Below are 105841 nucleotides of genomic sequence, written 5' to 3'. Positions count from 1 at the left end.
CTGGGTTCCCCCCCCCCCAAAAAAAAACCCCCCCCCTTTTTTTTGCCCCCCCCCCCCCCCCCCGGGCGGGCCCCCCCCCCCCCCCCCGGGGGGGGGGGGGGGGGGGCGCCCCCCCCCCCCCCCCCCCGCCAGGGTTTCGAGGTCCGGCCCGGGGGCCGTCAGGCCCGGTAGGCGGCCCAGGAGTTGGACATCCGGGCGACCTGACCGGGGGTGAACTGCGTCATGCAGGAGTCGTAGGTGTAGTCCATGAAGTTGTGGATCGGGTCGACACCGGTGGACGTGCAGGTGTCCCGGCCGGCCGGGCACTGGTAGGCGGCGCTCGCCTCGGCCGGAGTGTCGGCGACGTAGTCGCCCTGGCCGCTGCAGCCGCCCTGGAAGGTGTGGTAGAGCCCGAGCCAGTGGCCGACCTCGTGGGTGGCGGTGTCGCCCTCGTTGTAGTTGGTGGCCGAGCCGCCGGGGAACGAGGAGTCGAGGATGACGACGCCGTCGTCGGTCGGGTTGGACCGGTAGGAGCTCGGGAAGGTCGCCCAGCCGAGCAGCGACTGGCCGAGCTTGGCGCTGTAAAGGTTGAGGGCGCTCGCCCCGCCCTTGCGCAGCGCGGTCTTCATCGCCTTCTCGGCGCTGGAGCCCGGGGAGACGCCGTTGTACCAGGTGGCGTTGTCGGTGTAGTCGGTGGCGACCAGCTGGAAGCGGAACTGGCTCACGGTGTTGCCGCTGCCCTGGCCGCCGTACGCGGCGTTGAGGACGTCGATCTGCCGGGCGATGGTGGTGGCCGACAGCTTGCCGGTGGCGCCGGAGTGCACGACGTGCACGTAGACCGGGATGGTCGTGGTGGCGGCCAGCGCGCCGGGCGCGACCAGGGCGCCGCCCTGCGGCGAGTGCGCCAGCTGGGCGAGCCGGGCCTGGAGGTCCGCGTCCATCGCCTTGGCCTGCGCCTCGTTGACGGCGTTGGGCTCCTGGCCGGCGGCGCCGCCGGCGGGCTTGCGGGCCGCGGCGTCCTGGGAGGTCTCGCCGGCGCAGGCGGTGGCGGACGGACCCTGGGCCGGCGCCCCGGCGGCGGTGAGCGCGGTGGGGGCCGCGAACTGGGTGAGGCCGAGGGCGGCGACGACGGCCGCCGCGCCGAGGAATCGGCCGGGGGCACGCGAGGGGACACGGGCGGAACGACGCATCTGCGCTCCTGGGGAGGTGGTGGGGGACGGCGATTGAGGGGGCCGCCGTGCCACAGGCTACGCAGGGTTGCGTGTACGCGTCAGATGTGTTCCGGCCTGGAACTTCTAACGACAAATCAGACAAAATCCGGAAGTTTGAGCGGTCCGACCTCGCCGCACATGAGCATTTCCCGTCGCGCGCCTGCGCACAGTACCGGCCCCGGCCTGTCCGAAACGTGACACCCCGTCTGCCCCGCTCAGCGGTGCGGCGGCCGGCGGGACGGGACGAACGGGATGAACCGGACACCCGGACCGCCTTGCCGAGACTACGACGCCACGAAGACGATCTCCCGCAGGGCACGCGCACCGGCCCGGTCGAGTACCACGGCCGACGCACATCCGGCGGGCGGGCGGCCCGTCCCGGCCAGCCGGGAGCGCAGCCGCCGGGCGGCCTCCCGGTGCCGGGCGAAGGCGTACGCGGAGACCGACTGCCCGCGGGCGCGCTGGCCGTCGCGGGCCTCCTCGGCGGTGGTGTCCAGCAGGATCAGGTGCACCCGCCGCCCCTGCCGCTCGGCCTCCCGGGCCAGCCACTGCCGCACGTACGGCACCGCCCCGCAGTCGTGCACGGTGAGCGGGCCGCCCGCCCGCACCGCGCTCCGCAGCCGCCGGTAGTGCGCGATCCGCACCAGCGGGCGGTACACCGCGTACGGCAGCCAGGAGGGCACCCTGGCCCCGTACTCCTCGCGGACCAGCTGCGAATCGACCAGCGGGGCGCGCACGCAGCGGCGCATCAGCGTGCTCTTGCCGCTTCCCGGCAGCCCGGAGACCACCAGCAGGTCGCCCGCCGGGTAGTGCAGCGCGGTGGGCCGGCCCCGGCCGGACCGGGCGTGCCGCAGGTCCTCCAGGCCGCGCGGCCGCAGCACGCCGGCGGCCGGCTCGGCCGCGACCTCCGGGCAGCCGGTCCGGGGCGCCGGGACCGTCGGCCGCCCGTCGGCCGCCCGGTCGAGAACCGTCCTGGAGACCTGTGCGTCCGCCATCGAAATCCCCTGCCTCCCCGCCGGCCCGGGCTCTCCCGGACCCGCCTCCCGAAGAGCCTTCCCCCTTCAAGAGAGAGTAAAGACTAATGGTCAGAGCGGGTCCGGGCCGAGCCCTTTACCGCCCCAGGTGCGTCACAGAAACGCACCGGGACCGTTACAGGCGGCCGCGGGACGGGCCGTTCAGCCGAGCTGCGGGGCGATCCGGGAGGCGATCAGCTCCAGGTGGTCGAGGTCCTCCAGGTCCAGGACCTGCAGGTAGATCCGCTGGGAGCCGACGGCGGCGTACCGGCCGATCTTCTCCACCACCTCGTCCGGGGTGCCGGCCAGGCCGTTGGCCTTCAGCTCGTCGACCTCGCGGCCGATCACGGCGGCCCGGCGGGCCACCTCGGCGTCGTCGCGCCCGACGCAGACCACCAGCGCGTTGGAGTAGACCAGGTCGTCGGCCTTGCGGCCGGCCTTCTCGACCGCCTCGCGGACCCGGCCGAACTGGGCGGCGGTGTCCGCCTCGGAGACGAACGGCAGGTTGAACTCGTCGGCGAAGCGGGCGGCCAGCGCCGGGGTGCGGGTCGGGCCGGTGCCGCCGACCAGGACCGGGATCTTCGCCTGGACGGGCTTGGGCAGCGCCGGCGACTCGCTCAGCCGGTAGTACGTCCCGGCGAAGTCGAAGGTCTCGCCCGGCTCGGTGCTCCAGAGACCGGTGACGATCTCCAGCTGCTCCTCCAGCCGCCCGAACTTCTCCTTGGGGAAGGGGATGCCGTAGGCGGTGTGCTCCTGCTCGTACCAGCCCGCGCCGAGGCCGAACTCGACCCGGCCGCCGCTCATCGCGTCGACCTGGGCGACCTGGATGGCGAGCACGCCGGGCAGTCGGAAGGTGGCGGCGGTCATCAGGGTGCCGAGGCGGATGGTGCTGGTCTCGCGGGCGAGGCCGGCCAGCGTGATCCACGCGTCGGTCGGGCCCGGCAGGCCGCTGACCCCGCCCATCCTGAGGTAGTGGTCGGAACGGAAGAAGGCGCTGAAGGCCCCCAGCTCCTCGGCGGTACGGGCCACCCGGAGGAGGGTGTCGTAGCTCGCGCCCTGCTGGGGTTCGGTGAAGATGCGGAGATCCATACCGGCCATTCTGGTACGGACCGCGCCGCGGTCAGAAGGGCTCCGCCGAACCGGCGCCCCGGGAGCGGCGGCGGACCGCCGGCGTGGCCAAGGTCTCAGCCCGGAACCGGCCCGCTCGGCGGGAGCCGCTCCCGGGCTCGCCTACCGTGGACGGATGTTCGCCACGCCCGACGAGTCGCACCGGGGCTCCCCCGACGACTCCCCCGATCCGCGCAACCGCCCGGCCGGCTGTCCGCTGCCCGGGATCGTCGCCGCCTTCACGCCCCGGCTCGCCGAGTTCGCCTTCGAGCCCGGCTTCACCGCGGCGGTCGACCAGCACGCCGCCGAGCTGCGCCGGCTGCTGTACGACCAGGGGCCGGAGCTGCTGCCCCGGCCCCTGGACCGTGAGGAGTTGTCCGACTACGCGCTGGGCTTCCTCGACGCGCTCGCCGAGATCGGCTGGCGCGAACCGGTCGGGTACGACTACGCGGTGCACCGGCTGACCGCGATCTGCTGGCTGGTCCGGCAGGACGGCCTGCTCGCGGCCTGAGCGGCGCGCGCGGGTCAGCCCGGCTGCTCGCCCGGCCGCCCGGGGTCGATCCCCGGGGCCGGCGGGGTGGCCTTGGTGGTCGGCCGGGCCGGCTGGTTGGCCAGCGCGTCCGAGCGGCCGGCCTGGTAGGCGCTGCCGCGCAGCTTGGCGGTCTCCTGCTCGGCGCTGGAGAGCCAGCGCTCCCAGCGCTGCCGCATCGGGATGATCAGGCCGCCTCCGACGCCGACGATCAGGACGCCGGCGATCGAGGCCAGCACCGCGACCAGCACCGGTCCGGTGATCGCGGTGGCGATCCCGGCCTGCCCGAGCGCCGCGACCACACCCAGCAGGACGATGAACGCCCAGGCGATGGTGGCCACCGTCCGCCCGTACGCCGCGCCGGAGAGCGCGTTCTGCACGATGTCGCGCACGGCGTTGGCGATGGCCATCGCGACGACCACGATGACGACCGCGACGATGCCCCTCGGCAGCCAGGCGACGATGCCGTTGATCATCACGCTGATCGGGTTCGGGCCGAAGACGCCGAACGCCAGCTGCAGGGCCATCAGCAGGATCGCGTAGTAGACGATCTTGCTGACGATCCCGGTCAGGTCGTACTTCGAGCCCTCCAGGTGCCGGGCGATCCCGGACCGCTCGGCCACTCGCTCGGAGCCGATCCGGCGCAGCACGCGGTCGAGCAGCCTGGCGATCGCCTTGGCGACGAACCAGCCGATGACCAGGATCGCCAGGAAGGCGATGAACTGGGGAATGAACTTGGCGACCTTCGACCAGGCCTCGGTGAAGCCGGAGCCGAAGTCGACGGACAGGGCGAGCTGCTGGGCCACGGGAGTCCTCCACTCGGCGACACCGCACCGGGAACGGCGCGGGGACCCCCCACTCCTCGTGGATAGCAGGCCGCCCGGGGGCCCGCACGCCCCGGCGGCCCGCGCTGGCCCCGCCGGGTGAACCGGCCGCTGCCGCCCGGGACCTCCGTCGTCCGCGCGACGGCCGTACAGTGGCGGTCCACACGGCAGACGGCAGACGGGCGGGGAGCGGACGACGTGAGCGACAACCGTACGGGCGGCGGCGGACACCGGGCGCTGGTCTGGCACCGGCTGCCGGAGCGGCCGGGCGCCGCGGTGCTGGTCCTGCACGGCGGCCAGGAGCACGGCCTCGCCCGGCCCGGCCCGCTGAACCTGCCCGGCCTGCGGATGGCCGGCTTCGTGCGCGCGCTGCGCCGCGAGACGGCGGGCGCGGGTGTGGCGGTCGGCGCCGTCCGCTACCGCCACCGGGGCTGGAACGGCGAGCGGGCCGACGCCGCCCGGGACGCCGTCGCCGCGCTCGACGACCTCGCCGAGGAGCTGGGGCCGGTGCCGACCGTCCTGGTCGGCCACTCGATGGGGGGCCGGGCCGCCCTGCACGCGGCGGGCCACCCCACGGTCACCGGCGTCGTCGCGCTCGCCCCGTGGTGCCCCGCCGAGGACCCGTGCGAGCAGCTGGCCGGCCGCGACGTCCTGATGCTGCACGGCGATCTCGACCGGGTCACCTCCCCCGCCGACACCCGGGCCTTCGCCGCCCGCGGCCGCGCCGCCGGGGCCCGGGTCTGCGGCTACACCGTCACGGGCACCGGCCACACCCTGATGCGGCGGATCGGCGACTGGCACCGCGCCACCGCCCGGCTCTCCGCCGGGCTGCTCGGCCTGCGCGACCTGCCGGAGGAGGCCGCCGCCGCGCTCGCCCTGCCCGCCGCCTCCGGCGCCGCCCTCGCCCTGCCGCTGCCCGCCCACCCCCGCACCGCACCGCCGGTCCACCCCGCCCGCGCCCTGCCCACCGACGCCTGAGGGGCCCGACAGGCCGGCGGCCCGCCGCCGTGGCGGATCCTCCGGACGGCCAGGATTCCGGGCACCCGGCGGACGCAGTCCTGCCCGGACTCCCCCCCCCCCGCGGCGCCCGACTTCGGCGTACCGGCCCGACTGCCCTGCGGGACGGGTATTCTGATGGACCGTCGGAGCGGATCTTCAAAGGGGCGGGGCCCGGTGGCCGAAACGGTGACGATCGATCTCGGGGACGGCACGACCGTCCGGGCCGAGGTGATCGGCGAGGTGAACTTCCAGCAGCCGGAGGCGGCTCCGGGCGAGGCGGACGACTCCGGGGACGCCGCCTTCCGCGCGGGCCGGCGGGCCGCCGCACAGCTGGGATCGGCCGTGGTGCTGACCCTCGACGAGGTGCGCAACACCGTTCAGGGGCTGGGACGCTGGGCGGCCGAGAGCATCGTGCAGGACGCGGCCGGCGCCCCCGACGCGTTCGAGGTCGAGTTCGGCCTCAAGCTGGCGGTCAAGTCGGGACAGCTCCTGGGCGTCATCGCCGAGGCCGGCAGCGAGGCCGGCCTCACCGTCCGGCTCTCCTGGGACCTCGCCGAGCGGCGCCGCCGGCCGGCCGCCCCGCCGAGCACCCCGGCCGACACCGAGTGAGCACCACCGCACGGATCGGTCTCGCCGAGGCCGAGGCCCTGCGCGGCTGCACCGTCACCGTCGACATCGCCGGCTCCTTCCGCGGCAGCGGCTTCCTGGTGGCCCCGGGCCTAGCCGTCACCGCCGCACACGTCCTCCTCGCGGCGGCGCCGGCGGACCCGGTGCGGGTCCGGCACGCGTCCGGCGACCACGAGGTCGCGGCCGACCGCATCCGGCGGGCGCCGGCGCAGGGCGACTCCGGGAGGTTCCACCCGTTCCCGGATCTCGCCCTGCTCCCCGTGCCCGGCTGGACCGGCCACCCCGTGGCCCGGCTCGCCGCCGAGGAGGCCGAGCCGGACACCGTCCTCACCGCCCTCGGGTACTCCACCCACACCCCCGGCCGCGGCGCCCAGCCCGACACCCTCGCGCTGCGGGTGATCGGCCGCGCGGCGGACTTCGTGGGCGTGCGCGGGGACGGCATCCGCGACGGCCACAGCGGCAGCATGCTGGTCGGGGCGGACGGCCTGGTGCGCGGCGTCCTCAAGGGCAGCCGTTCCTACCAGCGCGACGAGGGCGGCTGGTTCACCCCGGTCGGCGCACTGGCCGCGCTGCTCGGCGAGGCGGGCGTCGACGTGGGCGCCCAGGCGGCCGTCGACGCGGCCGGCCGGCCGCCGGAACCGCCCGCCGCGCCGCCGAGCGACGGCGAACTGGTCGCCGCCCTGATGGACTTCCGACTGCTGCGCCGCTCCGACGGGCGGTTCCTGCTGCTGGACGCGATGGGCCGGCGGCTCGGTCTGCGGTACGCCTTCGAGGCGGACGAACTCCCCGAGCAGCGGCTCCACCTGCACAGCATCGTGGACGGCTGCCGGAGCTTCCGCGACGGACGGGTCGCGCTGCGGGCGCTGGTCGCCGCGCTGGAGGAGCTCGCCCCGGACGACGGGGCCCTCGACGGCCTGCGCACGCTGGTCGACCGGTCGGTCGGCGGCCGGGAGCGCGTATGAGCGGAGCGGCGGAGGCCGCACCGGCTCCGAGACCCTGGTCCGCGCAGGCGGACGGCCTGCTGGTCGCCGTCCTGCTCGGCTTCCGGCAGATGCCCGAACAGAGGTTCCGGCAGCGGGTGGTGGCCCTCCTGGGACGGTCGCCCGCGACGGCGGGCATCGAGGCGGACATCGCCGAGGACGGCCAACCGCGTACCCACGTCTGGAACCTGGTCGACGTCGTCGCGACCCGCGACGACCCCCGGGCCGCGCTGGAGTCCCTGCGCGACACGCTGCACACGCTGGCCCCCGACGACCGCGCCCGGCCCTGGCTGGACCTCACCACGCTGGTCCTGGTCCGCGCCCCCGAACCGCACAGCGGTGAACTGCTCGCGGTGATCGACGAGTTGCGCGGCCTCCCGGAGCTTCCCGGGCTCCACCGCCACGTCCCCGAGAACACCGGCGGGCTGCGGATCCTCGCCGGCGAGGAGCGCCTGCCGGAGATCCTGGCCCGGCTGGTCGACCCGCGCGGCCCCGACGTCCTCGGCCCGCTCACCGGCTTCCTCCGCGCGCTCGGCGCCGATCCGGCCGTCACCCGGTGCGCCGAACTCCCGGCGCTGCGGCGGTTCGTGGACGCATTCGGCGGCCGGGCGCCGGTGCCGGCCGCCTCCCGGGACCGGCTGATCGTCCAGATCCGGCTGGACGAGGAGACCCCCGAGCACGCGGGCGAGACCCGGTACCGCCTGCGCCTGGCCTACTACCGCCAGCCGCTCGCCGGAGGGCGGTTCGAGCGCGCCGACGGTCTGCCGGCCACCGGATCGATCACCCGCAGCGAGCTGGTCGCCGTCGGCAGCACCGCGCTCGCCGGGTGGACGGAGCTGGCCCGGGAGATCCGCGGCAGGGCCGTCCGGATCGAGTTCCTGCTCCCCCGTTCGATGCTCGGCCACGCGGCCGAACGGTGGTGCTCCGGCCCGACCGGGCGGCCGCTCGGCCAGCACCACCCGGTGGTGGTCCGCTCGCTCGAACGGTACACCGACCCCCTGGTCAACTTCGCCGCCTGGCAGGCACGGTGGGAGCGGCTCGCCGGCCTGGTGGCCGACCCCGAGCAGGCCGACGCCCTCGACGGGATCGGCTGGCCCCCGCTCGACCCGGCGCTGGTCGCCGAGCTGCCGGACTGGCTCGCCCGGCGCCCCTCCCTCGCCTGCCTGGGCCTCGACGTGCCGTACGACCAGCTACACGCCGACGTCCAGTACGCCGTGGACGACGCGATGTACCTCGACGGCATGCCCGTGCTGCTCTGGCGGCGGGTGGCCGGCGACGCCGACACGCTCGTCAAGGCCCTGCGCGAGTACCGGCCGGCCTGCCTGGCCGACCTGCCCGACACCGTCCACCGGTACCGCAGGCAGCACCGCGGCCGCGCGGACCCGCAGCACGACGTCACGCTGCTCTGGGAGGACCCGGACTGCGTGGACCCGGACCAGGACAGCCCGTTCCCGGGGATCGTCGGATGACCGGCGACAACCGCGGACCCGGGACCACGCACGGCGAGGCAGGAGCAGACATGGCCGAGGACTGGCGGATCTACCGGGGCACCGGCGTCCCGCACGACGGGATCGACCGGCTCCCCGGGGCACCGGTCTGGCGCGCCTTCGGCGCCCCGTCCGCCGCCTGCCAGGACCTGCCGGCCGAGGACGCCGCGGCCGTGACGGCCCGCCGGCTCGGCAAGGCCCGGCAGGCCGCCGCCTACCGGGCGGACGAGCGGGAGGTGGACCTGGTCAACCTCGCCCTGCACCTGCGGCGGCCGCTGCTCGTCACCGGCAAGCCCGGTGTCGGCAAGTCGACACTGGCGTACGCCGTCGCCCACGAACTGGGCCTCGGCCCGGTGCTGCGCTGGCCGATCACCAGCCGCTCCACCCTGCGCGACGGCCTGTACAGCTACGACGCGATCGGCCGGCTGCACGAGGCCGGGCTGCGGCGCGAGACGGCGTCCGGAGTGGGCCTCCTCGCGGTCCCCCGACCGGGCGAGGCGCATGCGGAGGACGCGCTCGGGCTTCTCCCCCGCAGCCTGTCCGGCGTCGGCCTGGGGAGGGCGGACGCCGTCGTGTACGCGTTCCGGATGGGGAACCACCGCCCGGCCGGAAGTCCCCCGGCGGACGACCTCCGCGCGGCGGAGGAGCAGTCGCCCGCGATCGGACAGTTCCTGCGGCTAGGGCCGCTGGGCACGGCACTGCTCCCCTGGCGGACGCCCCGGGTGCTGCTGATCGACGAGATCGACAAGGGTGACCTCGACCTGCCCAACGACCTGCTGAACGTCTTCGAGGAGGGCGAGTTCGAGATCCCGGAGCTGGTCCGGCTCGGCCCGGGCGTCCACCGGGTCGGCACCGCCGACCACGGCGGGACGGCGGAGGTGGACGGCGGGGTGGTGCGCTGCGCGGACTTCCCGCTGGTCGTCCTGACCAGCAACGGCGAGCGCGAGTTCCCGGCCGCCCTGCTGCGGCGATGCGTCCGGCTGGAGATCCAGCCGCCCACCGCCGAGCGGCTCACCGCGATGGTCACCGCCCACCTCGGCGAGGCCGTGGGCGGCAGCGAGCAGACCGCCGCGCTGATCACCGAGTTCCTCCGCCGGCGCGAGGACGGCGCCGAGCTGGCCAACGACCAGTTGCTGAACGCCCTGCTGATGGCCGGGCGCGGCCTCGGGGACGGCGGACGGGGGAAGAAGGTCCTCCACGACGACCTGCTCCGTCCGCTCAACGAGAGCTGAGCCGGCCGTGGACCCGTCGTCGCAGGACGGCCTGAGGGAGGCGCTCGCCGGTCTGCTCCGCCCGGCGGACGGCGGGCCGCCCACGGCCGACGACCTCGCGGACGTCCTGTGGATCGCCCGGCTCGCCGGTCTCGATCCGCTGCCCGGGCCGGACGGCGGACCGCCGGTGCCGACCGACGACGACCGGCCGCGACCGCCGTCCGCCGCGGACACCGCGCCGTCCCTCCTCCCGGCCCCCGCTCCGCCCCACCCGGCCGGGTCCGACCCGGCGGCACCGGCCGGTACGCCGTCCTCCGACGCACGGGCCGCCCTGCACACCCGCGGCGGCCCGCCCGGACCGGGCGGCCACGGCGCGCCCGGCGGCCACGCCGTCCAGGTCGCGCAGCCCCCCGCGCTCGACGGCCCGCTCGCCCTGGCCCGGGCGCTGCGCCCGCTGCGGCGGCTCGTCGACGCGCCCGGGCGCCTCGGCCTCGACCTCGACGAGGAGGCGACCGCCGAGGCCACCGCCGAGACCGGCATCCGGATCCCGGTCCGGCGGCCCGTCCGGCGGCCTCGCTTCTCGGTCGACCTGCTGGTGGACGTCGGCGCCACCATGGCCGTCTGGCACCGGCTCGGCGGCGAGCTGGCCACCCTGCTGGAGCGGCACGGCGCGTTCGCCGACGTGCGCTGCTGGGCGCTCGGCACGGACGGGGAGGAACCGACGCTCGCCCCGTTCCACCGCCGCCGCTCGGCGGAGGCCGCCGTCCCCCGCACCGGCTGGTCCCGGCCGCTCGACGACCCGACCGGCCGGCGGATCCTGCTCGTGCTCACCGACGGCGTCGGCCCGGCCTGGTACGGGCCGACGCTCCCCGCCTTCCTGGCGAAGGCCGCGGCCACCCGGCCGGCCGCCGCACTCCAGGTGCTGCCCCGGCGCCTGTGGCACCGCACCGCCCTGCGCACCGCTCCGGTGGAGGCGCGCGCCTCCGGCGCGGGCCGGCCGGTGCCCGCCTTCCGTTCGGAGGCCGCGCTGCCCGGCGTCCCGCGCGGCGCCCGGGGCGCCGCCGAACGGTCCCGGGTGCGCTGGCTGCCCGTCCTGGAGGTCGACGCCGACTGGCTCGCCCCGTGGGTCGGGCTCACCGCCGGCCGCACCTCCGGCTGGACGCCGATGCTCGCCGCCCCGCTCGGCGGCGTACCGCGCCCGCAGCGGCCGGCCGGCCCCGCCGAGGACCCGGCCGCGCCCGCCGAGCGCGTCGCCCGCTTCCGGGCCGGCAGCTCGCCGACGGCGTACCGGCTGGCCTGCCACCTGTCGGCGGCGCCGCTGAGCCTGCCGGTGATGCGGCTGGTCCAGCGGGCCACCGTCCCGGAGTCCGGGCAGACGGACCTCGCGGAGCTGTTCGTCTCCGGCCTGCTCCGAGCGCGCGGCGAGGCCGCCGAGGACCCGGACGAGCAGGTCTACGACTTCCGGCCCGGCGTGCGCGAGGAACTCCTCGCCGAGCTGACCCGCACCGAGTCCGTGCACGTGCTGGCGCACGTCCTCGCCAAGGTGTCCGGCCGGGTCGCGGCGACCTTCGGCGGGACGCTCGACTTCCGCGCCCTCGCCACGGTCGGCGGGGACGGCGCGCCGCTGCCGGAGCAGAGCCTGCCGTTCGCGGAGGTCGCGCTGGCGGTCCTGGCGGGCGCCGGCGGGCGGTACACGGAGGTCGCCGGGCAGCTCGCCGGGGCGGTGGGGCGCACGCCGGGCGGTGGGGCGGGGGGCGTGCCGGTCGTTCCGGCGGTCAGGCTCGACCTGCTGGAGCCGGTGCCGCCCATTCAGAGCCCGCCCGATCCCCCGGTGATGATCGGGCGGCGCCGGGAACTTGCGGCGCTGGAGGCGGCCTTCGCGCTCACCCGGCCGGCCACCGAGCCGGAGCGACCCGCAGTGGTGATCCTCACCGGCGCCCGTGGGATGGGGCGCCGTCGGATCGTCCAGGAGTACGTCCGTGCCCACGACGGACGGCACCCGTTTGTCCACTGGATCGACGCCCGCCGACCCGGCTCCTTGGAGCTGAGACTCGGGCGACTGTGGAACGCTGTCTCCCCGAACGGCGCCCTTTTCGACGAATCCTCCCTCGACGGACTGTGGGAGCAGTTGGCCCGGCACCAGGACTGGCTCGTCGTCCTCGACGGCGTCCCCCGGGGTGCCTGGGTGGGCCGCGCCCGGCTTCCCTTCTTCGTGCCCACCAGCGGCAGAGGCTGCGTCATTGTCACGACCGAGGCCGTCGGCACCTGGCGGCACCCGGAGGCCGTGATCGTCCCGGTGCGCGCGCTCGACGAGGAGGAGGTCTTCGAGGAGCTGACGGGGCGCCTGGGCCAGGCTCGCGACCCCGACGACCTCCGCCAGGAGCAGGCGCTCCGGAGGCTGGCCCGACGGCTGCCGCGCGTCCCCGGCCAACTGGCCGCGCGCAACCTCGACGCGGATGTCGCGTCCGCGCTGGCGGACGCCGTGGCCGCGCCCGACACGTGGAACTCGATCATCGGGGGCACCGTCCACGGATCCGTCGTCCAGGCCGGGACCGTAGACCTTCACCTCCCGCCGCGCATCCCCATGGCGCCCCTGCCCGCCAGGTCCGGCGCCTTCACCGGTCGCGAGGAGGAAATCGCCGAGCTGACCGGCTTCCTGACGCCCGTCGAACCGGGCGCCCGCCCCAACCGCACGGCCCTGGTGTCCGGTCTGCCCGGTGTCGGGAAGTCGGAACTCGTCCTCCACGCCGCGGCCCTGGCCGTGGAACGCGGCTGGTACCCAGGCGGAGTCCTGTACCTCGACCTGGCGGGCAACCGGGCCGGTGCCCCGCTCACCGCCGAGCAGCTCATGAACTCTCTCGTCCGCGCCCTCGGAGTCGTACCGGAGGATCACCAGGACCGAACCACCCTCTACCGGAGCAGCCTTGCCGCAGTCGCCCGCGAGAACGGACCCGTCCTCCTGGTCCTCGACAACGCGGCGAGCGCCGCCCAGGTCGAACCGCTGCTGCCGGCCGACGGCCCCATCACTGCCCTCGTCAGCTCCCGGACCACCCTGTCGCTGGAGGCGCGGCTGTTCGACGTGGGCGTGTTGTCCGCCGAGGAATCGGTCGCGCTCCTGGCGAACCGCCTCCGGGCGCGCCGGGGGGACGACCGGCGGCTCACCGACGCCCCCGACCTGGCCCGAGCCCTCGCGGAGCTGTGCGGCGGCCTGCCGCTGGCGCTCACCATCTGCGCCGACCTGCTGGCCGACTCCCCCACCCGCCCGCTGGCCTCCCTGGTCGAGCGGCTGAGCGACCCGCACGTCCGGCTCGACCGGCTGAGCCGCTCGGACCGGAGCCTGCGAGCCGCCCTCGACGCCTCGTACGCGCAACTGCCGGACGATCAGGCCCGGCTCTTCCGGCTGCTCTCCGTGTTCCCCCACAGCGACCTGACCACGGAGGCCGCGGCCTGCCTCGCCGACCTCGACGTCCAGCTCACCGAGGACCTCCTGAGCGAACTGGCCCTCACCCACCTCGTCGACGCCGCCCCGAGCTGGGGCCGGTGGTCGGTCCATCCGCTGGTCACGCTCTACGCCATCAGCCTGCGCACGAGGGACACCAACGAGCACGCGGACGCCACCCGTCGCCTGCTGACGCACTACGGCTCGACGACGGAGAATGCCGCCGACTACCTCGACCAGGGAAAGTCTGCCGCGCGCTTCCGCTCGTCCGAGCAGGTCCTCGCCTGGCTGGAGGCGGAGCGTGCCGTCCTGATCCCGCTGGTCCGCTACACCGCATTCCACGACAGCGTCGACGCCGCCCTCACGTTCGCGACTCCTCTGGTGTCGCTCCTGATTCGCACACGCCGTTTCGAGGACCTGGCCACTGTCGTGGACACCATGCTCGACCTCTTCCGCCGGGACGACGACGGCGGCAGTGAGCTGTGGTTCATGGAATACCTCCGGCTCAAACTGGACAGCAACCATCCGCGACCCGGCGACAGGGTGCCCGAGCACCAACGCGCCGCTTTCGAACGGCTGGTCCGCCTCATCGCCGACATGTGGGCGACGAATCCGCTGCACCTGGCCGTCCATGTGGCGGGAGCCGACGCGGAGGACGAGCGCGCGGCAGTCGCGGAGATCCTGCTCGACCTTGCGGACGACCCCACGGTCAACGCCGAAGTCACCTTCCCCGGAACCGATCTCCGCCTCACGATCACCGGCGCGCCGGACCCCTTGGCAGCGGTCGGGACCGTGATCACAAAGCTGTGGGGACGGCCGCGTGCACAGCGGACGCTCGACCTGGCCATGTACGCCGGCCTGGACCACGACCAGGTGCCCTGGGGCTGGGAGCTGGGCGTCCGGCTCAACAGGGCGCCGGCCGGCCCCTCCACTCCCCTCACGAGCCTCGTCGTCTCCATGACCGTCCTGGAGATGGTGCGGGCCCGCTTGGGAAAGGCTGTCACCACCGACTTCACCCCGGTCCGGTCCTTCGGGCCTGGGCAGCACACCAACGAGGACGCCTACCTCTACACCGGCAATATCCGCGCCCTCTTCCGGCGCCTCACCCACCCCGCCGCCGAACGGGCCGACGGCCCCTGAGCGGGGTGGGCGAGGCCGGACGGCGGGGCTACGTGGGCAGGCACTCCGAGATGTCCCGGACGCCCAGGAACTCCTTGTCCAGGAGGTTCTGCACGTTGGTGGCGTCCGGTTCGATGGTCTTGTCCAGCATCTGCTGGACACCGCCGCCGGGCTGGTTGAACGCGGCGGCGATGTGGCCCTGCTGGACCTTGAACGGCTTCAGCACGATGTAGCAGTGGTAGCTGTCCTGCTCCGCGCCGTCCTTGACGATGGGGTTGAGGCTGTCCGGCGGCAGGGCGCGCTGGGGGTAGGACGTGCCGGCGTTGGAGAGGAAGCGGCCGCCGGTGTCGCCGAAGCGGTCGAGCTTGGTGTCCTTCACGAGTTCGACGACCGCCTTGTCGATGGTGCCGCCCTTGTCCTCGAAGCCTTCCTCCCCCGGGTACTTCCAGTTGAGGCCGTCGCGGTACCAGGAGAGGAACTGCCCCGGCCGCAGGCCGCCGGTCCGGTTCCAGTCGTCGAGCAGCTTGTGGGCGGGCAGCTTCTCCGGCTCCTTGGGGCCCAACTCCTTGAAGCCGCAGTAGTACTTCAGCAGGTCCTCAGGGGTCGGGCGGTACTGCTCGCGCGGGCATTCGAGGTCGTCGGCGGCCGCGCTCTGGACGGCGACCGTTCCGGTCGACAGCAGGGCGGCCGCCAGGGCGAGGGCGGCGAGGTTGCGGGAGCGCATGGGGGCGTGTCCTCCAGGGGGTGGGCGGAGCGGGGCGCACAACGGATCGGTCGGAACCGGAAGTTACAGTCGTGGCAGCGCCGCTTCGTGGACGAAACGCCCGCCCGCGGGGCCGTTCACCCGTTCAGCGCGGGGAGGTTCGACGGCGCGGGCCGCATCGATGTCAGTGGCGTCTGATCGACTGCCTCCGCACCGAAACCACCGAGCAGAACCGCGCAGAACCGAGCAGACAGGAACCACCGACCATGGGCGTGCTGACCGACTACTTCCGCGCCGCCGACGACGCCGCCGTGCTCGCCGCGATCGAGGACCCCGAGAGCGGGTCGCCGGTCGGTGGGGCGCGGCCGGTGTTCGACGGGGTCGAGGCGAAGGGCGTGGACCCGGACGTCGTCCTGGGGCAGCTGATAGCCGTCGTGCGCCAGGTGGAGTGGGCGGTCGACCTGGTCGGCGGGACGCCGGTGTGGCCGACCACGCCCCCGCCCGGCCGGGAGGGGCCCGCCGACGAGGACGACCCCTGGGCGACCGGGCCGTGGGTCATGCGGCTGGACCGCGCCGCGCGGGACACCCTGGCGGACCTCGCCGACGCCGAGGTCCCGGCCGTCAGCGCCCGGTGGGCGGCGGAGTCGGAGGAACTCGGCACCACGGACGGCGAGGATCTGCGGCCGCTGGTCGAGGACCTGGCCGGGCTGGCGCGTCGCGCGCGGGAGGCCGACGAGGACCTCTACTGCTGGATCTGCCTCTGAAGCCACAAATGCTTCACAGGGAGAAATATCCAGGCCCTCGACCGTGTTGTCCCTCCCGGCGGTGCGGGAAGGCCCCGCACGACCGAGGACAGGAGCGGCCCCGTGCGCGTCGAGATCTGGAGCGACATCAACTGCCCGTGGTGCTACATCGGCAAGGCGCGGTTCGAGCGGGCCCTGGAGGGCTTCCCCCACCGGGCCGAGGTCGAGGTCGTCCACCGCTCCTTCGAGCTCGACCCCGGGGCGCCGCACCGGCCCCGGCCGGTGGTGCCGCTGATCGCCGCCAAGTACGGGATGGGGCTGGAGCAGGCGGAGGCGGCGGAGCAGCGGATCGCGGACAACGCGCAGGCGGAGGGGCTGGCCTACCTCCGCGCGGGGCGGGACGCCGCGAACTCCTTCGACATGCACCGGCTGCTCCACTTCGCCGCCGAGCACGGCCGGCAGGCCGTCCTCCTCGACCTGCTCTACCGGGCCAACTTCGCCGAGGAGGCCTCCGCCTTCGCGCCGAAGCGGCTGGTGGAACTGGCCGTCGAGGCCGGGCTGGACGGTGCGGAGGCGGCGCGGGTGCTGGCCGACCGGGAGGCGTACGCCGACGCGGTGCGCGAGGACGAGGCGACGGCGAGTGCCATGGGCGCGACCGGCGTCCCGTTCTTCGTGTTCGACCGCCGGCTCGGGGTCTCGGGCGCCCAGCCGGCGGAGACCTTCACGGCGGCGCTGGAGCAGGCGTGGGAGAGCCGGACGGTCCTGCCGCTGGTCGGCGTCGGTGGGACCGACGGGGCGGCCTGCGGCCCGGACGGGTGCGAGGTGCCGCAGCGCTGAGGGCGGGCGGATGCGGGATGCTGACCGCATGAGTACTGCGGTGGTGGTGGGCGGCGGCCCCAACGGGCTCGCCGCCGCTGTGCGCCTGGCGCAGGCGGGGGTGCGGGTGACCCTGCTGGAGGCCGCCGGGGAGGTGGGCGGCGGGGCGCGCAGCGGCGAGGCGATCGTGCCCGGGCTGCTGCACGACCACTGCTCGGCCGTCCACCCGATGACCATCGGCTCGCCGTTCCTGCGGGGGCTCGGGCTGGAGCGGTTCGGGCTGGAGTTCCGACTGCCGGAGATCGACTGCGCGCACCCGCTGGACGACGGCACGGCCGGTGTCCTCCACCGGTCGGTGGCCGACACGGCCGCCGGGCTGGGCGGCGCCGACGGGCGGCGGTGGCGGCAGCTGTTCGAGGGGCCGGTCGCCGGCTACGACCGGCTCGCGCCCGACATCATGGGCCCGCTGCTGCGCCTGCCGCGCCGTCCGCTGCGGCTCGCCCGGTTCGGGCTGCCCGCCCTGCTCCCGGCCGCCGTCCTGGCGCGGGCGTTCTCCGGCGAGCGGGCGCGGGCGCTGTTCGGCGGGGCGGCGGCGCACGCGTTCCAGCCGCTGCACCGGCCGCTGAGCGCGGCGATCGGGCTCGGGCTGCTCACCTCGGGGCACCGGTACGGCTGGGCGGTGGCCGCCGGCGGGTCGGGGGCGATCACCCGGGCGCTGGTCGCGCTGCTCGCCGAGCTGGGCGGCACCGTCGAGACCGGCGTCCGGATCCGCTCGGCCGCCCAACTCCCGCCCGCCGACCTCGTCCTGTACGACCTCGCGCCCGGCGCCGTCGCCGAGATCCTCGGTGACCGCCTGCCGCCGCACGCCGCCCGCGCCTACCGCCGCTTCCGCCACGGGCCCGGCGCCTTCAAGGTCGACTTCGCCGTCGAGGGCGGCGTCCCCTGGACGGCCGAAGCCGCCCGCCGCGCCGGCACCGTCCACCTCGGCGGCACCTTCGCCGAACTCGCCGCCGCCGAGCGCGCCGTCGCCGCCGGGCGGATGCCGCGGCGCCCGTTCGTCCTGGTCGGCCAGCAGTACCTCGCCGACCCCCGGCGCTCCGTCGGCGACGTCCACCCGCTCTGGACCTACGCCCATGTGCCGAACGGCTACACCGGCGACGCCACCGAGGCGATCACCGCCCAGATCGAACGCTTCGCCCCCGGCTTCCGCGAGCGGATCATCGGCCTGGCCGTCCGCCGGACGGCCGACTTCGCCGCCGACAACCCCAACTTCGTCGGCGGCGACATCATGACCGGCGCCAAGGACGTCCGCCAGTTGCTCCTCGGCCCCCGCCCCACCCTCCATCCCTATGCCACCGGCCTCCCCGGCCACTACCTCTGCTCCGCCGCCACCCCGCCCGGCCCCGGCGCCCACGGCATGTGCGGCGCCCACGCCGCCGAAGCCGCCCTGCGGTGGCTGCGCGCGGGCTGAGACACGCGGTGGAGCGGCGGGGCGGCGCACGGTGGTGGTGCGCCACGACGAGACGGCCGAGCTGATCACCGCCCGACGGCTGGTCCACGCGGGGGTCGTCATCGCCTCGCCCGTTCTCCTGGTCGCGGGAGCGCCGATCGCCGATCGCCGCGCATCGACCCGCGGGCGGTCCCCGCACCGGCGGTGGACGGCGGTGCCGGTGCGGCCGGGCGGGGGCTGCCGGTCGCGCCGCGGCGGGGCCGACCCGGTGGGCGCGCGGGGTGCGGGCTGGGCCGAATGCGTGTATCGCTCTCTTGACTGGCGTCACCGAAGCGCGATACTTGCCTCACTCCCCGCTCGCCCGATGAGGTGGCCCGCCCATGGAGCTCTCGCCCTCTGCGCACGTGGACACGTTCTGTCGCGACAACCTTCCGCCGCTCGACGAGTGGCCCGAATTCCTGTTCGATCTCCCGGAGTTGGCGTATCCGGACCGGCTGAACTGCGCGCACGAGCTGCTCGACGCGACGATCGAGCGGTACGGGCCCGACCGGCGGTGCCTGGTCACGCCGGGCGGGCAGTGGACGTACGGCGAGCTGCGGGAGCGCGCGGACGCCGTGGCCCGGCTGCTGACCGGGCGGCTCGGGGTGGTGCCCGGCAACCGGGTGTTACTGCGCGGGCCCAACGCACCGTGGCTGGTGGCCTGTTGGCTCGGAGTACTGAAGGCGGGCGGGGTGGTCGTGACCACGATGCCGCTGCTGCGCGCCGGCGAGCTGAGCACCGTGCACGCGATCTCCCGGCCGGTGGTGGCGCTCTGCGACGAGCGGTTCCTGGCGGAACTGGAGAAGGCCGGGACACCGGGACTGACCGTCGTGCCCTACGGCCCGGCCGGGCCCGAGGGACTGAGCGGGCGCGAGGGACTGAGCGGAGGCGCCGGATTCGCCGCCGTGCCGACGGCCGCCGACGACGTCGCGCTGATCGCCTTCACCTCCGGCACCACCGGCCGCCCCAAGGCGACCATGCACTTCCACCGGGACGTCCTGGCCAACGCCGACACCTTCTCCCGCCACCTGCTGCGCCCCACCCCCGAGGACCTGTTCGGCGGCACCCCGCCGCTCGCCTTCACCTTCGGGCTCGGCGGCCTCGCGGTCTTCCCGCTGCGGGCCGGCGCCGCCACCCTGCTGCTGGAGCGGGCCACGCCCGAGCAGCTCGCCGAGCAGGTCCACCGGCACGGGGTGAGCGTGCTGTTCACCGCGCCGACGGCCTACCGGGCGATCCTCGCCGCCGGGCTGGCCGACCGGCTGGCCGGAGTGCGGCGGTGCGTGTCGGCGGGCGAGCACCTGCCGGCGAGCGTCTGGGAGGCGTTCCGGGCCGCCACCGGGCAGCGGCTGATCGACGGCATCGGGGCCACCGAACTGCTGCACGTGTTCATCTCCGCCGCCGACGCCGACATCCGGCCCGGCGCGACCGGACTGCCGGTGCCCGGCTACCGGGCGGCGATACTGGACGACCAGGGCCGGCCGGTGCCCGACGGGCAGCCCGGGCGGCTCGCCGTCAAGGGCCCGACCGGCTGCCGCTACCTGCACGACCGGCGCCAGCACGACTACGTCCGGGGCGGCTGGAACCTCACCGGCGACACCTATGTGCGCGACGCCGACGGCTACTTCTGGTACCAGGCGCGGGACGACGACATGATCGTCTCGGCCGGCTACAACATCGCCGGCCCGGAGGTCGAGCAGGTGCTCGCCGAGCACCCGGACGTCGCCGACTGCGCGGTGGTCGGGGTGCCGGACGAGCGGCGCGGCACCGCGGTCAAGGCGTACGTGGTGCTGCGCGCGGGGGCGGCGGCGGGGCCGGGGGCGGTCCGGGAGCTCCAGGAGCACGTGAAGCGCACCATCGCGCCGTACAAGTACCCGCGCGTGGTCGAGTTCGTGGACGCGCTGCCGCGCACCGCGACCGGCAAGCTGGCGCGCGCCGAGCTGCGCCGGCAGACGGCGGCCCCCGCGACAGCCCCCGCGACGGCCGCCGAGGCGCCGACCGCGCCCGCGGCGGCCCCGGCCAGCGTGAGCACCGAGCGGCGCGTCGAGTGGTCGGACACCGACGCGGCCGGGCACTACCACTTCTCGGCCGTCCAGCGCTGGGCCGAGGCCGCCGAGGCGACGCTGCTGCGCCGGCTGGGCCTGGACGGGCTGTTCGGGCGGATCCCCCGGGTGCACTTCGAGGCGGACTACCGCGAGCGGCTCTGGTTCGGCGACGTGGTCCGCACCGAGCTGCGGGTCGAGCGGGTCGGCGGCTCCTCGCTGCACTACGCCTTCGAGGTGCACGGGCCGCACGGCCTGGCCGCCAGCGGGCGGATGTCGGTGGTGCACGCCGCTCCGCACGCCAAGGGCGCCGAGCCGTGGCCGGAGCAGGTGCGCCGCACGCTGGCCGCCGCCGGACGCCAGGAGCCGGAGGTGATCCGGTGACGGCCGGCGCCGGCCGCGTCGCGGTGATCGGCGGCGGGCCGGGCGGGCTCTGGTTCGCCGCGCTGGCCCGGCAGTCGGCACCCGAGCGGGAGATCACCGTCTTCGAACGCGACGGCCGCGACGACGAGTTCGGCTTCGGCGTGGTGTTCTCCGACGAGACGCTGGACGGCGTCGCCGGGGCCGACCCCCGGGTGTTCGCCGCGATGAGCGCGGAGTTCGCCCGCTGGAGCGACATCGATGTCCGCCACGCCGGCCGGGTGCGCACCTGCGGCGGCCACGGCTTCGCGGCACTGGACCGCAACCGGCTGCGCGCGATCCTGCAACGCCGCTGCGCGGAGCTGGCGGTGGACGTCCGCTACCGCACGCCCGCCCCGCCGGTCGAGCGACTCGCCGAGGAGTACGACCTGGTGGTCGCGGCGGACGGCATCAACTCGGGCACCAGGACGGCGTACGCCCAGGCCTTCCGGCCGGAGCTGGACGAGCGGAGCGCCCGCTACATGTGGCTCGCCACCGACCGGGTCTTCGACGCCTTCACCTTCGTCGTCGAGCGCTTCGACTTCGGCGTGCTCCAGGTGCACGCCTACCCGTACAGCGCCGAGCGGTCGACGTTCATCGTGGAGCTGGCCGAGGAGCCCTGGCGGCGGGCGGGCTTCGAGGCCCTGGCCGCACGGGAGTTCGCGCGCGGCGAGAGCGACACGGCGAGCGTGCGGCGCTGCGCGGAGCTGCTCGCCGGGCACCTGGACGGACACCGGCTGATCCCGAACGCCTCCCGCTGGATCCGGTTCACCACGGTGCGCAACGCCACCTGGCGGCACCGGAACGTGGTGCTGCTCGGCGACGCGGCCCACTCGGCGCACTTCTCGATCGGCTCGGGCACCAAGCTGGCCCTGGAGGACGCCCTGGCGCTCGCCGCGAGCCTGAACGAACAGCCCACGCTGGACGCCGCGCTGGCGGCGTACGAGGCGGAGCGCCGGCCGGTGGTGGAGTCCACCCAGCGGGCCGCGCAGGCGAGCCTGGAGTGGTTCGAGACGATCGGCCGGCGGACCGGCCAGGACCCGGACCGGTTCGCGTTCAACCTGCTCACCCGCAGCCGCCGGGTCACCTACGGGAACCTTCGGGACCGCGACCCCGGGTTCGTCGCGGCGGTGGACGCGGCCTTCGCGGGGGCGGACGGCACACCGCGCCTCCCGCCGATGTTCCGGCCGCTGAAGCTGGGCGCGCTGGAGCTGCGCAACCGGGTGGTGGTGCCGCCGCTGGCCACCTTCACGGCCGTCGACGCGCTGCCGAGCGCCTTCGACCGGGCACAGCTGACCGCGCACGCGCTCGGCGGCGCCGGGCTGGTGCTCGCCGGGATGACGGCCGTCTCCCCGGAGGGCCGGGTCGCCGACTGCCCGGGCCTGTGGAACGACCGGCAGGAGGCGGCCTGGCGCGAACTCGTCGACGCGGTCCGGGCGGTGAGCGACACCCCGCTCGGGATCCAGCTGACCCACGCCGGCCGCCGGGCCGCGACCGCCGGGCCCGCCGGGAGCGGCCTGCCGCCGCTGGCCGCCTCACCGCTGCCGTGGACGCCGGACGGCCCGCTGCCGCACGCCGCGAACGACATCCAACTCGCCGCCGTCGCCGCGGACTTCGCAGAGTCGGCGGAGCGCGCGGCGCGGGCCGGTTTCGACGTGCTGGAGCTCCAGTTCGGCCACGGCCACCTGGCCTCCGGCTTCCTGTCGCCGCTCACCAACCGGCGCTCCGACCGCTACGGCGGCCCGCTCGCCCACCGGCTGCGGCTGCCGCTGGAGGTGCTGGCGGCGGTCCGCGCGGCGTGGCCGGCCGGGCGGCCGCTGCTGGTGCGGATCTCGGCGAGCGACTGGGCGCCGGGCGGCACCGGCGAGGCGGAGGCGGTCGCGATCTGCCGCGCGCTCGCGGACGGCGGCGCGGACGCGGTGGACGTCTCCACCGGGGAGGTGGTGGCGGAGGAGCGCCCGCCGTTCGGGCGCGGCTACCAGACGCCGTTCGCCGAGCTGGTGCGGCTGGCCACCGGCCTGCCGACCGTCGCGGTCGGCGCGATCTCCCACCACGACGACGTCAACTCGGTCCTGCTGGCCGGGCGGGCGGACCTGGTGGCGGTCGGCCGGGCCCAGCTGTACGACCCGCTGTGGACGCTGCACGCCGCCGCCGAGCAGGGGTACGCGGGCCCCGCCGCGCGCTGGCCCGAGCCGTGGGCCCCGGGCAGCCGCCGGCCGCCGACGCCGGGGTCCGACCGGGTGGCGCCGCGGCTGCGGCTGGTCCGCGAGCCGGCCCCGCCGGTGCACCGCCGGTGGCGGCCCGGCCCCGCCGCACGCCCGGGCCCCACCGGGCACCCCGAAACCGTCGAAGGCCCCGAGCGCCACCAGGAGGAGCGATGACCGAGCCCGTGGCCGCCGCGCTGCGGCTGCCCCGCTTCACCGCGGCCGCCGTCCAGGCCGCACCCGTCTACCTGGACACCGCCGCCACCGTCGACAAGGCGGTCGCGCTGATCCACGAGGCGGCCGGGAACGGCGCCTCGCTCGTCGTCCTCCCCGAGGTGTTCGTCCCCGGCTACCCGTACTGGAACTGGACGATGAACCCGGTGCAGGGCTCGCCCTGGTACGAGCGGCTCCACCGCGCCTCGGTGGACGTGCCCGGCCCGCACGTCGACACGCTGCGCGCCGCCGCCCGGCGGGCCGGCGTGGTGCTGGTGATCGGCGTCAACGAGCGCGGCCCGCACAGCCTCGGAACGCTGTACAACACCCTGCTGACCATCGACGCCGACGGCGAACTCATCGGCGTCCACCGCAAACTGGTGCCGACCTGGGCCGAGAAGCTGACCTGGACGCCGGGCGACGGCAGCACCCTGCGCGTCCACCGCACGGCCGTCGGCCCGCTCGGCGCGCTCGCCTGCGGCGAGAACACCAACCCGCTCGCCCGCTTCACCCTCCTCGCGCAGGGTGAACTCGTCCATGCCGCGAGCTACATCGCCCTGCCCGTCGCCCCCGAGGACTACGACATGGCGGAGGCGATCGCGCTGCGCGCCGCCGCGCACTGCTTCGAGGGCAAGGTGTTCACGGTGGTCTCCTGCTCCACGATCTCGCCGGACATCGTGGCCGAGATCGCGGGCGAGGACCAGCAGCTGCGCAAGCAACTCTCGCGCCCGCGCGCCGCGTTGTCCGGGATCTTCGGACCCGACGGGCGCCCGGTGACCGAACCACTGGTGGACGAGGAGGGCATCGTCTACGCCGAGATCGACCTCGGCCGCTGCGTGCAGCCCAAGCAGATGCACGACATCGTCGGCCACTACAACCGCTTCGACGTCTTCCGGCTGCACGTGGACAACCGACCGCTGCGGCCGCTCACGTTCGACCAGCACCCTCCGAAGGAGGAGGAATGACCGGCAACCCCGCCCACGACGACGACCGGATCGGCCGATCCCGGGTCACCGAGAACCCGGAACTCGCCGCCTACTACGAAGAGTTGGCGAAGGTCGACGCGGGCGCGCTGTGGACCGTCGCCAATGAGATCGAACCCTGGTACCCCCAGCCGAGGTCGGTACCGGTGCTCTGGCGCTACGCCGACCTGCGCCCGCTGGTCCGCAAGGCCCTCCCGCTGGTCACGGCGGACGACGCCGGGCGCCGCGTGGTCATGCTCGTCAACCCCGGACGGCGCGAACTCAGCGCCGCCGTCGGCCTGCTGTACACCGGCCTGCAGATCATGGGCCCCGGCGAGGCGATGACCGCGCACCGCCACCAGGCTTCCGCGCTGCGCTTCGTCCACGAGGGCACCGGCGCCTGGACGATCGTCGACGGCCAGAAGCTCAAGGTCGGCCCGCGCGATTTCGCCATCACGCCCAACAGCACCTGGCACGAGCACGGCAACGAGTCCGACGACGCCCCGGTGATCTGGCAGGACGGCCTGGACATCCCGCTGGTCAACATGCTCGACGCCAACTTCTACGAGGTGCACCCGGAGCTGTACCAGCGACCCGGCGAGGTGGTGAACTCCTCCCTGCTGACGTACGGCGGCAATCTGCTGCCGTACGGCGTCGAGACGTGGACCCGTCCCTACTCCCCGCTGCTCGGCTGGCCCTGGGAGCCCAGCCACCACGCGCTCACCCGACTCGCCCGCGCCACCGGGGGCTCGCCCTACGACGGCGTGATCATGGAGTACACCAACCCGGTCACCGGCGGATCGGTGATGCCCACCATGGGCGCCCACCTCCAACTGCTGCGCCCCGGCCAGGCCACCCGCGCCCACCGGCACACCGGCTCCGTCGTCTACACGGCGGCCAAGGGGCGCGGCGTCTCGGTGATCGCCGGACAGCGCTTCGCCTGGCAGCAGGGCGACATCTTCGTCGTGCCGTCCTGGGCCTGGCACGAGCACGAGAACCTCGACCCCGGCGAGGACGCCTGCCTGTTCTCCTTCAACGACTTCCCGGTGATGCACTCGCTCGGCCTGTACCGCGAGGAGGCCTACCCGGAGTACGACGGGCACCAGCCCACCGCCACCCCGTGACCAGGAGCCCGCACCCATGCGCCTGTTGACCTTCCGCACCCCCGGCACCGACGACCCGCGCCTGGGCGCCCTGCTCGACGGGGACCGCGTCGCCGACCTGTCCGCGCTGGCCGCGGCCGCCGGCGCCGACCTGCCCGGCGACCTGCTCGGACTGATCCGCGCCGGGGACCGCGCCCTCGCCACCGCCCGCGCCCTGGCCGACGCCGCGGCCGGGGAGGCGGCCTCCCTCCCCGCGCTCACCGAGGTGACGCTGAGCGCCCCGCTGCGCCCCGGCAAGATCGTCGGCGTCGGCCTCAACTACGTCGAGCACGTCGCCGAGTCGCACCGCACCCTGGACACCGAGCGCGAACTGCCCGACCGCCCCGTGCTGTTCAGCAAGCCCTCGACCGCCGTCACCGGTCCCGGACAGCCGATCCGGCACAACGCCGACCTCACCGAGCAGCTCGACTGGGAGTGCGAACTCGCCGTCGTCATCGGCGCCCCGGCCTTCCGGGTGGCCGAGGCCGACGCCTGGCGGCACGTCTTCGGCTACAGCATCGTCAACGACATCAGCGCCCGCGACCAGCGCCGCTCCGGCCAGTGGTTCTTCTCCAAGGGCCAGGACACCTTCGCGCCGTTCGGCCCGGTCGTGGTGACCGCCGACGAGATCCCCGACCCGCAGCGGCTCGACCTCTCGCTGCGCGTCAACGGCGAGCTGCGGCAGCGGTCCAACACCCGGCACATGCTGTTCGGGATCGCCCGGCTGATCGCCGACATCTCCTCCGGCGTGACCCTGGAGCCCGGGGACGTCATCGCCACCGGCTCGCCGTCCGGCGTCGGCGCCGGGATGGTGCCCCCGCAGTTCCTCCAGCCCGGCGACCTCGTCGAGGCGACCGTCGAGGGCATCGGCACGCTCGCCAACCCGGTGGTCGACGCCCGCTGACCGGCCGATCCCCGACCTCCGACCCCCGACCCGACCCGACCACGGAAGGACCGTCCCCGCCATGGCCACCACCTACCGGATCGGCCAGATCGTCCCGAGCTCCAACGTCACCATGGAAACCGAGGTGCCGGCCCTGCTGCGGGCCCGTGAACGGGTCGCACCCGAGCGGTTCACCTTCCACTCCAGCCGGATGCGGATGACCAGGGTCACCCCCGAACAGCTGCGCGCCATGGACGCCGAGTCCGACCGGTGCGCCGCCGAACTCGCCGACGCCCGGGTGGACGTGCTCGGCTACGCCTGCCTGGTCGCGGTGATGGCCACCGGCCCCGGCTACCACCGGGAGGCCGAGGAGCGGCTGCACCGGCGCACCGCGGAGAACGGCGCGCCCGCACCGGTCGTCACCAGCGCCGGCGCCCTGGTGGCCGGGCTGCACGCCCTCGGCGCGCGCAGGGTCGCCGTGGTCACGCCCTATCCGCGGCCGCTGGCCCGCACGGTCGTCGACTACCTGGGCCACGAGGGCATCGAGGTCCTCGACCACGCGGCCCTGGAGATCACCGACAACCTCGACGTCGCCGCCCACGACCCGGCCAAGCTCCCGGCGATCGCCGCCGGGCTCGACCACGGGCGGGCCGACGCGGTGGTGCTGTCGGCGTGCGTGCAGCTGCCGTCGCTGTCGGCGGTCGAGGAGGCCGAGCAGCGGCTCGGCAAGCCGGTGGTCTCCGCCGCGATCTGCACCACCCACCAACTGCTGCGCGCTCTCGGCCTGCCGGCCCACGCCCCCGGCGCGGGCCACCTGCTCTCCGGCGCCTTCGCCGAGGCCTGACCGGGCGAACACCGCCCGTACGAACGGCGGGCCCCGGACGGACGGCCCCGCTATGATCACCACGAGCTGCCGGGGAGGAGGCCCACCATGACGGAGAGCGCGCCCCGGCCGAGCTCGCTGATCCACACCGTCTACGGCGAGTTCGTCCGCCGCCTCGGCGGCTGGATATCGATCGCCGACCTGATCGCCCTGATGGCCGAGCTGGACGTCGACGCCCCCGCCGTCCGCTCGGCCATCTCGCGTCTCAAGAAGGCCGGCACCCTCCTCCAGGAACGCCGCGACGGCAGCGCCACCGGCTACCGGCTCTCCCCCGCGATGGACCCGGTGTTCGAGGAGGGCGACCGCCGGATCTTCCACAGCCTGGAACCCGCCGCCCTCGCCGACGGCTGGGTGGTGGCGGTCTTCTCGGTGCCCGAGTCCGAACGCGCCCAGCGCCACACCCTGCGCTCCCGGCTCAGCTGGCTCGGCTTCGGCAACGCCGCCCCCGGCGTCTGGCTGGCCCCCGCCCGGCTGCTGCCGGACGCCCGGCGGCTGCTGGCCCGGCTCGGCCTGGACGGCTACGTGCACCTCTTCCTGTCCGCCGAGTACGCGGGCTTCACCGACCTGCGCACGGCCGTCGCCGCCTGGTGGGACTTCCCCGCCATCGAGGCCCAGTACGCGGCCTTCACCGACGCCTGGCAGCCGGCCGCGACCGCGCTCGCCCCCGCGGAACCCGACCCCGCCGGAGCCTTCCGCGCCTACGTCCCGATGCTCGACCAGTGGCGCCGGCTGCCCTACCTGGACCCCGGCCTGCCCGAGCCGCTGCTGCCCGCCGACTGGAATGCCGTCGCGGCGCGGGCCGTCTTCACCGAGCTGCACGCCCGGCTCGCCGGGCCCAGCCTGGGGTACGTCGAGAAGCTCACCGGCCTGCCGCACGTCGAGAAGCCCACCGGCCTGCCGCCCGCCGTCCACCACCGCCAGGAGCCGTGATGACGCCGCCCCGCCCGCCCGCCGCGCCGCCCGCCGACCTGCTGGTGCGCGCCGCCGCCGTGCACACCCTCGTCCCCGGTGAGCCCGCGCGGCGCGCGATCGCCGTCACCGGCGACCGGATCACCGCCCTCGCCGCCGACCCGCACGGCCTGGACGCGCTGGCCGGACCGGCCACCGAGGTCGTCGACGCGCCGCACGCCACCGTGCTGCCCGCCTTCGACGACACCCACACCCATCTGATCCTGGCCGGCCACAGCGTCCACGGCGTCCCCGTCCACCGGGCCGCCGACCTGTCCGGGTTCCTCGCCCTGATCCGCGAGCGGGCCGCCCGCACCCCCGCCGGCGCCTGGATCCGCACCACCGTCAACTGGCAGGAGGTGAACCTGGCCGAGCAGCGGATGCCCACCACCGAGGAACTGGACGGCGCCACCGCGGACCACCCGGTGCTGGTCCGCCGCGGCGCCTACAACATGGTGCTCAACTCGGCGGCGCTGCGGCTCGCCGGCATCACCGCCGCCACCCCCGACCCGCCCGGCGGCGTGATCGAGCGCGCCCCGGACGGCCGGCTCACCGGGCGGCTGATCAACACGGCGACCGAACTCGTCGAACGCGTCCTGCCGCGGCCCGGTCTCGACGAGCGGATCGACGGCCTGCGCGCCGCCTCCGCCGACTACGCGGCCACCGGCATCGGCACCGTCCGCGACTGCCTCGTCCCGGTCGAGGACCTCGACGTGCTGCGCGCCGCCCGCGACCGGGGCGCGCTCGCCGTCCGGGTCCGGGCCCTGGTCTCCGGCTTCGCCGTCCGCACCCCGGAGGAGGTGGACGCGCTGCTGGACCGCGTCGACGCCTGGCGCGCCGCCGGCCACGAGGACGACCGGCTCTCCGTCTGGGGCGTCAAGTTCGGCATCGACGGCGGCTTCGAGGCGGGCGCGCTGGAGGAGCCGTACCAGGGACAGCCCTGCTACCACGGGCGGCTGCTCTGGGAGCCGAAGGAACTGGCCGACGCCGTCGACCGGGTCGTCGGACGCGGCCTGCGGGTCGGTGTGCACGCCTGGGGCGACCGCGGGCTGCGCACCCTGTTGGACGTCTACGAGGACGTGCTCGCGCGCCGCCCCGGCCTGCCCACCGGCACCCTGGTCGTCGAGCACGGCGGCCTCGCCCGGGCCGACCAGCGGGCCCGGGCCGTCGCCCTCGGCATCCCGGTGACCGTCCAGCACCCGCTGCTGCACGACGGCGCGCTCACCCAGCAGCGGGCCTGGGGCGCCGAGCGCACCGGCGCGCTGTTCCCGCTGCGCGAGTGGCTGGACGAGGGCGCGCGGCTCTCCGCCGGCTCGGACTTCCCGGTCGGCCCGTACGGCGCGATGGTCTCGGTGTGGGGCATGACCACCCGCGCCACGGTGGCCGGCGTGCTCGGCGCCGAGCACGCGATCGACCGAGCCGAGGCGGTCGCCCTGCACACGGTGAACGCCGCCCGGCTGACCGGCGAGAGCGCCGAGCGCGGGTCACTGCGTCCGGGCGCGCTCGCCGATCTGACGCTGTGGCCCACCGACCCGCTGAGCTGCCCCGTCGACGAGCTGCGCGAGCTGCTGCCGGAGCGCACGGTGGTCGGCGGCCGGACGGTGCACCGCCGCTGAGCCGCCCACCCGCTCAGGCGGGGCGCACCTCCTGGAGCAGCCCCCAGGTGAAGTCCGCCGTGCAGGCCCGGGGGCGGCCGTCGGCGTCCGGGGCGGTGAAGTCCAGCCGGAACCTGGTCGGCGCGCTGCCCTCGCGCGGCACGGCGGCCGGGAACGCCGTCCCGACGTCGGCCACCACGCAGCTCCACGGCGTCAGATCGGCGAGCGTGCGCAGCACCGGCGCCGGGGTGCCGGGCGCCCGCACCAGCCACGCGTTCAGCTCCGCCCCGCCCGGCCCGACGAGCACCTCGAAGCGCAGCCCGGGCCAGAGCGGCAGCACCCACTGCCGCGCCCTGCACCTCAGATCCCCGATCCACCGGTCCACCACCGCCTCCGGCCCACCGAGCACCGCCGTGTACCGCCGCCCACCGGAAGGGAACCCCGGCGCCCGCACCATCGCCTGCCACCGCCTGTTCGCCTCCCGCATCCCCGCCCGCGTCACCCCCAACCGCCCCAGCGCCTCCTCCACCAGCTCCGGCCGGAAGTCCGCCATCCGCCGCAGCAGCACCACCTGGAACTCCGTCACCCCGAACCCGTCCACCCCGGCAGGCTACCGACTCCGCCGGCCGCGCCCGAGCCTGACGCTGTCGATCACCTGCGGGCCGTATTCGCGATCTGGACCGTCGCCGGGACCTCACACCGCAGCAGAACGACTCCGGGAGGTGGCCGGGCCCGTCGGGCCACCTCCCCGGCGAGGGGTGGGCGGCGCGCTACTGGTCCGGCGTCTGCATATTCGAACGGATGCCCGGCGTATGGTGGTGTCGGCTCTGGTGTGGCGGGGGTGCCGCACCAGCCTTGTCTCTGGGGGGAGATCGAGTTGGCGGACGTCAACGTCGTTCTGCAAGAACTGCATGCGTCGGCGCAGGTGGCGAAGGGGCTCGCGGAGGAGCTCGGCACTCCGGTCCAGACCGCGCTGACCTCGGCCACGGCGGTGAGCGGTCAGCTCGCCGGCTGGTCCGTCGCCGGCGCGCTGGGGCAGCTGGGCAGCAGCTGGAGTGCGCCGCTCGCGGCGCTTCAGCAGCGGATCGCCGCCACGGGGACCAACCTCGATGCGAATGCCGCTGCTCACAGCCACGGCGAGCAGGCGACGGCCGGGGTCTGGAGCAAACCGGGGGCGACGCAGTGAACGGCCTCTACGAGCTGTTGGTGAGGTTCGATCCCGAAGGGCTGCGCGGGGTCGCGAGGAACTGGAAGGCCCTGGCGCACACGACGGAGACTGTGGGCTCTCGTCATCGTAGCCAGGTGAGCGGTCCCCTCCACCGGCAGTGGGAGGGGGCCGATGCCCAGGCGGCGTTCCCGTTCATGGCGCGCACCGAGCAGCAGCTCGATGTTGCCCGGGTGGAGGCGGAGGCGGTTGCCCTGACGACGAATCACAGAGCCTGAAGAACCAGGGAAAGATCATCGCTGGTCAGAATCCCACGACAGGCCCCAAGGAAGACCCGCTCTGAGGATCGATCCCCCACTGAGCCGACCCGGAGAAACCCATGGTCCGCCCACCCTCCCGCCCGTCCGCCATCGCCCTGAAGTACGTCGCGGCGGCGGCCCTGACGGTCTCGACCCTTGGAGCCTGCATGGCAAGCGACAGCACAGCCAAGGACGCTCCGCTTCCGGCCAAGTCCCGTGACGACGCACTCGCCTGGGCACGGCAGATCACCGAGCACCTGGCCCAGGCCGCCGGGATCCGGATCAACGCCGAGCCGGTCGAGCCGTTCTTCAGCCCCTGCACCGGCAGGAACGGGGAATCCGCGCCCGACGACCGCTTCACCCTCGCCTACGCGGTCCACAGCTATGTCCCCAACGTCCAGCACAACGACGTCGTACGCAAAGTCAGGGACGTCCTCACGACCGAAGGGCTCAAGATCTCCGAGTACCAGGAGACGCCCGCCACCCAGCCGAACTCGACGGTCACCGCACGCCACCCCGAGAGCCGGTACGTCGTCGACGTCTCGAGTACCGCCGGCGACGGCCGGATGGTCCTGGGCGTCACCACTCCCTGTCTGAAGCCCCCGTCCGCACCGACCGGGTCCACCCAGTAGCCCCGTCGCGCCAGCCCACCCGCGCCGTCGACACCCAGGTGGTGCGGGAGTACGACGAGACCCTGCCGGAGGGCCTGTTCTGACGCCGCACGCCCGCACCGCTCCATCGGCCCGGTCAGGCGGGGGCGGTACAGCCCGGACCGGTCTCGGGCGCCAGGTCCTCCTCCTGTCCGGGCCGCATCACCTGGACGTTCGCGAGCAGCGCCTCGACCACCTCGTCCAGGTCGAGGCGCCGCTCCACGGCCTTCAGCCGGCCGATCGGCGCTCCGGTGCTGACCCGCGGCGGGGCGAGCAGGCTGCAGCAGTCCTCGTCGGGCAGGACGGATATCGCGGCGGTGCCGAGGGCCCTGGCCTGGTCGATGATCTCCTGCTTGTCCCAGCCCACCAGCGGGCGCAGCACCGGCAGCGTCGCCGCCTGGTCCACGGCCGCCATGTTGGCCAGGGTCTGGCTCGCCACCTGCCCCAGGCTGTCGCCGGTCACCAGTGCCTGGGCACCCGTGGCCTCGGCCAGGGCGGAGGCGGTGCGCACCATGAGCCGGCGCTGGGCGACCACCTGGAGCGGGCCGGCGCCGGCGACGGCGAGCTGCTTCTGGGCCTTGCCGAGAGACACCACGTGCAGCTCGCCCGGCGGCTGGTAGCGGTTGAGCTCCCGGGCCAGGGCGTACGCCTTGTACACCGAGGCGGGGTTGGTGTACGGCGCGCCGCTGAAGTGCACGAAGTCGCAGGCCAGTCCGCGCCGCATGGCCCGGTGCGCGGCCACCGGCGAGTCGTAGCCGCCGGAGAGCAGCACCAGCGCCCGGCCGCTGGAGCCGACGGGCAGCCCGCTCAGCCCGGGGTACCGGACCGCCGACAGGAAGGTCTCGCGGCGGTCGATCTCCACGGTGAGGGTGACGTCGGGCGCGGTGAGGTCCACCCGCAGGCCGGCCACCCGGGGCTGCAGCCGGGCCCCGAGCTCCCGCTCCAGCTGGGAGGAGGTCAGCGGGAACGTCTTGTCGCGGCGCTTGACCCGCACCGCGAAGCCGGTGGCAGCCCGGCCCTCGCACGCGGTGCGCAGCACCTCCAGCGCGTTGGCCTCGATCGACTCCATGGTGCTGGGGACGCGCAGCGCCGGCTCGACCGCGTTGAAGCCGACCACGGTCCGCGCCCGCGCCACCAGGTCCTCGACGGGCACGTCGCCGCCGAGGACGGTGATGCTGTGCGGGGTCCTGATCCAGGTCGACCCGCCGATGCCGCGCAGCGCCGTCCGCAGGTTGTCCTCCAGCCGCCGGACGAACTGCCGGCGGTTGCGGCCCTTGATCGCGACCTCGCCGTGCTTGAGCAGCACGCAGCTCCCGTAGGGGTCGGTGGCGCCTCGCGCGGCGGGCAGGCGGGGCTCGTCGGTCGGGTGGTTCATGCGGAAGTCCTTTCTCCAAGGACAGTGTCCCCGGTCCGACGCGGCGGCCGGGACGGACAGGGCTGCCGGGACGGACAGCGGTGGCCGGGACGGGCCGGGGTGGCCGGGAGGGCCGCGCGGTGCCGTCCGACCCCTGTGCTACGTCAAGGCCGTTGACGTAGCCTGCCGGGATGAGCGAACGCGTAGTGCCCGAGCCCCAGCGGCGCCGGCGGCGGCCGACCAAGCAGGGCGTCGTGCTCTCCCACGAACTGATCGTCGGCACGGCGCTGCGGCTGGTCGGGCAGCACGGTGCGGAGGCGCTCACCGTACGGCGGCTCGGCACCGCGCTCGGCGCCGACCCCAGCGCGGTGTACCGCTACTTCCACAGCGCGGACGACCTGCTGCTCGCCATCGCCGAGGAGCTGATCGCCCGCGCCCAGGACGGCTGGCGGGCCACCGGCCACTGGCGGTCCGACCTGCGGGACATCGGTCTGCGGATCCACGCCAGCTACCAGGCCCACCCGCAGGCCGCGCTGCTCGCCGCCCACCGCACCACCGGGCGCACCCACGAGATCGCCGCCGTGGAGGCGGTCCTCGGCGTCCTGCGCACCGCGGGCTTCCCCGACCCGGAGGCCGTGCGGATCTACCACGCGTTCGTCGACCAGAGCCTCGGCTTCGCCGTGCTGGACGCCGCCGCGCTCGCCCTGCCGGCCGCCGCGCAGTCGGCGGACCTGCGGGTCTGGCACGCCTCGTACGGCCGGCTCGACGCCGCGTCCAACCCGCACATCGCCGCCACCGCGCACCTGCTCGCCGCCGACATGCGGCGCAGCGGCTACCCGTTCGCGCTGGACCTACTGCTCGACGCCGCCGAGGCCCGGCTGGCGGCGGCGCGCTGAGCGGGCGGCCTACGGCGGGCGGCGCGCGGCGGGTGGGGTCAGTCGGCCGCGTGGACCAGCTCGCCGCCGACGTAGGTCCGCAGCACCCGGGCGGCGGCGATCTCCTCGGGCGGGCCGGTGAGGAGGTCGCGGTCGAGGACGACCAGGTCGGCCCACCGGCCGGCGGCGAGCACACCGGCGTCGTCGTGGCCGTTCACGTGCGCGGAGCCGGCCGTGTAGGCGGCGATCGCCGAGGCGACGTCGAGCCGCTGCTCGGGCAGGAACACCCGCTCGTCGACGGCGTCGGGCTCCCTGCGGTTGACGGCCACGTGCAGGCCGGCCAGCGGGTCGGGGCTGCTCACCGGCCAGTCGCTGCCCGCCGCGAGGGTGGCGCCGGCCCGCTGGAGCGCGCCGAACGGGTACTGCCGGGCGGCGCGCTCCGGGCCGAGGAAGGGGATGGTCAGCTCGTCCATCTGCGGTTCGTGGGCCGCCCACAGCGGCTGGATGTTGGCGACGGCGCCGAGCCGGGCGAACCGCGGCAGGTCGTCCGGGTGGACCACCTGGAGGTGCGCGAGGTGGTGCCGGGTGTCACGCCACCCGTTGGCGGCGCGGGCGGCCTCGACCGCGTCCAGCGCCTCGCGCACCGCCCGGTCGCCCAGCGCGTGGAAGTGCACCTGGAAGCCCAGCGCGTCGAGTTCGGTGACGTGGCCGCGCAGGGCGAGCGGATCGACGAAGCTGAGGCCGGAGTTGGCGGTGGCGCAGCCGCAGCCGTCCAGGTAGGGGCTGGTCATGGCGGCGGTGAAGTTCTCGGCGATGCCGTCCTGCATGATCTTCACCGAGCCGGCCCGGAACCGGCCGTGCGCCGACGCGGCGCGCCGCTCGACGAGTTCGGGGATCTGCTCGGCGCCCCGGTCGCGCTCCCACCAGAGCGCGCCGGTCACCCGGGCGGTCAGCGCGCCGGAGCGCGCGGCGGCCAGGTAGGCGTCGGACGGGTCCGGCTGGCCGTTGAACTCGCCCAGCAGGGCGTCCTGCCAGCCGGTGATACCGAGCGAGTGCAGCAGCCGCTGGGCGCGCAGCAGCCCGTCCAGCCGGTCGGCGGCGGTGACCGGCGGCAGCAGCCGGGCGACCAGGGCGGTGGCGCCCTCCTGGAGCGTGCCGCTCGGGGTGCCGTCGGGCTCCCGTTCGATCCGTCCGTCGGCCGGGTCGGGGGTGTCGCGGTCGAGGCCGGCGAGTTCCAGCGCCCGGGTGTTGGCCCAGGCGCCGTGGTGGTCGCGGTTGGTCAGGTAGACCGGGCGGTCCGGGACGGCGGTGTCGAGCAGCTGCCGGGTCGGCAGGCCGCCGTCGAAGCTCTCCATCGACCAGCCGCTGCCGGTGATCCACTCCTGCTCGGGGTGGGCCTCGGCGTAGGCGCGGATCCGCGCCAGGTAGTCGGCGACTCCGACCGTGCCGGTGAGGTCGCAGGCGGCCAGCTCGGTGCCGCCGTAGACCGCGTGGATGTGCGCGTCCTGGAAGCCCGGCAGCAGCAGCTTCCCGGCGAGGTCCACGACCTCGGTGCCCGGACCGATCAGCTCGCGGACCTCGTTGTGGCCGACGGCGGTGATCCGCCCGCCGGTCACGGCCAGGGTGCTCGCCCGGGTGCGGGCGGCGTCGCCGGTGTGCACGGGGCCGTGGGTGAAGACCAGATCGGCCTTGGTCATGGGTGGTGCTCCGTTCTCGGGTGGTGCGGGGTCGTGCGCGTCGTGCGGGTGGTGCGGGGTCGTACGGGTCGTGCCTGGTCGTGCGGGTGGTGCGGCCGGCCCAGGGGTCAGCGGGTGTCGCCGAGGAAGTACGGCGAGCGCCGCCGCCACCGGGCCCAGGCCGCCGCGGGCAGTCCGGTGACGATCATCATCACCGCCACCGAGAGCTCGAACCAGCCGTTGTCCGCGGCGAGTTCGAAGTGGTCGGCGGAGTCGTAGAAGGTCCAGGCCAGATAGCCGCCGACGACCAGCAGGGTGGCCGCGCCGAGCAGCGGGCCGACCACCGCGCGCAGGCCCTCCAGCAGGTCGGTGCGCAGCAGGTGGCGGAAGCGGACGGCGGCCGCGACGGCGGTGAGCGCGTAGTAGAGCGCGACGACGATGCCGATCGCGTTGACGGCGGCCGAGATGAGGTCGTTGACGGTCGGGACGGCGACCGCGCAGAGCGCCAGCAGCACCGCCACGCCGGTGATCAGCAGGGTGCCGGCGGCGGGCGTCGAGTGCCGGGGGTGCAGCCGGGTCCACACCGGGCCGAGCACGCCGTCGCGGCCCATCGCGTACAGTCCGCGGGCGGTCGGGATCACCGAGGACTGCAGCGAGGCCACCGCCGAGAGCATCAGCGCGACCAACGGCAGTGCGGCCAGCGGCTGGTCGGCGAGCCGGGCCCCGAAGTACGCCAGCCCGTGCGCGCCGTTGTCCGCCAACTCGTCGAGCGGGAGCACCCGTTGGAAGGCGGTGCCGGCGAGCAGGAAGAGCAGCAGCATCACCAGCAGGGCGAGCGTGCCGCCCCGGGAGGCGTCGCGCGGGTCGCGGACCTCCTCGCCGACGCTGAACACCGACTCGAAGCCCCAGGAGCAGAACACCGCGAGCACCATGCCCTGCGCCAGCGCCTCGAAGGAGGGGATCGCGAAGGGGTTGTACCACTGGAGCGAGAACGGCTGGTCCCCGGCGAACAGCCCGTACCCGCAGAAGCCGAGCAGCACCGCGTACTCGAAGACCAGCAGCGCCTTCTGCAGCCGCGCGGCCAGGTCGAGCCCGCGCACCGCGACCAGCGCGGCGCCGACCAGGACGGCCAGGCCGATCAGGGTGCACTGCGCGGTCGAGTCGGCGTCGAGCCGCAGGCCCGCGATGCTGCGCAGGTGGGCCAGGTCCAGGAGTTGGACGATCGACGAGCCGGTGACGGTCGTGGTGTACGCCATGAACACCACGGTGCCGACGGTGTTCACCCAGCCGGTGAGGAAGCCGAGCCAGGGGCTGAGGGTGCGGCCCACCCAGCGGTAGCTGCTGCCGGCGTCGGGCTCCGCGGCGTTCAGCCGCCCGTAGCCGCCCGCGATGGCGAGCACCGGGAGGAACGCCAGCAGCATGATCGCGGGCAGGTGCAGTCCGACGACCCCGGCCATCAGGCCGAGACCGATGCCGATGCTGCTGGTCGCGGCGGTACTGGAGGCGGCGATCGCCGCTCCGTCGAGGAGGCCGAGGGACCGGCGCATGGAGACGTGGGAGCCGCTCGCGTCCGCTCTCGGACCGCTGTCCGTGGCCTTCGCCGTGGATGCCAAGGGATCACCGCCTTGCTGGTGGGGGTGTGGGGGTGGGGAAAGTGCGAGCCATGAAACCGGGGGCGCCGGGACACGTCAATGCTGTTGTCATAAGGCCCCGCGGCCGACCCACCGCGACTCCCACCGGCGTGCGGGGCGGACCGGGGGCGCACGATGGAGCCGCGAGCGCCCTTTCGCGTCCGCCCGGCCGGTCGTACGGTCACAACCGGCCGACCGATTCCGCCCGCCGCTCCCCCAGGAGGGCCCATGGAACCCCGCTGCCCCTACGCCCACGTCCTCGACACCCGCGGCACCGACCTGCACACCGAGGCCGCCCATCTGCGCACCCACGGCCCGGCCGTCCGGGTCGAACTCCCCGGCCGCGTCCTGGCCTGGTCGGTGACCCGCGCCGACGTCGTCAAACAGCTGCTCACCGACTCCCGGCTCGCCAAGAACGCCCGCCGCCACTGGCCCGACTGGATCGACGGCCGGGTCGGCCCCGACTGGCCGCTGGCCAGCTGGGTCGCCGTGGAGTCGATGTTCACCAGCGACGGCCAGGACCACCACCGCCTGCGCGCCCTGACCGCGCCCTCCTTCGGCCCCCGCCGGGTGGAGGCGCTGCGGCCCCGGGTGCGGGCGATCACCGCCGCCCTGATCGACGCGCTGCGCGAGACCGCGCCCGGCGAGACCGTCGACCTGCACACCCGCCTCTCCTACCTGCTGCCGACCACCCTGATCTGCGACCTGTTCGGCGTCCCCGAGGAGCAGCGGCCGGAGATCCAGCGGGTGGTGAACGGCGCCCTGGCGACCTACTCCACGCCCGAGGAGGCCAAGGCCCTCATCGACGACCTGTTCGTCGCCATGGCGCTGCTGGTCGCCACCAAACGGGCCACGCCGGGCGACGACATGACCAGCGAGCTGATCGCCACCCGGGACGCCAACGGGGAGCGGCTCAGCGAGCAGGAACTGGTCTCCACCCTGATCCTCATGATCGGCGCCGGGTCGGAGACCACCGTCAACCTCATCGACCACGCGATCACCCTCCTGCTGGCCCACCCCGGGCAGCTGGCGCTGATCCGCGCCGGCGAGGCGAGCTGGAACGACGCGATCGAGGAGGCGCTGCGCCTGGAGGCGCCGGTGATGCACCTGCCGCTGTACTTCGCCACCGAGGACATCGACCTCGGCGAGGGCGTGCTGATCCGCACCGGCGAGCCGGTCCTGTTCGCCTTCGGCTCGGCCGGGCGCGACCCGGAGCTGCACCCCGACCGGCCCGGGGAGTTCGACCTCACCCGGGCCGACAAGAGCCATCTGGCGTTCGGCCACGGCCACCACTTCTGCCTCGGCCACCTGGTCGCCAGGATGGAGGCCGAGGAGGCCCTCGACGCCCTCCTCGGCACCTTCCCGGACATCGAACTCGCCATACCGGCCGAGGAGTTGCTTCCGCAGGAGTCGTTCATCGTGAACGGCCTGCGCACCGTGCCGGTCCGGCTCACTCCCGCCTCCGGCTAGCCGCGGAGCGGGCGGCGGGGCCGGCTGTCGGCTGTCGGCTGTCGGCTGTCGGTGGCACCGTCTACCGTACGAGCCATGGACGACCACCCCGCCGCCGTGCGCCTGGAGCCCTGGTCCGAGCAGGACGGCGCCCTGCTGTCCGCCCTCAACACGCCGGAGCTGACGGCGCACCTCGGCGGCCCGGAGACCGAGGAGCAACTGGCCCGCCGGCACCGCCGCTACGTCGACCTCGGCGCCCGACCGCCCTCCGCCGGGCGGATGTTCCGGATCGTGCTGCTGCCGGAGGGCGCGACGGCCGGCAGTGTCGGCTTCTGGGAGCGCGACTGGGAGGGCGAGGAGGTGTACGAGACCGGTTGGACGGTGCTGCCGGCCTTCCAGGGCCGGGGCGTGGCGACGGCCGCCGCCCGCGCGGTGGCGGCCGAGGCCCGGGCCGCCGGGCTCCACCGCCAGCTGCACGCCTTCCCCTCGGTGGACAACGCGGCGTCGAACGCGGTGTGCCGCGGCGCGGGCTTCGAGCTGCTGGGAGCCCGGGACCTCGAGTACCCACCGGGCCGACCGATGCGCTGCCACGACTGGCGGTTCGACCTCCGGCGGCCCTGACCCGGGGACGGCCGGGAGGACCGGGAAGGCCGGGAAGGCCGGGGCGCCCCGGGCCGGGTGGTCGGGCCCGGGGCGCCCCGGTCGGGGCGGGATCAGACGGTGCCGGTGCGGCGGCGCAGCAGAAAGACTCCGGCGGCGGTGGCCAGGGCCGCCGCTCCACCGACGGCGGCGACCTGCGGGTCGATCATCGACACGGCCTCGGCGGGCGCGGCGCCGCCGCACTCGGCGTGGCCGATGACCAGGTCCGCGGCGTTGAGGATCGGCAGCAGGCTGATCCGGACGGCGTTGACGCTGCGTATGCCGTTGGCGTCGGTGGTCTGCTCGTTGAGCAGGACGGTGCCGACACCGGCGATGTCGATCCCGGTGTTGGGCGCGGCTCCGGCCTGCAGGTTGATCGCGGGGAGGAGCGGGAGCTTGACGCTGCCGCCCGCGATGAGGCCGGAGCCGGTGGCGCCGGCCGGGGTGGCGGTGCAGGTCGAGTTGACGCCGGTGAGCGAGACGGTGGCGACGCCCAGGTCGATGCCGAGCGAGTCGATCGTGGCGGAGGCGCTCGACGTGCCGGCCTGCGGGTCGCCCGCGGTGGTGGCGGTGAGCAGCGCGTTGCTGGCGAAGGGCCCGACGCTGATGCCGGCCAGGGTGCTGGTGCCGCCCGAGGGGTAGGTGGAGGCGGGCGTCGGGGCGACGGCCACCATGCCGGCGACGGCGTCGGCGGAGACGACGTAGGCCTTGGCCTCGGGGGCGGAGAGGGCGGCCCAGGCCGGGCTCGCGGTGCAGACCAGCGCGGCGGTGGCGGCGGAGCCGGCGAGGAGGCGGGTCCGGGTGCGACGTGAGGTCATGGCGGTGGTGCCTTTCGTGGGACGGGCAGGAAGGTGGGGTGGGGACGGGGGAACGCGCCGGGGCCGGCGGGCCCCGGACCGGCGGGCGGGCGCTCATGCCGCCGGCTCGCCGACGACGGCCGGAGCGGGGGCCGGAGCGGGCGCGGGGGCGGCCGCGACCCTGGCGGTCTTGTGCCAGGAGTTGCGCCGGCACAGCACCCGCCAGGCCGCCCGGACGGCGACCAGGTAGGTCGTGGCGGCGTACAGGGCCAGCGCGAGCCCGTACCCGAGCGCCGCCCGCCGCCGGATGCCCGGCTCGCAGCGCCGCCGGTAGAGCTGCCCCCAGATCGCGAACTCGCCGACGCCCAGCAGCAGGTAGAGCAGCAGGAGCAGCGCGCCGCCCTGCCGCAGGAAGGCGAGCACGAACTCCGGGTAGAGCGCGAGGTTGTAGCCGAAGGCCGCGATCGGCACGGTGTACACCACCAGGCCGACGAGCTGCAGCCACGGCTGGCTCATGAAGTAGAGCACTTCCAGGAAGCCCGCCGTGCCGAACGCCCGCGAGCCCCAGATCTCCCGCAGGTAGCGGGTGCACTGCATGGAGCCCTGCGCCCAGCGCACCCGCTGGGTGACCAGCTGCCGCACGCTCCAGAGCGCCTCCTGGTCGACCCAGGCGTCGGTGGTGTAGCCGTTGCGCCAGCCGGCCAGCATCAGCCGCAGGCCCAGCTCGTAGTCCTCCAGCAGCGCCTTGCCCCACGGCCGCCCGCCGCCGCGGTCCACCGAGCGCAGCGCCGAGAGCCGGGTGAACTGGCCGTTGCCGCCGACGTTGACGGTGCCGGTGCGGCGCCGGGTGATCTGCATGGCGGATATCGGCCCGCGGAACTCGATGTCCTGGAGGCGGGCGAGCAGCCGGGCCCGCCGGTTGGCGAAAGCGCCGCGGCCGGGCAGCGGGCGGGGCACGTCGCGGTTGGACATCCGCACCTCGACCTGGACGGCCCCGATCCCGGGGTCGCCGAAGAGGCCCGGTCCGGCGCACACCGCGAGCGCGCCGGGCGAGGGGCGGCCGTCGGCGTCGAGCACGCAGACCACCACCCGCTCGGGGTCGGTGCCGGCGGGCAGCGCGGCCTCCAGCGCCCGGTAGCCGGCGTTCAGCGCGTCGCCCTTGCCGGTCCGCGCCTCGGGCAGCCGCCGGGGCACCAGGTGGACGGTCAGGCGGTCCGACGTGGCGGGCCAGGTGCGGACGAGTTCGGCCGTGCGGTCCGCGGAGGCGTCGTCGACGACCCAGACGGTGGCGCCGGCGAAGTGCTCGGCGAGGTAGTCCAGGGTCGTGGCGATGACCGCCTCCTCGTCCCGGCAGGGGATCAGGAAGTGCCAGCGGAAGCCGTCCGGGTCACCGGCCGGCGCGGGCCGCTCGCGCAGGTAGCCGCGCACGATCACCACGACGTAGGCGAGGAAGCCGATGCCCAGGACGAAGGAGAGCGAGACGGAGGTGTCCAGCAGGGTCACCGCTCCCCCTCCCCGCTCCCGCGGACCGGCGCGGCCGCGACGGCGCGGTCACCGGCACCGGCACCGGCACCGGCACCGGCACCGACGGCGCCGCTGCGGGGCAGCAGCCGCAGGTAGAGCAGCGCCGCGCCGAGGGCGGCCGCCATCATCAGCACCGAGCCGAACAGCACGTGCGTCCAGCCGAACCCCTCCGCGCCGTACCGGTGTTGCATCACCAGCACGAGGGTGAGCCGGGCGAGGTTGGTCGCCAGGACCAGCCCGGCGGCGACGCCGAAGGCGAGCAGCACCCGGCCCGCCCGGCGGTTGCCGAAGAGCAGCAGCAGGGCGGTCACCAGGGCGATCGGGGCGATCAGCAGCGCGCTGCTGCACCCCGTGGTCAGGGCGACGCCCCGGTCCAGGCCGGTGTGGTCGCCCGCGTAGAGGACGGGGGCGGTCGGCCCTTCGAGCAGCAGGGTGCGCATCCCCAGCAGGTGCTCGACGAGCCACGCCGTGCCGCGGCTCTCCTGGGAGCGGTAGGCGCGTTCGCCGGCCACCAGCGAGCCGCACACACCGAGCAGCACGGCGCCGCACAGCATCCCGACCGGGGAACGCCCGGCCCGGGCCGCGGCACGCGGGCGGGGCGCGAGCGGGTGCGACAGGGATTCCGTCATGGCGCGGCTCAGTCCTCGCCCGGACCCTCGCTCCGGCGCAGTCTGCTGCGCCGGAGCAGTCCGAGGCCCAGGAGCACCAGGGCCACCGCGGCCGTCGCCGTGACACCTATGCCCACCGATCCGGTCGCGGCCAGGGCGCCGCCACCGGCTGCCGGCGGCAGTCCGCCGGCCACAGGTCCGTACATAGGGGAATTCCTCTCATCGGATAACCGGGGGGATTCAAGGGGGGATTGCCGCACGTCGCGAGCGATATGGGCGGCTCCACACCGCCCCGGAGCAAAGGGGGGGCTCAGTACCGGCACATCGGAACGGCCCGGGCGGGGACGAACGGTACGCGACTCCGCCGCGGGATCGAACTCCCGTGCTGGTGGCACATCATGGACCGAAAATCGGATCTTTGATGGTCCGTAGTCGCACGATGCCTCCCCCGGTTGAATCAACCGGCGTGTCGACGGCGTGTCAGCGAAGTGCCGCGACGGCCGGCCGTTCCGCCATTCGGGGGACATTGATCATCACCGGTTGCCGACGCTCGGCGCCGACGGCCATGTTGTGACGCGTAGTTCGAAACGGTCGACCGTTCGACCGAATGCACCGTCAAGGGAGCCCGCATGCCCTCAGCCGACATAGCCGTGGTCCTCGGCACCCGACCGGAAATCGTGAAACTCGCCGGCGTGGTCAGGCTCCTGGAGGACTCCGCCCGCATCGTCTGGACCGGCCAGCACTGGGATCCCGGCCTCACCACCACCTTCTTCCGGCAGTACGCGTTCCCCGACCCGCACCTCACGCTCAGCGGCGTCGCCGGCGAGGCCCGCGGCCGGCAGATCGGCCGCATGGTCAGCGCCCTCAGCGACCACTTCACCGAGCACCCGCCCGCCGCCGTCATCGTCCAGGGCGACACCAACTCCGCCGCCGCCGGGGCGCTCGCCGCCCACTGCGCGGGCGCGCCCGTGGTCCACGTGGAGGCCGGACTGCGATCCTTCGACCCGGACATGCCCGAGGAGGCCAACCGCCGCCTGATCGCCCCGCTCGCCGACCTGCACTGCGCCCCGACCGCGACCGCGGCCGCCCACCTGCTGCGCGAGGGGATCGCGGCGGAGCAGGTGGTGGTCACCGGCAACACCGTCGTCGAGGCCACCCTGGAGTCGCTGCCCGGGACGGCCGAGGCCCGCGCCGTGCTGGCGGGGTACGGGCTGCGCCCCGACCGCTATCTGCTGGCCACCCTGCACCGGCCCGAGAACACCGACGACCCGGTCCGGCTCGGTCGGATCCTCGGCCAACTCGCCGCGCTGGAGCTGCCGGTGGTCCTTCCGCTGCACCCGCGCACCCGGGCGGCGATCGAGCGGTTCGGGCTCTCCGGCGCGCTCGCCGGGCTGCGCCCGGTGCCCCCGGTCGACCACCGCACCTTCCTCGCCCTGGCGGCCGGCTGCCGGCTGCTGGTCTCGGACTCCGGCGGGGTCCAGGAGGAGTGCACGGTGCTCAAGCGGCCGCTGATCGTGGTCCGCAACTCCACCGAACGGCCCGAGGCGGTCCGGTCCGGCTTCGCCCGGCTGGTCCGGCCCGGCGCCGAACTCGACGTCGCGCTGCGGGAGTCGCTCGCCGATCCGGACGCCGTCGGGGCGCTCGCCGGACGCCCCTCCCCGTACGGCAGCGGCACCGCGAGCGCCGAGATCGTCGCCGCCGTCCGTTCCCGCTACCTCGCCGAGGACCGCGCGCGCCTGCTCCGCGCCGGTTGAGCCGGGCGCCCGTCCGCCACCGGCTCAGCCGGTGCCGGGCCCGCCGAGCCGCAGGTTCCAGCGGTCCGCCCGCCCGGTCAGTTCGACACCGGCCAGCGGAGGCACGTCGAGCCGCCGGAAGGCCTGGTCCGGGACGCCGAGGGCGTGCACCGCGGCGGCCCGGACCACGTCCGGCTCGGCGACCACCAGCACCCGGCCGCCCAGCGCGGCCGCCGCGCCGTCCAGCCAGGCGCCCACCCGGGCGCACAGCTGCCGCACCGACTCGCCGCCGTGCGGCGCGGCCGCCGGATCGGCCAGCCACTCCAGCACCGCCGCCGGCTCCTCGGCCGCCACCTCGTCCAGGGTCCGCCCGCTCCAACGGCCCGTGCCGCAGCCGCGCAGCGCGGGCTCGTCCACGGCGCCGGAGATCCCCAGCTCCTCGGCGGTGCGGCGGCAGCGGGCGGAGGGGGAGACGAACCGGCGGGCCGCCGCCGGCAGGCCCGGTGCGGCGGCGCGGGCGGCGCGCACCCCGGCCGGGTCGAGCGGATCGCACCCGTCCACGAAGCCTTCGCCGCCGAACCGCGCCTGCCGCAGCTCCGGTCCGATCGCCGGAGCGACGAAGATCACCCGTACCGTCATGTCCTTCCCCCTTCGTACACCTGTCACCCTTGGGAACACCCCGGAGCGGGGCGTTCCACCCCCTGCCCGCGCACGAATGCGCAGGCCGCGGCGGGACGACGATTCGGTGCGCGCCCTTGGCGCCGCCGTCACCGGGCGCTACGGTCTCCTGCGACAACTGAAGACGACGGCGAGACGGAAGTCCGGTGGAAATCCGGCACGGTCGCGCCACTGTAAGCCGGAACCGGCCGCCTCACGCAACGGCGGGGTCCGGCGAGTCAGACCCGATCGCCGTCGTCAGAGCTCCACCGAACGGGACGCGTGTTTCCCCCAGGAGGTCCTGCCATGGCCCAGTCCGTCCTCTCCCCCAGCCTGCCCGCGGGCGGTTCCGCCCCGGCCGCGCTGCCGATCCGCGCCGTCCTTCCCTGGGCGCTGTTCCTCGGCACCCTGATGCTGGTCCTGCTCTACTTCGTCGGCGCCGAACAGGGCGCCACCTCGGTCTTCTCCGGGGCGACCGTGCACGAGTGGGTGCACGACGGCCGCCACCTGCTCGGCTTCCCGTGCCACTGAGCGGAGACCGAGCACCGATGAACACCTCCGCATCCGTGCCCTCGGGCACCGTCGGAAAGCTGCTGCTGCGGGGCCTGATCGCGGGCCTGCTCGCCGGGCTGGCGGCCTTCGTCTTCGCCTACACCGTCGGCGAGGGCCCCGTCTCGGACGCCATCGCGCAGGAGCAGTCGCAATCCGCCGGGGCGGGGCATCACCACGGGGGCGGAGCCGAACCCGCCGCCGGTCCGGCGGACTCCCACGGGGCCGCCGACACCGCCGACACCGCCGACTCCGCCGACTCCGCCGACTCCGGTGACGAGGAGGAGGAACTGGTCAGCCGCGACCTCCAGTCCACGGCCGGCCTCGCCACCGGGGTGCTGGTCTACGGCGTCGCCGTCGGCGGCATCGCGGCGCTGGCGTTCTGCTTCGCCCTCGGCCGGATCGGCCGGTTCGGCCCCCGGGCCACCGCCGCGCTGGTCGCGGGCGCCGCGTTCACCACCGTCTACCTGGTGCCGTTCCTCAAGTACCCGGCGATGCCGCCGGCGGTCGGCAACCCGGACACCATCGGGAAGCGCACCGCGCTGTTCTTCCTCATGATCGCGCTCAGCGTGCTGCTCGGCGTCGCCGCGGTGATCCTCGGCCGCCGGCTGGCTCCGCGCCTGGGTACCTGGAACGCCGTCGTCGCGGCCGGCCTCGGCTACGTCGCGGTGACGGCCGTGCTCTCCTTCGCGCTGCCGGACAACGACGACGCGATCCCGGACGGCTTCCCGGCCGGGCTGCTGTGGGACTTCCGGCTCGCCTCGATCGGCCTGCAGGCGGTGCTGTGGACCGGGTTCGCCCTGGTCTTCGGCGCCCTGGCGCAGCGGGCCCTCACCCCCGCCGCACCCGTCGAGGAGCGTACGGCCGTCCCCGCTCCGGCGGTCTGACGGGCAGTTCCCCACCGCGCACGACCGGACCCCGCCGAAGGCGCGCCGACGGGGTCCGGTCGTGCGCGGTCACGGGGTTTGGCGTCGGCATCGGCGGACAGACGCCGGGCGACGGGAGGTTCCCGACCCGAGGAGGGCACGGCCGATGCCCGACAGAAGCAGCCCGCCCGGCCCCGCCACGCGCCGTGGTCACCGTCCTCACCCGGCTCCACTGCCGGTGATCGCCGTGTTCCTGGCCCTGGTCATCACCTCCTCCGTCCTGCGCCCGCCGGTCGATCTGCCGACCCGGGGCATGCCCCGGGCGCTCGCGGTCCTGCTCGCCCTCCTCGGCGCCGCCGCCCTGGTCGGCGGGATCCTCGCCCTGATCGGGACGACCGTCGCCGCCGAGTGGGGCCGGCTGGGCGGCGAACGGCACGGCGGCCTCGGCCGGATCGACCGCCGGCTCTCCGACGCGCCCTTCCACCTGCACCCCGGGACGGCCACCGACCTGAAGACCCGGATCGGCGACTTCGTCGCCTCCCACCGCTCCGCGCTGCTCAGCACCGCGCTCAGCGGCGCCAGGCGGGCCGTCGAACCGGTCACCGGGCCGGCGCTCGCGGTGTTCTGCTCGGTCTTCCTCCTGCACTCCGGCGACCGGATGTGGACCTGGGGCTGCGCCAACTCCCGGCCCGCGCCCGCCCGGTGTGGCGACGGGCGGGCCGCGCCGCCTGGCACACCTTCGCGGGCTACACCCGCGGCGTGCTGATCGTCGCGGCGACCAACGCCGCCCTGGCCGGCATCGCCCTCGCCGTCCTCGGGGTTCCCCTGGTGCTGCCGCTGGTCGTCCTGGAGTTCGCCGCCACCCTCATCCCGCTGATCGGCTCCCCGATCGCCCTGGCCGTCGCCGCCCTGGTGGCCCTGGCCGCCCGCGGCCCGGTGGTGGCCCTGCTGGTCCTCGGCCTGATCGTGATGATCGGCCAGATCGAGGGCCACCTGCTCCACCCCCTCGTCCTCGGCTGGTCCGTGCGCATCCACCCCGTGGCCGTCGCCCTCCCCCTCACCGGCGGCGCCGTCCTCGGCGTCGTCCTCGCCGCCCTGATCGCCGTCCCGGTGGTCTCCGTCGCCTGGGCGGTGATCGGCGCCCTGCGGCACGACGGCTCCGACGACCCGTAGGCGCGGCCTAGCACGGAACGTCGCCGCGGCACCGCCAGAGGGTCTCGCGGCCCGGGTGGACGTGGGCGTTCGGGGAGAGCATGTGGCCGACCCACCGCTGCCCGTTCCCGAGGGCGACGAAGGCCTCCGCCTGGTAGGCGAGCGAGGTGCTGCGGCGGGGTGTGAGGCACTCCTCCGGGTCGCTGGTGAAGGTGGCCCCCGGTGCCACGGTGGTGTGCACGACGGAGCGTCCGGGGTCGCAGGAGTGCAGGACGCCCGCCCAGAAGCCGGCCACCTTGGCGGTCACCTCCACCGGCGCGTCCGTCGGATTGTCGACCCGGACCGCGAACAGCACCTGCCCGGGCTGCACCATCGCACAGGCCCGCAGCAGGGTGCCGGACGGCCCCTCCTTCGGCGCCGAGCAGCGGCTGTCCCCACCGAGCGCGCCCACCTCCACCCCTTCGGCGAAGCCCTCGGTCGACCCGGCGGTCACCGGCACCGGTCCCCGCCGCGCGGCGCTCGCGGACGGCGCCACCACCGACGGGGTGCCGACGGGCCCGCCGTGCCCCGCCCACACCGCGCCGCCGGCCACGGCCGCGAGTGCCAGGCCCCCGAGCACCGCGCCCCGTCGGCGCGGCCACCGCCCCGCCGCCCGCCGCACGGCCGACAGTTCGTCAGCGGGCTCCGGGGGTGCCGGGCGCACCGGGACCGGCAGTGCCTCGGTGTCGGCGGCAGGCGCCGGGGCGGCGGCCCGGCGCGCCGCGCGGCGGTCGCGCAGCTCGTGGTCCGCTGCCTGCTTCGCCTGCTGGTGCCAGCGCTGCCAGCGGGCCAGCTCCGCCGGGTCGGTGCGGAAGATCCGGGCGAGTTCGGCGAGGACGGCGAGGTCCGGCAGTTCGGTGCGGCCGGGGTCGAGGTAGCGGCTGATCGAGGAGGTGCTCAGGCCCCGCACAGGGGAGTCGCCGAGCCGCTCCCGCAGCCGGGCCACCACCCTGTCCAGGGACAGGCCGCGCGTCCCGAGTCCGTCGTTCAGTGCGCGGACGAGCAGGGCCCTGGGGTGGTCCGGCCCCTCCGCGGTGGCTCCCGCGGTCCCGTCCGACGGTTCGTCATGCATGCGCCGCTGTCCCAATCGCTGTCCCGGTGTCCATCGTTTCCGCAGGTCGGAGCAGTGGGACGGGAAGTGGGCGAGCCCTGGGACGCCGCACCGGTCCAACGGCCTGGTGACGGCCCGCTGAGGTCCGCAGGATGGATCCCACGACGTCGCACCGACTCGTCGACTCCCGCCGTGCCACCGCCTCCCGGTCCCCGCATGCCTCCGGCATGCCCGCCGACTGTAGGCGAGGCGACCAGGCGGCGGGCAGAACCGGTTCACCCCCATGGAGGAGCTCTCATGAAGCTGTCCCGGCGCACCTCGACCGCCGCCGCGCTGGCCGTCCTCACCCTGCTGCCGGCGCTCGGCGCGGCCGCCACCTCCCCGGCCGCGTCCGCCGCCACCGTCCGCGACCGGGTCGTCTCGGTGGCCCGGGGGGAGATCACCCCCGACGGCGTGTCGCCCGAGAAGTCCGGTTCCTGCGACAAGTACTTCGCTTACCACAAGAACGGCGGGTCCTGCGCGAAAACTCCGTGGTGCGCGGCCTTCGCCGAGTGGACGTGGCACCGGGCCGGGATCGAGGAGACGCCCGACGTCCTCGCCGCGCGCGGCATCGGCAAGTGGGGCCGGCAGAAGGGGCTGTTCCACCAGCGCGGCGCGTACACCCCGAAGCCGGGCGACCTGGTCGTCTACGGCGAGCCGGACGGCGGCACGCCCGGCCACGTCGGCGTGATCGTCGCCGTCCACCGCGACGGGACCCTCGACACCGTCGACGGCAACCTCGGCGACGAGGTCGCCCTCCGCACCCGCCTCGACCCGTCGGAGGTTCGCACCAACCACCAGCCGGTCTCCGGCTACGTCAGCCCGCCCGGCGCCTGAGCCCCCGCACAGCTCCCGCATCCCTGAACCGGAAGGACCGATCACCATGGAACGCGCCCGTCAGCACCTCGGCCTCGTCGCCGCGCTCGCCGCGGCCGCCGCCGCCCTGCTCGCCGCCCCGCAGCCCGCCCACGCCGACCTCGACCCGTGGTCCTGCGTGGACGGCCGGGTCTGCGCCTACAGCGGCCCCAACGGGACGGGGCAGGTGTGCGCCTGGCCCTACGACGACCCCGACTGGCAGGCCGGGGACACCTGCCGCTGGTCCGCCGGCACGAAGGTCCGCTCGGTGTTCAACAACGGCACGTCCGGCCGGCCCGTCGCCTTCTACACCGGCGCCGACTACACCGGCCGGCGCGTGGTCTGCACGGCGGCGGGCGCGAAGGGCAACTTCTCCGAGAACGGCGGCACCGGCGTCCACCTCCGCTCCCACCGCTGGACCTGCTAGTCCGCACCCGCACCGGGTGTCCCGGTCCCCGCCCGGCGGGGACCGGGACACCTCCGGATCGCCCGGCATCCGGCGGATGCGCGGGTGAGGCCGGCCGCGGCGGTCGACGACCTGCCGGAGCGCCCGGCGGGCATCGGGGCGCAGCGCCGCCGCCTCACCCCGGCCTGCCGTCGGCCCGGACGTCCCGCGGGCCCCGGCCGCGCTCCTTCTCCGCCCGGGCCGCCCGCGACGCCGCCGCGTTCCGTCAGCGGCGCTCCGCTCGCCAGCGGACGGGGAGGTCCTTGAGTCCGTTCTGGAAGTTGGAGACCAGGCGGCGGGGCGCGGCGCCCGGGGCGAGTTCCAACCCGGGCAGGCCGGTGAGCAGGTGGCGCAGCATCGCCGCCATCTGGAGGCGGGCGAGCTGCGCGCCCAGGCAGAAGTGCGGACCGTACCCGAAGCTGACGTGGTCGTTGGGGCTGCGGGTGATGTCGAAGCGGTCGGGGTCGGGGAACACCGTCCCGTCGCGGTTGGCCGAGGCGTGGTGGACCACCACCTTGTCGCCGCGCCGGAGCAGCCGTCCGCCGAGTTCGACGTCCCGGGTGGCGGTGCGCCGGAAGTCCAGTACCGGCGGCCAGTGGCGCAGCATCTCCTCGACGGCGGAGGCGGTCAGTTCGGGCCGGGAGAGCAGCAGCCGGTGCTGGTCGGGGTGGGTGAGCAGGGTGTACAGGCCGCCGGGCAGGCCGTTGCGCAGCGTCTCGTTCCCGGCGACCCCGAAGAGGAAGAACATCGTCTCGAACTCGGCCGTGCTCAGCCCGGCCTCGCGCAACCGGGCCACGATGCTGCCGGGCGGCGGCTGTTCGGCGAGGGCGTGGGCGTAGGCGAACATGTCGGCGAGGGCGGCCCGCGAGCGCGGGTTGACGGGGCGGCCGTCCGGGGTGGTCCGGGTGGTGGGGCGGTGGGCCGGCGCGGCGCGGCCGAGGGCGGTGAGCCCGGACGGGTCGGCGGTGCGGGAGTCCGCGTGGTCGGCGTCCTGGTAGCCGATCACCCGGTTCGACCAGTCGACCAGCAGCTGCCGGTCCTGCTCCGGCACGCCCATGATCCGGGCCAGGGTCCAGACCGGCAGGTCGGCCGCGAGCGGCACGAGGTCGGTCCCGCCCAGCGGGCGGACCTCGGCGACGAGCCGCGCCGCCCGCTCCTCGATGCCGTCGGCCAGCTCGCGCAGCGCCCGCGGGGTGAAGGCGGCGGCGACGATCCGGCGCAGCCGGGCGTGGTCGGGCGGGTCCTGGTTGAGCATCATGGTGCGGGCGAAGGCCAGGTCGGCGGCGGAGTCGGGGTCGCGGATCTGGGTGGCGCCCAGGTGGGAGGAGAACAGCTCGGGGGTGCGGAGGACGTGCTTGACGTCGGCGTGCCGCAGGACCGCCCAGTAGCCGGGGCCGGCCGGCCACTCCCCCACCGGCGGTTCCTCGACCCAGCAGACCGGGGCCGCCGTCCGCAGCTCCCGGAACAGCTCGTGGGGCACGCCCTCCGCATAGGTCCCGGGGAGGAAGATCCGGTTCGCGCGAGCCTGGTCGAAACCCATACCGCCCGACCGTACGCGCCCGCCGGGGTGGCCCACCAGGACCCGGGCGGCGGCGGCGTCCGCGCGGTGGGCCGTCGCGGCTGCGCCCGCCCGCCGCCGGGATCCCGTAGGGTCGGCCAATGGCGAAGTACTTCGATGTGCATCCAGAATCCCCGCAGCCGCGCACCATCGGCACCGTGGTCGACAGTCTCCGGTCCGGGGCGCTGATCGCGTACCCGACCGACTCCTGCTTCGCCCTGGGCTGTCAGCTGGACAACCGCGACGGCCTGGAGCGGATCCGAACGATCCGGCGGCTCGACGACCGCCACCACTTCACCCTGATGTGCGTGGACTTCGCGCAGCTGGGGCAGTTCGTCCAGCTGGACAACAACGTCTTCCGCGCCGTCAAGGCCGCCACCCCGGGCAGCTACACCTTCATCCTCCCCGCCACCAAGGAGGTGCCGCGCCGTCTGATGCACCCGAAGAAGAAGACGGTGGGGGTCAGGATCCCCGACCACGCCGTCACCAGGGCGCTGCTCACCGAGCTCGGTGAGCCGCTGGTCTCCAGCACCCTGATCCTGCCCGGCGAGGACGAGCCGATGACGCAGGGGTGGGAGATCAAGGAGCGCCTCGACCACGTGCTGGACGCGGTGGTGGACTCGGGCGACTGCGGGACGGTGCCGACGACGGTCGTCGACTTCTCCGGCGGCGGGCCGGAGATCGTCCGCCGGGGCGCCGGCGACGTCACCCGCTTCGAGTGACGGGCCGGGCGACCGGCTACGGGCGGCTCAGGCGGCGACGAGGTCGGTGAGTTCGCGCAGGTCGACGCCTCGGCGCAGGGCGCGCAGGTCGGCCTGGAGGTCGGACGGCGGGACGGCGAGCACGGTGCAGCGGGCGTGGGCCAGGCAGTAGCGGCTCACCGAGCCGCCCCGGAACAGCCGGCGCACGGCGGTGCGCAGGGTGCCGTGCCGGCCCGCGCCGACCACCAGCAGGTCGTCCGGCCGGTCGGCCAGCGCGGTCAGCACCGGGCCGACCTCGCCGCGCACCACCTGCGGCTCGACCCGGACCCCGACCGGGAGGCCGCCGAACGCCTCCTCCAGGGCCTGGTCCAGCCGTGCGTCGGCCATGGCCTGCCAGGCGCGGAGCAGCGGCGGGCAGGGGCGCAGCCGGTAGTTGTACTCGCCGCCGGCGGGCGTCCAGGCGAACACCGGCACCAGGACGGCGCCCCGGTCACGCGCCTCGTCCGCCGCCCGGTGCAGGGCGGTCAGGCTGTGCAACGATCCGCTGACTCCGACGATGACGCGCGCGCCGTCCGACATGGTCCTTCACTTTCTGGTGTTCGATCCGCTGAATGCTTACGGATTATGGTTCCATAGGGTGGATAGACCTGCAAATCGAAGGCTTTAACTGTATATGGCCTTGCATCGCGTGAGCATGTCCGGCCGCTGGCCGGAATTCGGTGGCGGCGCCCGCCGGCCCCGGCCCACCCTGGACGGCGTGACAGCACCGAACGGCACCCCGCCGCACGCGCCGGAACCGGAACCGGAGCCGAAGCACCGGATCCGCGCGCTCCACACGGCCGCCACCGTGACCGTTTACCAGGCCTACCGGCCGGAGATCGGGGAGGCGGCGGCCCGGGACGGGCGCTTCCCCGCGTCGTGGAAGCGCGACCGGATGACGTGGATCAAGCCCTCGTTCCTCTGGATGATGTACCGCTGCGGGTGGGCGACCAAGGAGGGGCAGGAGACCGTGCTCGCCGTGGAGATCGACCGGGCGGGCTTCGCGTGGGCGCTGCAGAACGCCTGCCTCGCGCACTACGCACGCGGGCTCCACCCGGACCGGGCCACCTGGCAGCGCCTGCTGAGGCGGGCGCCCGCCCGGGTCCAGTGGGACCCCGAGCGCGACCTGCGGCTGCGCCCGCTGCCGCACCGCTCGCTGCAGCTCGGCCTGGCGGGCGAGGCGGCGCGGCGCTACGCGGACGAGTGGACGGTGTCCATCACCGACGTCACGCCGCTGGTGCGGCGGATCCACGGCCACCTGCGGGCCGGCGAGGAGGAGGCCGCCCGGCTGCTGCTGCCGGACGAGCGGCCGTACGTGCCGGCGGGCGGCCTTCCGGCCCACGTCCGCGGGTGACCGGTGGGGAGCGACGGCATACGATCACAGGGTGTCCAAGTCTCGTGATTGCTCGTCGACGGCCGCCGCGTCGGCCGGCTCGCCCGCGCGGGCGGCGTGTTCCAGTGACTCCCCGCTGTCCATCGGGTCGGTGGGGTCGGTCCTGTCGATCGGCTCGGCCGGGTCGGTGCTGTCGATCGGCTCGGCGGGCAGCGTCCTGTCGATCGGGTCGGCCGGGTCGGCGTTGTCGGTGCTGTCCGCCGGGTCGTGGCTGAGCGTCGGTTCGCTGCTCTCCGCGAACTCGCTCTGGTCGGTGCTGTCCTGGCGCTCCCGGGGCGGACTGCTGGCGGCCGGCGCGGTGGCGCTCACCGCGGGTGCGGTCCTCGCCGGCGGGGCGCGGGCGCAGCGCCGCGGCCGGTAGGGGCCGGGGTGCCGCCACGGCCGGTCGCGCGACGGCTGCTCCCGCTGCTGCGCAATCCGGCGTTCTGGTACGTGACCGCACTGGCCGCGATGTGGCCGGTGCTGCGGCTGCTGCCGGCCGAGCGGGTGCGGGCGCTGCGGGAGTGGGCGTCGACCGACCTGGACAATCTGCGGCTCTGGCCGGACGGCCACCCGGTCGAATCGCTCGTGGTGTCGGCGTTCGTCCCGCAGGACACCATCTGGGTCTGGCCGGTGTTCGCGCTGTCCGCCTTCGCGGTGGTCGGGGCACTCGGCGGCCGGCGGGCGGTGGCGGTACTGGCCCTCGCGCAGCTGGTGGCGACCGCGCTGACCGAGGGGCTGGTGTGGTGGCGGATCGAGCACGGCGGGCTGCCGGCCGAGGCCGCGCACGCCCTGGACACCGGTCCGTCCTACGTGGTGGTCGCGGCGCTGACGGTGGCGGCCTGCCGGGCCCGGCCGGTGTGGTCGCGGGCGGTGTGGCTGGCGATGCTCGCGGTGGCGGCGCCCGACCTGCTGGGCGGGGTCCCGGACGGCGAGGTCGCCGCCGTGGGGCACCTGGTCGCGCTGCTCGTGGGCCTCGCCGTCGCGGCCGCGCACCGGCTGGGGCTGCCGCCGGTGGCCCGCCGGGGCGGTGTCCTGCCGGCGCCGCGTCAGGCCGAGCGGGTGCCGTCGAGGTAGGCGAGGACGGCCAGCACCCGGCGGTTGTCGTCGTCGGAGGCACCGAGCCCCAGCTTCGCGAAGATGTTGGAGGTGTGCTTGCTGACGGCGCCCTCGCTGAAGTGCAGCCGCTGGGCGATCGCGGCGTTCGAGCGGCCCTCGGCCATCATCGCCAGCACCTCCCGCTCGCGCGGGGTGAGCAGCGCGAGCGGGCGGTCGTCGGCGTTGCGGGCGAGCAGCCGGGTGATCACCTGCGGGTCCATCACGGTGCCGCCGGAGGCGACGGTGCGCAGCGCGTCCATGAACTGCCCGGCGTTGGAGACCCGGTCCTTGAGCAGGTAGCCGACCGCCCCGGCGCCGTCGGCGATCAGCTCGCGCGCGTACAGCTGCTCGACGTGCTGGGAGAGCACCAGGACGGGCAGACCCGGCCGGGCCCGGCGGGCCGCGAGGGCGATCTGGAGGCCCTCGTCGGTGAAGGTGGGCGGCAGCCGGACGTCCACCACCGCGACGTCCGGGCGGTGCTCGGCGAGCGCGGCCGCGAGTTCGGGGCCGCTGCCCACCGCCGCGACGATCTCGTGCCCGTGGGCGGTGAGGAGGAGGGACAGGCCGTCCCTCAGGAGGTAGAGGTCCTCGGCGAGGACAACGCGCACGGTAGCTCCATGGTCAGCCGGGTCGGCCCGCCCGGGGGGCTGATCAGCGTGAGCGTACCGTCGAACGCCGCCAGCCTGCGCTGGATGCCCCGCAGGCCGGTGCCCCGGCCGGGGTCGGCGCCGCCCCGGCCGTCGTCGGTGACCTCGGCGCGCAGCAGCCCGTCCACATGGACCAGCTCCACCGCGGCGTGCCGCGCGCCGGCGTGCTTGACCGCGTTGGTCAGGGCCTCGCTGACCGCGTAGTAGACCGCCGACTCCACCGGGGACTCGGCCCGGCCGGGCAGCTCGGCCCGCACCTCGACGCGCAGCGGCACGTCCAGGGCCAGCGCGCGCAGCCCCTCCGCCAGTCCGCGCTCGGCGAGCACCGGCGGGTGGATGCCCCGGACCAGGTCGCGCAGCTCCTGGAGGGCCTGGGCGACGTTCTCCTGCGCGTCCGTCACCACCGTCTTCGCCTGCGCCGGGTCGCGGTCGATCAGCGCGGCGACCGCCCCCAGCCGCAGGCTCACCGCGACCAGCCGGGCCTGGGCGCCGTCGTGCAGGTCGCGCTCGATCCGGCGCAGTTCGGCGGCCTGTGCCTCGGTGACGTCCAGCCTGGTCTCGGTCAGCTGCTCGACCCGGCGGGCCAGGCGGGAGCGCTCGGTGGGCCCGAGCAGGGCGCGCGTCCAGCGGCCGTGCAGGCGCAGCGCCGGGCGGGCCAGCCCCGGGCCCGCGGCGGTCAGGGCGAGGCCGAGGGCGAGGAGGGCGGCGGGGGTGGGGACGACGCTGCCGTCCAGCAGCACCCGGACCGGGCCGGGGTCCGGCCCGGGCAGCGGCAGCACGGCGCTCGCGAGGGCGTACAGGCCGCCGCCGAGCAGCAGCGGCGGGGTGGCGGCGAGAACGCCGCCGACCGCCGGGTTCAGCACCACCCAGAGCACGTCGCGCCAGGTCGCCGGATCCTTCCAGAGCCAGCGGATGGTGCGCGAGACGCTCGCGAACCAGCGGTGCTTCTGGTAGTCGTGGCCGGTCCAGAACCAGCCGTGCAGGGTGCGTTCGAGCCCCGGGCGCGGCAGGTACGGCGGCGGCACCGGCACGCCCGACCAGCGGCCCGCCCAGGTCCGGGCGAGGCCGGCCGCCGCGCGGGCGAGCCGGGTGGTGGCGGGGAACAGGACGAAGATCCCCAGGCCCAACCAGAGCGCGAAGCTGCTGATCACGATCACCAGCAGCACCAGCTCGGCCGGGACGACGGCCGTCAGCACCAGCAGCCGGCCGAGGGCGGCGCCGCTGCTCCGCACGGCGGCTCGGGCGGCGGGCATGGTGCGGTTCACCGGGCCTCCGATCGGCGGTCGGTCGTCCCGGGCGGGCGCGGCCGGCAGAGTGACGGCCCGCCAGGGTGACGGCCCGTCGGCGGCGGTCCGCCGCCCGGTCATCGTCCCAGCTCCGTCGCCGGGGCCGGGCGGTCGGGGTGGCCCGGGTGGTCGGGGTGGTCGGCGCGGTCCGGCCCGCCGGCACGGTCCCGCCGGTCCAGGCGGTGCGCCGCCCGCAGGCAGAACGCGCCGAGCACCGCGAACGCCACCGCCACCGGTATCCGCAGCGGCCCGGGCAGGTGGAGCACCAGGAACCAGCTGCGCACCGAGGGCGCGGCCAGGGACAGCCCGAGCGCCACCAGGCCCTGGGGCGCGAGCAGCAGGATGCCGCCGATGGTGAGCACGCCGACCGCCGCCGACCGTCCGCGCGAGACCTCGGCCGCCGCCGGACCCGCGTCCTCGGGTCCCTCCGCCGGCACGGCCTCCGGGGTGCGGCGCAGCCCCTTGCGCAGCACGTCCAGCAGCTCCGGACCGCGCTCCTCCAGCCGTTGCCCGGCGGCCCGGCCCAGCCCCCACGCGTACAGCGCGCCGGTGAGCAGACCCGCCGGCACGCCCGCCCAGCGCAGCGGCCCGCCGGACAGCAGGGTGCCGGCCAGCACCACCCCGGCGGCCGGCAGGGCGGCGAGCAGTTGCAGCCAGAACGCCGCCAGGCCCTGGGCGCGGACATGTTCGGCGTTGTCGTCGGTGAGGTCGTCCAGCGGCCCGCCGCCGGGGCGGTCGGGGGACGGCGCGGCGGCGAGCACCGACATCAGCGGGATCAGCCCGGCCCCGGCGCCGAGGACGGCCGGCAGGACGGCGAACACCCACGGCAGAACGGCGCCCGGGGCGACCGGGACCGCGGCGGCCGTCAGCAGCAGCGCCACCGGGGCGGTGACCAGCAGCCAGGCGGCCTGCCGGGCCCGGACGTCGGCCCGTTCCGCGCCCGGCACCACCAGGGTCAGCCAGAGCGCGCCCGCGTCCAGGCCGTACAGGTTGACGCAGAACGCGCCGGCGAACAGCGCGGCGACCACGCCCGCCCACGGCAGCAGCACGTCGTAGCCGTCGAGCAGCGGGAGCAGGGCGGTGAACACGCCCGTCCAGAGCGCCGTCCGCAGGAACCGGGCCCGGCGGGGGTCGCGCCGCCAGAGCAGCAGTTCCTTGGCCAGGACCGCGCCCGCCGGGGTGTCGGGGACGAGCCGGTTCCGGGCCAGGGAACGGACGGCGGCCCGGTGCGGGCGGCCGGCGCCGCCGCGGACCAGCTGCCGGGAGAGCAGCGCGGCCCAGGCCGCCAGGAGCAGCCCGCACAGCACGGCCAGTCCGCCGAGCGCGACGGCGGCCGTCGGCCAGTCCGAGCGGCGGGCCGCGTCCACGGCGACCACCGCCCAGCCCGAGGGCAGCACCCGCAGCGCGGTCGCCGCCCCGGCCGACCAGTCGCCGGTGCCCAGCCGGGCGAAGAAGCCGATCGCGAACCAGCCGGAGTTGAGACCGGCCATCACGAGGCCGACCAGCAGCGCGGACAGCTCCCGGCCGAGACGGAAGCGCAGCACGGCGCCCAGCGCCTGCGGGGTGGACTTCGCCAGCAGCACCACGAGGAGCAGTTGCAGCAGCACGGCGGGCACCGCGACCAGCGCCGCCGCCGGCCCCTGCCGGGCGCCGTAGAGGAACAGCCCGCCGAAGGCGACCAGCGCGAGCACCGGGGTCACGCCGACGAAGGCCGCGCCGAGCAGCCCGACGGCCAGGCCGCGCGGGCGCATCGGCACCATGGCGAACCAGGCGGGCCGCAGCGTGGCGTCGCCGCCGGTGACCAGCGGCCCGAGCGCCCACCCCAGGCTCCACAGCAGCTGGGCCAGTGCCAGGACGCCGAACCCGGCCTCGGGGGTGGCGTAGTCGGCCAGGCCGAGCAGCGCCGTGCCGACCGCGCCCGCCCCGCCGCACACCGCGGCCAGCACCAGCCCGGCGGCGCGGGGACCGGACATCGACCGTCGCAGAACGGTCAGCTTCATACCGGTGAGAACGCCGACCGCGACGCGGCCGCCGGCCGCCGCCGGGACCGTCAGGACGCCAGCCACTCCAGGCCCTCCCGTCCCCCGGTCCGGGCGCCGACCAGCTCGACGAACACGTCCTCCAGGGCCCGGCCGCCGCGCACCTCCGCCACCGGCCCGGCGGCCGCCACCCGGCCGTCGGCGATCACCGCGACGTGGTCGCAGAGGCTCTCGACCAGCGCCATCACATGGCTGGAGAGCACCACCGAGCCGCCCGCCGCGACGAACCGCTGAAGGATCGTCCGGACGGTCGCCGCCGACACCGGGTCGACCGCCTCGAACGGCTCGTCCAGCACCAGCAGCCAGGGCCCGTGCAGCAGCGCGGTGGCCAGGCCGATCTTCTTGCGCATCCCGGTGGAGTAGTCGATCACCGCCGTCCGGGCCGCGTCGCTCAGCTCCAGCACGGCCAGCAGCTCCTCGGTCCGGGAGTCCACCGTCCGCCCGTCCAGGCCGTGCAACCGGCCCAGGTACCGCAGCAGCTCCCGCCCGGTCAGCCGTTCCGGCAGCGCCAGGCCGTCGGGCAGCACCCCCACCAGCGCCTTGGCGCGCAGCGGATCGGCCCACATGTCGACGCCGAACACCTCCGCCCGCCCGGCGTCCGGCCGCAGCAGCCCGACCGCCATCGACAGCGACGTCGTCTTGCCCGCCCCGTTCGGCCCGACCAGCCCGTAGAACGAGCCGCTCGGCACCGTCAGGTCCACCCCGTCCACCGCCCGGTGGGACCCGAACCGCTTGCTCAGCCCCGCCAGCCGCAGCGCCGGCGCACCCTCGCCGTCCACCCGCACCGTTCCCCGCACCGCACCCTCCCGCACGCACCCGGCCCACCCCCTCCGGGCGGCCCGTGACAACGCTAGGACGGACACGACCGGCGCGGAATCCAGCAGCCTTCACACTTCGGGGTGGGCCCAGACCCACCCCCGACCTGCACCCGCCGTCCGCGCGCGCCGCCTCCACGCGCGCCGTCCGGCACCGCCGCGCGCCGCTCTGCGGTCGACCCGGCCGCGGACGGCGAGGGCAGCCGGACCGAGGAGAGCGGGCCCACCGATCCGCGAGGCCGTCCCCGTGGCAGTGCCCGGCGCTTCAGGAAGCGAGGACCCCGGCCAGGCGCACCGCTTCGGCACGGACCCGGCGGGACGCCGTGGGAACGGTGAACGCGGCGAGGGCGGGGACGGGGGTGCGGATGCCCTCGGCGGCCGCGCAGTCGGCGGCCAGGGTGAGGGCGTCCGGCAGGCCGCGGCGCGCGGGGTCGGGGGCGAGGTCGGTGAGCATCGCGGTGAGCACGGCGAACACCGGTCGGCCCGCGCCGCTGCGGGCGGCGTCGGCGAGGACCGGCAGGACCCGGTTCGGCTTGGCGACGGACAGCCGCCACAGGCCCGCGAGCCACTCGCCGAGCACCTCCGGGCGGAGGCTGCCGCGCGCCGTCAGTGCCAGCAGGGCGTCCAGGGCCGCGGTGCGGTGCTCGGGCCGGGCGGCGGTCAGTCCGTAGGCGAGCAGGAGGTGGCTCACCGGGCCGGGCTCGGCCGGGAGTTCCGCGAGCCGGGGCAGCAGGGAGGCGGGGTCGCGCAGGCCCGGGTCACCCGCCTGGAGCACCAGCCCGGGCAGGCCGTGCGCGGCGACCGCCTCCGGGTGCCAGGGCGCGGTCCAGGGAAGCTGGGCGAGCTGGCCGGCCGACATCCGGAACGCGGCCTTGAACCAGTCCGCCGCGGTCGGGTCGGGCAGCGCGTGGAGCAGCCCGGTGACGCCCTCGGACACGGCCGGGGCGGGGAAGATCGGGGCGATGCGCGGGACCTCGGTGGGAGACCCGTCGGGAGCCTGGACGTGGAACCCCCGGGGCGCGGGCGGCGGTATGTCGGGCGGCAGGTCGCAGCCGAGCCCGGTGGCGGCGGCGCGGACGGCCGGCAGCGCGTGCGGCGGCACCCGGAGCAGCGCCTGGGCCAGGTCGGCGGGCCAGGGACGGGCACCGGCCGTCCGGTGGGCCGCGAGCCGCTCGGTGAGCACGGCCGGATCGAGGGTGCCGTCGGCGGCGGTGGGGGTGGCGAGCAGCACGGGTACCGGCGCGTCGGCGACGCCGAGAGCCGCTTCGAGGACGCGCAGCGGGGCGATCAGGGCGGGGGTGCGCAGGGAGTCCCGGAGGGCGAGCAGTTCGGCCGTGAGCTCGGCGGACCGGTGCTCGGAGCCGGTCAGGGCTTCGAGCAGGCAGCCCAGCGTGCCCCCGACGGTGCCGATGCCCACCAGGCGGACCGCGTTCTCGCCGTGCGCCGAGGCGAGCGGGGCCAGCGCGCCGCCGAGGGCGGCCGCGTCCCGGTGGTGCTCGGCGACCAGCGCGGCCAGCACGACCTCGAACTCGCCGGGGTCGGGTGCCACGTCGGCCAGCACCGCGGCCAGCCGCTCGGTGAGTTCGAACAGCCCGGCGGGTGCGGCCGGCAGCGCGGCGGCCCGCCCGGATCGAACGGTCTGAACGGGTGGCACGGACTGAACGGGCGGCACGGGCGGCACCGTCACCGCGGGCTCCGCGGTCGCGGGCGGGGCGCCCAGCAGCCGGTGCGCGTCCGACCGCAGGGCCGGACCGAGCCCGGTCGCGGCGGCGCGCACGGCCTCGACCGCGGCCGGGTCGGCGGCGTCGGGCAGGTGGCGGGCGACGAGCCGCAGGGCGCGCTCCTGCACCGCGGGCGCCGGGTGGGCGAAGGCCACCGCGAGGGCGGGCAGCAGCTCGTCGGCCCCGGCCGGATCGCGGCGCAGCGCGGCGTCGGCCCAGCCCAGCTGCGCGGTGGCGAGGGCCTTCTCCGGACGGGCCAGGATCCCGGCCGTCAGCTCGGTGAACAGCTCCGCCGACAGCCGGGTGTCCAGGGACCGCAGGGCCGCCTGGGCGGCCTTCGCGGCGGTCGCCGCACCGTCGGCGGCCAGCCGGACGTGGTCGCGGGCCCGGGCGGCCACCTCCTCGGCGTCGGGGGCCAGTTCGGCGTACAGCCGGAGGAAGCCGCGCAGGTTGCCGGGCCGGTCGCCGCGCAGCAGCCGGCCGAGGCAGAGGTCCAGCAGCTCGGCGCGGTCGAGCAGGCCCTCGCCCGCCAGGGCGGCGAGCGCCTTGGGCCACTCGTTGTCCGGCCCGGAGCGGGCGGCGTACGGGTCGGTGAACTCGGAACCCGCGTCGGGGACCTCGAACAGCCGGCGGACGAACTCCGCGATCCGGGGCTCGGCGCGCAGCCAGGAGAGCAGCGTGTCGTGGTGCGGGACCGGCGCGCGCAGCCCCTGGTCGGCGAACCACTCGCCGATCTCGCGGTGGTCGTAGCGCATCAGGGAGCCCTCGCGGACCCAGCCGGTCAGATAGCCGTCGGTGGCGGGGACCTCGGCGCCGGACCAGACGGCGAGGCCGTGGGCGATCACCCAGCGGAAGCGGTCGCCGCGCGCGGGCAGCCACGCGGCGAGCCGGTCGGCGAGTTCGCGCTGGAACGCCGGGTCGCGGTGCGGCACGAGCAGGGCCGCCAGGAGGGCGCGGGGGTCGGCGCCGATCGAACCGCCGTCGGGAAGCGGCCAGGTGAAGGAGAGCAGGCGGCGCGCGGTGAGCCAGTCCAGGGCCTCCGCCGGGGTGGCGGCGGAGAAGATCCCGGCGAACTGCAGCGCGGCGAGCTGGTCGTACGCGGCGGAGTAGCGCCGCCGGTCGCCCGAGGAGAGTTCGCGCAGCAGCTCGGTACGGAGCTTGCGCAGCGGGGTGCGCAGATGGCGCAGCTCGGCGGCGGGCACCGGCGAGAGCCGGTCGATCGTCCGCTGCGGCAGCCGGGCGGCGATGAGCGCCCGCACCTCGTCCCAGCTGATCGTCCCGCTCGTGGGATCGGTCATGACGCCCCTCCTCCGCCCGCTCCGGTTGTCCATCGCGAAGCTAGCGGACGCCACCGACAAGCACGGGGCCGCCCGGGACGGCGCCGTGCTCCCCGCCGCCGCACTCACCGCCGTCACCGACCTGTGCGGCCTCGTCGCGCCGCCGCCCGGGGACCTGCCCGGCCGACGGCGGGCCCGGCCGGGTCCGGGCAGGTCCGGGCGGGCCCGGCCCGGGGCGCGGTCACACCGGCCGGAGCAGCGCGGCGAACTGGGGCAGCGCCAGCAGCAGCAGGACCGTCCCCGCCTCGATCCAGCGGTACTTGGCCCGGATGATCGCACTGGTCGCGACGAGCGAGGCGAGCAGCGGCCCGGCCGGGTCGCGCCCGATGTGCTCGAAGGCCCGGCCCAGCCGTCCGCGACCGGCGTCCGGCCCGATGTGCTCGAAGTAGCCGGGCCCGCTCGCACCGTCCCCGCGCCCCTTGCGGTGGCGCGGGGCGATGGCGGACAGGAAGCAGCCGACGGCGCACAGGGCGCTGAGCACGGCGGTCCACCACAGCAGCCGGGTGTCCCAGCCGTGGACGGCGGCCCCCGTGCCGTCCTTGCGGCTGAGCGGGACGAAGACGCCGAGGGCCGCCCCGGCGAAGCCGAGCAGGACGGCGGCCTTGGTGTCGGCCCTGGTCAGCTCCGTGCTGTTGGCGGCCAGCAGCCGCTCCATGGCCGCCACCGCACGCGGGGTCGGGGCGCCCGGGGCAGCCGGGCCGGGTATCGGGCTCACAGCGGGCGCCCGTTCACCACGCCGTTCACCGCGCCGTTGGCCGCACCGTTCGCCATGCCGCCGGCCCAACCGTCGGCCGGGATCCGGACCTTGCCGAACTCCGGCGCCGCCGAGGGCGGCGGTGGCGGTGGCGTGGACGGCGGGGACGGCGGGGACGCCGGTCCCGGCACGGAGCGGCCGAGCGCGACCAGCCGGTCGCGCAGCAGCCGGGAGAGCTCCTGCTGCTCCTGCGGCGTCAGCCGGCCGAGCAGGCCGGCCACCGCGTCCTGCCAGTCGGTCGCACCGCGTAGCAGGTCCGCGTGGTCGACCGTCCAGTCCAGCACCTGCCGGACCTCCTCCGGCCGCCGGGCCAGCCAGAGCGCCGCGAGGTACACCGGGCCCTGCTGGACGGCGCGCCGGCAGAACTCGTACTCCTCCTTGCTCTCCTCGTTCCAGCCCCGGGGCAGACCGGCACCGCCTCCGTCCCCGAGGCGGAGTTCGTCGGCGTTCTCGCGGGCGCAGACGTCCGTCACCCGGTAGCCGAGCCCGCAGTCGGCCATGGCGTACGGCGCGGCCAGGTACTGCATCACCTCGGACGCGCCGAGGCGCCGGCCGGCGGCGGCGTACTGCTCGTGGAGCCGGCGCAGCCGCCCTTCGAGGTCCTTGCGGACGGGGTACCAGCCGCGCACGGTGGCGGTCCGCACCACCTGCACGGGGTCGTGGGCCCACCAGAGCACGTGCACGTCGAAGGACTCCGTGCCGTACGGGGTCGGGATGCCGACCGCCCGCAGGGCCGGCCGTTCGTCGAGCTGCACCAGGTACGCGCCGTCGTACCCCCACAGGCCTGGAGCGCCCTGCCCCGGCCCGTCCTCGTCGGTGCCGAAGCGGCGCCGGGCGGTTCCGGCGAGGTGGTGGTCGCCGGCACGGTCGCGCAGCACCAGGGCCCGGTCGCGCCGGCCGGACCAGCGGTGGCCCAGGATCTCGCGCCAGGGGGCGCGGGCGGCGCGGGTGTAGAGGGGCGGATCGAGGTCGGCGTTCATCGGGGGGTTCCTCCGTTCGGGTGGGCGGTGGCGGGACGGGGCTGCGGCTCGCCCCGGCGCCAGGCCTCCAGGGCGTGCCGGACGACGGGCCGCCCGACGATCTCCGGGTCGGGGTCGCCGTCGAACTCGACGAACAGGCGCAGGACGCCGAGGCTCATCTCCCGGGCGAGCGCGGTGAGCAGGGTCTCGACAGCCGTACGCGACCCGGTGTCCCAGGCCGCTGCGCGGCACCAGCCGAGGAGCACACCGCAGATCCGGTCGAAGCGCTGCTCCTCGTCGAGCGACCGGCGGACGAGCCCGAGGAAGGGCTCGGCGTGCTCCCCGGTGGTCAGCACCTGCTCCTGGAACCATCCGGGATCACCGCGCATCAGGTCGGGCAGGACGTCGAGCACGAGCGGCGCGACGGGGCCCGGACGGTCCGCCCAGCCGACGAGCTTGCGGAAGACGGTCGGCTGGTTCCCCGCCGCGAACAGGGCCCGCAGGGCCAGCGTCACGGCCCGCGCGACCTGCCGTTCGTCCCCCTCGGCGCCGCGGTGGGCGCCGCGCAGCAGGGTAAGGGCGACCTCCGGGCGGGAGGTCCCGAACTCCGAGCCGCAGGCGAAGGCCACGGTGGACCGCAGCCGCCAGCCGCCTTCGGTGCTCCAGCGGCCGAGGTGGTACTTGATCTCACCGGCCAGGACGGCGTCACGGGCCGCGATGCCGAGCGCGTACGCGGCCGTGGTGCGGCTGTGCGCGCGTTCGGAGCCGGCCAGTTCGCGGATGTGCCGCAGCGCACGGCGCCCGCCGCCCCAGCTCGCCGCCATTCCCATGACGTGTCCGACCGGGACCGTGAGGTCGGACTCCCGCGCGGGGACGGTGTCCAGCCACTCCGTCAGCAGCGCGGCCAGCTCGCCGTACTGGCGCCAGACGTGCCGCAGGACGGCCTCCCCCTGCCGGTGCCGGGTGAAGGCCACCGGTTCGACGGTGTAGGTGAAGCGGCTGTGGGAGCGGATCTCCGCGGGCGCGCACCGGGCCCGCACGGTGTGCAGGAGTTCGTCCAGCGAGCGGCGGAAGACGAAGCGCGGGTTCGGCCGCGACCGTTCCCGGCTGCCGCGCGGGCCCGCGCCGTCCCGGTCGCCGGTGTCCCGGTCGCCGCCGTCGCGCAGGACGGAGTCGAGCCGCCCGTCGGCCAGGGCGAGGAGCCGATCGGCCTCCTCCCGGACGATGCGGTGGTCGAGTCCTTCGAAGACACTGGCGGCCAGCAGGAAGGCCAGGCCGTCGGGGTCGTGGTGGAGGCGCTCCAGCAGGTCGGGCACCTCCCCCTCCGCGAGGAAGCTGAGCCGCGCGCGGAGATCGGTGGGGTCGGGGCCGCCGTCGTCGGCGACGCTGACCGCGGTGACCAGCTCGGCCACCTGGGCGGGGACGAGTTCCGGGGTGAGCAGGGAGTCGAGCAGGCCGGATTCCCGCTGCTCCAGCCGCTCCAGCAGCGCCCGCCGCCGGTGCTCGTCGGGGACGGCGGCCGTCAGTCGGGCGTCGAACACGGCTCGGGGCGGCGGGGGTTCGCACCGCACCGGGGACACGTGCAGGTCCCGGGCCAGCGCGCGGACGCGCTCCGGCTCGTGCGGGAGGACGATCACCATCCGGGACCGCGCGTCGCGGAGCAGGCGGCGCAGGTTGGCGACGACCGCCGGTCCCAGCGGGTGCTGCGGCAGGAGGCCGTGGACGAGGTAGCCGCGGGCCCCGGTACCGGCGGGGCGCCAGGTGGCCAGGTTCTCGTCGCTGTCGAGCGCGCGGAGGTCCGGGCTGCCGCCGCTGTGCCGGTGCAGCAGGTTCAGGGCGGCCGTCCGGCGGCCCGTGCCGGGCTCCCCGTGGAGGAAGAGGACGCCGCCGTCCAGTTCGGCGAGCGCGGCGGCGAACCAGGCGGGCTCGGCGAACCCCGCGCAGGCCTCGCGGATCTCCTGTTCGGAGATCGGCCCTTCGTGGGCCTCCACCGGCCGGCGGCCGCGACCGCCCGGTCCGGCGCCGTTCTCGACCCGCTGGCCGCCGTGCACGGAACCGGTGTTGATGTTCCCGTGCGGGGCGTAGATGAGGTGGGGCCGGCCGGTGAGGAAGCCGGCCAGATCGGCGAGCTCCTCGTCGAGGTCGGCCCGGTCCTCGGCCGGCTCCGCGCCGGCCGGCTCGTCGGCGCTCACCGCCGGTACTCGTTCTTGTCGCCGTGGACCGTGTCGCCCTTGCCGCCCTCGACGTAGTCGCCGCCGACGGAGCCGGTGTGCCGGACGGTCCTGCCCTGGAGGACGGTGCCCAGGACGGGGCTGTTCACGGTGTTGGTGACGTGCTGCCCGCCGCGCACGGTGCCGGTGTTCAGGTTGCCCCCGTCGGCCCGCTGGAACACCGGGGCCTGCACGGGCTCCGCGGGCGGCTCCTCGCCCGCGGCCCGCGCCGCCGTCCCACCGCCCCCGTCCCCGCTCACGTCCCCGTCCCCGCTCCCGTTCCCGCTCCCGTTCCCCAGCAGGCCCCCCGACGGCGCGGGCACGAACAGCCAGGCCCGCTGCTCGAAGGGCTTGCCCTCGACGGTGGCCGACACCTCGGTGAAGAGGTCGGGGTGCCGCCCGGTGTAGCCGCCGGCCACCGCGTCCTGGTAGCAGCGGTCGGAGAGAATCGCGGCGACGTGGGTGACGCTCGCCCTCGACGTGGCCAGCGCGTCCTTGACCGGCTGCGAGTCGAGCAGCCGGTGGGTGTCGTTGCGCGCCGTGCCGTTGCCGTCGAAGTCGCGCCCCCGGTCCGGCAGCGGCCCGATGTTGAGGCCGACCCGCAGCCGCAGGCCGACCGTCCCCGACGCGTGCCGGTTGAACTCCTCCAGCGTCTCCTGGAGGGTGTGCAGCCAGGGGTGGATCACGAACGGCATCCACTCCGGGTCGCAGCCGAAGACGTACCCGTCGCCGGTCGAGGCGGGGAACCGCCGGTCGTCCCAGACCTCGGCGAGGTCGGCCCGGACGAAGGACTGCTCCAGCAGCTCCGGGATCGCCCGGCTGATCTCGCCGTGCTCGATGGCGGGGTGGGCGGTGAAGCCCTTGGCGTCGACGGCGACGATCCCCCGGTACGCGGGGAGCCGCCGGCTGCGGCTGTGGGGCTGCGCCGTGGCCGTGGGCAGGCGGCCGGCGTCGGACTGGGGGCGGCCGGGGTCGGGCATCGGGTCTCCTCGGGTGCTCGGTGCGGGAAATCGCGTTCCCAAGCTTCCCGAGGACGTCCGCCCCCGTGTGCCCGCCCGGTGCGGAACACCCGTGACGACGGTCACACGAACTGACGTCCGGTCAGCGGCGGTGCGCCCCCTCAGCCGTCCCCGCGGCCGCCCCCGCGGCGGCGCTCCGCAGGGCGGCCAGGTCCCCGACGGTGATCCGCTTGCGCCCGCACGCGACGTGCAGCGGCTCCAGCTCGGCGAGACCGGCGGTGACGGTGTTCCGGGAGACGCCGAGGTACTGGGCCAGGTCGTCGCGGGTCAGGGCGAGGGTGACGCCCGGGTCCGGCGCGCCGCCCGGCCCGCCGGCGGAGAGCTCGGCCAGCACCACCAGGGCGCCCGCCAGCCGGGCCACCACGTCCCCGCCGCCGCGGGCCAGGTCCGACTCCCTGAGCCGGCCGAGGGCGTAGCGGACCATCACGGGGTACAGGCCGTGGTCGGCGACGAACCGCAGGAACGCCGCCCGGGTGACCACCGCCACCGAGCAGTCCACTATGGCCTGCACGCTCGCCGAGCGCACCCCGTCGTCCAGCACCGCCACCTCGCCCAGCACCTCGCCGGGGCCGCGGAAGGCGAGCAGGGTGAGGTCGCCGTCCGGCTCCCGGCGGACCACCTTGGCGACCCCGCCGAGCAGGGCGAGCACATGGGTGCCGGCCTCCCCCTGGTGCAGCAGGGTGTCGCCGATCGGGTGCCGGCGCACGTGCGCGCCGGCCAGCAGGGCGGACCAGCGCGCCTCCCCCATGAGATGACGCAGCGTCCGGTCCGACCGGTCCGGCGTTCCGCCGGCGCGAGCGCTCATGCACCGACCTTACGGCGTGCCCGGCTCCCGCGACGCCCCCGGCGCCCCCGTCAGGCCCGGCGGCGGCGGGCGGCGAGGACGGTGTGCACGAGGACGCCGACGACCAGGAAGAGGACGCCCTGGTAGACGGCCTCGTAGCCGGCGCCGGCGACCAGCCAGGCGGAGAACGCGAAGGCCCCGAGGGCGAGGACGAGGTCGCGGGCGAGGCGGCCGGGGGCGACGCGGTCGCGGTCGCCGCTCAGCAGCCAGCGCAACTGGGCGGCGCTGGAGAGGAGGTAGGGCACGGTCGCGGTGAAGGTAGTGACCAGCACCAGGGTGTCGAAGGCGGCCTTCGCGCCGGAGGCGAAGTCGAGGACGGTGAGCAACGAGGCGAGTGTGACGCCGGTCAGGACGCCGACGACGGGCACGCCGCGGCGCTCGGTGGCGAAGACGGCGGGGAACAGGCCGTCCTTGGCGGCGGCGTAGGGGGCCTGGGCGGAGAGCAGGGTCCAGCCGTTGAGCGCGCCGGTCATCGAGACGAGCGCGGCGACGGCGACGGCGGTGCCGCCCCAGGAGCCGCCGAAGACGGCGTTCACCGAGTCGGAGAACGGGGCGGTGGAGTGGACCAGCCGCTCGTGGGCGACGGTGCCGAACACGGCGAGCGTGCCGAGCAGGTAGACGACGGCGGCGCCCGCGGTGCCGAGCACGCTGGCCCGGCCGACGTTGCGCTCCGGGTCCCGGACCTGGCCCGCGCTCATCGCGGCCGACTCCACGCCGAGGTAGCTGAAGAGCAGGATCGCGGCGGCGGCCGTCATCCCGCCGAGCCAGCCGTCGCCGGTCGCGTCGAAGGGGCCGAGGTTCGCCGGGTCGAAGGAGCCGAGGCCGGCCACCGCGACAACCGCCAGCGGGATGAACTTCAGGACGGTGGCGACGAGTTGGACGGCGCCGACGTACCGGGTGCCGGCCAGGTTGGCGAGCGCGGGCAGCCACTGGACGGCCAGCGCGCAGCCGAGGGCGAGCGCGGTGGAGCGGCCGACGGCCGGCCACAGGACGTCGAGGTAGCCGACGGCGGCGACGGCGAGGGCGGCGTTGCTGACCCAGGTGGTGATCCAGTAGGACCAGGCGGCCAGGAAGCCGGCGAAGTCGCCGAAGGCCTCGCGGGCGTAGACGTAGGGCCCGCCGGTGCGCGGGTCGCGGCGCGCGAGCCGTCCGAAGACCAGGGCCAGGGCGATCGCGCCGACGGTGAGCACGGCGAAGGCGAGCAGGCTGACCGTCCCGTACGGCGCCACCGCGGCGGGGATCATGAAGATGCCGCCGCCGATGATGTTGCCCATGACCAGGGCGGTCGCGGTCGGCAGGCCGAACCGGCGGACGGCGGAGCGGGGCTCCGGTGCCGGGGACGCGGGCGGGGAGGACGGCGCCGGGGACGGCGGCGCCGGGGGTGCCTGCCGGGTCGCGGCCGGGCTGGTCTGCATGAGGGTGTGGTGCCTTTCCTGCGTCCTGCGCGCTCGGTGGAGCGGAGGCCCATGCTCACGCAGGCGGCATCTTGTACCAAATCGGCGGGATTTGTCCTCCGGACCGGCTCGCCCGCCGGAAAACCTCCGGTCGCGCGGTGGGCGGACGGGCACTCGTCCCGCGCCTGTCCGCGGGGGTGCCGGGAGCCGGACAAGCGGCCCCCGGCACCCCCGCCAGGCGTCACCCGGCGGGCGTCAGTCGGCGGGCGTCAGTCGGCGGGCGTCACTCGGCGACGAAGGTGTTGCCGCTCCACTCGAAGACGTCCAGCGGGACGCCCTCGTGCTCCTCCGTCCGGCCGGTGCGCCGGAAGTGCTCGTACCGGTTGCCGGTGAGGACCTTGACGACGCTCTCACCGGCGCCGACCTCGCGTACGCGCGCGAAGTCGGCGCCGGCCGCGCCGCCTTCGAGCAGGATGTTCGCCTTCGGCTCCGTCATGGTGCTACCTCCCGGGGGATGGCTTCGCCAGCGCTCCTGACCTGGGCCCCGAACCCTACGCAGCGGCCCGCCGCCGGATAACCCCTCGCCGGGCGCTTCCCGGGTCGGTCAGGGGGGTCCGGATTCATCCCGCGGCGTCCGGTCGGAGGCGAACCGGACGATCGGCGCGCCGGTCGACCGGGGGCTCGTGACGGGCGCGCGCCGGGGCGGCCCGCCACCGGAACGGCGCCGGGCGCGCGACACCTCCGCAGGGCGCACCGCGGCAGGCACCGGCGGGCGGCCCGGCCCCGCGCGCCTGACAGAATGGCCCGCCGGAGGGGTGGTTACGTGCGCATCGGCATCCTGGGCCCGCTCGAACTGCGGGACACGGCGGCCCGGCCCGTCGGGATCAGCGGTCAGCGGCTGCGGTCCCTGCTCATCCGGCTCGCCCTGGACGGCGGCCGCGCCGTCTCCGCCGAGCGCCTGATCGCCGACCTGTGGGAGGACTCCCGGCCGGCCGCCCCGGCCAACGCGCTGCAGACCCTGGTCTCGCGGCTGCGCGGCGCCGGCGGCCGCGACCTGGTCGCCGCGGCCCCGGGCGGCTACCGGCTCGGCGTGGACCCGGGCGAGATCGACGCGGTGGCCTTCGAACGGCTGGTGTCCGCCGTCCGGCGCTCCGCCGACCCGGCCGAGCGCGCCGCGACCCTGCGCCGGGCGCTCGACCTGTGGCGCGGGCCCGCACTCGCCGAGGTCGCCGACGCGGCCTTCGCCGGGCCCGCCGTCACCCGGCTGGAAGAGCTGCGGCTGACCGCCGTCGAGGACCGCGCCGACGCCGAACTCGCGCTCGGCGACGCGGCCCACCTGGTCGCCGAACTGGACGGCCTGTGCCGCTCGCACCCGCTGCGCGAGCGGCTGCGCGGCCTGCTGATGCGCGCCCTGCACGCCACCGGACGGCAGGCCGCCGCCCTGGAGGTGTACGAGGACACCCGCCGGGAGCTCGCCGAACGGCTCGGCGCCGACCCGTCCCCGGACCTCGCCGCGCTGCACCTGGCGATCCTGCGCGGCGACCTGCGGACGGCGGCCCCGGCCCGCGCCGCCGCGCCGGGGCCGGGCGGCGGCCGGCGCACCAACCTGCCCGCCCCGCTGACCAGCTTCGTCGGCCGCGAGGAGGAGTCCGGGCGGATCGCCGCACTGCTGCGCGAGGCCCGGCTGGTGACCCTCACCGGCCCCGGGGGCGCGGGCAAGACCCGGCTGGCCGGCGAGGTGGCCGCCGGCCTGCTCGGCGACCACCCGGACGGGGTGTGGCTGGTGCCGCTGGCCCAGGTCGGCTCGGCCCGGGACCTGCCGCAGGCCGTGCTCACCGCGGTCGGCCGGGTCGAGTCCTCCCGGGTCGGCGACGCCGTCGCCGTGCTGCCGCCGATGAAGCGGCTGGTCGACGCGCTGGCCGGCCGGCGGATGCTGCTGGTCCTCGACAACTGCGAGCACCTGGTGGAGGCGGTGGCCCGGCTCGCCGACCGGGTGCTGGCCGGCGCCCCCGGCGTCCGGGTGCTGGCCACCAGCCGCGAGCCGCTGGCCATCACCGGCGAGACCCTCTGCCCGGTGCCCTCGCTGCCGCTGCCGCCGCCCGGCGCGGGCCCGGCCGAGGCCGCCGGGTACGCCGCGGTACGGCTGTTCGCGGACCGGGCCGCCGCGGTGCGCCCCGGCTTCCGGGTCGACGGGACCACCGCGCCGCTGGTGGTCGCCGTCTGCCGCGCCCTGGACGGCCTGCCGTTCGCGATCGAGCTCGCCGCCGCCCGGCTGCGCTCCCTGACCCTCCCCCAGGTCGCCGAGCGCCTCGGCGACCAGTTCCGGCTGCTCGGCTCCGGCAGCCGGGCGGCGGCGCCCCGGCACCGGACGCTGCGCGCGGTGGTGGACTGGAGCTGGGAGCTGCTCGACGACACCGAGCGGGCGGTGCTGCGCCGGCTGTCGGTCTTCCGCGGCGGCGCCACCCCGCGCAGCGCGGAGGTGGTCTGCGCGCCCGCCGACGACGGCGCCGTCGACGGCCGGGACGTCATCGACGTGATCGCCGCGCTGATCGACAAGTCGCTGGTCGTCGCGACCGGCCGGGGCGAGGTCCGCTACGGGCTGCTGGAGACGGTGCGGGCGTACGCCGCCGAGCGCCTGGCCGAGGCCGGCGAGACGGAGCGGCTGCGCGCCGCGCACGCCGCCCGGCTGCTCGCCGTCGCGGAGCGCGCCGAACCGGGGCTGCGCGGCGCCGAGCAGGAGGTGTGGGCGGCGCGGCTGACCGCCGAGCGGGACGACTGCGCCGCCGCGCTCGGCTGGGCGGTGGAGCGGCGGGAGGCGGCGACCGCGCTGCGGCTGACCGGCGCGCTGATGTGGTACTGGATCATGCACGACCGGCTGGCCGAGGCGCACGGCTGGGCCGTCGCGGTGCACGGGCTGACCGGCGGCCGGCCCCCGGCCGGGGCGCCGGAGCTGGCAGACGCCTACGCGCTGTGCGCCTTCCTCACGGTGCTGATGACGGAGCACCCGGACGGGCCGGACGGCCCCGACGGTCCGGAGCCCGCCGCCGAGGCCCGGCGGCGGGCCGTCCGCACCACGCTGGACTGCCTGCCCGAACGCCCCGGCCACCCCGCGCTGCACCTGGCCCGGCCGGTCGCCGCGCTGTTCCTGAACGACGCCGCGCGGGCCGAGCGGGAGCTGCTGGCCGTCCGGGAGGGCGCCACCGACCCGTGGGTGCGGGCGATCGCCCGGGTCTGCCTGGGCCACCTCGCCTTCAACGCGGGCCGGATCGACGCGGCGCTCACCGAACTGCGCGCGGGCCACGCGGGCTTCCGCCGGCTGGGCGATCCGTGGGGCATGAACACCGCGCTCGGCGGGCTGCTGGAGCTGGCCCTGGTCCGCGGCGACGCCGCCGAGGCGGTCCGGCTCGGCCAGGAGGCCCACGCGTACGCCGTCCGGGGCGGGCCGGAGGGCGGCGCGCTGCCGCTGATCCGGCTCGGCCGGGCCCGCGCCGCGGCGGGCGACCCGGCCCGCGGTCTGGAGGAGATCCGGCAGGGGGCGCGCACCGCGGAGCGGGCCGGGGACTTCGACAGCGCCGTGGAGGGGCACGTCGCGGTGAGCCGGCTGCTCCGTGCGGCCGGCGACCTGCCCGGGGCCCGGACGCCGCTGACCCGGGCCGTGGAGCTGCTGGACGGCATCGCGCCCGGCGGCCACGCGATCCGGACCGTCGCCCTGGCCTACGGCCAACTCGGCTGCCTGGCCGAGCAGGAGGGCGACCTCGCGGAGGCGGCCCGGTGGCACGCCGAGGCCGTCCGGGAGCTCGGCCGCGAGGAGATCGTCCACCAGCAGGCCGCGGCGCAGCTGCTGGAGGGCGTCGCCGCGCTGGCCGCCGCCCGCGGCGAACCCGGGCGGGCCGCCGAACTGCTGGGCGCCGCCCACACCCTGCACGGCTACCGCGACGACCGCAGCCCGGAGGTGCGCCGGGCCGCCGGGGCGGTCGCGGCGGCGCTGGACCGGTCGGCCGCCGAGGCCGCGTACGAGCGCGGCCGGCGGGTCCCGGTGGAAGGGGCGCTGGCCCTGGCGGCCGGGCCGTCCTGACACCCGCCCGGCCGCCGGGGCAGGACGCCGGACACCGCACACCCACCCGAGCACGGCCTGCGGGACATCCTCGACGCGGTCCTGTCCGCGGACCGGACCGGGGTCCCGTGGCGCCACCTCCCGCGCGCGTACCCACCCCGGACCACCGCGGCGCGGCGGCGTGTTCGATCGGCTCAGCGGCCTGCCCCGACGACGGGTGCGCCCCAGCGGGCCGGGCGCGTGTGTGATCGACGCCCCGAGCGTGCAGACCGCGCCCACCGCCGCCCGGGTCCGCCGTCCGGCCGCCCGTTCCGCGCGCAGGGGGCGATCGGGCCCTTCCCCCGGTCGGTGCCGCGCCGGCCCCGGCGGCGGGGTAGCGGTCGGGGTCGGCCCGGCGACGTCGGCCCCTCCGGGGTCGGAGGGACGTTCACGGTCCGCTCGCAGGCCGGCGGTGTCCGGGGCTCCCGAGGGGCGCTCGTGGTCCGTCCGGCACGCCTCGACCGTCGACGCGCTCCCGACCGGACGCCGGGGCCGTGCTGCGGGTGGTCCCGCGCGGTCACACCGCCCGGAAGCGCAGGGACTGGCCGGGGCGGGTCTGGGCGGCGAGCGGGAGGTCGTCCTCGTGGACGGCCGCGATGACGGGGTAGCCGCCGGTGACCGGGTGGTCGGCGAGGAAGAGGATCGGCTGCCCGTCCGGCGGTACCTGCAGCGCGCCCGGCACCGCGGCCTCGGAGGGCAGTTCGCCGGGGCGGGCGCGGTGCAGCACCGGCCCGGTCAGCCGCATGCCGACGCGGTCGCTCCGGTCGGTGACCAGGTAGGGCCGGGCACACAGCGCGGCGAGGGATTCGGGCGTGAACCAGTCGTCCCGGGGGCCGGGCAGGATCCGCAGGACGGGCTCGGAGGGCAGCGCCCGCTGGGGGGCGAAGTCCGCCGCGGGCCAGCCGGCCGTGAGGTCGCCGACCGGCAGGAGGTCGCCGGCCGCGAGGCGGGCGGGGCCGATCCCGGAGAGGGTGTCGGTCGATCGGGAGCCCAGGACCGGCGGAAGGTCCACGCCACCGCGTACGGCGAGGTAGACCCGCAGGCCCTCGTACGGGACGCCGATGGTCAGCCGGCTGCCGGGGGCCAGTCCGACGGGGGCGTTGAGATCGACGGCGCGGCCGTCGGCGTGGGCGGGGCAGGGCGCGCCGGTGAGGGCGACGGTGGTGTGGTGGCCGATGTCCAGGACGAGCCCGCCCAGGGGTGCCTCGATGGCGGCGGCTTCCTCCCGGTTGCCGACGAGCCGGTTGGCCAGGCGCAGGCTGCGGCCGTCGGCGGCGCCGGAGCGCCCGACACCCAGCGCGGCGCGGCCGGGGCGGCCCAGGTCCTGGACGGTGGCGCCGAAACCGGGGTGGACCACCCGCAGGCGTCGGGCGGGGATCGCGGGGCTGCCGGTCATCTGGTCCTCCGTGGGGTGGTGGTCGGTGTGACGTGGCGGTCCTGGCAGGAGGGGTGGGTGGCCGCGTGCGGTGCGGCCGGGCCCGCACCCGTTCCCGGAAGCACCCCGCCCGCCGGGGGCGGGGTGCCGCGTCGGGTTCCTTCAGGGGTGCGACGGGTGCGAGGAGTGCGGGAGGTGCGAGGGGTGCGGGAGGTGCGGCGGGTCGGCCGGCGTGAAGCGGACGGCCGTGCCGGGTGCCAGCGGCGTCGGCGGGTCGGCCCCGGTGTCCCACAGGGACAGGCCGGTGACGCCGAGCAGGTGCCAGCCGCCGGGCGACTCGCGGGGGTAGACGCCGGTGAACTCGTCGGCGAGGGCGACCGCGCCCGCCGGCACCCGGGTGCGCGGGACGGCGCGGCGCGGTACCCGCAGAGCGGGGTCGACCCCGCTCAGGTAGGCGAATCCGGGAGCGAAGCCGCAGAACGCCACGCGGTAGGTGGCGGCGCAGTGGCGGGCGATGACCTCGGGGACCGTCAGGCCGCACAGGCGGGCCACCTCCGCCAGGTCCGCACCGTCGTAGCGGACCGGGATCTCGACGGTCCCGGCGGCATCGGTGGCGGGGGCGGTGGCGGCGGGGGCGGTGGCGGCGGGGGCGGTCGCCGGCAGGTCGACGGCGCGCAGGGCGTCGGCGAGCCGGTCCGGGCCGGTGGCCCCGGGGTCGTAGCGCACCAGGACGGTTCGGGCGGCGGGAACGAGTTCCAGCGTTCCGGGGAGCGGTTCGCGCACCAGCGCGGCGTGCAGCCGGGCCGCCTCGTCGAGGTCGGCGACCTCGACCAGCAGGGCCCGACTGCCGTACCGGAGGATGTCCATGGCGACCGGTCAGCCCTTCTCGGCGACCAGGTAGTCGCGGTCGAACCTGTCGGTCACGAACATGTGCCCCGGCGCGTGGGTGATCGCGAAGGGCGGGCGGGAGGCCATCAGGGCCGACTGGGGGGTGACACCGCAGGCCCAGAACACCGGGACGTCGTCGGGGCCGATCACGGTCGGGTCGCCGAAGTCGGGCCGGTCCAGGTCCGGGATGCCGAGTTCGGCGTTGGAGCGGTCCCCGGGCTCGCCGACGGCCACCGGCGCGCCGTGCACGGCCGGCATCCGGGCGGTGATCGCCCGCGCGGCGGCGACCAGGTCCCGGGGGACGGCCCGCATGGAGACCACCATCGGGCCGTGCAGCCGTCCGGCGGGGACGCACGCCCGGGCCGTTCGGTACATCGCGACGTTGCGGCCCTCGGCGACGTGGCGCAGCGGGATGCCGGCCTCCAGCAGCGCGGACTCGAAGGTGAAGGAGCAGCCGATGAGGAAGGTGACGAGGTCGTCGCGCCAGTGGGCGGTGACGTCGGAGTGCTCCTGCCACCGGCCGTCGTGCCAGACCCGGTAGCGGGGCAGGTCGGTGGCGAGGTCCGCGCCGGGGGCCAGGACGCTGGTACGGGCGCCGGGAGCGGTCTGTTCGAGGACGGGGCAGGGCGCGGGGTTGAGTTCGGCGAAGCGGGCGACGTCGGCGGCCCAGTCCGCGGGCACGCTGATCATGTTGGCCTGGGTGCGGCCCAGGCACCAGCCGGCCGTGGGCACCGCGGTGCCGGCCCGGAACAGCGCCCGGGCGCGGGCGGGCTCCAGGGCGGCGTGGGAGGGCGCGAGGGCGGTGCGGGTCTCGGTCATCGGGAGGGATCTCCTTCGTCGGCGGGTCGGTTGTTCGCGGCAGGGGGATGCCGGCGCGGGGCGGATCGGAGGGAGGGGAAAGGGGGAGGTGGTGCCGTGCCGCCAAGGGTCCGGGCGACGTACGGCGGAGGCGGGGCGGGGCCTGTCCGGCGGCCGCCGGGCCGGGGCGTTCGGTGCCCGGATCCCGGCGACGGCGCGGCGTGGGGACGCGTCCGGTGGACGAAGCGCGGGGGTGTACGCCCCGGCGCCGCGCGCCCGGCGGGAGTCGCCCGGCGGGAGTCGTCCGGCGGTTCCCTAGCGGGAGGAGGAGTCCAGCAGGGCGGACAGGGTGGTCATCGGCGACAGGGGGCCGAGGGCCGCGGCCATGCCGATTCCGCGGTCGCCGAGCCTCACCCCCACCGCCAGGTGGCGGGCCGGACCCCGCCCGCAGCTGACCGACAGGCTCAGACTGCGGGCGCCGGCGGCGCGGTAGCGCCCGGCGAACAGCGACAGGGGGCCCGTCACGATCAGCCGGCCACCCAGGGCGAGCCCCAGGAGGCCGGCGGCGACGGCCAGTCGCAGGACGGGGTGGAGGTCCAACCCCGCATTGATCAGTACCGTGGACAGCGCGGCCGCGACCGGCGAGCGGTCGCCCCCGGTGGCACGGACAGGTCGGCGGGCGCGGTTCCGGCCCGGGAACCCCTTTGGCGGTCGTGGCATGATTCTCCCCCAACTGCGGTGTGGTGACAGCCCTTTCGCTTCCGACAGTGGCAGCACCCGGACAGCGCTCGCAAGGCACCGGTGGCACCCGATCCACTTCACCGGAAAATGGACGAATCACCAAGAGGATTGTTGAACAACCGCATTGTTGCTCCTGCCGCCTGACGGGACGTCGCGAGGGGTGGTACGAAGGTGCGGCACGAGTGACGAGCCGGGAGGGGCGCCGTGGACAGCCGAGCGGGCAGTGGAACGGGCAGTGGAACGGGCAACGAGGACGAGGACTGGGCCGAGGAACTCGCCCAGGCGGGCTGGAGCAGCAAGGCGGAGCACGTCGCGGCGATCCTGCGCCGCCGGATCGCCGAGGGCAAGCACCTGCCCGACGTCAGGCTGCCCGAGGACGGCATCAGCAAGGGACTGAAGGTCTCCCGCAACACCCTGCGCGAAGCGTTCCGGCTGCTGGCGCACGAAGGGGTCGTCGAGCATCGGCACGGCCAGGGCGTGTTCGTCCGGCGGCTGAGCGTGGCCGACGTGGTCGACCTGTACCGGCTGCGCCGGGTGGTGCAGCCGGCGGTCATCAGGGACCTGCGGGGCCGGACCGTCGACCTCTCCCCGCTCCGAGCGGCCGTCGAGGAGTTCGAGGCGGCCGGGCCGGAGGCCGACTGGCGGGTCCTGGGCACCGCCAACCTCCGTTTCCACCTGGCGCTCACGGCGCTGGCCGGCAGCCGCCGCCTGGACGGGCTGATGAGCCGGGTCCTGGCCGAACTGCGGCTCGTCTTCCACGCGGTGTCCGACCTGCGCGCGTTCCATGTCGCGTACGGCGCGCGCAACCGGAGGATCCTCGAACTGATCGACGCGGGCGCGCTCGCGAAGGCGGCCAACGAGATGACCGCCTACCTGCGGGACGCGGAGCGCGATCTGGTCGAGCGGTACGCCGCGGCCCGGTGACGCCCGGACGGGCCGGCTGTCGCCTCGGCGGCGACGGCCGGCCCGTCCGGGCAGGATGCCGATCACGGACGCACCGGCCGCCGGCGCGACCCGTGGGAAATCCCGCCGTCACCCGGTCCCGTCCAGTGCCTTCTCCGGGAGCCGCTCACCCGGCGGCTGCTTCTCCGCCCGCTCCCGCTCCCCCGTCCCGCCCCGCCCCCGGCCCGCCGGCTTCGCCGGGAACGCGGACCGCGGCGGTACGAAGGCGGCCGCGAGCAGCGCCGCCACCAGGGCGACCAGGCCGCAGGCCGTCAGCACCAGGTTGCTGCCGTGCACGAAGGCGGCGTGCGCGGAGGCCAGCAGCCCGGGGTCGTCCAGCTGGGCGGCCACCGCGTTCGCGCCGGTCACCGAGTCCCGGGCCGCCCGGGCGGCCTCGTCCGGCAGGCCGCCGGTGGAGAGCCGGTCGAGGTAGCCGGAGCTGAGCAGACTGCCCAGGCCCGCGACACCGAGCACACCGCCGACCTGCTGCAGGGTCTCCAGCAGGCTGGAACCGGCGCCCGCGCCCTCCTCGGGCAGCGAGCCGAGGACCATGCTGGTGCTCGGGACGATCGCCAGGCCGAATCCGGCGCCGGTGAGGGCCAGCCAGAGGGCCGCGAAGCCGTAGCCGTCGGCGACGGTCGACCGGGCGCCCAGCAGGGTGCCGCCGGCCAGCACCAGCAGGCCGAGCGGGATGACGACGCGCGGTCCGACCCGGGGGACGAAGGCCTCGGCGAGCTGGGCGCCCACCACCAGGCCGCCGATCAGCGGCAGCAGGCGCAGTCCGGTGCCGAAGGCGCTGTGGCCGAGCACCGACCCCAGGTACTGCGGCACCACGAACAGGATGCCCATGACGCAGAAGTTGACGAAGGTCGCGACGACCGCGCCCCACCGGAACCTGCGGTCGCCGAGCAGGCCGAGGTCGACCAGCGGGGCGGCGGCCCGGCGCTCGCGGACCACCAGGGCGGCCAGCAGCAGCGCACCGGCGCCCAGCGTGCCGAGCACCTCGACGGAGCCCCAGCCGTCCTCCGGCACCAGGACGGAGCCCTGGACCAGCCCGGTGATGCCCAGGGCGCCGAGCAGGGCGCCGGGACCGTCGAAGGCGGGCGCCCGGCGGCCGGCCCCGGCGCGCCGGGCGGGCGCCGGGTCGGCGGGCAGCAGGACGGCGACCGCGACCAGGGCCGCCACCGCCACGGGGAGGTTGAAGACGAAGACCGAGCCCCACCAGAAGTGGTTGAGCAGCCAGCCGCCGACCAACGGGCCGACCGGCATGCCGATCGACGCGGCGGCGGTCCAGGTGCCGACGGCCTTGTCCAGCTCGTCCCTGGCGAACATCCTGGGCAGGATCGCCATGGTGAGCGGCATGATCATGGCGGCGCCGACGCCCATCAGGGCGCGGACCGCGATCACCGGGCCGGGACCGTCCGCCAGGACGCCGACGGCCGAGGCGGCGCCGAAGACGGCGATGCCGGCGAGCAGCAGCCGCTTGTGGCCGAAGCGGTCGCCCAGCACGCCGACCGGGAGCATGACGGCGGCGAAGGTCAGCAGGTAGCCGCCGCTGATCCACTGGAGCTGGGTGGTGGAGGCGCCCAGCTCCCGGGAGAGCGTGGGCAGGGCGACGTTGATGATCGTGCCGTCCAGTGAGATCACGAGGACGCTGATCACCAGGGCGCCCAACCCCCACCAGCGGCGGGGCGAGGGTGGCGGGGTCGTCATGGCGGTTCTCCGGGGAAGCGTTGCGGATCGGGGGCCGAGCGGACCGGGGCCCGTTCGGCCGGGTCGGCTGCCACCGTGCCGGGCCGCGCTGGTACGGCGCTGGCAGCCGGCTGGTACCGATCCGGCACGGCGAAGGCCCGCCCGGTCCGGGCGCCCCGGGGATCGCTCCCCGGCGCCCGGCCGGACGGGCCGGCGGCCGTGCCCGCCTTCGTCCCCCGGTCCGCCTCCGCCGCGCCCCGTGCGGAGCCGTCGGCCCGCGCCGTGCCGCCAGCCCGCGCCGTGCCGCCAGCCCGCGCCGTGCCGTCAGCCCGCGCTGTGCCGCAGGACCTCCAGGACCTCGCCGGCGATCGCGGCCTCGTTCTGCTCGAAGACCGGCCCGGTGAGCTGGTCCGTCCGCTCCGGCAGGCCTGTGAGCACCGGGGTGTGCAGATGGCCGCCGGGCAGCTCCGGGGCGAGCTCCAGGCGCAGCCGGTTGGTGCGGTAGGCGACCTCGTTGGAGAGGTAGCCCCCGCCGCCGCCGGCGACCGCGCGCGAGCCGGGGGTCGGGCCGTTCGCCCGGTCGACGGGGGCGCTCGCCCCGGCGGGGATCTCGGTGACGGTGGTGTTCAGCCGGACCGGGAAGGGCTGCTGAACGGCCGTCATCGGCCCGGTGGGCAGGCTGGTGGCGATGAACTCGGCGCCGGGGCCGAGCCCGGGGGCGGTGACGGGGTGGTCGCGGGTACCGCCGGAGAGCGCGCCGGCGTTGTCCGGGTAGGGGTCGGCGGAGCGGGAGCGGCCGGCCCAGGCCTCCAGGGTGAACAGTCCGGGGTAGCCCTGGCTGATGGTGGTGATGAGGTCGGCGGAGCGGTGGCCGGGGGCGAGCCGCGGGCCGAACGCGCGCTCGACGATGCCGCGGTCGAAGTCGCCGTAGCGGACCGGGAACACCACCGCCTGGATCTCGGCCGGGGTGCCGTCGGCGAGGGTGATCCGCCGTCCGTCCAGTTGCAGCACCGCCGATCCCGAGGGGTTGGCGCGGCGCGGCTCGGCGTCCAGGCCGAAGGGGTCGAAGCCGCTCACGAAGATCCGGCGCACGCCGTGGCGGGCACCGAACCCGCTGTCGGACAGCCCGCGCGAGGCATCCTCGAAGCGCTGCCGCAGGGCCGCCGCGTCAATGGTGAAGTCCGGCTGCCAGCGGGCGAGTTGGACGGTCATGGCGACCCTGGTCCAGTACAGCGGACGGTCGTCGCCGACCGGCAGGTCCCCGCCGGGGCGGCGACCCTGGGCGCGGTCGACGCCGGCCCGCCAGAGCGCCTCGCCCCAGGCGTCGACGATCCGGCCGGCCCCGGCGGCGCCGCGCGCGGAGCAGAGCGCGGCGGGGAAGCGGCGGACGAAGTCGCCGAAGCCCCCGCGCTCGGTCAGTGCGGCGGTCCGCGGGTCGGCGGTGCGCGCCTGCTCGCGGTCGAGCGGCGCGGAGTCGACGGTCCGACAGGACGGGCGGGCCGGCTGCGCGGTCGCGGCGGTGGCGGCGGCGGGGAGGACGGTGGCGGCGAGAGCGCCGATGAGGGTCGCGGTGAGGGCGACCCGGCGCCGGGCGGTCGTCATGGCATGGACACTACATCCGCCCCCCGGGCCGCCACCAGAGCGCCTCACCACCGCCACGGACGGTGATCGCGAACGGTGCCGGTCTCCGAAGATCCGCAGGACAACGGGCTCCGATTCCCCTGGCGCGTCACGCCCCGTAGCGGTTTACTGGGAGTGAGCAGGGCAGGAGACGGAGGCCCGGCGATGGAATGTCCCCACCCACCCGGATTCCACGCTGAGGTCCGCGCACAGTACGCGGCCGCCGGCGCCGAAACGGCCCGGCTGCTGCGCTCGATGTCCGAGGACCTCTGGACAGCGCCCACCCCGTGCCGCGACTGGGATGTGCGCACGCTGGTCAACCATGTGGCGGCCCAGCACCTGTGGGTGTGCCAGGCGGTCGCCGGCTACACCCCGGAGCAGATCGGCCACCGCTTCGAGGGCGACGTGCTCGGCCGCAACCCGCTGGGCGTCTGGGCGATGGCGGTGCGCAGCGCGCAGCGCGCGCTCAACCGCCCCGGCGCCCCCGACTTCCTGGTCCACCTCCCGTACGGCCTGCGGGACGCCGGCGGGTACGCCCGGGAGCTGACCGCCGAGACGGTCGTGCACGGCTGGGACCTCTCCCGAGCGCTCGGCGAGCGCGGCCGGATGCCGCCGGACGCCGCCCGGTACGCGCTCGCCGAGTTCCGCGGCTACCGCGACCTGGTGGGCACCGGCCGCTTCGACCCGCCGCGCACCCCGCCGCCGGGCGCCGACACCGAGGACCTGCTGCTGGCCCTCACCGGCCGCGATCCGGCCTGGTCCGCCGACCGGATCTGACCCGAGGCATCCGGGCCGCCCGGGTCCGCCGAACCGCCGCCGTCCGGCCGGTCCCGGTCAACGGCGGCCCGGGTCCGGTCGTCGACCTCGCCGGGGAGGGCGCCGGCGTCGCGGCCCTGCGCCTCGACGACGGCCGGATCACCGCCCTCTCCATCGTCCGCTCCCCCGAGAAGCTCACCCGCCCGGGCCGCGAGACCCCGCGCACCCGGTGCGGCGCGACGCCCCACGGGTGGCCCGTCCGGGCGAACCGACCGCCGCGAAGCCGCCGAAGCGGCCGATCGCGCCGGTCGCTCTCCTAGGCTCGCGGCGGCACGGGGGACCGTCGCGGTCACGCTTGCCGGACCCGTGCCGCCTCGGGCCATGTGCCGTCGACGAAGGAAGAGCGAGGAAAAGATGGGTACACCCAGCGAGCCTTTCGGGACCGTTGTCAGCGAGATCGGAGTCAACATCCGGGAGTTCCCCAGCACCGACTCCTCCGTCGTCGGCACCTTCCCGTTCGGCGCCAAGATCGGGCTGCGGTCCAAGGTCAGGGCGCAGAACATCGACGGCAACGACATCTGGTACCTGCTGCGCGACCGCAACGCATGGGTCGCGGCCCGGCACGTCGCCAACACCGGCACCGTGCCGTTCGCCAAGGACGCGGCAGGGGGCTCGGGGGCGGCGGCCGCGGGGGGACAGGGGTAGGCCGCTCCGGGCGGTGGCGGGCGGTGACGGGCGGTGACGGGCGGTCGTCGGCCGCCGGCCCCGCCGCCGCCTCGTCGGCCATCGCCTCGCGCCGGGCACGGCCGGGGCGGCCGCGGGATCGTTGACGTCCGATTCTCGCCAGCCCAACGCCCCTCCGGCTTGGTGGACTTCGGGCATCGATCACGCACCGTGCCCGGACAGGAACACCCCCATGCCCGACACCGCCATGCCCGACACCGCCCGCCCCGCCCCGCACTCCCCGCCGAAACGCCGGGCCCGTGCCCGGACCGGCGGGTGGCCCGCCGTCCTCGCCGTCACCGCGGGCGTCTTCGCCATCGTCACCACCGAGATCCTGCCGGTCGGCCTGCTCACGCCGATCGGCGACACCTTCCGGATCTCCGACGGCACCGCCGGGCTGATGATGACCCTGCCCGGCCTGGTCGCCGCGGTGGCCGCGCCCGCCGTCACCGTCGCGACCCGCCGGGCCGACCGCCGCACCATTCTCTGCGCCCTCCTGCTGCTCCTGGCGGCCGCCGACCTGCTGAACGCCTTCGCCCCCGGGTACGGGGCGGTGCTGGCGGCCCGGGTCGCCCTCGGCCTGGTCATCGGCGCCTTCTGGTCGATCGGCTCGGGGCTCGCCCCGCGGCTCGTCCCGCCGGACCGGCAGGCCCTCGCCAACACCGTGATCTTCACCGCCGTCCCGCTCGGCTCCGTGCTCGGCGTCCCGGCCGGGGTGCTGCTCGGCTCGCTCGCCGGCTGGCGCGCGGCCTTCGCCGCGATGGGCGTCCTCACCCTGCTGGCCCTGGCCGCCCTGCTGTGGAGCCTGCCCCCGCTGGCGCCGCCGGCCACCACCACCGGCCTCGGCGTGCTGCGCGGACTGCTCGCCGGCCGGGGCACCCGCACCGGCCTGGCGGTGACCTTCCTGATCGTCCTCGCCCACTTCGGCGGCTACACCTACGTCACACCGTTCCTGGCCGAGGTCACCCACGCCGGACCTGGCCTGATCGGCGGACTGCTGCTCGCCTACGGCGCCGCCGGCCTGCTCGGCAACCTGCTCGCCGGCCGGCGCGCCGCCCGCGCCCTGCGCCCGGTGTTCACCGCGGCGGCCGCCCTGCTGGCCGCCGCCACCCTCCTGCTGCCCCTCCTCGGCACCACCGGCCCCGGCGCCACCGCGCTGCTGCTGCTCTGGGGCGTGGCCTACGGCGCCGTCCCGGTCTGCTCGCTCAGCTGGTTCCTCGCCGCCGCCCCGCACGCCCCCGAGGCCGCGGGCGTCCTGTTCACAGCCTCCTTCCAGGCCACCATCGGGATCGCCGCCCTGCTCGGCGGCGCCGTCGTCGACCGCACCACCCCCACCACGGTGCTCCTCCTGGCCGGTGCCACCGCCCTGCTCGCCGCCGTCACGGCCCTGCTGACCGCCCCGACCGCCCCGACCGCCCCGACCACCCCGGCCGCTACGACCGCCGAGACCGCCCCGGCCGCTACGACATCCCGATGAGCACGCCCGTGGGCAGCAGGGTCAGCCCCGCACTCAGCGACCAGTACACCCACCCGCCGACGGCCCGCCCGGACCGCCCCGCCCGGCCCCGGACGCCCTCGTTCGCCAGCCACCACAGCGCCGCGGAGGCCAGCACCACCGGCCCGCACAGCACCAGCCACGGCAGCGGGCCGTCGTTCTCGGTCGGCTCCCCCACCGTCCACCCCAGCGCCGCCAACGGCCAGTTGACGGCGAAGTACCAGAGCAGCCAGAGCGGCACCACGGCCGGCACCCCCAGCAGCAGGTTCACGACCGCGGCGGCCGGTGAGTACGTTCGCATCCGGCCAGTATCCCCGGCCCCGGGCGGGGCGCCGTCCGGGGCGCCGTCCGGGGCTCTGGGGCGACACCCCCGTGGTCGCCCCCGGCCCGGATCACGCCCCGCGGCCCGGGCTACCTGCTCCCGGGCCCGCGGCCACCGCCGGAGCCCGGCGGGCGGCGGTCGCTCCAGGGGTGGGCGAGCTCCAGGGTCCGGGACACCTGGAGGAGGAGGTCCTCCCGCCACGGTGCGGCGACGAGCTGGACGCCGACCGGCAGGCCGGTGGCGCCGTCGTGGTGGAGCGGCAGCGAGACCGCCGGCTGCCCGGTCACGTTGAACAGGGAGGTGAAGACCCCCATCGGATAGCTGTTCCGCAGCGCCATCAGGGGGTCCTCGTCGGTGCCCGCCCGCCAGGCGCCGATCCGCGGCGGCAGGCACGCCATGGTGGGCGTGACCAGCAGGTCGAAGCCGGCGGTGAAGCCCTCGACGACGCGCCGCGACAGCCGCTGGGCCGCGAGCACCCCCTCCGCGTAGGCCCAGGAGTCGACCGACCGCGCCGCGTCGCGCAGGGCCCGGTTGTGCGGCTCGATCCGCTCCGGATCGGCGAGCGGCACCCCGGCGCCGCCGATGTTCCACATCGTCGTGAACGCCGTGACCAGTTGGTCGGTCCGGGGCAGCGGGAGGCGGGTGTCGACGATGTGGTGGCCGGCCGCTTCGAGCGTGCCCAGGGCCAGGGCGACGGCCGCCGCGCACGCCGGGTCCACCGCCACCCCCTCGACCGGGGAGTCGACGAGCACGCCGATCCGCAGCCCGGCGGGCGGGTCCGCCCACATCGCGTCGGCGAAGGAGCCGGCCGGGGACGGCGGCGACCACCAGGCACCCGGGTCGTGCCGGGCGAGCACGTCCAGGACGGCCGCGGTGTCGGCCACGGAGCGGGTCACCACCCCGCTGGAGCCGAGCCCCTCCACGGCCACGGTCGCGCCGGTCACCCGCCCGCGCGTGGGCTTCAGGCCGACCAGGCCGGTGCACGAGGCGGGGATGCGGATCGAGCCGCCGCCGTCCTCGGCGTGCGCGAGGGGCGCCATTCCGGCGGCGACGGCGACGCCCGCGCCGCTCGACGAGCCGCCCGGAGTCCGGTCCGGGTCCCACGGGTTGCGCGCGATGCCGAGCGCCTCGCTCTCGGTGAAGGGCAGCGTGCCGAACTCGGAGGTGGTGGTCTTGCCGAGCAGCACGAACCCCGCGGCCACGAACCGCCGGACCACCGGGTCCGAGGCCGCGGCCGGCTCCCGGGAGGCACCGGCCGAACCGTGGGTGGTGGGCCAGCCGAAGACGTCCCGGAGGTCCTTGACCGGCAGCGGGACGCCGAGGAACGGCGGGAGGTCGTCGGTCGACCCGGCCCGCACCACCGCGTCGGCCGCGGCGGCCGCGGCCCTGCGGACGGCGTCGTCGTCGCGGTGGCAGAAGGCGTTCAGCCCGGGGTCGAGCTCGTCCATCCGCGCGAGGTAGTGGTCGGCCGCCTCGACCGGGCTCACCTCCTTGTGGCGGACGGCGGCGGCGAGTTCGACGGCCGACCCGAAGGGGTCGATCGGTGGGTGCGTCACGAGCGGGTGCGTCACGAGCGGTCCTTTCCCGTCCCGGGCTCCCTGCCCGGGGCCACCAGGTTCGCCGCCCCCGGGGCCGCCGGTCTTGGACGAATGTCCCGTAGCCTGGCGGCATGCGACCCGTCGAGACGCCCCGCGCCGCCGCGCCGCTGTGGGACGTCACAACTCCCGTGCCCCCCGGCCGGATCGGGGGCATCGCCATGGCGGGATTCCGCGCCCGCACCGCCGGCCCCCTCGACCTGGAGGTGGTCCCCTATCCGGCCGTCACCGTGGCCGTCGACCTCGGCGACGCCCCGCTCGCCGTCGGCGGCGCCGAGGGCGGCCCGCAGGAGACCGGCAGCGTCGTCGTCGGACTCGCGCCGCACGGCCTGCGCGGGCGCGGACGGGACGTCGAGTGCCTGCAGATCCGGCTGTCGCCGGTGGTCGCGCACGCCGTCCTGGGGCCCACCGGGGACCTGCGCGGCGGGATCGTCCGCCTCGACGACCTGTGGGGCCGCGACGCCGCCCGCACCCAGGAGCGGCTGCGTGCCGCCGGTTCCTGGGCCGACCGGTTCGCGATCGCCGAGGCCGCGCTCGCCCGCCGGTACCGGGACGGGCCCGCCGTCGATCCGGAAGTCGCGTTCGCCTGGGGACAGTTGGTGGCCCACCGGGGCAACGTCCGGATCGACGGACTGGCAGCCGGGGCGGGTTGGAGCCGCAAGCGCCTCTGGTCGCGCTTCCGGCACCAGATCGGCCTGACGCCCAAGCACGCGGCCCGGCTCGTCCGCTTCGACCACGCGGCCCACCGCCTCGCCGCCGGCCAGCGCCCCGCCCTGGTCGCGGCCGAGGCCGGCTACGCCGACCAGTCGCACCTGCACCGGGAGGTGGTCGCCTTCGCCGGGGCGACGCCGACGGCCGTCGCGGCCGCCCCCTGGCTCACGGTCGACGACGACGCCTGGGCCGCCCCCGGCTACCTGAGGACGATCTGACGCTCCGTCCGCGCCGCCCCGTCCGGCGGTCGGGCGGCGGTGCACCTCACCGGCCGCCACCGCTGTCGGAGGCCTCTGGCACGATGCCGTCATGCGCACCACCCGCCCCGACCGACACCCCGACGGCACCCCGGCCGCCCTGCCCCAGCTCCGGGGCGACTTCGAGGTGCACCTCACCGTGCGACCGGGCGCCGCCGAGGCGCTGGCCGCCTGGGCCGCCGAGCACGGCCTGAAGTTCACCCACATCCTGCTGGCCCGCGGCACGGCGCCCTCGCAGCCGATGCTCACCCTGCGCGCCACCGGGCCGCTGGACGAGGTCGCCGGGACGGCCGCCCGGACGGCGCGGCGGCTGGCCGGGGCCGGGTTCGCCGTGCTGCGCACCAAGATCGAGGCCGCGCCGTGGGCCCGCGGCGTCCCGGCCGAGGACGGGGACGCCGCCGCGCACGGACCGGCCCGCTACTTCGAGCACCACGTCAAACTGCTGCTGCCCGGGCCCGCCCCGGCGCCCGGTCTCGCCGACCTCGCCGTCCGGCACGGCGCCCACCTGTCGCACAACCCGCGCCGGGTGCGCGAGGACGGCCGCTTCGAGTGGTTCGTCACCCAGCGGTGCCGCCGGGTCGGCCTGGCCACCGCCGGCCGGCGCCTGGAGGCACTGCTCGCCGAGCTCACCGCCGACGGCCACCGGATCGCCTCCGTGGAGCGCGAGTTCGTCGCCGTGGACAGCGACGAGGCGCTGGACGCGGGCTGGCTGACCGAGAACGACCGCACCACCGAAGGAGAGACCCGATGACCAAGGAGCAGCCCCTCGTCTGGGAGGGCCTCGACCACGGGCCGTGGGAAGGCCTGTCGCTGCCGGGGCAGCCCCCGTCCGAGGACGTCCGGGAGGAGCGGGACCTGCCCCGGTCCATCCTGCCGATCGACGCCGAGGGGGTGCGCCAGCAGCCGGTCTTCGACCCCGCGCTCGCCGGCTACGCCCGGGCCCTGCGGCCGAGCGAACCCGTCTTCGGCGACCCGCTGCTCGCCGAGCGCTGGCTGACCGCCCGGCGCGAGGCGCTGACCACCGTCCTGTCCGCCGTCGCCGCCTCCCCGTGGGCGGGGCACCTCGTCCTGCGCGGCAGCGTCCTGCTGCGCGCCTGGTACGGCGAACAGGCCCGGGAGCCGGGCGACCTGGACTTCGTGGTGCGGCCGACGGACTGGCTGCTGGAGGACGAGCGGACCGGCCGGATGCTCACCGAGCTGGCCGCCGGTGCCGAGGCGCTCTCCTCCGGGACGGCTACCGGCGGGGTCCGGCTGCACGCCGACCGGGCCGTCGGCGACGAGATCTGGACGTACGGCCGGGTCCCCGGACGCCGGCTGGTGCTGCCGTGGACGGCCCCGGGCGTGCCCGGCGGCACCGTCCAGCTGGACTTCGTCTTCACCGAGAGCCTGCCCGCCGAGCCGCGGCCCTGCGAACTCCCCGGCGTCGGCGCCCCGCTGCTCGCCGCCACCCCGGAGCTCTCGCTCGCCTGGAAGATCCTCTGGCTGGTCTCCGACTCCCACCCGCAGGGCAAGGACCTCTACGACGCGGTGCTGCTCTCCCGCGCCACCGAGCTCTCCTACCCCCTGCTGCGCGAGGTGTTCACCCGCTCCGAGGAGAGCTACGCCCGGTGGCCGGTGCTCCCCGCGCAGATCGCCGAACTCGACGCCGACTGGGAGGAGTTCGCCAAGGACTACCCCGACTTCGCCGAGCCGGTCGAGGAGTACCCGGCCCAGCTGCTGGCCGGCCTCTCCCGGACCTTCGCCGGCCGCGGCGAGTACGCGCTGAAGGCGCTCTGGCTCGCGCCGGTGATCGAGGAGCTGCGGGAGGTCCTGGCGCACGAGGGCATGCCCGCGGTCCAGCGGTGGACGACCCGGCGCCACATGCCCCCGTCCATCGCCCTGGTGGTCCTCTGCGAACTCCTGGACGGCGACCTCGCCGCCGCGCGCCGGCTCCTCGGGGACCACGGCCACCCGAACCGGCACCTCGACAGCCTGGCGGAGGCCGCCGACCGCTACGCCGCCGAGCTGGCCGCCGGGTAGCCGTTCGGCACGGGCGAACGGAGCCGCGCCGACTTCGCCTCCGGCTGCGTCCGGCTGCGCACCCGGAGCTGCGGCCTCGACGAAGCCCGGAGGGGCAGCGGCGGCATCGACCCGGAGACCCCGCACGCCCCGCCTCCCCTTCCGCCGCAGCGGCCCCACCGGACGGATCGCCGGTGGGGCCGCTGGGTGGGGCGGGAGCCGGGTCGTCACCGGTCGCCGGTTCCGCGCTCCGTCAGGACGGAGTCACGGAGGCGGCCGCGCGACCTCACTGGCGGGGTACCCGGGAGGCACCGTCCGACGCCGCCGGAACGACGGCGCCGGACCGGGTACCGGACCCGGGCCGGCTATCGGAACCGGGTCGGCCGGCGGCCCGGACCGCTCGCCGGTCACGCGGCCTCGGCCGGGTAGCCGAAGTAGCCGAAGTGGTTGAGGTGGTCGATGTAGTCGAAGGACTCGGGACGCGCCGACTTGTGACCGTGGTGCGGCGGCGACCACTCCTCCTCGACGGTGATGCAGAGCTCGACGGGCGGGCTCTGGACGGGCCGGCGGTCCGGGTCCAGGGCGTCGGCCGTCGCACGGTTGGTGACGTGACCCGCCGAGGCGTCGTGCTCGGTGACCACGTAGCCGCCGGTGCAGGTCGTGCTCTGCCCGGGAGCGAGGGACGTCTCGGCACACGTGATGTCCGAGACCCGGTTGTCGTCGACGGTCAGGTCGGTCAGCGCGGTCGTGCCGGTGTTGGTGACCGTGTAGGTGTAGGTGATCGTGTCACCCACGTGCACCGGACCGGGCAGGTCGGCCCGCTTCGTCAGCGACAGGCTCGACGTGGCGCCCGCCACCGGCACGGTGGCCTGCGCCTGCGGGCTCTGGACGGGCCGACCCTGCGGGTCGAGACCGTTGGCCGTGGCGTGGTTCGTCACGCTGCCGGCCGCCGTGTCCGCGCTGGTCACCACGTAGCTGCCGGTGCAGGTCGTGCTCTGCCCGGCTGCCAGCGTCGTCGCCACGCAGGTCACCGGCGAGACCTTGTCGTCCGTCACCGTCAGGCCGTGCACCGCAGCCGTACCGGTGTTCGTCACCGTGTACGTGTACGTGATCGTGTCCCCCACGTCCACCGGACCGGCGGTACTCGCCCGCTTCGCCAGCGACAGGCTCGCAACCGAGGTCACCGGCACCGTCTCCTGCGCCGGCGGACTGGCCACCGGCCCGCCCTCCGGGTTGAGACCGTTCGCCGTCGCCACGTTGAGCACATGCCCCGCCACCGCATCCGCCGTGGTCACCACGTAGCTGCCACTGCACGTCGTACCCTGCCCGGCCGCCAGCGTCGTCGCCACGCAGGTCACCGGCGAGACCTTGTCGTCCGTCACCGTCAGGCCGTGCACCGCGGCCGTACCCGTGTTGGTGACCGTGTACGTGTAGGTGATCGTGTCCCCCACGTCCACCGGACCGGCGGTGCTCGCCCGCTTCGCCAGCGACAGGCTCGCGACGGCCACCACCTCGACCGTGACCTGCGCCGGCGGACTCTCGACGTGCACGCCCTGCGGGTTGAGAGCATCGGCCGTCGCCACATTGGTGACGTGTCCCGCCACCGCGTCCGCGGCCGTCACCACATAGGTACCGGTGCACGTCGTGCTCTGCCCGGGACCGAGCGTCGTCCCGGAGCAGGTCACCGGCGTGACGTGGTCGTCCGCGACCTTCACGCTGTTCAGCGTCGTCGCACCCGTGTTGGCGACCGTGTAGGTGTAGGTGACCGTGTCGCCCACGTTCACCGGGCCGGGAGTGCTCGCCCGCTTCGTCAGCCCCAGGCTCGACGTCGAGACCACGGGAACGGTGGCCTGGGCGGGCGGGGAGGTGATCGGCGCTCCGTCGGCCGTGCCGTGGGCGAGGGCGTTGTTGACGACCTGGCCGGCGTCGGCGTCCGTCTGGGTGACGACGTAGCTGCCGTGGCAGGTGGTGCTGTCGCCGGGGCTGCCGGCCGGGGCCAGGGTGCCGGCGTCGCAGGTGATGCCGGTGACGCGGTCGTCGGTCACGCCGACGGCGGTCACCTGGACGCCGCCGGTGTTGGTGACCACGTAGCTGTACGGCACCGTCTCCCCGACCGCGAACGGTCCGGGGGCGTCGACGTGCTTGGTCAGGTTGATGCCCGGTGGCGCCACGACCGGCACGGTCTCGGAGGCGGGCGGGGACTCGATCGGGTTGCCGCCGGCGGTGCCGGTGGCCACGGCGGTGTTGGCGATCTGTCCGGCCGCGGCGTCGGCGGCGGTCACCAGGTAGGTGGCCGTGCAGGTGACGGTCTCGCCCGGGGCCAGGGTGACGACGGGGCAGCTGACCGGTCCGACCTTGGGGTCGTTGACGCCCAGGTTGTCGATCGCCACGTTCCCGGAGTTGGTCACCACGAAGTCGTACGGCACGGGCGTGCCGACCGTGATGAGGCCGGGCAGCGGCTGGTGGGCCTGCTTCACCAGGTTCAGCGCGGGCAGCGGCTGGTCGGTGCTGACCACCACGTTGCGGATCAGGTGAACGTCGGTGAACAGGCCGGTCGACCCGGCGAAGCCGAACTTGTAGGTGGCGGGAACGGGCGTCGGAGCGGGGGTGGACAGCACCTGGTGCGGTCCGGTGCCGTCGTTGAAGTCCACGCTGATCGTCAGCACCGGCGACGGCGCGGGGGTCAGGTGCACGTTCACCCGGCGGCGGGACGGCTCCAGGAGGGCCTCCGCCTGCGCCGGGGTCGCCAGGGGCGGCATCACCGTCAGCGGGCCCTGCAGCTGGCCCGGCAGGGTGGAGGGCCACGGGCCGGTGGTGGTGAAGTTGCTGGTCGTCGCGGTCAGGAAGCAGTAGCCGGTCGTGCCGTCGCCGGGGCCGCGGACGGTGACCATGTTGGCGCCCGGCGCCGGGATGCGGAATCCGGTGCCGGCCGGCGAGCGGGTCGCGCAGCCGTCGCCGCGGTGTTCCCAGTCACCGAAGTAGTTGCCGAGGACGTCCAGCCCGACACCCAGGTAGCCGCGGTCGACACCGGGCAGGAAGGTGAGGCTCGGGTTGTCGTCGGGGAGCTTCTGCGCGTAGCCGAGGCTGCCGCCGAAGGCGCCCGGGTGGGTGAGCGAGGTGTCGCCGTTGACCAGGAAGAAGGAGATGCCGTCGGCCGGGGTGGCGGGCGTCGTGCTGCCGTACTGCCACTGGTCGAAGGAGACGTCCAGGCCGTTGCCGGCCGGCAGTGCCTGGTCGAACAGGACGGCGCCGCTCTGGTCGTTCGAGGCGTCGGTGATCCGGAGGTATCCGTGCGGCGCGGCGTTCAGCGGCGGCACCGGCCCGACCTCGATGGCGGGGCAGCCGCCGAGGGGGTGGCCGCCGGGGGTGAGTGTGCCGGCGGGCGCGCCGGTGAGGCACGCGGCGCCCACGGCGGTGAAGCGGGGGTCCGCCGTGGCCCCGGTGAAGGTCTCCTGGAGCAGTGGCGTGCCGATGGCCAGGACGCGGTCGCCGCTGCTCGCGGGCGCCTGCCCGGGGGTCGGTTGGGCCTGTGCCGGTAATCCGGTGAGGCCGGCGCCGAGCATGCCCAGCAAGGTTGCGGTCGTCACGAGGCGGGCCGTGCGCTGCAGAAGCCGCGACGGACCGCAAAGGTCGCTTGTCATGGAAACACTATGTACACATATTATTACTATCTGTCATTCTGGCGAGCCGTCACCGTACGCCATCAGGGTCCCCGCGGCGACCTCCGCCGGAGCGACCTGACCATCGGTCACGCCCGCTCGGGCAGCAGTTCGACGGCGCGGTCGGCGACCTCCCGGTGCAGGGCGTCGCGCACGGCCCGCACGGCGGGCCGCGTCACCGCCTCGCGCCGCACGACCAGGGTGATCGGCAGCCGGATGTCCACCTCGTCGGCCAGCAGCCGCCGCAGCCCGGCCCGCTCGGCGAGGAAGGCGGGCAGCACGCCGATACCGGCCCCCAGCCGGGCGGCCTCGACCTGGGCGAAGACGTTGGTGGAGGAGAACGCGGGTGCGCTGCCCGGCAGATGGCGTTCGATGTCGAGGTCGCCGACCTGGAGCATCGACTCGATGTAGAAGATCAGCGGATGCTCCCGCAGCGCGCCCACCGTGTCGGGCGCCCCGCACCGCGCGAGGTACTCGTCGGCGGCGTACAGGCCCAGCGCGTAGTCGGTGAGGTGCTCGGTGACCAGCCGGCTGCGCGGCGGCCTGCCGATGGTCACGGCGAGATCGAAGCCGGCCGGTCGCAGCGTCAACTGCCGGGTCGCCGTGATGAGTTCGGCCTGGAGCCGGGGGTGGCGCCGACGCACCCGGGCCAGCGCCGGAGTGGCGAAGGCGGTGCCGAAGCCGTCCGGCGCGCTCACCCGGACGGTGCCGTGAAGCGACGGCGCGTCCTGCCCGGACACCGCGTCGACGGCGCGGACGAGGGCGTCCTCGATCGCGCGGGCGCTCTCGCAGACGGCCTTCCCGGCGTCCGTCAGGGCCCAGCCCTCGGTGCCGCGTTCCAGCAGTCGCACGCCCAGGCTCTTCTCCAGTGCGGCGATGCGGCGCGACACGGTGGTGTGGTCCACGCCGAGCGCGTCGGCGGCGGTCACCAGCCGACCCGTCCGGGCGACCGCGAGCAGATATCGCAGGTCGTCCGCGCGGAGCCGGTCGCCGAGCGGGCGGGAGCGGGGGCGCACCGGACCACCCTATCTGCATCCGCGCACACCCCGTCTGCGCGATTGACGCTTGAACGCACACCCGCGCGGGCGGCACAGTCGAACCTTCCCGGCGGGGCGCCCGGCCACCGCCCTCCCACCGTTGAGGGGTTCTCCATGGTTGCCGGCCTCGCCCTGCCCCGGATCATGCGTGTCGGCCGCGGCGCCGCCGCCGAACTCGGCGACGTCCTCCGGGAGCTGGGGCTCAGCCGCCCCCTCCTGGTCACGGACGCCTTCCTGGCCGGCAGCGGCGCGGCCGAGCGCCTGACCGCGACGCTGCTGGACGCCGGGCTGCACCCGCGGCTGTTCGCGGACACCGTGCCCGATCCGACCACCGACTCGCTGGTCCCGGGACTGGAGGCGCTGCGCGCGCACGGCGCGGACTCGGTGATCGGGTTCGGCGGCGGCAGCCCGATGGACAGCGCCAAGGCGCTCGCCCTGCTGGGCGTGCGGGGCGGCGAGATGCGCGACTACAAGGCGCCGCGCGTCAACCGCGGGCCGGCGCTGCCGGTGATCGCGGTCCCGACCACCGCCGGCAGCGGCTCGGAGGCGACCCAGTTCACCGTCATCACCGACAGCGCCACGGACGAGAAGATGCTCTGTCCGGGGCCGGCGTTCCTGCCGATCGCCGCCGTGATCGACGTCGAGCTGACCATGTCGATGCCGTCCCGGCTGACCGCCGACACCGGTGTCGACGCCCTCACCCACGCGGTCGAGGCGTATGTGAGCCGCAGGGCCAACCCGTTCTCCGACGGCCTCGCCCTCACCGCCATCGGCACCATCGGCCGCCATCTGCGCCGCGCCTACGCGGACGGCTCGGACGCCGGGGCGCGCGAGGCCATGATGCTCGCCGCGACCCAGGCGGGCATCGCGTTCTCGAACTCCAGCGTCGCCCTGGTGCACGGCATGAGCCGCCCGATCGGCGCCCACTTCCACGTCGCCCACGGCCTGTCGAACGCCATGCTGTTCCCCGCCGTGACCGCCTTCTCCGTCCACGCCGCGCCCGCCCGGTACGCCGACTGCGCCCGCGCGCTGGGGGCCGCGACGGCCGCCGACCCCGACGACGCGGCCGCCGGCCTGCTCGTGGACGCCCTGCACGCCCTCTGCCGCGACCTGGACGTCCCCACCCCCCGCAGCTACGGCATCGCCCACGACAGCTGGACCCGTCTCACCCCGCTCATGGCCGAGCAGGCCCTGGCCTCGGGCTCCCCCGCCAACAACCCCGCCGTCCCCACCGCCGCCCAGATCGAGGACCTCTACGCCCGGATCTACGGCTGACCCTCCGCCGCCCCGCCGCCCCACCGGCCCGCGGCTGACAGGACTTTCAGCCCACGGGCGCGCCCCGGGCCGGACCCGGGTAAGGTGGCGGATCATGGCCAGTCGTAAAACGTCGATCTTGGAAGCAGCCGCGCGGGTGATCGCGCGCCGCGGGGTGCGCGGACTGCGGGTGGAGGAGCTCGCCGCCGAGGCGGGGGTGTCCACCGCGCTGATCTACTACCACTTCAAGGACCGCACGGGGATCCTCAAGCAGACGCTGGAGTTCATCAACGACCGCGCGGAGCGGTACACCACCGAGCGCGCCGCGGACGCGCCGCCGCTGACCGCCCGCGAGGAGCTGGAGCAGACCCTGCTGCTGGAGCTGCAGGACTCCGTCGAGGTGCGGGAGAACAGCACCGCCTGGGGTGAGCTGCGGGCGAGCGCGGTGTTCGACGAGACGCTGCGCGAGGACCTGGCGCGGGCCACCCGGATCTGGGTGCAGGAGGTCGCCGAGCTGCTCGGCACGGTGCGGCCGATGTCCTCGGCGGTCGCGCTGGCGGGTGCGGCGGAGCGGCTGACCGCGCTGCTGGAGGGGCTGAGCACCCGCTGGCTGAGCGGCAGCCTGCCGCTGGCGCACGCCCGGACGCTGATGACCGACGCGATCGACACCGAGGTGGCCCGGCTCGGGTCCTGACCCGAGGACCGGGCCGCCGGCCGGGTCCGCCCCACCCCGTACGTCACCGCTCCACGGCGGGTCACGCCCGGCCTGTCGGTTTGACTGACTTTTCAGTCAGTGCGACGCTGGAACCGCCGACCGGGCCCCCTCGCCCCGTCCGGGCACCCCCGCACGATCGGGAGAACCTCATGAGCCACTACCGCGACGACCGGACCGCCGAACCCTTCCCCCGGGTGCCGGCGGACGACGTCCCGCACGCGCGGACCTGGATGTCCTGGCCCTCCCGGCGCGGCGTGTGGGGGCTGCGGCTGGGCGGGGTCCAGCAGGACATCGCGCTGATCGCCCGGACGATCGCCGCGTTCGAGCCGGTGGTGATGTGCGCTCCCGACGACTGGACGGCGGGCAAGGCCCGCTCGCAGTGCGGCCCCGGCGTCGAGGTGATCACCGCGATCCCCACCGACGACCTGTGGATGCGCGACATCGCCCCGGTGTTCCGCCGGGACGGCTACGGCGGCCTGGACGCCGTGGTCCTCAACTTCAACGGCTGGGGCGACAAGCAGGTGCACCACGACGACGCCCGGGTCGCCGAACGGCTCGCCGCCCACCGGGGGCTGCGCCACTCCTACGCGGACTTCGTCGGCGAGGGCGGCGCGATCGAGACCGACGGCGACGGCACCGTGATGGCCACCGAGAGCAGCCTGGTGAACAAGAACCGCAACCGGGGCATGAGCCGGGACGAGATCGAGGAGGCCGTCCTGGAGGCCTACGGCGCGGACACCATGATCTGGCTGCCGGGCATCAAGGGCCAGGACATCACCGACGACCACGTCGACGTCACCTCCCGCTTCGTGCGCCCCGGCGTGGTGATGGTCCAGCTGCCGCCGGCCGACCGCGACGACGCGTGGGCCCGGGACGCCCGCGAGCAGTTCGCCCTGCTGTCCGCCGCCACCGACGCCCGGGGCCGCCGCCTTCAGGTCATCCCCGTGCACGGCCCGGACACCGTGCGCTCCCGCAGCTCGAAGTTCGTCGACTCCTACCTCAACTTCCACCTCGTCAACGGCGGCGTCATCACCACCCGGTTCGGCGACCCCTCCAAGGACGCCGCCGCCGGGGAGGCGCTCGCCGCGGCCTTCCCCGGCCGCGAGGTGGTGCAGCTCGACGTCGACCGCCTGATGGCCGGGGGCGGCGGCATCCACTGCTCGACCATGCACGAGCCGCTGCCGTAGCCGACGGGGCCGGGACCGGGGCGAGCACCGGTCCCGGCCCCGGCCTCACGGCCTCAGACCGCCGGCTGCTGCTGGGTGGCGCAGTGGATCCCGCCACCGCCCCCGGCGATGTGGTGGATGTCGACCTGGGTGACCGTGCGCCCCGGGTGCAGGTCGCCGATGACGCCGGCCGCCCGGTCGTCGGCGGCCGGGTCCCCGAAGCGCGGGACGATCACACCGCCGTTGCAGACGTAGTAGTTGATGTAGGTGGCGAGGAAGTCCTTGCCCGCGCCCTGGATCAGCTCGAAGTCCGGCTCGGGCAGGTCCACCACCCGCAGCGGGCGCCCCTTCGCGTCGGTCGCGGACTCCAGCACCTGCCGCGCCTGCGCCGAGGCCGTGGTCCAGACGTCCGGCGGGGTGTCGGCGGCGGGACGGTGCAGCAGGACGGTGCCGGGCTCGGCGAAGCGGGCCAGGGCGTCGACGTGGCAGTCGGTGATGTCCTGCCCGGCGACGCCCTGGAACCAGATCACCTTCTCCACGCCCAGCAGCTCCTTGAACGCCGCCTCGATCCGGTCCCGGGACACCCCGGGGTTGCGGTTCTCGTTGACCCAGGAGCTCTCGGTGGCCATCAGCGTGCCCTCCCCGTCCACCTCGATGCCGCCGCCCTCGCCGGTGACCGGCGCCTGGAGGCGGGTGATGCCGTAGTGGGCCGGCAGGGTGCGGGCGACCTGGCTGTCGTTGGCGTGGGTCTGCTTGCCGCCCCAGCCGTTGAAGTTGAAGTCGACCCCGGCGAGCCCCTGCGGGCCGGTGACGAAGGTCGGTCCGGTGTCCCGGGCCCACAGGTCGTCGACCATCAGGTCCAGCACCTCCACCGAGGAGCCGCAGGCCTGGCGGGCCTGGTCGGCCTGGTCGGGGCGGGCCAGCAGCACCACCGGCTCGAAGCGGGCCACGGCCCGGGCCAGGCCCGCGATGTCCTGCCGGACGCCGGGCAGCTGGTCGCCCCACACCTCCTCCAGGGCCGGCCAGGCCATGAAGGTGCGGGTGTGCGGGGCGGACTCGGCCGGCATCGTCCACCCGCCCGCCGCCGAGGTGTCGGCCGGCCCGCCGGCCGGAGCGGTGGTGCCGGGGCCGGACGGCTGCTCCCCGCCGCCGGAGGAGCAGCCGCCGGCCAGGGCCAGGGCGGCGAGCGCCGCACCGGACTGGAGGAGCGAGCGGCGGGAGGGCCGGGGATGAGCCATGGAGCCTCGTTCCGGTGGGTGGGGCGGGGTTCGGCTCCGCACGCTACTGACCGCCGGGTCAGGACCCGGCGCGGCACGCATCCGCCGTTCGGGGGGAATCCGCGGGCCGCCGGCCGCCCCGGCCCCGCAGGTCCCACCGCCTGCCGGGCCGGGGCCGTCCTCACAGGGCGCGGCGCGCGGCGGCGATCCGGTCGGGATCCCAGCCGGGCCGGGGGACGGACTCCAGCAGCAGCCGGGTGTAGGGGTGCCGCGGGGAGTCCAGGACCTCGGCGGTGGGGCCGACTTCGACGACCCGCCCGTGCCGCATGACGACGACGTCGTCGGTGACGCAGCGGACCACGCCGAGGTCGTGGGTGATGAACAGGTAGCCGACCCCGGTCCGTTCGCGGATGTCGGCGAGCAGGTTGAGGACCTGCGCCTGCACCGACACGTCCAGCGCGGCCACCGCCTCGTCCAGCACCAGCACGGCCGGCTCGACGGCCAGCGCCCGCGCGATGGCGACGCGCTGGCGCTGGCCGCCGGAGAGCTGCCGGGGCAGCGCGTCGGCCGCCCGGCCGCCGAGGCCGACCTGGTCGAGGAGTTCCCGGATCCGGGCCTCGTGGTCGGTGCCGGGGGCGTGCAGGCGCAGCGTCTCCCGGAGCGCGGCCGCCACGCCGGTGCGCGGGTCCAGGGAGAGGTACGGGTCCTGGAAGACCATCTGCACCTCGCGGGCGCGGGCGAGCCGTTCGGCCTTCCCCCGGGCCCGCCCGCCGCGCTCCCGGCCGCGGACCAGGACCCGGCCCGCGTCGGCCTGTTCGAGGCCGACGACGATCCGGGCGGTGGTGGTCTTGCCGGAGCCGGACTCGCCCACGATGCCGAGCGATCCGCCGGCGGCGAGGGTGAAGGAGACGTCGTCCACCGCCCGTACGGTGCCGAAGGTTCGACAGAGCCCGGTGACCTCCAGGACGGCCTCAGGCATCGGTGCGGCTCCCTTCGAGCGGGTGGTGGCAGGCGACCGGGTGCGCCACGGGGGTCTCCGCGCGGCACAGCGCGGTCGCGAACGGGCAGCGCGCGGCGAACGCGCAGCCGGTCAGCTCCTGGCGCGGGTCCGGTGGTTGGCCGTCGATCGCGGCGAGCCGGCCGGGCCGGGCATCCAATCCGGGGGTGGCGGCCAGCAGCGCGGCGGTGTAGGGGTGGCGCGGCCGCTCGAACAGCGCCCCGGCGGGGCCGCTCTCGACGATCCGGCCGGCGTACATGACGTGGACGCGGTCGCTGATCGCGGCGGCGAGACCGAGGTCGTGGGTGACGAACAGCAGGCCGGTGCCGAAGCGTTGGCGCAGCCGGCCGAGCAGCGCGACCACCTCGGCCTGGCTGGTGACGTCGAGCGCGGTGGTGGGCTCGTCGGCCAGCAGCAGGACCGGGTCGCCCATCAGCGCGGCGGCGATCATGACGCGCTGCAGCATGCCGCCGGACAGCTGCCCGGGGTGGCGGCGCAGCAGCTCCGGGCCGAGGCCGACGGCGTCCAGGAGTTCGATCGCGCGCCGCTCGGCGTCGGCCGCGCCCGTCCGGCCGCCGAGCCGGACCCCCTCGGTGAGGAAGTCGCCGACGCGGCGCAGCGGGTTGATGGCGGCGCGGGGGTCCTGGAAGATCATCGCGGCCCGGCCGGTGGGAGGGCCGGATCGCGTCCATCGGCCGGGCCGGCAACCCCGACACCCTGGACGGCGTGGACGTCGTCGTCGGCACCGGGACGGCGATCGTCTCCGGCGAGGGCCTGATCGCCACCGCCGGCGCCATCGACACCCACGTCCACCTGATGTCGCCGCGGATCATGGAGGCCTCGCTCGCCTCCGGCGTCACCACGATCATCGGCCAGGAGTTCGGCCCGGCCTGGGGCGTCGGCGTCAACTCCCCCTGGGCGCTGCGACACGCCTTCAACAGCTTCGACGCCTGGCCGGTCAACATCGGCTTCCTCGGCCGCGGCTCCTCCTCCCACCCCGCCCCGCTCGTCGAGGCCCTGGCGGAGGGCGGCGCCTGCGGCTTCAAGGTGCACGAGGACATGGGCGCGCACACCCGCGCCCTGGACACCGCACTGTCGGTCGCCGAGCAGTACGACGTCCAGGTGGCCCTGCACACCGACGGGTTGAACGAGTGCCTGTCGGTCGAGGACACCCTGCGCGTCCTGGAGGGCCGGACCATCCACGCCTTCCACATCGAGGGCTGCGGCGGCGGCCACGTGCCCAACGTGCTCAAGATGGCGGGCGTGCCGAACGTCATCGGCTCCTCCACCAACCCCACCCTGCCGTTCGGCCGGGACGCCGTCGCCGAGCACTACGGCATGATCGTCTCCGTCCACGGACTCAAGACCGATCTGCCCGGCGACGCCGCGATGGCCCGCGACCGCATCCGGGCCGGCACCATGGGCGCCGAGGACGTCCTGCACGACCTCGGGGCCATCGGCATCACCTCCTCCGACGCCCAGGGCATGGGCCGGGCCGGCGAGACCGTGCGCCGCACCTTCGCGATGGCCGGCAAGATGAAGGCCGAACGCGGCCCGCTGGAGGGCGACGGCCCCGACGACGACAACGAGCGCGTGCTGCGCTACATCGCCAAGCTCACCGTCAACCCCGCCATCGCGCACGGCCTCAGCCACGAGGTCGGCTCGATCGAGATCGGCAAGCTCGCCGACATCGTGCTGTGGCGCCCGGACCACTTCGGCGCCAAGCCGCAGCTGGTCCTCAAGGCCGGGTTCCCCGCCTACGGGGTCACCGGCGACCCCAACGCCGCCACCGAGACCTGCCAGCCCCTGGTCCTGGGACCGCTGTTCGGGGCCCACGGCGCCACCCCCGCCGACCTCTCGGTCGCCTTCACCAGCCGGGCCGCCGCCGAGGCCGGCAGCCACGCCCGCCCCTACGACGCCATGACCACCCGGCGCCGCCGCGTCGGCGTCCGGAACACCCGCGGCATCGGCCCGCGCGACCTGGTGCGCAACGCCCGCCTCGGCGAGGTCCTCGTCGACGCCCGCCACGGCACGGTCAGCCTCGACGGCACCGCCCTGCGGTCCGACCCGGCCGAGACCGTCTCCCTGAACCGCCTCTACTTCCTCTGACCCCTCCTCCGGCGCACCTCCGGCACCTCACTCGGCGGACCCGGCGGCACCGACACCATGAGGCCCGCCCCGGGATCGGGGCGGGCCTCATGGTCGCGTGCGGCGCCGTCAGCAGCCGGTGCTGGAGCGGATCCACGTCTCGCGTCGTGCCTCGCGCAGGCAGGTCCGCCCGCCAGGTCCGGCGGAACGGCGGGGCAGGGCCCTGATCAGTAGGTCGGGACGAACGGCAGGCAGTAGCCGTTGGGCCCGGCGTACGGGTCGGTCCAGTCGACGTTCATCAGCTTGCTGCCCGTCTGCGGGCCGACGACGCCGTCCGCCTGGCTGGCGCCGAGGACGCTCTGCTGGAAGTACCGCACGGCTGCATCCGTCTTCGGGCCCCACTGGCTGTCCTCGGCGATGGTCGCCCGGCCGGCCAGCCGCAGGTAGTCGTTCACCAGGTGCTGCACGCACCACACGCCGGTGCCGGAGGTGGTGTGGCCGTAGCCGAGGTACGGAGCGCCGGGCGCGGCGCTCGCGCTGCCCGTGAGACCCAGCACCGATGCGCCGGCTATCGCCAGCGCCGCGGTCCCCTTGCCGATCCTGGCCATGACGTTCATCGACGTCCTCCCCTTGTCGTGTCGATCACTGGGGAGGGACGTTAGCAACCGGACGGGACCCGCAGCACCCCCCGTCACGGTGGACGACAGCCGTCCCACCCGTCCCACCGGCCGTCTCACCGCCGCCGGGCTGCGGTGATCGGCCGGCGGCCGCGCGGAGACCTGAGACGTCTCAACCTCGCGGAGACCGCCCGGCGGACGCCGTTCCGACCGGTCGTCGGACGCGCGGGCCGTGCCTCAGCCGGCCGCGCCGGCGTGCAGGAGGTCCCCGGCGCGGGCGGCCAGGCCGTCGGCGCCGCAGCGGGTGGCCAGCTCCAGCCCCCAGGCGAGGGCGTGGCGGGCGGCGGCGGTGGCGCCCAGCGCCTCGCCCAGGTCGACCAGGGCGATCGCGTGCTCGTAGCGGGCGGGCGAGCGCTCCAGGTGCCGGACGGCCTGGGCGAGCAGCTCGGCCGCGCGCGGACGGTCGTGCACCACCGCGCAGAGCCGCAGCGTGCTGCCGATGGCCGAGTCCGTCCCGGACTCCCGGGCCCGGCGGACGGCCTCCTCGGCGAGGTCGCGGGCGCGGTCCGGCTGCTCGGCGGCGACCGCGCGCGCCAGGTGCCCGAGCCACGGCGCCCACACCGTGTTGCGCCACCCGCGCGCGTCCAGGGCCGCGCCGGCGGCGGTCAGCGTCTCGGCCGCGCCGGCCGCGTCGCCCCGGGCCAGGAGGAGGCGGCCGTACAGGGTGGGGGCGTCGGGCAGCACCATCACCGTCGGGTACGGCGGGCCGAAGGCGTGCTCGTGCGCCAGCTCCAGCGCCTCGGCCACCCGGCCGCGCGCCGCCACGGTCTCGGCCAGCGCCCCGACCGCGTCCCAGTGCAGCGGCACGCCCGGGCCGATCCGTTCGGCGATGCGCAGCGCCCGGCGCAGATAGTCCTCCGCCTCCGCCAGGGAGCCGCAGCGGAACCGGAGCATGCCGGTCAGCAGATAGGCGAAGCCGAGGTGGCCGCCGCTCCACCCGGCGACCTCGTACGCGCGGACCGCCTCGGTGAACAGCTCCTCCGCCCGGTCGACCCGGTCGGCGTAGAGGTAGCTGATGCCGAGGATCCCGGGCAGTTCGAAACCCCAGACGGTGTTGGTCCAGCCGAGGCTGCGGGGCAGCCGGCCGCCGGGCAGCGCGGAGTCGGCGAAGGCGATCGCCTCCTCGCGGTCCACGCCGCGCAGCGTGAGGTCCCAGCAGCGCAGGACGGCCACCGCCTGCGCCAGGCCGTTCTGTTCGAAGAGGGACTCGCGCGGGAGCGGTCCGTCCTTCGGGCCGGCGGTCGGGCCCGTCGCGGTGGCGGCAGCGGCGGCGGTGGCCGGGGAGTCCGCCCCGACGTCGCTGAACGCCATGCCGACCGTCTCCAGCATCCGGTCGAACTCCGCGAGCCTGCGGGAGCGGCCGGGGCCGTCCTCGTCCTCGGACTGGAACGCGGCGAACATGAAGTGGGCGACCTCCAGGCGCAGGCGGCCCGGGCCGGGAGAGGTGCGGGCCGCCGCCTCCGCGCACACGGCGGCGGCGTCGCCGAGCCGGTTGCTGTGGGCGAGGGCCTGGGCGAGCCGGAAGGTCGCGTCGACCCGGCGCTCGGGGCTCAGCCCGTACGGGTCCGCGAGGGCCAGGCGCAGCTGGTTGACGGTGGTCGCCGGGTCGGTGAGCAGCGCCGAGCAGCCGAGTTCGTAGAGCACCTCGGCCCGGTCCTCGTCGGCGGGCGGTTCGCTGATGGCGCGGCGCAGACAGCGCTGGGCCGCCTCGGGAGCACCGATGGCCAGGTGCTCGCGGGCCGCCCGGCGCAGCTTGCCGACGACGGCGCTGTCCCCCTCGGGCAGGGTCTCCAGCAGGTGCCGGGACGCCTCCAGCAGGCCGAGTCCGGCGTTCTCGGTCTCGACGGCGGCGACGCCGTGCATCCCGGTGCGGGTGGCGGGAGGCATCGACTGGTAGACGGAGGTGGCGATCAGCGGGTGGACGAACTCCAGCCGGCCGCCCGCCGTGGCGACCAGCACCCCGTGCCGGCGCAGCTCGCGGACGGACTCGGCGGCGGTCTCCGGGCCCTGCGCGCAGACGACGGCGGCGAGGTCCGGGCGGATGTCGGTGCCCAGCATGGACGCCGCCCAGGCGAACCGCACCGCGGTCGGGCCGATCTTGTCCAGCCAGTGCCGAAGCGTCATCCCCCGGGTCCCTGCCGCGAGTTCGCGCAGCTGAACGGTGCTCTCCTCGATCGGGTCGAGGCGCTGGTCGACCACCTCGCGCAGCAGGGCGGTGGTCTCGTACGGGTTGCCGGCGGTGACCGCCCAGACATGGCGGCAGAAGGCGTCCTCGGCCCCCGCGCCCAGCGCGGCGCGGACCAGCCGCGCGACCGAGGCCGGCTGGAGCGGCCGCAGTTCGTGCCGCCGGTCGGCCCGGCCGACGAGGCCGCGCTGGAGCGTCAGCGCCTCGTCGGGGAACTCGTCCCGGCAGGCGAGCACCAGCAGCGCCGGCAGCTCGCGCGCGCCCACTGCGAAGCTCGCCAGCCAGCCGAGCGACTCGGCGTCCGCCCAGTGCAGGTCGTCGACGATCACGACCACCGGGGAGCGGCGCTGCACGAGGCGGGTGAGCACGAAGTCCAGTCCGTCCCGCACTCCTTGCGGATCGAGCTGCCCGCCCGGCCGCAGCAGCCCCACCGCCGGACCGACGATGTCCTCCCAGGGCCCGAACACCTGCGCCCGCTCCTCGTCGGACAGGGCCGCCAGCACCGGCCGCAGCAGTTGGCGCACCACTCGGAACGGCTCGTGCCGCTGCCGCTCGCCGCCCCGGGCGAACAGCACCGTGCACCCCGCCCGGCTCGCCTCCCGGCGCACCTCGGTCAGCACCGCCGTCTTGCCCAGCCCCGCCGCACCGGTGTAGACCAGCAGCTCCCCGAGCGCCGCCCCGGCGGGCCGGGTCAGCGCCTCGACCGCCCACCGGGCCGACCGGATCTCGGCCTCGCGCTCGTGCAACGGACAGTCACCCTGGCCCCCGTCGGCCACTGTCGCCTCCAATTCGCGTCTCCACGCCCCTCGTTACCGCCGAGGCTACTGCCGAACGGGCGAATCCGGTGCGGGCTTGACAATCAGCCCGTTCGGGGGAACGCGGGCCGGCCCGTCGCGCCACCCTTGACACGTCGCACCGGAACAGTTCGCCCGAACCGGCGACTTGCGCACTAAACACGGATCAACACGGGCAACCCACCCTTGGTCCCGGACGGGACACCGGCGCAACGAAAGGCGGAGACCATGAGCGTGATCCAGACGGGCAGGCTGCAGCTGAACTCCACCAGCCGCTCGGCGGTCACCGGCGGCGACACCTCCACCTTCACCCAGGTCACCTTCCCCACGTCCTTCCCCGACGGCGCGGAGGTGATCGTGGTCCCGTTCGTCCAGACCTTCAACGGCCCCGACACCCCCGGCCTGCGCATCGCCGACGTGACCACCACCGGCTTCAAGATCCGCCTCAACGAACTCGTCGGCCGCGGCAGCGCCCTGTCCGACGGCCCCCACACCACCGAGACCATCGGCTGGATCGCCGGCACGGTCTAGGGCCCGCCCCCCCCGCCCCCGGGGCCGGCCCCGGCGCCCCCCCCACCCCCGGGGGGGGCCCCACCCCCCGCCCGCCCCCGCGCGGGCGGCGGGCCCGCGGCGGGGGCGGGCGGGCGGGCCGGCCG

Annotated in this window: 91 protein-coding genes, 3 pseudogenes and 1 riboswitch; of the genes and pseudogenes, 50 read left to right on the top strand and 44 right to left on the bottom strand. The window is 75.7% G+C overall.

The window, feature by feature from the left end; all coding sequences use genetic code 11:
• Positions 1 to 158 precede the first annotated feature (158 nt).
• From ACFC0B_RS10630 to ACFC0B_RS10620, 3 genes are all read right to left on the bottom strand, one after another.
• The gene (locus ACFC0B_RS10630) at positions 159 to 1169 is read right to left on the bottom strand and encodes a zinc metalloprotease (protein ID WP_376084619.1); all 1011 of its coding nucleotides are present in this window, start codon (positions 1167 to 1169) and stop codon (positions 159 to 161) included.
• Between the two features lie 305 nt (positions 1170 to 1474).
• The gene (locus tag ACFC0B_RS10625) at positions 1475 to 2185 is read right to left on the bottom strand and encodes an AAA family ATPase (RefSeq protein WP_376084618.1); all 711 of its coding nucleotides are present in this window, start codon (positions 2183 to 2185) and stop codon (positions 1475 to 1477) included.
• Between the two features lie 180 nt (positions 2186 to 2365).
• Positions 2366 to 3292 (bottom strand): LLM class F420-dependent oxidoreductase, encoded by a 927-nt coding sequence (locus ACFC0B_RS10620; protein WP_376084616.1) that lies wholly within the window; start codon positions 3290 to 3292, stop codon positions 2366 to 2368.
• 154 nt (positions 3293 to 3446) lie between these two features.
• Here ACFC0B_RS10620 and ACFC0B_RS10615 point away from each other — a divergent pair, with 154 nt between their 5' ends.
• Positions 3447 to 3821 (top strand): DUF6401 family natural product biosynthesis protein, encoded by a 375-nt coding sequence (locus ACFC0B_RS10615; protein ID WP_376084615.1) that lies wholly within the window; start codon positions 3447 to 3449, stop codon positions 3819 to 3821.
• 14 nt (positions 3822 to 3835) lie between these two features.
• Here the strand turns inward: ACFC0B_RS10615 and ACFC0B_RS10610 are convergent, their stop codons facing one another.
• Positions 3836 to 4645 (bottom strand): hypothetical protein, encoded by an 810-nt coding sequence (locus ACFC0B_RS10610; protein WP_376084613.1) that lies wholly within the window; start codon positions 4643 to 4645, stop codon positions 3836 to 3838.
• Between the two features lie 216 nt (positions 4646 to 4861).
• Between ACFC0B_RS10610 and ACFC0B_RS10605 the strand changes: the two genes are divergently transcribed.
• From ACFC0B_RS10605 to ACFC0B_RS10580, 6 genes are all read left to right on the top strand, one after another.
• Complete coding sequence (locus ACFC0B_RS10605) at positions 4862 to 5641, top strand: serine aminopeptidase domain-containing protein (protein ID WP_376084612.1); 780 nt, start codon at positions 4862 to 4864, stop codon at positions 5639 to 5641.
• Positions 5642 to 5836: 195 nt separating this feature from the next.
• The gene (locus tag ACFC0B_RS10600) at positions 5837 to 6271 is read left to right on the top strand and encodes a CU044_2847 family protein (RefSeq protein ID WP_376084610.1); all 435 of its coding nucleotides are present in this window, start codon (positions 5837 to 5839) and stop codon (positions 6269 to 6271) included.
• Positions 6268 to 7251, top strand: a complete 984-nt coding sequence (locus ACFC0B_RS10595; protein WP_376084609.1) for a trypsin-like peptidase domain-containing protein — start codon at positions 6268 to 6270, stop codon at positions 7249 to 7251. The genes ACFC0B_RS10600 and ACFC0B_RS10595 overlap by 4 nt, the downstream gene beginning before the upstream one ends.
• Positions 7248 to 8738, top strand: coding sequence for a hypothetical protein (locus tag ACFC0B_RS10590; protein WP_376084607.1), 1491 nt, complete (start codon positions 7248 to 7250; stop codon positions 8736 to 8738). The genes ACFC0B_RS10595 and ACFC0B_RS10590 overlap by 4 nt, the downstream gene beginning before the upstream one ends.
• Positions 8739 to 8788: 50 nt before the next feature.
• Positions 8789 to 9988 (top strand): AAA family ATPase, encoded by a 1200-nt coding sequence (locus ACFC0B_RS10585; protein WP_376084606.1) that lies wholly within the window; start codon positions 8789 to 8791, stop codon positions 9986 to 9988.
• A gap of 7 nt (positions 9989 to 9995) precedes the next feature.
• Positions 9996 to 14546 carry an SAV_2336 N-terminal domain-related protein gene (locus ACFC0B_RS10580; protein WP_376084604.1) on the top strand — a complete coding sequence of 1517 codons (4551 nt, stop codon included), beginning with the start codon at positions 9996 to 9998 and terminating at the stop codon, positions 14544 to 14546.
• A gap of 28 nt (positions 14547 to 14574) precedes the next feature.
• Here ACFC0B_RS10580 and ACFC0B_RS10575 read toward each other — a convergent pair whose 3' ends face one another.
• Positions 14575 to 15249 (bottom strand): TNT domain-containing protein, encoded by a 675-nt coding sequence (locus ACFC0B_RS10575; RefSeq protein WP_376084602.1) that lies wholly within the window; start codon positions 15247 to 15249, stop codon positions 14575 to 14577.
• 245 nt (positions 15250 to 15494) lie between these two features.
• Here ACFC0B_RS10575 and ACFC0B_RS10570 point away from each other — a divergent pair, with 245 nt between their 5' ends.
• The 12 genes and pseudogenes from ACFC0B_RS10570 to ACFC0B_RS10515 all read left to right on the top strand — a co-directional run bounded on the left by ACFC0B_RS10570 (position 15495) and on the right by ACFC0B_RS10515 (position 29565).
• Positions 15495 to 15992 (top strand): hypothetical protein, encoded by a 498-nt coding sequence (locus ACFC0B_RS10570; RefSeq protein ID WP_376084600.1) that lies wholly within the window; start codon positions 15495 to 15497, stop codon positions 15990 to 15992.
• Between the two features lie 102 nt (positions 15993 to 16094).
• Entirely contained in the window at positions 16095 to 16808 is a 714-nt protein-coding gene (locus ACFC0B_RS10565; protein ID WP_376084598.1) for a DsbA family oxidoreductase, read from the top strand.
• A gap of 28 nt (positions 16809 to 16836) precedes the next feature.
• Positions 16837 to 18258, top strand: coding sequence for a phytoene desaturase family protein (locus ACFC0B_RS10560; RefSeq protein ID WP_376084596.1), 1422 nt, complete (start codon positions 16837 to 16839; stop codon positions 18256 to 18258).
• 359 nt (positions 18259 to 18617) lie between these two features.
• Positions 18618 to 20240 (top strand): annotated as a pseudogene (locus tag ACFC0B_RS10555) (AMP-binding protein); the annotation flags it as partial.
• A gap of 57 nt (positions 20241 to 20297) precedes the next feature.
• Positions 20298 to 20699, top strand: coding sequence for an acyl-CoA thioesterase (locus ACFC0B_RS10550; protein ID WP_376085104.1), 402 nt, complete (start codon positions 20298 to 20300; stop codon positions 20697 to 20699).
• Positions 20696 to 23095 carry an FAD-dependent monooxygenase gene (locus ACFC0B_RS10545; RefSeq protein ID WP_376084594.1) on the top strand — a complete coding sequence of 800 codons (2400 nt, stop codon included), beginning with the start codon at positions 20696 to 20698 and terminating at the stop codon, positions 23093 to 23095. Before ACFC0B_RS10550 ends, ACFC0B_RS10545 begins: the two co-directional genes overlap by 4 nt.
• The gene (locus tag ACFC0B_RS10540) at positions 23092 to 24096 is read left to right on the top strand and encodes a carbon-nitrogen hydrolase family protein (protein ID WP_376084592.1); all 1005 of its coding nucleotides are present in this window, start codon (positions 23092 to 23094) and stop codon (positions 24094 to 24096) included. Before ACFC0B_RS10545 ends, ACFC0B_RS10540 begins: the two co-directional genes overlap by 4 nt.
• Positions 24093 to 25217, top strand: coding sequence for a cupin domain-containing protein (locus ACFC0B_RS10535; protein ID WP_376084590.1), 1125 nt, complete (start codon positions 24093 to 24095; stop codon positions 25215 to 25217). The genes ACFC0B_RS10540 and ACFC0B_RS10535 overlap by 4 nt, the downstream gene beginning before the upstream one ends.
• 16 nt (positions 25218 to 25233) lie before the next feature.
• A complete protein-coding gene (locus ACFC0B_RS10530) occupies positions 25234 to 26139 on the top strand; it encodes a fumarylacetoacetate hydrolase family protein (protein WP_376084589.1) in 906 nt (301 codons plus the stop codon).
• Positions 26140 to 26200: 61 nt separating this feature from the next.
• Complete coding sequence (locus ACFC0B_RS10525) at positions 26201 to 26962, top strand: Asp/Glu racemase (RefSeq protein ID WP_376084587.1); 762 nt, start codon at positions 26201 to 26203, stop codon at positions 26960 to 26962.
• 87 nt (positions 26963 to 27049) lie between these two features.
• A complete protein-coding gene (locus ACFC0B_RS10520) occupies positions 27050 to 27931 on the top strand; it encodes a PaaX family transcriptional regulator C-terminal domain-containing protein (RefSeq protein ID WP_376084585.1) in 882 nt (293 codons plus the stop codon).
• On the top strand, positions 27931 to 29565 hold the full coding sequence (locus ACFC0B_RS10515; protein ID WP_376084584.1) for an amidohydrolase: 1635 nt from the start codon (positions 27931 to 27933) through the stop codon (positions 29563 to 29565). Before ACFC0B_RS10520 ends, ACFC0B_RS10515 begins: the two co-directional genes overlap by 1 nt.
• A 13-nt stretch (positions 29566 to 29578) precedes the next feature.
• On the opposite strand, the gene ACFC0B_RS10510 is transcribed toward ACFC0B_RS10515, so the two are convergent.
• The gene (locus tag ACFC0B_RS10510; protein ID WP_376085102.1) at positions 29579 to 30097 is read right to left on the bottom strand and encodes a hypothetical protein; all 519 of its coding nucleotides are present in this window, start codon (positions 30095 to 30097) and stop codon (positions 29579 to 29581) included.
• Between the two features lie 324 nt (positions 30098 to 30421).
• Here ACFC0B_RS10510 and ACFC0B_RS10505 point away from each other — a divergent pair, with 324 nt between their 5' ends.
• The 3 genes from ACFC0B_RS10505 (at position 30422) to ACFC0B_RS10495 (ending at position 31640) form a co-directional block, all read left to right on the top strand.
• The gene (locus ACFC0B_RS10505) at positions 30422 to 30730 is read left to right on the top strand and encodes a hypothetical protein (protein WP_376084582.1); all 309 of its coding nucleotides are present in this window, start codon (positions 30422 to 30424) and stop codon (positions 30728 to 30730) included.
• The gene (locus tag ACFC0B_RS10500) at positions 30727 to 30987 is read left to right on the top strand and encodes a hypothetical protein (protein ID WP_376084580.1); all 261 of its coding nucleotides are present in this window, start codon (positions 30727 to 30729) and stop codon (positions 30985 to 30987) included. Before ACFC0B_RS10505 ends, ACFC0B_RS10500 begins: the two co-directional genes overlap by 4 nt.
• Before the next feature lie 188 nt (positions 30988 to 31175).
• Positions 31176 to 31640 (top strand): hypothetical protein, encoded by a 465-nt coding sequence (locus ACFC0B_RS10495; protein ID WP_376084578.1) that lies wholly within the window; start codon positions 31176 to 31178, stop codon positions 31638 to 31640.
• Between the two features lie 115 nt (positions 31641 to 31755).
• On the opposite strand, the gene thiI is transcribed toward ACFC0B_RS10495, so the two are convergent.
• Positions 31756 to 33033, bottom strand: coding sequence for a tRNA uracil 4-sulfurtransferase ThiI (gene thiI / locus ACFC0B_RS10490; protein ID WP_376084576.1), 1278 nt, complete (start codon positions 33031 to 33033; stop codon positions 31756 to 31758).
• Positions 33034 to 33203: 170 nt separating this feature from the next.
• Between thiI and ACFC0B_RS10485 the strand changes: the two genes are divergently transcribed.
• Positions 33204 to 33908 (top strand): TetR/AcrR family transcriptional regulator, encoded by a 705-nt coding sequence (locus ACFC0B_RS10485; protein WP_376084575.1) that lies wholly within the window; start codon positions 33204 to 33206, stop codon positions 33906 to 33908.
• 38 nt (positions 33909 to 33946) lie between these two features.
• Here the strand turns inward: ACFC0B_RS10485 and ACFC0B_RS10480 are convergent, their stop codons facing one another.
• Complete coding sequence (locus ACFC0B_RS10480) at positions 33947 to 35584, bottom strand: amidohydrolase (RefSeq protein WP_376084573.1); 1638 nt, start codon at positions 35582 to 35584, stop codon at positions 33947 to 33949.
• Positions 35585 to 35691: 107 nt separating this feature from the next.
• Positions 35692 to 37110 carry an APC family permease gene (locus ACFC0B_RS10475; RefSeq protein WP_376085100.1) on the bottom strand — a complete coding sequence of 473 codons (1419 nt, stop codon included), beginning with the start codon at positions 37108 to 37110 and terminating at the stop codon, positions 35692 to 35694.
• A gap of 312 nt (positions 37111 to 37422) precedes the next feature.
• Between ACFC0B_RS10475 and ACFC0B_RS10470 the strand changes: the two genes are divergently transcribed.
• Both ACFC0B_RS10470 and ACFC0B_RS10465 read left to right on the top strand, forming a co-directional pair.
• On the top strand, positions 37423 to 38664 hold the full coding sequence (locus ACFC0B_RS10470) for a cytochrome P450 (RefSeq protein WP_376084571.1): 1242 nt from the start codon (positions 37423 to 37425) through the stop codon (positions 38662 to 38664).
• 75 nt (positions 38665 to 38739) lie between these two features.
• Positions 38740 to 39264: a GNAT family N-acetyltransferase gene (locus tag ACFC0B_RS10465; protein WP_376084569.1), complete on the top strand. Its 525-nt coding sequence runs from the start codon at positions 38740 to 38742 to the stop codon at positions 39262 to 39264.
• Positions 39265 to 39356: 92 nt separating this feature from the next.
• On the opposite strand, the gene ACFC0B_RS10460 is transcribed toward ACFC0B_RS10465, so the two are convergent.
• The 4 genes from ACFC0B_RS10460 to ACFC0B_RS10445 form a co-directional block, all read right to left on the bottom strand.
• Positions 39357 to 40100, bottom strand: a complete 744-nt coding sequence (locus ACFC0B_RS10460) for a choice-of-anchor P family protein (RefSeq protein ID WP_376084567.1) — start codon at positions 40098 to 40100, stop codon at positions 39357 to 39359.
• A gap of 93 nt (positions 40101 to 40193) precedes the next feature.
• On the bottom strand, positions 40194 to 41582 hold the full coding sequence (locus ACFC0B_RS10455) for a glycosyltransferase (protein WP_376084565.1): 1389 nt from the start codon (positions 41580 to 41582) through the stop codon (positions 40194 to 40196).
• Entirely contained in the window at positions 41579 to 42232 is a 654-nt protein-coding gene (locus ACFC0B_RS10450) for an archaeosortase/exosortase family protein (RefSeq protein ID WP_376084563.1), read from the bottom strand. The genes ACFC0B_RS10455 and ACFC0B_RS10450 overlap by 4 nt, the downstream gene beginning before the upstream one ends.
• 8 nt (positions 42233 to 42240) lie before the next feature.
• Positions 42241 to 42417, bottom strand: a complete 177-nt coding sequence (locus tag ACFC0B_RS10445) for a hypothetical protein (RefSeq protein ID WP_376084561.1) — start codon at positions 42415 to 42417, stop codon at positions 42241 to 42243.
• A gap of 423 nt (positions 42418 to 42840) precedes the next feature.
• Between ACFC0B_RS10445 and wecB the strand changes: the two genes are divergently transcribed.
• Positions 42841 to 43965, top strand: coding sequence for a non-hydrolyzing UDP-N-acetylglucosamine 2-epimerase (wecB, locus tag ACFC0B_RS10440; protein WP_376084559.1), 1125 nt, complete (start codon positions 42841 to 42843; stop codon positions 43963 to 43965).
• Positions 43966 to 43989: 24 nt separating this feature from the next.
• Here wecB and ACFC0B_RS10435 read toward each other — a convergent pair whose 3' ends face one another.
• Positions 43990 to 44583 (bottom strand): histidine phosphatase family protein, encoded by a 594-nt coding sequence (locus tag ACFC0B_RS10435; RefSeq protein ID WP_376084557.1) that lies wholly within the window; start codon positions 44581 to 44583, stop codon positions 43990 to 43992.
• 176 nt (positions 44584 to 44759) lie between these two features.
• A riboswitch (cobalamin riboswitch) is annotated at positions 44760 to 44846 on the top strand.
• Between the two features lie 61 nt (positions 44847 to 44907).
• Between ACFC0B_RS10435 and ACFC0B_RS10430 the strand changes: the two genes are divergently transcribed.
• The 4 genes from ACFC0B_RS10430 to ACFC0B_RS10415 all read left to right on the top strand — a co-directional run bounded on the left by ACFC0B_RS10430 (position 44908) and on the right by ACFC0B_RS10415 (position 47189).
• The gene (locus ACFC0B_RS10430; RefSeq protein ID WP_376084555.1) at positions 44908 to 45132 is read left to right on the top strand and encodes a CbtB-domain containing protein; all 225 of its coding nucleotides are present in this window, start codon (positions 44908 to 44910) and stop codon (positions 45130 to 45132) included.
• A 35-nt stretch (positions 45133 to 45167) separates the two neighbouring features.
• On the top strand, positions 45168 to 46037 hold the full coding sequence (locus ACFC0B_RS10425) for a CbtA family protein (RefSeq protein ID WP_376085098.1): 870 nt from the start codon (positions 45168 to 45170) through the stop codon (positions 46035 to 46037).
• Positions 46038 to 46254: 217 nt separating this feature from the next.
• Positions 46255 to 46782 carry a hypothetical protein gene (locus tag ACFC0B_RS10420; RefSeq protein WP_376084554.1) on the top strand — a complete coding sequence of 176 codons (528 nt, stop codon included), beginning with the start codon at positions 46255 to 46257 and terminating at the stop codon, positions 46780 to 46782.
• Positions 46677 to 47189, top strand: a complete 513-nt coding sequence (locus ACFC0B_RS10415; RefSeq protein ID WP_376084552.1) for an AI-2E family transporter — start codon at positions 46677 to 46679, stop codon at positions 47187 to 47189. Before ACFC0B_RS10420 ends, ACFC0B_RS10415 begins: the two co-directional genes overlap by 106 nt.
• Before the next feature lie 7 nt (positions 47190 to 47196).
• Here ACFC0B_RS10415 and ACFC0B_RS10410 read toward each other — a convergent pair whose 3' ends face one another.
• Positions 47197 to 48279 (bottom strand): helix-turn-helix domain-containing protein, encoded by a 1083-nt coding sequence (locus ACFC0B_RS10410; protein ID WP_376084550.1) that lies wholly within the window; start codon positions 48277 to 48279, stop codon positions 47197 to 47199.
• Positions 48280 to 48555: 276 nt separating this feature from the next.
• On the opposite strand from ACFC0B_RS10410, the gene ACFC0B_RS10405 reads away from it, so the two are divergent.
• Together ACFC0B_RS10405 and ACFC0B_RS10400 are read left to right on the top strand one after the other, a co-directional pair.
• Positions 48556 to 49134 (top strand): CHAP domain-containing protein, encoded by a 579-nt coding sequence (locus ACFC0B_RS10405; RefSeq protein ID WP_376084548.1) that lies wholly within the window; start codon positions 48556 to 48558, stop codon positions 49132 to 49134.
• A gap of 46 nt (positions 49135 to 49180) precedes the next feature.
• On the top strand, positions 49181 to 49579 hold the full coding sequence (locus tag ACFC0B_RS10400; RefSeq protein WP_376084546.1) for a peptidase inhibitor family I36 protein: 399 nt from the start codon (positions 49181 to 49183) through the stop codon (positions 49577 to 49579).
• A 244-nt stretch (positions 49580 to 49823) separates the two neighbouring features.
• Here the strand turns inward: ACFC0B_RS10400 and ACFC0B_RS10395 are convergent, their stop codons facing one another.
• Positions 49824 to 51137, bottom strand: a complete 1314-nt coding sequence (locus tag ACFC0B_RS10395) for a cytochrome P450 (RefSeq protein WP_376084544.1) — start codon at positions 51135 to 51137, stop codon at positions 49824 to 49826.
• A gap of 119 nt (positions 51138 to 51256) precedes the next feature.
• Between ACFC0B_RS10395 and ACFC0B_RS10390 the strand changes: the two genes are divergently transcribed.
• Positions 51257 to 51877: an L-threonylcarbamoyladenylate synthase gene (locus tag ACFC0B_RS10390; RefSeq protein WP_376084542.1), complete on the top strand. Its 621-nt coding sequence runs from the start codon at positions 51257 to 51259 to the stop codon at positions 51875 to 51877.
• Between the two features lie 27 nt (positions 51878 to 51904).
• Here the strand turns inward: ACFC0B_RS10390 and ACFC0B_RS10385 are convergent, their stop codons facing one another.
• Positions 51905 to 52435 carry a universal stress protein gene (locus ACFC0B_RS10385; RefSeq protein ID WP_376084540.1) on the bottom strand — a complete coding sequence of 177 codons (531 nt, stop codon included), beginning with the start codon at positions 52433 to 52435 and terminating at the stop codon, positions 51905 to 51907.
• A gap of 169 nt (positions 52436 to 52604) precedes the next feature.
• Here ACFC0B_RS10385 and ACFC0B_RS10380 point away from each other — a divergent pair, with 169 nt between their 5' ends.
• The 3 genes from ACFC0B_RS10380 to ACFC0B_RS10370 all read left to right on the top strand — a co-directional run bounded on the left by ACFC0B_RS10380 (position 52605) and on the right by ACFC0B_RS10370 (position 54344).
• Complete coding sequence (locus tag ACFC0B_RS10380; RefSeq protein WP_376085096.1) at positions 52605 to 53249, top strand: DUF4291 domain-containing protein; 645 nt, start codon at positions 52605 to 52607, stop codon at positions 53247 to 53249.
• Positions 53250 to 53364: 115 nt separating this feature from the next.
• Positions 53365 to 53649 carry a hypothetical protein gene (locus tag ACFC0B_RS10375; protein WP_376085094.1) on the top strand — a complete coding sequence of 95 codons (285 nt, stop codon included), beginning with the start codon at positions 53365 to 53367 and terminating at the stop codon, positions 53647 to 53649.
• Between the two features lie 8 nt (positions 53650 to 53657).
• Positions 53658 to 54344, top strand: coding sequence for a rhomboid-like protein (locus tag ACFC0B_RS10370; RefSeq protein ID WP_376084538.1), 687 nt, complete (start codon positions 53658 to 53660; stop codon positions 54342 to 54344).
• On the opposite strand, the gene ACFC0B_RS10365 is transcribed toward ACFC0B_RS10370, so the two are convergent.
• From ACFC0B_RS10365 to ACFC0B_RS10310, 12 genes are all read right to left on the bottom strand, one after another.
• Positions 54317 to 54973 carry a LuxR C-terminal-related transcriptional regulator gene (locus tag ACFC0B_RS10365; protein WP_376084536.1) on the bottom strand — a complete coding sequence of 219 codons (657 nt, stop codon included), beginning with the start codon at positions 54971 to 54973 and terminating at the stop codon, positions 54317 to 54319. The genes ACFC0B_RS10370 and ACFC0B_RS10365 overlap by 28 nt on opposite strands.
• Positions 54937 to 56277 (bottom strand): sensor histidine kinase, encoded by a 1341-nt coding sequence (locus ACFC0B_RS10360; RefSeq protein WP_376084534.1) that lies wholly within the window; start codon positions 56275 to 56277, stop codon positions 54937 to 54939. Before ACFC0B_RS10360 ends, ACFC0B_RS10365 begins: the two co-directional genes overlap by 37 nt.
• A 98-nt stretch (positions 56278 to 56375) precedes the next feature.
• Entirely contained in the window at positions 56376 to 58364 is a 1989-nt protein-coding gene (locus ACFC0B_RS10355) for a hypothetical protein (protein WP_376084532.1), read from the bottom strand.
• Complete coding sequence (locus ACFC0B_RS10350; RefSeq protein WP_376084530.1) at positions 58349 to 59134, bottom strand: ABC transporter ATP-binding protein; 786 nt, start codon at positions 59132 to 59134, stop codon at positions 58349 to 58351. The genes ACFC0B_RS10355 and ACFC0B_RS10350 overlap by 16 nt, the downstream gene beginning before the upstream one ends.
• A gap of 283 nt (positions 59135 to 59417) precedes the next feature.
• Positions 59418 to 62171 (bottom strand): DUF6493 family protein, encoded by a 2754-nt coding sequence (locus ACFC0B_RS10345; protein WP_376084528.1) that lies wholly within the window; start codon positions 62169 to 62171, stop codon positions 59418 to 59420.
• A 220-nt stretch (positions 62172 to 62391) separates the two neighbouring features.
• On the bottom strand, positions 62392 to 62865 hold the full coding sequence (locus ACFC0B_RS10340) for a Pycsar system effector family protein (protein ID WP_376085092.1): 474 nt from the start codon (positions 62863 to 62865) through the stop codon (positions 62392 to 62394).
• 56 nt (positions 62866 to 62921) lie between these two features.
• A complete protein-coding gene (locus ACFC0B_RS10335; protein ID WP_376084526.1) occupies positions 62922 to 63944 on the bottom strand; it encodes a hypothetical protein in 1023 nt (340 codons plus the stop codon).
• Positions 63941 to 66115, bottom strand: a complete 2175-nt coding sequence (locus tag ACFC0B_RS10330; protein WP_376084524.1) for a hypothetical protein — start codon at positions 66113 to 66115, stop codon at positions 63941 to 63943. Before ACFC0B_RS10330 ends, ACFC0B_RS10335 begins: the two co-directional genes overlap by 4 nt.
• Positions 66112 to 67113 carry a hypothetical protein gene (locus tag ACFC0B_RS10325; protein ID WP_376084522.1) on the bottom strand — a complete coding sequence of 334 codons (1002 nt, stop codon included), beginning with the start codon at positions 67111 to 67113 and terminating at the stop codon, positions 66112 to 66114. Before ACFC0B_RS10325 ends, ACFC0B_RS10330 begins: the two co-directional genes overlap by 4 nt.
• Before the next feature lie 121 nt (positions 67114 to 67234).
• On the bottom strand, positions 67235 to 67957 hold the full coding sequence (locus tag ACFC0B_RS10320) for a Crp/Fnr family transcriptional regulator (RefSeq protein WP_376084520.1): 723 nt from the start codon (positions 67955 to 67957) through the stop codon (positions 67235 to 67237).
• Between the two features lie 50 nt (positions 67958 to 68007).
• Positions 68008 to 69411, bottom strand: a complete 1404-nt coding sequence (locus tag ACFC0B_RS10315) for an amino acid permease (RefSeq protein WP_376084519.1) — start codon at positions 69409 to 69411, stop codon at positions 68008 to 68010.
• Between the two features lie 262 nt (positions 69412 to 69673).
• The gene (locus ACFC0B_RS10310; protein WP_376084517.1) at positions 69674 to 69886 is read right to left on the bottom strand and encodes a DUF5988 family protein; all 213 of its coding nucleotides are present in this window, start codon (positions 69884 to 69886) and stop codon (positions 69674 to 69676) included.
• Positions 69887 to 70213: 327 nt separating this feature from the next.
• On the opposite strand from ACFC0B_RS10310, the gene ACFC0B_RS10305 reads away from it, so the two are divergent.
• The gene (locus ACFC0B_RS10305; RefSeq protein ID WP_376084515.1) at positions 70214 to 73465 is read left to right on the top strand and encodes a BTAD domain-containing putative transcriptional regulator; all 3252 of its coding nucleotides are present in this window, start codon (positions 70214 to 70216) and stop codon (positions 73463 to 73465) included.
• Between the two features lie 36 nt (positions 73466 to 73501).
• Positions 73502 to 74083 (top strand): annotated as a pseudogene (locus ACFC0B_RS10300) (transposase); the annotation flags it as partial.
• Here the strand turns inward: ACFC0B_RS10300 and ACFC0B_RS10295 are convergent.
• From ACFC0B_RS10295 to ACFC0B_RS10280, 4 genes are all read right to left on the bottom strand, one after another.
• Complete coding sequence (locus tag ACFC0B_RS10295; RefSeq protein WP_376084513.1) at positions 74001 to 74879, bottom strand: biotin-dependent carboxyltransferase family protein; 879 nt, start codon at positions 74877 to 74879, stop codon at positions 74001 to 74003. The pseudogene ACFC0B_RS10300 and the gene ACFC0B_RS10295 overlap by 83 nt on opposite strands.
• Positions 74880 to 75020: 141 nt before the next feature.
• Positions 75021 to 75725: an allophanate hydrolase subunit 1 gene (locus ACFC0B_RS10290; RefSeq protein WP_376084511.1), complete on the bottom strand. Its 705-nt coding sequence runs from the start codon at positions 75723 to 75725 to the stop codon at positions 75021 to 75023.
• A gap of 9 nt (positions 75726 to 75734) precedes the next feature.
• Entirely contained in the window at positions 75735 to 76565 is an 831-nt protein-coding gene (locus tag ACFC0B_RS10285; RefSeq protein WP_376084509.1) for a putative hydro-lyase, read from the bottom strand.
• 294 nt (positions 76566 to 76859) lie between these two features.
• Positions 76860 to 77144: a hypothetical protein gene (locus ACFC0B_RS10280; protein WP_376084507.1), complete on the bottom strand. Its 285-nt coding sequence runs from the start codon at positions 77142 to 77144 to the stop codon at positions 76860 to 76862.
• A 345-nt stretch (positions 77145 to 77489) separates the two neighbouring features.
• Here ACFC0B_RS10280 and ACFC0B_RS10275 point away from each other — a divergent pair, with 345 nt between their 5' ends.
• A complete protein-coding gene (locus ACFC0B_RS10275) occupies positions 77490 to 78209 on the top strand; it encodes a GntR family transcriptional regulator (protein ID WP_376084505.1) in 720 nt (239 codons plus the stop codon).
• A gap of 108 nt (positions 78210 to 78317) precedes the next feature.
• Here the strand turns inward: ACFC0B_RS10275 and ACFC0B_RS10270 are convergent, their stop codons facing one another.
• On the bottom strand, positions 78318 to 79940 hold the full coding sequence (locus tag ACFC0B_RS10270) for an MFS transporter (RefSeq protein ID WP_376084503.1): 1623 nt from the start codon (positions 79938 to 79940) through the stop codon (positions 78318 to 78320).
• A 303-nt stretch (positions 79941 to 80243) separates the two neighbouring features.
• On the bottom strand, positions 80244 to 81521 hold the full coding sequence (locus tag ACFC0B_RS10265) for a pyroglutamyl peptidase (RefSeq protein ID WP_376084501.1): 1278 nt from the start codon (positions 81519 to 81521) through the stop codon (positions 80244 to 80246).
• Positions 81522 to 81704: 183 nt separating this feature from the next.
• Between ACFC0B_RS10265 and ACFC0B_RS10260 the strand changes: the two genes are divergently transcribed.
• From ACFC0B_RS10260 to ACFC0B_RS10250, 3 genes are all read left to right on the top strand, one after another.
• A complete protein-coding gene (locus tag ACFC0B_RS10260) occupies positions 81705 to 82316 on the top strand; it encodes a TIGR03086 family metal-binding protein (RefSeq protein ID WP_376084499.1) in 612 nt (203 codons plus the stop codon).
• 393 nt (positions 82317 to 82709) lie between these two features.
• Positions 82710 to 83000, top strand: coding sequence for an SH3 domain-containing protein (locus tag ACFC0B_RS10255; protein ID WP_376084497.1), 291 nt, complete (start codon positions 82710 to 82712; stop codon positions 82998 to 83000).
• A 211-nt stretch (positions 83001 to 83211) separates the two neighbouring features.
• A complete protein-coding gene (locus tag ACFC0B_RS10250) occupies positions 83212 to 84495 on the top strand; it encodes an MFS transporter (protein ID WP_376084495.1) in 1284 nt (427 codons plus the stop codon).
• Here ACFC0B_RS10250 and ACFC0B_RS10245 read toward each other — a convergent pair.
• Positions 84479 to 84814 carry a hypothetical protein gene (locus ACFC0B_RS10245; protein ID WP_376084493.1) on the bottom strand — a complete coding sequence of 112 codons (336 nt, stop codon included), beginning with the start codon at positions 84812 to 84814 and terminating at the stop codon, positions 84479 to 84481. The genes ACFC0B_RS10250 and ACFC0B_RS10245 overlap by 17 nt on opposite strands.
• A 110-nt stretch (positions 84815 to 84924) precedes the next feature.
• On the bottom strand, positions 84925 to 86406 hold the full coding sequence (locus ACFC0B_RS10240) for an amidase (RefSeq protein ID WP_376084491.1): 1482 nt from the start codon (positions 86404 to 86406) through the stop codon (positions 84925 to 84927).
• A gap of 98 nt (positions 86407 to 86504) precedes the next feature.
• Here ACFC0B_RS10240 and ACFC0B_RS10235 point away from each other — a divergent pair, with 98 nt between their 5' ends.
• From ACFC0B_RS10235 to ACFC0B_RS10225, 3 genes are all read left to right on the top strand, one after another.
• Complete coding sequence (locus ACFC0B_RS10235) at positions 86505 to 87359, top strand: helix-turn-helix domain-containing protein (protein WP_376084489.1); 855 nt, start codon at positions 86505 to 86507, stop codon at positions 87357 to 87359.
• A 91-nt stretch (positions 87360 to 87450) separates the two neighbouring features.
• The gene (locus tag ACFC0B_RS10230; RefSeq protein WP_376084487.1) at positions 87451 to 88149 is read left to right on the top strand and encodes a hypothetical protein; all 699 of its coding nucleotides are present in this window, start codon (positions 87451 to 87453) and stop codon (positions 88147 to 88149) included.
• Entirely contained in the window at positions 88146 to 89417 is a 1272-nt protein-coding gene (locus ACFC0B_RS10225; RefSeq protein ID WP_376084486.1) for a nucleotidyl transferase AbiEii/AbiGii toxin family protein, read from the top strand. The genes ACFC0B_RS10230 and ACFC0B_RS10225 overlap by 4 nt, the downstream gene beginning before the upstream one ends.
• Positions 89418 to 89803: 386 nt before the next feature.
• On the opposite strand, the gene ACFC0B_RS10220 is transcribed toward ACFC0B_RS10225, so the two are convergent.
• Both ACFC0B_RS10220 and ACFC0B_RS10215 read right to left on the bottom strand, forming a co-directional pair.
• Complete coding sequence (locus ACFC0B_RS10220; protein ID WP_376084484.1) at positions 89804 to 92983, bottom strand: hypothetical protein; 3180 nt, start codon at positions 92981 to 92983, stop codon at positions 89804 to 89806.
• Positions 92984 to 93144: 161 nt separating this feature from the next.
• On the bottom strand, positions 93145 to 94071 hold the full coding sequence (locus ACFC0B_RS10215) for a LysR family transcriptional regulator (protein WP_376084483.1): 927 nt from the start codon (positions 94069 to 94071) through the stop codon (positions 93145 to 93147).
• A 135-nt stretch (positions 94072 to 94206) separates the two neighbouring features.
• Here ACFC0B_RS10215 and ACFC0B_RS10210 point away from each other — a divergent pair, with 135 nt between their 5' ends.
• From ACFC0B_RS10210 to ACFC0B_RS10200, 3 genes are all read left to right on the top strand, one after another.
• Positions 94207 to 95367, top strand: a complete 1161-nt coding sequence (locus tag ACFC0B_RS10210; RefSeq protein WP_376084481.1) for an iron-containing alcohol dehydrogenase — start codon at positions 94207 to 94209, stop codon at positions 95365 to 95367.
• Between the two features lie 94 nt (positions 95368 to 95461).
• Entirely contained in the window at positions 95462 to 96040 is a 579-nt protein-coding gene (locus ACFC0B_RS10205; protein WP_376084479.1) for a TetR/AcrR family transcriptional regulator, read from the top strand.
• A 170-nt stretch (positions 96041 to 96210) separates the two neighbouring features.
• Complete coding sequence (locus ACFC0B_RS10200) at positions 96211 to 97248, top strand: agmatine/peptidylarginine deiminase (RefSeq protein WP_376084477.1); 1038 nt, start codon at positions 96211 to 96213, stop codon at positions 97246 to 97248.
• Between the two features lie 53 nt (positions 97249 to 97301).
• On the opposite strand, the gene ACFC0B_RS10195 is transcribed toward ACFC0B_RS10200, so the two are convergent.
• From ACFC0B_RS10195 to ACFC0B_RS10185, 3 genes are all read right to left on the bottom strand, one after another.
• The gene (locus ACFC0B_RS10195) at positions 97302 to 98465 is read right to left on the bottom strand and encodes an agmatine deiminase family protein (protein WP_376084476.1); all 1164 of its coding nucleotides are present in this window, start codon (positions 98463 to 98465) and stop codon (positions 97302 to 97304) included.
• Between the two features lie 160 nt (positions 98466 to 98625).
• The gene (locus ACFC0B_RS10190; protein WP_376084474.1) at positions 98626 to 99423 is read right to left on the bottom strand and encodes an ATP-binding cassette domain-containing protein; all 798 of its coding nucleotides are present in this window, start codon (positions 99421 to 99423) and stop codon (positions 98626 to 98628) included.
• A complete protein-coding gene (locus ACFC0B_RS10185) occupies positions 99416 to 100096 on the bottom strand; it encodes an ABC transporter ATP-binding protein (protein WP_376084472.1) in 681 nt (226 codons plus the stop codon). Before ACFC0B_RS10185 ends, ACFC0B_RS10190 begins: the two co-directional genes overlap by 8 nt.
• A gap of 17 nt (positions 100097 to 100113) precedes the next feature.
• Here ACFC0B_RS10185 and ACFC0B_RS10180 point away from each other — a divergent pair.
• Positions 100114 to 101550 (top strand): annotated as a pseudogene (locus ACFC0B_RS10180) (urease subunit alpha); the annotation flags it as partial.
• A gap of 206 nt (positions 101551 to 101756) precedes the next feature.
• Here ACFC0B_RS10180 and ACFC0B_RS10175 read toward each other — a convergent pair.
• Positions 101757 to 102146 (bottom strand): peptidoglycan-binding protein, encoded by a 390-nt coding sequence (locus tag ACFC0B_RS10175; protein WP_376084470.1) that lies wholly within the window; start codon positions 102144 to 102146, stop codon positions 101757 to 101759.
• A gap of 237 nt (positions 102147 to 102383) precedes the next feature.
• Positions 102384 to 105137 (bottom strand): AAA family ATPase, encoded by a 2754-nt coding sequence (locus tag ACFC0B_RS10170; RefSeq protein WP_376084468.1) that lies wholly within the window; start codon positions 105135 to 105137, stop codon positions 102384 to 102386.
• Positions 105138 to 105413: 276 nt separating this feature from the next.
• On the opposite strand from ACFC0B_RS10170, the gene ACFC0B_RS10165 reads away from it, so the two are divergent.
• Positions 105414 to 105716: a hypothetical protein gene (locus ACFC0B_RS10165; protein WP_376084466.1), complete on the top strand. Its 303-nt coding sequence runs from the start codon at positions 105414 to 105416 to the stop codon at positions 105714 to 105716.
• The last annotated feature ends 125 nt before the right edge of the window (positions 105717 to 105841 follow it).

Origin of the sequence: Kitasatospora sp. NPDC056184 (genome assembly GCF_042268405.1) — a bacterium.
Taxonomy (GTDB): Bacteria; Actinomycetota; Actinomycetes; order Streptomycetales; family Streptomycetaceae; genus Kitasatospora.
The sequence above is the reverse complement of the archived record's forward strand: the minus strand, read 5'-3'. Positions and strand labels throughout refer to the sequence as shown.

Excerpts from the sequence above, each read along its gene's own strand:
- ACFC0B_RS10630 (WP_376084619.1), bottom strand. The coding sequence starts at position 1,169 with ATGCGTCGTTCCGCCCGTGTCCCCTCGCGTGCCCCCGGCCGATTCCTC.
- ACFC0B_RS10625 (WP_376084618.1), bottom strand. The coding sequence starts at position 2,185 with ATGGCGGACGCACAGGTCTCCAGGACGGTTCTCGACCGGGCGGCCGAC.
- ACFC0B_RS10620 (WP_376084616.1), bottom strand. The coding sequence starts at position 3,292 with ATGGATCTCCGCATCTTCACCGAACCCCAGCAGGGCGCGAGCTACGAC.
- ACFC0B_RS10615 (WP_376084615.1), top strand. The coding sequence starts at position 3,447 with ATGTTCGCCACGCCCGACGAGTCGCACCGGGGCTCCCCCGACGACTCC.
- ACFC0B_RS10590 (WP_376084607.1), top strand. The coding sequence starts at position 7,248 with ATGAGCGGAGCGGCGGAGGCCGCACCGGCTCCGAGACCCTGGTCCGCG.
- ACFC0B_RS10585 (WP_376084606.1), top strand. The coding sequence starts at position 8,789 with ATGGCCGAGGACTGGCGGATCTACCGGGGCACCGGCGTCCCGCACGAC.
- ACFC0B_RS10575 (WP_376084602.1), bottom strand. The coding sequence starts at position 15,249 with ATGCGCTCCCGCAACCTCGCCGCCCTCGCCCTGGCGGCCGCCCTGCTG.
- ACFC0B_RS10570 (WP_376084600.1), top strand. The coding sequence starts at position 15,495 with ATGGGCGTGCTGACCGACTACTTCCGCGCCGCCGACGACGCCGCCGTG.
- ACFC0B_RS10560 (WP_376084596.1), top strand. The coding sequence starts at position 16,837 with ATGAGTACTGCGGTGGTGGTGGGCGGCGGCCCCAACGGGCTCGCCGCC.
- ACFC0B_RS10540 (WP_376084592.1), top strand. The coding sequence starts at position 23,092 with ATGACCGAGCCCGTGGCCGCCGCGCTGCGGCTGCCCCGCTTCACCGCG.
- ACFC0B_RS10535 (WP_376084590.1), top strand. The coding sequence starts at position 24,093 with ATGACCGGCAACCCCGCCCACGACGACGACCGGATCGGCCGATCCCGG.
- ACFC0B_RS10530 (WP_376084589.1), top strand. The coding sequence starts at position 25,234 with ATGCGCCTGTTGACCTTCCGCACCCCCGGCACCGACGACCCGCGCCTG.
- ACFC0B_RS10525 (WP_376084587.1), top strand. The coding sequence starts at position 26,201 with ATGGCCACCACCTACCGGATCGGCCAGATCGTCCCGAGCTCCAACGTC.
- ACFC0B_RS10520 (WP_376084585.1), top strand. The coding sequence starts at position 27,050 with ATGACGGAGAGCGCGCCCCGGCCGAGCTCGCTGATCCACACCGTCTAC.
- ACFC0B_RS10515 (WP_376084584.1), top strand. The coding sequence starts at position 27,931 with ATGACGCCGCCCCGCCCGCCCGCCGCGCCGCCCGCCGACCTGCTGGTG.
- ACFC0B_RS10510 (WP_376085102.1), bottom strand. The coding sequence starts at position 30,097 with ATGGCGGACTTCCGGCCGGAGCTGGTGGAGGAGGCGCTGGGGCGGTTG.
- ACFC0B_RS10495 (WP_376084578.1), top strand. The coding sequence starts at position 31,176 with ATGGCAAGCGACAGCACAGCCAAGGACGCTCCGCTTCCGGCCAAGTCC.
- thiI (WP_376084576.1), bottom strand. The coding sequence starts at position 33,033 with ATGAACCACCCGACCGACGAGCCCCGCCTGCCCGCCGCGCGAGGCGCC.
- ACFC0B_RS10485 (WP_376084575.1), top strand. The coding sequence starts at position 33,204 with ATGAGCGAACGCGTAGTGCCCGAGCCCCAGCGGCGCCGGCGGCGGCCG.
- ACFC0B_RS10480 (WP_376084573.1), bottom strand. The coding sequence starts at position 35,584 with ATGACCAAGGCCGATCTGGTCTTCACCCACGGCCCCGTGCACACCGGC.
- ACFC0B_RS10475 (WP_376085100.1), bottom strand. The coding sequence starts at position 37,110 with ATGCGCCGGTCCCTCGGCCTCCTCGACGGAGCGGCGATCGCCGCCTCC.
- ACFC0B_RS10470 (WP_376084571.1), top strand. The coding sequence starts at position 37,423 with ATGGAACCCCGCTGCCCCTACGCCCACGTCCTCGACACCCGCGGCACC.
- ACFC0B_RS10465 (WP_376084569.1), top strand. The coding sequence starts at position 38,740 with ATGGACGACCACCCCGCCGCCGTGCGCCTGGAGCCCTGGTCCGAGCAG.
- ACFC0B_RS10460 (WP_376084567.1), bottom strand. The coding sequence starts at position 40,100 with ATGACCTCACGTCGCACCCGGACCCGCCTCCTCGCCGGCTCCGCCGCC.
- ACFC0B_RS10450 (WP_376084563.1), bottom strand. The coding sequence starts at position 42,232 with ATGACGGAATCCCTGTCGCACCCGCTCGCGCCCCGCCCGCGTGCCGCG.
- ACFC0B_RS10445 (WP_376084561.1), bottom strand. The coding sequence starts at position 42,417 with ATGTACGGACCTGTGGCCGGCGGACTGCCGCCGGCAGCCGGTGGCGGC.
- wecB (WP_376084559.1), top strand. The coding sequence starts at position 42,841 with ATGCCCTCAGCCGACATAGCCGTGGTCCTCGGCACCCGACCGGAAATC.
- ACFC0B_RS10435 (WP_376084557.1), bottom strand. The coding sequence starts at position 44,583 with ATGACGGTACGGGTGATCTTCGTCGCTCCGGCGATCGGACCGGAGCTG.
- ACFC0B_RS10430 (WP_376084555.1), top strand. The coding sequence starts at position 44,908 with ATGGCCCAGTCCGTCCTCTCCCCCAGCCTGCCCGCGGGCGGTTCCGCC.
- ACFC0B_RS10410 (WP_376084550.1), bottom strand. The coding sequence starts at position 48,279 with ATGCATGACGAACCGTCGGACGGGACCGCGGGAGCCACCGCGGAGGGG.
- ACFC0B_RS10405 (WP_376084548.1), top strand. The coding sequence starts at position 48,556 with ATGAAGCTGTCCCGGCGCACCTCGACCGCCGCCGCGCTGGCCGTCCTC.
- ACFC0B_RS10400 (WP_376084546.1), top strand. The coding sequence starts at position 49,181 with ATGGAACGCGCCCGTCAGCACCTCGGCCTCGTCGCCGCGCTCGCCGCG.
- ACFC0B_RS10395 (WP_376084544.1), bottom strand. The coding sequence starts at position 51,137 with ATGGGTTTCGACCAGGCTCGCGCGAACCGGATCTTCCTCCCCGGGACC.
- ACFC0B_RS10390 (WP_376084542.1), top strand. The coding sequence starts at position 51,257 with ATGGCGAAGTACTTCGATGTGCATCCAGAATCCCCGCAGCCGCGCACC.
- ACFC0B_RS10385 (WP_376084540.1), bottom strand. The coding sequence starts at position 52,435 with ATGTCGGACGGCGCGCGCGTCATCGTCGGAGTCAGCGGATCGTTGCAC.
- ACFC0B_RS10345 (WP_376084528.1), bottom strand. The coding sequence starts at position 62,171 with ATGACCGATCCCACGAGCGGGACGATCAGCTGGGACGAGGTGCGGGCG.
- ACFC0B_RS10340 (WP_376085092.1), bottom strand. The coding sequence starts at position 62,865 with ATGGAGCGGCTGCTGGCCGCCAACAGCACGGAGCTGACCAGGGCCGAC.
- ACFC0B_RS10335 (WP_376084526.1), bottom strand. The coding sequence starts at position 63,944 with ATGAACGCCGACCTCGATCCGCCCCTCTACACCCGCGCCGCCCGCGCC.
- ACFC0B_RS10325 (WP_376084522.1), bottom strand. The coding sequence starts at position 67,113 with ATGCCCGACCCCGGCCGCCCCCAGTCCGACGCCGGCCGCCTGCCCACG.
- ACFC0B_RS10320 (WP_376084520.1), bottom strand. The coding sequence starts at position 67,957 with ATGAGCGCTCGCGCCGGCGGAACGCCGGACCGGTCGGACCGGACGCTG.
- ACFC0B_RS10315 (WP_376084519.1), bottom strand. The coding sequence starts at position 69,411 with ATGCAGACCAGCCCGGCCGCGACCCGGCAGGCACCCCCGGCGCCGCCG.
- ACFC0B_RS10310 (WP_376084517.1), bottom strand. The coding sequence starts at position 69,886 with ATGACGGAGCCGAAGGCGAACATCCTGCTCGAAGGCGGCGCGGCCGGC.
- ACFC0B_RS10295 (WP_376084513.1), bottom strand. The coding sequence starts at position 74,879 with ATGACCGGCAGCCCCGCGATCCCCGCCCGACGCCTGCGGGTGGTCCAC.
- ACFC0B_RS10290 (WP_376084511.1), bottom strand. The coding sequence starts at position 75,725 with ATGGACATCCTCCGGTACGGCAGTCGGGCCCTGCTGGTCGAGGTCGCC.
- ACFC0B_RS10285 (WP_376084509.1), bottom strand. The coding sequence starts at position 76,565 with ATGACCGAGACCCGCACCGCCCTCGCGCCCTCCCACGCCGCCCTGGAG.
- ACFC0B_RS10270 (WP_376084503.1), bottom strand. The coding sequence starts at position 79,940 with ATGACGACCCCGCCACCCTCGCCCCGCCGCTGGTGGGGGTTGGGCGCC.
- ACFC0B_RS10265 (WP_376084501.1), bottom strand. The coding sequence starts at position 81,521 with ATGACGACCGCCCGGCGCCGGGTCGCCCTCACCGCGACCCTCATCGGC.
- ACFC0B_RS10260 (WP_376084499.1), top strand. The coding sequence starts at position 81,705 with ATGGAATGTCCCCACCCACCCGGATTCCACGCTGAGGTCCGCGCACAG.
- ACFC0B_RS10255 (WP_376084497.1), top strand. The coding sequence starts at position 82,710 with ATGGGTACACCCAGCGAGCCTTTCGGGACCGTTGTCAGCGAGATCGGA.
- ACFC0B_RS10250 (WP_376084495.1), top strand. The coding sequence starts at position 83,212 with ATGCCCGACACCGCCATGCCCGACACCGCCCGCCCCGCCCCGCACTCC.
- ACFC0B_RS10245 (WP_376084493.1), bottom strand. The coding sequence starts at position 84,814 with ATGCGAACGTACTCACCGGCCGCCGCGGTCGTGAACCTGCTGCTGGGG.
- ACFC0B_RS10235 (WP_376084489.1), top strand. The coding sequence starts at position 86,505 with ATGCGACCCGTCGAGACGCCCCGCGCCGCCGCGCCGCTGTGGGACGTC.
- ACFC0B_RS10230 (WP_376084487.1), top strand. The coding sequence starts at position 87,451 with ATGCGCACCACCCGCCCCGACCGACACCCCGACGGCACCCCGGCCGCC.
- ACFC0B_RS10225 (WP_376084486.1), top strand. The coding sequence starts at position 88,146 with ATGACCAAGGAGCAGCCCCTCGTCTGGGAGGGCCTCGACCACGGGCCG.
- ACFC0B_RS10210 (WP_376084481.1), top strand. The coding sequence starts at position 94,207 with ATGGTTGCCGGCCTCGCCCTGCCCCGGATCATGCGTGTCGGCCGCGGC.
- ACFC0B_RS10205 (WP_376084479.1), top strand. The coding sequence starts at position 95,462 with ATGGCCAGTCGTAAAACGTCGATCTTGGAAGCAGCCGCGCGGGTGATC.
- ACFC0B_RS10200 (WP_376084477.1), top strand. The coding sequence starts at position 96,211 with ATGAGCCACTACCGCGACGACCGGACCGCCGAACCCTTCCCCCGGGTG.
- ACFC0B_RS10195 (WP_376084476.1), bottom strand. The coding sequence starts at position 98,465 with ATGGCTCATCCCCGGCCCTCCCGCCGCTCGCTCCTCCAGTCCGGTGCG.
- ACFC0B_RS10190 (WP_376084474.1), bottom strand. The coding sequence starts at position 99,423 with ATGCCTGAGGCCGTCCTGGAGGTCACCGGGCTCTGTCGAACCTTCGGC.
- ACFC0B_RS10185 (WP_376084472.1), bottom strand. The coding sequence starts at position 100,096 with ATGATCTTCCAGGACCCCCGCGCCGCCATCAACCCGCTGCGCCGCGTC.
- ACFC0B_RS10175 (WP_376084470.1), bottom strand. The coding sequence starts at position 102,146 with ATGAACGTCATGGCCAGGATCGGCAAGGGGACCGCGGCGCTGGCGATA.
- ACFC0B_RS10165 (WP_376084466.1), top strand. The coding sequence starts at position 105,414 with ATGAGCGTGATCCAGACGGGCAGGCTGCAGCTGAACTCCACCAGCCGC.